87 protein-coding genes, 2 tRNA genes, 3 rRNA genes and 2 pseudogenes are annotated in these 115,343 nt (G+C 31.9%); 51 read left to right on the forward strand and 43 right to left on the reverse strand.

The features are described 5' to 3' along the window. Nucleotides 1–81 precede the first annotated feature (81 nt). From carB to bchB, 3 genes are all read left to right on the forward strand, one after another. Nucleotides 82–3,327, forward strand: coding sequence for a carbamoyl-phosphate synthase large subunit (gene carB, locus UCYN_RS02420; RefSeq protein WP_012953912.1), 3,246 nt, complete (start codon nucleotides 82–84; stop codon nucleotides 3,325–3,327). Between the two features lie 191 nt (nucleotides 3,328–3,518). Next, nucleotides 3,519–4,877 (forward strand): ribosome biogenesis GTPase Der, encoded by a 1,359-nt coding sequence (gene der, locus UCYN_RS02425; protein WP_012953913.1) that lies wholly within the window; start codon nucleotides 3,519–3,521, stop codon nucleotides 4,875–4,877. A 179-nt stretch (nucleotides 4,878–5,056) separates the two neighbouring features. Then, the gene (gene bchB / locus UCYN_RS02430) at nucleotides 5,057–6,583 is read left to right on the forward strand and encodes a ferredoxin:protochlorophyllide reductase (ATP-dependent) subunit B (RefSeq protein WP_012953914.1); all 1,527 of its coding nucleotides are present in this window, start codon (nucleotides 5,057–5,059) and stop codon (nucleotides 6,581–6,583) included. A 269-nt stretch (nucleotides 6,584–6,852) separates the two neighbouring features. Here bchB and UCYN_RS02435 read toward each other — a convergent pair whose 3' ends face one another. From UCYN_RS02435 to menA, 3 genes are all read right to left on the reverse strand, one after another. Further along, entirely contained in the window at nucleotides 6,853–7,383 is a 531-nt protein-coding gene (locus tag UCYN_RS02435; RefSeq protein ID WP_012953915.1) for a DUF4330 domain-containing protein, read from the reverse strand. 321 nt (nucleotides 7,384–7,704) lie between these two features. Beyond that, a complete protein-coding gene (locus tag UCYN_RS02440; protein WP_012953916.1) occupies nucleotides 7,705–8,673 on the reverse strand; it encodes a serine hydrolase in 969 nt (322 codons plus the stop codon). A gap of 42 nt (nucleotides 8,674–8,715) precedes the next feature. Next, nucleotides 8,716–9,630: a 2-carboxy-1,4-naphthoquinone phytyltransferase gene (gene menA, locus UCYN_RS02445; protein ID WP_012953917.1), complete on the reverse strand. Its 915-nt coding sequence runs from the start codon at nucleotides 9,628–9,630 to the stop codon at nucleotides 8,716–8,718. Between the two features lie 128 nt (nucleotides 9,631–9,758). Between menA and UCYN_RS02450 the strand changes: the two genes are divergently transcribed. Continuing rightward, nucleotides 9,759–11,210 (forward strand): isochorismate synthase, encoded by a 1,452-nt coding sequence (locus UCYN_RS02450; protein WP_012953918.1) that lies wholly within the window; start codon nucleotides 9,759–9,761, stop codon nucleotides 11,208–11,210. An 84-nt stretch (nucleotides 11,211–11,294) separates the two neighbouring features. Here UCYN_RS02450 and UCYN_RS02455 read toward each other — a convergent pair whose 3' ends face one another. Beyond that, a complete protein-coding gene (locus tag UCYN_RS02455) occupies nucleotides 11,295–11,789 on the reverse strand; it encodes a hypothetical protein (RefSeq protein WP_012953919.1) in 495 nt (164 codons plus the stop codon). A 500-nt stretch (nucleotides 11,790–12,289) separates the two neighbouring features. Here UCYN_RS02455 and UCYN_RS02460 point away from each other — a divergent pair, with 500 nt between their 5' ends. After that, nucleotides 12,290–13,246, forward strand: a complete 957-nt coding sequence (locus tag UCYN_RS02460) for a glycosyltransferase family 2 protein (protein ID WP_012953920.1) — start codon at nucleotides 12,290–12,292, stop codon at nucleotides 13,244–13,246. A gap of 13 nt (nucleotides 13,247–13,259) precedes the next feature. Here the strand turns inward: UCYN_RS02460 and UCYN_RS02465 are convergent, their stop codons facing one another. After that, nucleotides 13,260–13,997, reverse strand: coding sequence for a GUN4 domain-containing protein (locus tag UCYN_RS02465; RefSeq protein ID WP_012953921.1), 738 nt, complete (start codon nucleotides 13,995–13,997; stop codon nucleotides 13,260–13,262). Between the two features lie 287 nt (nucleotides 13,998–14,284). Next, nucleotides 14,285–15,121, reverse strand: a complete 837-nt coding sequence (ylqF, locus tag UCYN_RS02470) for a ribosome biogenesis GTPase YlqF (RefSeq protein ID WP_012953922.1) — start codon at nucleotides 15,119–15,121, stop codon at nucleotides 14,285–14,287. A gap of 51 nt (nucleotides 15,122–15,172) precedes the next feature. Here ylqF and recJ point away from each other — a divergent pair, with 51 nt between their 5' ends. Further along, nucleotides 15,173–17,125, forward strand: coding sequence for a single-stranded-DNA-specific exonuclease RecJ (gene recJ, locus UCYN_RS02475; protein ID WP_012953923.1), 1,953 nt, complete (start codon nucleotides 15,173–15,175; stop codon nucleotides 17,123–17,125). A 193-nt stretch (nucleotides 17,126–17,318) separates the two neighbouring features. Here recJ and UCYN_RS02480 read toward each other — a convergent pair whose 3' ends face one another. The 5 genes from UCYN_RS02480 to UCYN_RS02500 all read right to left on the reverse strand — a co-directional run bounded on the left by UCYN_RS02480 (nucleotide 17,319) and on the right by UCYN_RS02500 (nucleotide 22,889). Further along, a complete protein-coding gene (locus UCYN_RS02480; protein WP_012953924.1) occupies nucleotides 17,319–18,287 on the reverse strand; it encodes a heme o synthase in 969 nt (322 codons plus the stop codon). 24 nt (nucleotides 18,288–18,311) lie between these two features. After that, entirely contained in the window at nucleotides 18,312–19,250 is a 939-nt protein-coding gene (locus UCYN_RS02485) for a COX15/CtaA family protein (protein WP_012953925.1), read from the reverse strand. Between the two features lie 545 nt (nucleotides 19,251–19,795). Beyond that, nucleotides 19,796–21,550 carry an arginine--tRNA ligase gene (argS, locus tag UCYN_RS02490; RefSeq protein ID WP_012953926.1) on the reverse strand — a complete coding sequence of 585 codons (1,755 nt, stop codon included), beginning with the start codon at nucleotides 21,548–21,550 and terminating at the stop codon, nucleotides 19,796–19,798. 143 nt (nucleotides 21,551–21,693) lie between these two features. After that, entirely contained in the window at nucleotides 21,694–22,365 is a 672-nt protein-coding gene (locus tag UCYN_RS02495) for a dethiobiotin synthase (protein WP_012953927.1), read from the reverse strand. A 308-nt stretch (nucleotides 22,366–22,673) separates the two neighbouring features. Beyond that, nucleotides 22,674–22,889: a hypothetical protein gene (locus UCYN_RS02500; protein ID WP_012953928.1), complete on the reverse strand. Its 216-nt coding sequence runs from the start codon at nucleotides 22,887–22,889 to the stop codon at nucleotides 22,674–22,676. Between the two features lie 692 nt (nucleotides 22,890–23,581). Here UCYN_RS02500 and UCYN_RS02505 point away from each other — a divergent pair. Beyond that, nucleotides 23,582–24,466 (forward strand): annotated as a pseudogene (locus tag UCYN_RS02505) (ferredoxin-NADP reductase); the annotation flags it as partial. 156 nt (nucleotides 24,467–24,622) lie between these two features. Here the strand turns inward: UCYN_RS02505 and csaB are convergent. After that, nucleotides 24,623–25,660: a polysaccharide pyruvyl transferase CsaB gene (gene csaB, locus UCYN_RS02510; protein WP_012953930.1), complete on the reverse strand. Its 1,038-nt coding sequence runs from the start codon at nucleotides 25,658–25,660 to the stop codon at nucleotides 24,623–24,625. A 119-nt stretch (nucleotides 25,661–25,779) separates the two neighbouring features. After that, nucleotides 25,780–27,120: an O-antigen ligase family protein gene (locus tag UCYN_RS02515; protein WP_012953931.1), complete on the reverse strand. Its 1,341-nt coding sequence runs from the start codon at nucleotides 27,118–27,120 to the stop codon at nucleotides 25,780–25,782. A gap of 580 nt (nucleotides 27,121–27,700) precedes the next feature. Here UCYN_RS02515 and tpiA point away from each other — a divergent pair. The 7 genes from tpiA to UCYN_RS02550 all read left to right on the forward strand — a co-directional run bounded on the left by tpiA (nucleotide 27,701) and on the right by UCYN_RS02550 (nucleotide 35,764). Next, nucleotides 27,701–28,423, forward strand: a complete 723-nt coding sequence (gene tpiA, locus UCYN_RS02520) for a triose-phosphate isomerase (RefSeq protein ID WP_012953932.1) — start codon at nucleotides 27,701–27,703, stop codon at nucleotides 28,421–28,423. Nucleotides 28,424–28,483: 60 nt separating this feature from the next. Beyond that, complete coding sequence (gene folP / locus UCYN_RS02525; RefSeq protein ID WP_012953933.1) at nucleotides 28,484–29,326, forward strand: dihydropteroate synthase; 843 nt, start codon at nucleotides 28,484–28,486, stop codon at nucleotides 29,324–29,326. Between the two features lie 291 nt (nucleotides 29,327–29,617). Next, nucleotides 29,618–30,577: a sirohydrochlorin chelatase gene (locus tag UCYN_RS02530; protein WP_012953934.1), complete on the forward strand. Its 960-nt coding sequence runs from the start codon at nucleotides 29,618–29,620 to the stop codon at nucleotides 30,575–30,577. A 111-nt stretch (nucleotides 30,578–30,688) separates the two neighbouring features. After that, a complete protein-coding gene (sipA, locus tag UCYN_RS02535; protein ID WP_012953935.1) occupies nucleotides 30,689–30,910 on the forward strand; it encodes a regulatory protein SipA in 222 nt (73 codons plus the stop codon). A gap of 274 nt (nucleotides 30,911–31,184) precedes the next feature. Then, nucleotides 31,185–32,957, forward strand: coding sequence for a M48 family metallopeptidase (locus UCYN_RS02540; protein ID WP_012953936.1), 1,773 nt, complete (start codon nucleotides 31,185–31,187; stop codon nucleotides 32,955–32,957). 242 nt (nucleotides 32,958–33,199) lie between these two features. Continuing rightward, nucleotides 33,200–33,931 carry a 16S rRNA (guanine(527)-N(7))-methyltransferase RsmG gene (gene rsmG, locus UCYN_RS02545; RefSeq protein WP_012953937.1) on the forward strand — a complete coding sequence of 244 codons (732 nt, stop codon included), beginning with the start codon at nucleotides 33,200–33,202 and terminating at the stop codon, nucleotides 33,929–33,931. Nucleotides 33,932–34,372: 441 nt separating this feature from the next. Beyond that, nucleotides 34,373–35,764: a GAF domain-containing SpoIIE family protein phosphatase gene (locus UCYN_RS02550; protein WP_407078874.1), complete on the forward strand. Its 1,392-nt coding sequence runs from the start codon at nucleotides 34,373–34,375 to the stop codon at nucleotides 35,762–35,764. A 100-nt stretch (nucleotides 35,765–35,864) separates the two neighbouring features. Here the strand turns inward: UCYN_RS02550 and UCYN_RS02555 are convergent. Together UCYN_RS02555 and ruvX are read right to left on the reverse strand one after the other, a co-directional pair. Then, nucleotides 35,865–35,936 (reverse strand) — tRNA-Gly (locus UCYN_RS02555). 62 nt (nucleotides 35,937–35,998) lie between these two features. Beyond that, nucleotides 35,999–36,427, reverse strand: a complete 429-nt coding sequence (gene ruvX, locus UCYN_RS02560; RefSeq protein WP_041487838.1) for a Holliday junction resolvase RuvX — start codon at nucleotides 36,425–36,427, stop codon at nucleotides 35,999–36,001. A gap of 355 nt (nucleotides 36,428–36,782) precedes the next feature. Between ruvX and UCYN_RS02565 the strand changes: the two genes are divergently transcribed. Then, entirely contained in the window at nucleotides 36,783–37,862 is a 1,080-nt protein-coding gene (locus UCYN_RS02565) for a glycosyltransferase family 4 protein (protein WP_201763752.1), read from the forward strand. 411 nt (nucleotides 37,863–38,273) lie between these two features. Here UCYN_RS02565 and UCYN_RS02570 read toward each other — a convergent pair whose 3' ends face one another. Next, nucleotides 38,274–38,759: a photosystem I reaction center subunit XI gene (locus UCYN_RS02570; protein WP_012953941.1), complete on the reverse strand. Its 486-nt coding sequence runs from the start codon at nucleotides 38,757–38,759 to the stop codon at nucleotides 38,274–38,276. Nucleotides 38,760–38,931: 172 nt separating this feature from the next. Here UCYN_RS02570 and UCYN_RS02575 point away from each other — a divergent pair, with 172 nt between their 5' ends. Next, nucleotides 38,932–39,045: a hypothetical protein gene (locus UCYN_RS02575; RefSeq protein ID WP_012953942.1), complete on the forward strand. Its 114-nt coding sequence runs from the start codon at nucleotides 38,932–38,934 to the stop codon at nucleotides 39,043–39,045. A 143-nt stretch (nucleotides 39,046–39,188) separates the two neighbouring features. Further along, nucleotides 39,189–39,431: a HypC/HybG/HupF family hydrogenase formation chaperone gene (locus UCYN_RS02580; protein ID WP_012953943.1), complete on the forward strand. Its 243-nt coding sequence runs from the start codon at nucleotides 39,189–39,191 to the stop codon at nucleotides 39,429–39,431. 80 nt (nucleotides 39,432–39,511) lie between these two features. Here UCYN_RS02580 and UCYN_RS02585 read toward each other — a convergent pair whose 3' ends face one another. Continuing rightward, the gene (locus UCYN_RS02585) at nucleotides 39,512–40,744 is read right to left on the reverse strand and encodes a methionine gamma-lyase family protein (RefSeq protein ID WP_012953944.1); all 1,233 of its coding nucleotides are present in this window, start codon (nucleotides 40,742–40,744) and stop codon (nucleotides 39,512–39,514) included. A 219-nt stretch (nucleotides 40,745–40,963) separates the two neighbouring features. On the opposite strand from UCYN_RS02585, the gene UCYN_RS02590 reads away from it, so the two are divergent. Further along, on the forward strand, nucleotides 40,964–41,788 hold the full coding sequence (locus UCYN_RS02590; RefSeq protein ID WP_012953945.1) for an acyl-CoA desaturase: 825 nt from the start codon (nucleotides 40,964–40,966) through the stop codon (nucleotides 41,786–41,788). A 652-nt stretch (nucleotides 41,789–42,440) separates the two neighbouring features. Further along, on the forward strand, nucleotides 42,441–42,626 hold the full coding sequence (gene rpsU, locus UCYN_RS02595) for a 30S ribosomal protein S21 (RefSeq protein WP_012953946.1): 186 nt from the start codon (nucleotides 42,441–42,443) through the stop codon (nucleotides 42,624–42,626). 382 nt (nucleotides 42,627–43,008) lie between these two features. Here the strand turns inward: rpsU and UCYN_RS02600 are convergent, their stop codons facing one another. Next, the gene (locus UCYN_RS02600) at nucleotides 43,009–44,088 is read right to left on the reverse strand and encodes a Fe(3+) ABC transporter substrate-binding protein (protein ID WP_012953947.1); all 1,080 of its coding nucleotides are present in this window, start codon (nucleotides 44,086–44,088) and stop codon (nucleotides 43,009–43,011) included. Nucleotides 44,089–44,537: 449 nt separating this feature from the next. Here UCYN_RS02600 and aroB point away from each other — a divergent pair, with 449 nt between their 5' ends. The 3 genes from aroB (at nucleotide 44,538) to clpX (ending at nucleotide 47,899) form a co-directional block, all read left to right on the forward strand. Next, nucleotides 44,538–45,635: a 3-dehydroquinate synthase gene (gene aroB, locus UCYN_RS02605; protein ID WP_012953948.1), complete on the forward strand. Its 1,098-nt coding sequence runs from the start codon at nucleotides 44,538–44,540 to the stop codon at nucleotides 45,633–45,635. Nucleotides 45,636–45,897: 262 nt separating this feature from the next. Next, nucleotides 45,898–46,542 (forward strand): ATP-dependent Clp endopeptidase proteolytic subunit ClpP, encoded by a 645-nt coding sequence (gene clpP / locus UCYN_RS02610; protein ID WP_012953949.1) that lies wholly within the window; start codon nucleotides 45,898–45,900, stop codon nucleotides 46,540–46,542. A gap of 52 nt (nucleotides 46,543–46,594) precedes the next feature. Continuing rightward, nucleotides 46,595–47,899, forward strand: coding sequence for an ATP-dependent protease ATP-binding subunit ClpX (gene clpX / locus UCYN_RS02615; RefSeq protein WP_012953950.1), 1,305 nt, complete (start codon nucleotides 46,595–46,597; stop codon nucleotides 47,897–47,899). Nucleotides 47,900–48,039: 140 nt separating this feature from the next. Here the strand turns inward: clpX and lexA are convergent, their stop codons facing one another. Then, on the reverse strand, nucleotides 48,040–48,642 hold the full coding sequence (gene lexA, locus UCYN_RS02620) for a transcriptional repressor LexA (protein WP_012953951.1): 603 nt from the start codon (nucleotides 48,640–48,642) through the stop codon (nucleotides 48,040–48,042). 185 nt (nucleotides 48,643–48,827) lie between these two features. Continuing rightward, complete coding sequence (locus UCYN_RS02625; protein ID WP_012953952.1) at nucleotides 48,828–50,426, reverse strand: helix-turn-helix domain-containing protein; 1,599 nt, start codon at nucleotides 50,424–50,426, stop codon at nucleotides 48,828–48,830. 734 nt (nucleotides 50,427–51,160) lie between these two features. On the opposite strand from UCYN_RS02625, the gene UCYN_RS02630 reads away from it, so the two are divergent. From UCYN_RS02630 to UCYN_RS02660, 8 genes are all read left to right on the forward strand, one after another. Next, nucleotides 51,161–51,913 (forward strand): DUF502 domain-containing protein, encoded by a 753-nt coding sequence (locus UCYN_RS02630; RefSeq protein WP_012953953.1) that lies wholly within the window; start codon nucleotides 51,161–51,163, stop codon nucleotides 51,911–51,913. A 2-nt stretch (nucleotides 51,914–51,915) separates the two neighbouring features. After that, nucleotides 51,916–52,566 (forward strand): transcription antitermination factor NusB, encoded by a 651-nt coding sequence (nusB, locus tag UCYN_RS02635; protein ID WP_012953954.1) that lies wholly within the window; start codon nucleotides 51,916–51,918, stop codon nucleotides 52,564–52,566. 71 nt (nucleotides 52,567–52,637) lie between these two features. Then, nucleotides 52,638–53,036: a preQ(1) synthase gene (gene queF / locus UCYN_RS02640; RefSeq protein ID WP_012953955.1), complete on the forward strand. Its 399-nt coding sequence runs from the start codon at nucleotides 52,638–52,640 to the stop codon at nucleotides 53,034–53,036. Nucleotides 53,037–53,060: 24 nt separating this feature from the next. After that, nucleotides 53,061–54,011, forward strand: a complete 951-nt coding sequence (locus tag UCYN_RS02645) for an RluA family pseudouridine synthase (RefSeq protein WP_012953956.1) — start codon at nucleotides 53,061–53,063, stop codon at nucleotides 54,009–54,011. A 133-nt stretch (nucleotides 54,012–54,144) separates the two neighbouring features. Beyond that, nucleotides 54,145–55,749, forward strand: coding sequence for a biosynthetic arginine decarboxylase (gene speA, locus UCYN_RS02650; RefSeq protein ID WP_012953957.1), 1,605 nt, complete (start codon nucleotides 54,145–54,147; stop codon nucleotides 55,747–55,749). A 173-nt stretch (nucleotides 55,750–55,922) separates the two neighbouring features. Next, the gene (locus tag UCYN_RS06230) at nucleotides 55,923–56,036 is read left to right on the forward strand and encodes a hypothetical protein (RefSeq protein ID WP_236608136.1); all 114 of its coding nucleotides are present in this window, start codon (nucleotides 55,923–55,925) and stop codon (nucleotides 56,034–56,036) included. A gap of 145 nt (nucleotides 56,037–56,181) precedes the next feature. Beyond that, nucleotides 56,182–57,465, forward strand: coding sequence for a polyamine aminopropyltransferase (speE, locus tag UCYN_RS02655; protein ID WP_012953958.1), 1,284 nt, complete (start codon nucleotides 56,182–56,184; stop codon nucleotides 57,463–57,465). Continuing rightward, entirely contained in the window at nucleotides 57,458–58,495 is a 1,038-nt protein-coding gene (locus tag UCYN_RS02660; protein WP_012953959.1) for an agmatinase family protein, read from the forward strand. The genes speE and UCYN_RS02660 overlap by 8 nt, the downstream gene beginning before the upstream one ends. A gap of 101 nt (nucleotides 58,496–58,596) precedes the next feature. On the opposite strand, the gene mutL is transcribed toward UCYN_RS02660, so the two are convergent. Together mutL and rpaA are read right to left on the reverse strand one after the other, a co-directional pair. Then, entirely contained in the window at nucleotides 58,597–60,264 is a 1,668-nt protein-coding gene (gene mutL, locus UCYN_RS02665; protein WP_012953960.1) for a DNA mismatch repair endonuclease MutL, read from the reverse strand. 134 nt (nucleotides 60,265–60,398) lie between these two features. Beyond that, entirely contained in the window at nucleotides 60,399–61,139 is a 741-nt protein-coding gene (rpaA, locus tag UCYN_RS02670) for a two component system response regulator RpaA (RefSeq protein ID WP_012953961.1), read from the reverse strand. An 819-nt stretch (nucleotides 61,140–61,958) separates the two neighbouring features. On the opposite strand from rpaA, the gene UCYN_RS02675 reads away from it, so the two are divergent. Both UCYN_RS02675 and UCYN_RS02680 read left to right on the forward strand, forming a co-directional pair. Then, nucleotides 61,959–63,447 (forward strand): 16S ribosomal RNA (locus UCYN_RS02675). A gap of 112 nt (nucleotides 63,448–63,559) precedes the next feature. Next, a tRNA-Ile gene (locus UCYN_RS02680) sits at nucleotides 63,560–63,633 on the forward strand. Here the strand turns inward: UCYN_RS02680 and UCYN_RS06255 are convergent. Continuing rightward, complete coding sequence (locus tag UCYN_RS06255) at nucleotides 63,615–63,749, reverse strand: hypothetical protein (RefSeq protein WP_261330634.1); 135 nt, start codon at nucleotides 63,747–63,749, stop codon at nucleotides 63,615–63,617. The two genes, UCYN_RS02680 and UCYN_RS06255, sit on opposite strands and share 19 nt — an antisense overlap. A gap of 29 nt (nucleotides 63,750–63,778) precedes the next feature. Between UCYN_RS06255 and UCYN_RS02685 the strand changes: the two genes are divergently transcribed. Continuing rightward, nucleotides 63,779–66,656: ribosomal RNA gene (locus UCYN_RS02685) — 23S ribosomal RNA — on the forward strand. Between the two features lie 59 nt (nucleotides 66,657–66,715). Further along, nucleotides 66,716–66,832 (forward strand): 5S ribosomal RNA (gene rrf / locus UCYN_RS02690). Together the 16S, 23S and 5S rRNA genes with 1 tRNA gene alongside form the textbook arrangement of a ribosomal RNA operon. A gap of 116 nt (nucleotides 66,833–66,948) precedes the next feature. On the opposite strand, the gene menB is transcribed toward rrf, so the two are convergent. Next, nucleotides 66,949–67,782, reverse strand: a complete 834-nt coding sequence (gene menB / locus UCYN_RS02695) for a 1,4-dihydroxy-2-naphthoyl-CoA synthase (protein WP_012953962.1) — start codon at nucleotides 67,780–67,782, stop codon at nucleotides 66,949–66,951. Nucleotides 67,783–68,004: 222 nt separating this feature from the next. Between menB and priA the strand changes: the two genes are divergently transcribed. Both priA and hemL read left to right on the forward strand, forming a co-directional pair. Next, nucleotides 68,005–70,470 (forward strand): primosomal protein N', encoded by a 2,466-nt coding sequence (gene priA / locus UCYN_RS02700; protein WP_041487738.1) that lies wholly within the window; start codon nucleotides 68,005–68,007, stop codon nucleotides 70,468–70,470. Between the two features lie 602 nt (nucleotides 70,471–71,072). Beyond that, on the forward strand, nucleotides 71,073–72,308 hold the full coding sequence (hemL, locus tag UCYN_RS02705; protein ID WP_407078875.1) for a glutamate-1-semialdehyde 2,1-aminomutase: 1,236 nt from the start codon (nucleotides 71,073–71,075) through the stop codon (nucleotides 72,306–72,308). A 197-nt stretch (nucleotides 72,309–72,505) separates the two neighbouring features. Here hemL and UCYN_RS02710 read toward each other — a convergent pair whose 3' ends face one another. Further along, on the reverse strand, nucleotides 72,506–73,702 hold the full coding sequence (locus tag UCYN_RS02710; protein ID WP_012953965.1) for a DNA double-strand break repair nuclease NurA: 1,197 nt from the start codon (nucleotides 73,700–73,702) through the stop codon (nucleotides 72,506–72,508). A 292-nt stretch (nucleotides 73,703–73,994) separates the two neighbouring features. On the opposite strand from UCYN_RS02710, the gene tgt reads away from it, so the two are divergent. Then, the gene (gene tgt, locus UCYN_RS02715) at nucleotides 73,995–75,095 is read left to right on the forward strand and encodes a tRNA guanosine(34) transglycosylase Tgt (RefSeq protein WP_012953966.1); all 1,101 of its coding nucleotides are present in this window, start codon (nucleotides 73,995–73,997) and stop codon (nucleotides 75,093–75,095) included. Between the two features lie 310 nt (nucleotides 75,096–75,405). After that, nucleotides 75,406–76,572, forward strand: a complete 1,167-nt coding sequence (locus UCYN_RS02720) for an NAD(P)/FAD-dependent oxidoreductase (RefSeq protein ID WP_236608146.1) — start codon at nucleotides 75,406–75,408, stop codon at nucleotides 76,570–76,572. Between the two features lie 81 nt (nucleotides 76,573–76,653). On the opposite strand, the gene UCYN_RS02725 is transcribed toward UCYN_RS02720, so the two are convergent. Together UCYN_RS02725 and UCYN_RS02730 are read right to left on the reverse strand one after the other, a co-directional pair. Next, nucleotides 76,654–77,676 (reverse strand): long-chain acyl-[acyl-carrier-protein] reductase, encoded by a 1,023-nt coding sequence (locus tag UCYN_RS02725; protein WP_012953968.1) that lies wholly within the window; start codon nucleotides 77,674–77,676, stop codon nucleotides 76,654–76,656. A gap of 185 nt (nucleotides 77,677–77,861) precedes the next feature. After that, nucleotides 77,862–78,557: an aldehyde oxygenase (deformylating) gene (locus tag UCYN_RS02730; protein ID WP_012953969.1), complete on the reverse strand. Its 696-nt coding sequence runs from the start codon at nucleotides 78,555–78,557 to the stop codon at nucleotides 77,862–77,864. A 347-nt stretch (nucleotides 78,558–78,904) separates the two neighbouring features. Between UCYN_RS02730 and hpnJ the strand changes: the two genes are divergently transcribed. After that, nucleotides 78,905–80,341, forward strand: coding sequence for a hopanoid biosynthesis associated radical SAM protein HpnJ (hpnJ, locus tag UCYN_RS02735; RefSeq protein ID WP_012953970.1), 1,437 nt, complete (start codon nucleotides 78,905–78,907; stop codon nucleotides 80,339–80,341). A gap of 229 nt (nucleotides 80,342–80,570) precedes the next feature. Continuing rightward, entirely contained in the window at nucleotides 80,571–81,743 is a 1,173-nt protein-coding gene (gene nagA / locus UCYN_RS02740; protein ID WP_012953971.1) for an N-acetylglucosamine-6-phosphate deacetylase, read from the forward strand. Between the two features lie 101 nt (nucleotides 81,744–81,844). Here nagA and hypB read toward each other — a convergent pair whose 3' ends face one another. The 3 genes and pseudogenes from hypB to UCYN_RS02755 all read right to left on the reverse strand — a co-directional run bounded on the left by hypB (nucleotide 81,845) and on the right by UCYN_RS02755 (nucleotide 84,415). Continuing rightward, nucleotides 81,845–82,666, reverse strand: coding sequence for a hydrogenase nickel incorporation protein HypB (gene hypB, locus UCYN_RS02745; protein WP_012953972.1), 822 nt, complete (start codon nucleotides 82,664–82,666; stop codon nucleotides 81,845–81,847). After that, nucleotides 82,657–83,002, reverse strand: a pseudogene (gene hypA / locus UCYN_RS02750) (hydrogenase maturation nickel metallochaperone HypA). Before hypA ends, hypB begins: the two are co-directional and overlap by 10 nt. 231 nt (nucleotides 83,003–83,233) lie before the next feature. Then, entirely contained in the window at nucleotides 83,234–84,415 is a 1,182-nt protein-coding gene (locus UCYN_RS02755; RefSeq protein ID WP_012953974.1) for an NHL repeat-containing protein, read from the reverse strand. A gap of 255 nt (nucleotides 84,416–84,670) precedes the next feature. Here UCYN_RS02755 and rpsT point away from each other — a divergent pair, with 255 nt between their 5' ends. From rpsT to UCYN_RS02780, 5 genes are all read left to right on the forward strand, one after another. Beyond that, entirely contained in the window at nucleotides 84,671–84,964 is a 294-nt protein-coding gene (gene rpsT / locus UCYN_RS02760; protein WP_012953975.1) for a 30S ribosomal protein S20, read from the forward strand. A 593-nt stretch (nucleotides 84,965–85,557) separates the two neighbouring features. Next, nucleotides 85,558–88,869 (forward strand): DNA-directed RNA polymerase subunit beta, encoded by a 3,312-nt coding sequence (rpoB, locus tag UCYN_RS02765; protein WP_012953976.1) that lies wholly within the window; start codon nucleotides 85,558–85,560, stop codon nucleotides 88,867–88,869. An 82-nt stretch (nucleotides 88,870–88,951) separates the two neighbouring features. Next, nucleotides 88,952–92,863 (forward strand): DNA-directed RNA polymerase subunit beta', encoded by a 3,912-nt coding sequence (locus tag UCYN_RS02770; protein WP_012953977.1) that lies wholly within the window; start codon nucleotides 88,952–88,954, stop codon nucleotides 92,861–92,863. 174 nt (nucleotides 92,864–93,037) lie between these two features. Further along, nucleotides 93,038–93,676: a pyridoxamine 5'-phosphate oxidase gene (pdxH, locus tag UCYN_RS02775; RefSeq protein WP_012953978.1), complete on the forward strand. Its 639-nt coding sequence runs from the start codon at nucleotides 93,038–93,040 to the stop codon at nucleotides 93,674–93,676. A gap of 457 nt (nucleotides 93,677–94,133) precedes the next feature. Beyond that, on the forward strand, nucleotides 94,134–95,210 hold the full coding sequence (locus UCYN_RS02780) for a PIN/TRAM domain-containing protein (protein ID WP_012953979.1): 1,077 nt from the start codon (nucleotides 94,134–94,136) through the stop codon (nucleotides 95,208–95,210). A 47-nt stretch (nucleotides 95,211–95,257) separates the two neighbouring features. On the opposite strand, the gene UCYN_RS02785 is transcribed toward UCYN_RS02780, so the two are convergent. Both UCYN_RS02785 and UCYN_RS02790 read right to left on the reverse strand, forming a co-directional pair. Then, nucleotides 95,258–95,965 carry a lysophospholipid acyltransferase family protein gene (locus UCYN_RS02785; protein ID WP_012953980.1) on the reverse strand — a complete coding sequence of 236 codons (708 nt, stop codon included), beginning with the start codon at nucleotides 95,963–95,965 and terminating at the stop codon, nucleotides 95,258–95,260. Nucleotides 95,966–96,014: 49 nt separating this feature from the next. Continuing rightward, complete coding sequence (locus UCYN_RS02790; protein WP_041487839.1) at nucleotides 96,015–96,506, reverse strand: hypothetical protein; 492 nt, start codon at nucleotides 96,504–96,506, stop codon at nucleotides 96,015–96,017. 249 nt (nucleotides 96,507–96,755) lie between these two features. Between UCYN_RS02790 and hypF the strand changes: the two genes are divergently transcribed. Both hypF and gcvH read left to right on the forward strand, forming a co-directional pair. Then, nucleotides 96,756–99,041, forward strand: a complete 2,286-nt coding sequence (hypF, locus tag UCYN_RS02795; RefSeq protein ID WP_012953982.1) for a carbamoyltransferase HypF — start codon at nucleotides 96,756–96,758, stop codon at nucleotides 99,039–99,041. Nucleotides 99,042–99,217: 176 nt separating this feature from the next. Beyond that, on the forward strand, nucleotides 99,218–99,613 hold the full coding sequence (gcvH, locus tag UCYN_RS02800) for a glycine cleavage system protein GcvH (protein ID WP_012953983.1): 396 nt from the start codon (nucleotides 99,218–99,220) through the stop codon (nucleotides 99,611–99,613). A gap of 69 nt (nucleotides 99,614–99,682) precedes the next feature. On the opposite strand, the gene UCYN_RS02805 is transcribed toward gcvH, so the two are convergent. Next, entirely contained in the window at nucleotides 99,683–100,885 is a 1,203-nt protein-coding gene (locus UCYN_RS02805; protein ID WP_012953984.1) for a 4-hydroxy-3-methylbut-2-enyl diphosphate reductase, read from the reverse strand. A 470-nt stretch (nucleotides 100,886–101,355) separates the two neighbouring features. Here UCYN_RS02805 and UCYN_RS02810 point away from each other — a divergent pair, with 470 nt between their 5' ends. Next, nucleotides 101,356–101,655 (forward strand): DUF3082 domain-containing protein, encoded by a 300-nt coding sequence (locus UCYN_RS02810; protein ID WP_041487840.1) that lies wholly within the window; start codon nucleotides 101,356–101,358, stop codon nucleotides 101,653–101,655. 138 nt (nucleotides 101,656–101,793) lie between these two features. On the opposite strand, the gene UCYN_RS02815 is transcribed toward UCYN_RS02810, so the two are convergent. From UCYN_RS02815 to UCYN_RS02830, 4 genes are all read right to left on the reverse strand, one after another. After that, nucleotides 101,794–102,558, reverse strand: coding sequence for a pseudouridine synthase (locus UCYN_RS02815; RefSeq protein ID WP_012953986.1), 765 nt, complete (start codon nucleotides 102,556–102,558; stop codon nucleotides 101,794–101,796). A gap of 197 nt (nucleotides 102,559–102,755) precedes the next feature. Then, nucleotides 102,756–104,549 (reverse strand): ArnT family glycosyltransferase, encoded by a 1,794-nt coding sequence (locus UCYN_RS02820; RefSeq protein ID WP_012953987.1) that lies wholly within the window; start codon nucleotides 104,547–104,549, stop codon nucleotides 102,756–102,758. Between the two features lie 34 nt (nucleotides 104,550–104,583). Continuing rightward, the gene (locus UCYN_RS02825; RefSeq protein WP_236608137.1) at nucleotides 104,584–105,123 is read right to left on the reverse strand and encodes a phosphatase PAP2 family protein; all 540 of its coding nucleotides are present in this window, start codon (nucleotides 105,121–105,123) and stop codon (nucleotides 104,584–104,586) included. Between the two features lie 409 nt (nucleotides 105,124–105,532). Beyond that, nucleotides 105,533–106,951, reverse strand: a complete 1,419-nt coding sequence (locus tag UCYN_RS02830) for a GTP-binding protein (RefSeq protein WP_012953989.1) — start codon at nucleotides 106,949–106,951, stop codon at nucleotides 105,533–105,535. A 193-nt stretch (nucleotides 106,952–107,144) separates the two neighbouring features. Here UCYN_RS02830 and UCYN_RS02835 point away from each other — a divergent pair, with 193 nt between their 5' ends. Beyond that, nucleotides 107,145–107,960 (forward strand): DNA adenine methylase, encoded by an 816-nt coding sequence (locus UCYN_RS02835; RefSeq protein WP_012953990.1) that lies wholly within the window; start codon nucleotides 107,145–107,147, stop codon nucleotides 107,958–107,960. A 290-nt stretch (nucleotides 107,961–108,250) separates the two neighbouring features. Here the strand turns inward: UCYN_RS02835 and pdxA are convergent, their stop codons facing one another. Continuing rightward, complete coding sequence (gene pdxA / locus UCYN_RS02840; protein WP_012953991.1) at nucleotides 108,251–109,333, reverse strand: 4-hydroxythreonine-4-phosphate dehydrogenase PdxA; 1,083 nt, start codon at nucleotides 109,331–109,333, stop codon at nucleotides 108,251–108,253. Nucleotides 109,334–109,489: 156 nt separating this feature from the next. Here pdxA and petM point away from each other — a divergent pair, with 156 nt between their 5' ends. Continuing rightward, nucleotides 109,490–109,603: a cytochrome b6-f complex subunit PetM gene (gene petM / locus UCYN_RS02845; RefSeq protein WP_041487841.1), complete on the forward strand. Its 114-nt coding sequence runs from the start codon at nucleotides 109,490–109,492 to the stop codon at nucleotides 109,601–109,603. Between the two features lie 289 nt (nucleotides 109,604–109,892). On the opposite strand, the gene UCYN_RS02850 is transcribed toward petM, so the two are convergent. The 5 genes from UCYN_RS02850 to UCYN_RS02870 form a co-directional block, all read right to left on the reverse strand. Further along, nucleotides 109,893–110,312: an ArsC/Spx/MgsR family protein gene (locus UCYN_RS02850; RefSeq protein WP_012953993.1), complete on the reverse strand. Its 420-nt coding sequence runs from the start codon at nucleotides 110,310–110,312 to the stop codon at nucleotides 109,893–109,895. Between the two features lie 146 nt (nucleotides 110,313–110,458). Next, nucleotides 110,459–110,665: a putative nitrogen fixation protein NifT gene (nifT, locus tag UCYN_RS02855; RefSeq protein WP_012953994.1), complete on the reverse strand. Its 207-nt coding sequence runs from the start codon at nucleotides 110,663–110,665 to the stop codon at nucleotides 110,459–110,461. 90 nt (nucleotides 110,666–110,755) lie between these two features. Continuing rightward, the gene (locus tag UCYN_RS02860) at nucleotides 110,756–111,067 is read right to left on the reverse strand and encodes a nitrogen fixation protein NifZ (protein WP_012953995.1); all 312 of its coding nucleotides are present in this window, start codon (nucleotides 111,065–111,067) and stop codon (nucleotides 110,756–110,758) included. Then, a complete protein-coding gene (nifV, locus tag UCYN_RS02865) occupies nucleotides 111,054–112,187 on the reverse strand; it encodes a homocitrate synthase (RefSeq protein ID WP_012953996.1) in 1,134 nt (377 codons plus the stop codon). Before nifV ends, UCYN_RS02860 begins: the two co-directional genes overlap by 14 nt. 37 nt (nucleotides 112,188–112,224) lie before the next feature. Then, on the reverse strand, nucleotides 112,225–112,437 hold the full coding sequence (locus tag UCYN_RS02870) for a DUF2949 domain-containing protein (RefSeq protein WP_012953997.1): 213 nt from the start codon (nucleotides 112,435–112,437) through the stop codon (nucleotides 112,225–112,227). 1,211 nt (nucleotides 112,438–113,648) lie between these two features. Here UCYN_RS02870 and nifB point away from each other — a divergent pair. Then, nucleotides 113,649–115,124 carry a nitrogenase cofactor biosynthesis protein NifB gene (gene nifB, locus UCYN_RS02875; protein ID WP_012953999.1) on the forward strand — a complete coding sequence of 492 codons (1,476 nt, stop codon included), beginning with the start codon at nucleotides 113,649–113,651 and terminating at the stop codon, nucleotides 115,122–115,124. The last annotated feature ends 219 nt before the right edge of the window (nucleotides 115,125–115,343 follow it).

The raw sequence follows: 115,343 nt of genomic DNA on the forward strand, positions 1-115,343 counted from the left end.
GTATATAAATTGAATAATTATTCTAACCTAAATCATAAAACAGCTAAACAATAAAACAATATTATATTTATAAATTTGCCTATGCCACGTCGGGATGACTTGAAAAAAATTATGATTTTAGGAGCAGGCCCTATTGTAATCGGCCAAGCTTGTGAATTCGACTATTCTGGTACTCAAGCTTGTAAAGCCTTAAGAGAAGAAGGTTATGAAGTTATATTAGTCAACTCTAATCCAGCTTCAATTATGACTGATCCTGAAATGTCTGACCGAACCTATATTGAGCCCCTTGTTCCCGATATAGTCGAAAAAATTATTGCTAAAGAGCGCCCAGATGCATTACTAGCAACGATGGGAGGGCAGACTGCACTTAATATTGCTGTATCTTTAGCTAAAAGTGGAGTTTTGGAAAAATATAATGTTGAATTAATTGGTGCAAGACTATCGGCTATCGAAAAAGCAGAAGATAGAGAATTATTTAAAAAAGCAATGGATAGCATAGGAGTTCCTGTATGTCCTTCTGGTATTGCTAATACTTTAAAAGAAGCTCGAGAGATCGCAATTAATATCGGTTCTTATCCCTTAATTATACGTCCTGCTTTTACCTTAGGAGGTACAGGCGGAGGTATTGCCTATCACCAGGAAGAGTTTGAAGATATTGTACAAACTGGTTTGGATGCATCTCCAATGTCTCAGATATTAGTAGAACAGTCATTATTGGGATGGAAAGAATATGAGCTAGAAGTAATGAGAGACTTAGCAGATAACGTTGTTATCATTTGCTCTATTGAAAACTTCGATCCAATGGGAGTACATACAGGAGATTCAATCACAGTTGCACCAGCTCAAACTCTAACAGATAAAGAATATCAAAAATTGAGAGATTATTCTAAATCAATAATTAGAGAGATTGGGGTGGAAACTGGAGGTGCCAATATTCAGTTTTCCGTCAATCCTGCAAATGGCGATACTATTGTTATTGAAATGAATCCTCGTGTTTCTCGTTCCTCTGCATTAGCTTCTAAAGCCACAGGATTTCCTATAGCTAAATTCGCTGCTAAGCTTGCTGTAGGTTATACTCTTAATGAAATTAGCAATGATATAACTAGAAAAACCCCAGCCTCATTTGAGCCTACTTTAGACTATGTAGTAACCAAAATACCACGGTTTGCTTTTGAAAAATTTCCTGGTTCTCAAGCAATTTTAACTACTCAAATGAAATCAGTAGGAGAAGTTATGGCTATTGGCCGTACTTTTCAAGAATCTTTTCAAAAAGCTTTAAGATCTTTGGAGACGGGATTTAATGGCTTTACTTGTGATCAAAAATCAACCTTACCTTCTCCGTCTGAGGTACGTTCTGAATTACAAATCTCTAGTCCTGATAGAATTTACACAATTTATAAAGCTTTAAAATTAGATATAACAATAGAAGAAATCCATAATTTAACCGCTATTGATATTTGGTTTTTAGATAAGCTAAAAGATATTTTTGATACTGAAAAATATCTTAGACAAATTATTCTCAAAAATATAGATAAAGAGAAAATGAGAGTAATTAAGCAAAAAGGTTTTAGTGATTGCCAAATAGCTAGTATTACTAATCATACAGAAGATGAAGTTAGGAAATATCGTAAAAGTCTAGGTGTAATTCCAGTCTATAAAGTTGTAGATACATGTGCTGCTGAATTTGAAGCATTTACTCCTTATTATTATTCTACTTATGAATTAGAAGACACAGAAGTCTTGTTTACTAAAAAGCCTAAGATAATGATTTTGGGTGGAGGACCAAATCGCATAGGACAAGGAATAGAATTTGATTACTGTTGTTGCCATGCCTCTTTTGCTCTTTCTCAGGATGGTTATGAAACTATAATGGTTAATTCTAATCCAGAAACTGTCTCCACAGATTATGATACAAGTGACCGTTTATATTTTGAACCTTTAACAAGAGAAGATATTTTAAACATAATTGAAGTAGAAAATCCTGAAGGAGTTATTATTCAATTTGGAGGGCAGACTCCATTAAAACTTGCAGTACCTTTGCAAGAATACTTCGACAATCCAAGTTCTTGTGTCCAGACAAAAATTTGGGGAACTCCTCCTGATTCTATTGATTTAGCAGAAGATAGAGAACGCTTTGAAAAAATATTATGCGATCTTCAAATTAAAAAGCCTCCTGGTGGGATTGCTCGTAGCTTTGAACAATCTTTAAGTATTGCCTCTAATATTGGATATCCTGTAGTAGTTCGCCCCTCTTATGTCTTAGGGGGAAGAGCTATGCGAATTGTTTATTCTGATAAAGAATTAAAACATTACATGGACTACGCAATACAAGTAGAGCCTGACCATCCGATTTTAATTGATAAATTTTTAGAAGATGCTGTCGAGGTTGATGTTGATGCCTTATGTGACAAAACTGGCATGGTTGTTATTGGAGGAATAATGGAGCACATTGAACAAGCAGGTGTACATTCTGGAGATTCAGCTTGTTCAATTCCTTTTACAACACTTTCTGAAAAGGTTCTGGATATTATTCGTAAATGGACATCTCAATTAGCTAATAGTCTACAAGTTATTGGATTAATTAATATTCAATATGCAGTACAGCAAGAAGAAGTCTATATTTTAGAAGCTAATCCACGCGCATCTCGTACTGTTCCTTATGTATCTAAAGCTACAGGAAGACCTCTTGCAAAAATTGCTTCTCTAGTTATTTCAGGGAAAACCTTATCTGAACTAGGCGTACATAAAGAACTTATTCCCCGCTACGTTGCTGTTAAAGAAGCCGTTTTACCCTTTCAAAAATTTCCTGGTACAGATACTTTATTAGGACCAGAAATGCGCTCTACCGGTGAAGTTATGGGGATAGATTATGATTTTGGTAAAGCATTTGCCAAAGCAGCAATTGCTTCTGGTATCAATTTGCCTATTAATGGGACTGTTTTTATTTCTACTAGTGATAGAGATAAAATTTTAACTGTTCCAATCGCTAAAGATTTAGAAAAGTTAGGGTTCAAAATAGTTGCAACATCAGGTACGCAGAAAGTCTTAGAAAACAATGGAATCATAGGAGTGGAAACTATTCTTAAGCTTCACGAAGGTCGTCCGCATGTTATAGACTGGATTAAAAATAAGAAAATTCAATTTATTATAAATACTCCGAATGGGGAAGAGTCACAAGTGGATGCACAAAAAATCAGGAGAACGGCCTTAGACTATCAGTTACCAGTTATTACGACAATAGCTGGTGCAAAGGCTACAGTTACTGCTATTCGTTCCTTACAAAATCAACCTTTAAATGTTCAAGCATTGCAAGACTATATCTGCTAATATTTTGTTTAACATTAAATTTGGAAACAGTTAATCTGATATTTTATATATCAATAGTAAAAGCTTTTAGCTCATAGTAATTAGGTCACTATTTATTAAATAAATATTTCAAACTTTGATTTTAAAAATATTCTGGTATATGACAAAGTAACATTATTCTTCTAAGACTTATTAATTTAAAATTTGATTATATGACACTACCCATTGTTGCAGTTATTGGACGTCCTAATGTAGGCAAATCAACATTAGTTAATCGTTTAGCAAAGAATAGACAAGCAATTGTTCATGATGAGCCAGGAATTACTCGTGATCGCGTTTATAGACAAGCTTTTTGGCGTACTCATGATTTTCTCGTTGTGGACACAGGGGGATTAGTATTCAATGATAATACTGAATTCCTTCCTTTAATTAGAGAGCAAGCCATGACAGCATTAAGTGAAGCTAGTGTAGCTGTCTTTGTAGTAGATGGACAATTGGGACCTACTACAGGAGATTATGAGATAGGAAACTGGCTAAGACAGCAAAAAGTTCCAGTATTACTTGCGGTTAACAAATGTGAGTCTCCTGAGCATGGCTTAATACAAGCGGCACAGTTTTGGGAGCTAGGCTTGGGAGAACCTTATCCAATTTCAGGGATTCATGGTAATGGAACAGGAGAATTTTTAGATAAGTTAATTTTACATCTACCATCCTCCAATAAAATGTTTGATCCTGAAGAAATAAATGTTTCTATTGTTGGACGTCCTAATGTAGGTAAGTCAAGTCTTCTGAATGCATTTTTAGGGGAAAAAAGAGCTATTGTTAGTCCTATTGCTGGAACCACAAGAGATGTAATTGATACAATTGTAGAACGAAAAGGTAAAGTTTATCGCTTAGTTGATACGGCAGGAATTCGTCGTAAAAAAAATGTTGAATATGGAGCTGAATTTTTCAGTATTAACCGTGCTTTCAAGGCAATTCGAAGAGCGGATGTAGTTTTATTAGTTATTGATGCTATTGATGGAGTAACAGAACAAGATATTAAACTAGCAGATCGTATTATTGACGAGGGGCGGTCAGCAATAATTGTTGTTAATAAGTGGGATGCTGTAGAGAAAGATGCTTACACTATTTATTCATATAAAAAGAATGTAATGAATCGGCTATATTTTATGGAATGGGCAAACCTCATTTTTATTAGCGCAAAATCAGGACAGCGTATTGAAAAAATTTTTCCCCTGGTAGATATAGCCGTAAAAGAGCACCGACGTCGTATTAATACTTCTATAATTAATGAAGTTTTAGAAGAAGCTATAAGATGGCATTCTCCTCCTACAACAAGGCAAGGGAAACAAGGGAAAATTTATTATGGAACTCAAGTATCTAATCAACCTCCAACTATTGTTTTATTCGTTAACGACCCAAAAAGATTTAATGATAATTATCGCAGATATATAGAAGGTCAGTTTCGCCAACAAATTGGCTTTTCTGGGACCCCTATACGTTTGCTCTGGAAAGGTAAAAAGATACGAGATGTTGAATCAAAATTAGACCATATAGTCAAAATTTGAAAAATTACATAATTTTTTGGCAACTTAAGTAACTTCTATAAATTTAAATATTAAATTTTTTATCAGGATATGTTTATTCTTGATATAAGATTATTTAAGGAATAATTCAGTAATGCAATTATTTTGAGATAATAGAAAACATCAAAATTGCTTTTTGAAGTGTGTATGAGGAAAAAATCATGAAACTTGCTTATTGGATGTATGCTGGACCAGCTCATATTGGCACCCTCCGCATTGCTAGTTCTTTTCGTAACGTGCATGCAATTATGCATGCACCTCTTGGTGATGACTATTTTAACGTTATGAGATCTATGCTGGAAAGGGAAAGAAACTTTACCCCTGTAACTGCAAGCATAGTAGATCGAAATGTTTTAGCTCGTGGTTCTCAAGATAAAGTTATTAATAATATTATCAGGAAAGATAAAGAGGAAAATCCAGACCTTATTGTTTTAACGCCTACATGCACTTCAAGTATTTTACAAGAAGACTTGGCTAACTTTGTAGAGCGTGCACAAATGGATACAGAAGGAGATGTTATCCTAGCTGATGTCAATCATTATCGTTACAACGAGTTACAAGCAGCTGATAGAACTTTGCATCAAATTGTAAAATTTTATCTAGATAAAGCAAATAAAAAATGTGAATTACCAAACGAAAAAACAAAAAATCCTTCTGTTAACATAATAGGTATATCTACTCTTGGTTTTCATGCTAAACATGACTGTACTGAATTACAGAAGTTAATGAAAGATTTAGGAATTACTGTAAATATGATAATTCCTGAGAAAGCATCAGTTCATGATCTGAAAAATTTAACCAAAGCATGGTTTAATCTAGTCCCTTATAGAGAATTGGGATTAAGTGTTGCTAAATATTTAGAGTCTGAATTTAATATTCCTTATATTGACATAACTCCTATAGGCGTCGTTGAGACTGCAAAATGCATTCGTAAAATCCAACAAGTAATTAATGAACAAGGTAAAAATGTAAATTTTGAAGATTATATTAATAAACAAACTTTATACGTTTCTGAAGCAGCATGGTTTTCCAGATCGATTGATTGTCAGAATTTAACAGGCAAAAAAGCAGTAGTTTTTGGTGATAATACTCATGCTGCAGCTATGACAAAAATTTTAGCCAGGGAAATGGGAATTGATGTTGTTTTAGCTGGAACCTATTGTAAATATGATGCTGAATGGTTCAAGGAACAGGTTAGTGAATATTGCGGCGAAGTATTAATTAGTGATAACAATGGTGAAATTGCTAATACAATAGCACGTTTAGAACCTTCTGCGATTTTTGGCACACAGATGGAACGTCATGTTGGCAAAAGGTTGAATATTCCATGTGGAGTAATTGCATCACCAATTCATATACAGAACTTTCCTATAGGATATAAGCCTTTTTGTGGATATGAAGGGACAAATCAAATTACTGATTTAATTTATAATTCTTTTACGTTAGGAATGGAGGATCATTTACTTGAAATTTTTGGAGGACATGACACCAAAGAAACTATCACTAAAGGAATATCTGCTAATTCTGATTTAAATTGGAATAAAGAAGCTCAAACAGAATTAAATAAAATTCCTGGTTTTGTACGTGGTAAAGTGAAGCGTAACACGGAGAAATTTGCTCGTGAACGTAACCTATCTGAAGTTACAATTGAAGTAATGTACGCAGCAAAAGAAACAATCGGAAATTAGCTTAAAAGCTAATTTAGGTCTTAATTAAGTTACTAAAACATAATGTAAATTAGCTGTGTTTTAGTAACTATGTATTGTTCGAATACTCTAATAAATAAGGTCAATTTAAAAAATTTTTAAACTTGTTTTTTTAAATTATCTTACATTAAAATTTTTTAAAAATCTATCTATGATAAAGATGACATTGAAACATATTGTGTTTTACACAATATGTTTCAATATTTGGGAAAGCTATTTATTATTAAAAAACTAAATAAATTACTAATAATCTATTTTAAAATTCTTACTGCGATAGTACTCGTATTAAAATTATAATTTTTCCCTTCTAATTCGATTTTAGTTCCAATTTTAATTTTTTGTTTTCCAACAACTACTCCTGTGTCTGTTAGCTGCGCATTTCCTTTGAGTGTTAAAATCATATCTTGGAAAAATATAATTTCTGGTCTTGGATCAGGAAGAGCTTTAACAGAACCATCAGGTTGAGGAACTGCTATGGTTCTAGGAAGTGGAGTAACTTTTTTAATTTCAAATTCTCCGGCAGGTTGATGACGAATTACAATATTTGTTATTTTAGTTTCTTTAAATTGGTTAATAAGTAAATCTGGATCTCCTACTCCTAAGCCTCTTACAATAACATCAACTTCAATTGGATTTCTAGCAACCTGAGCAATAGTACTTGTTCCAGACTTATTCGGAACAATAAAAATACTAGCAATAGCTAAAATAATAATTAATGTAGCTCCCACATCTAGAATGCTAAGTCTTCCTAGAAAACGTCCTTTAGAATCTAATAGTTCCATGAATATGTCTAATCGTTATAAAAAAGAAAACTTTTATAAATTATAATAAAAATTTATAAAAAAGACGAAACGTCAAAGAGAAAATATCCCTAGTTCTTGAATAATCTCTTATATTACGAAATATCGCAATATATTATTAAATGTAAACAAGAATTTTTTTATCAATCAACATATTTAAAGTAGTTTGTTAATAAATTTTAGAGTTATTCGTTAAATTAAAACATGATTTTTTACTTTTTCATTACTATTTTTAATATATTCTCAACAACTACTAATATTATTTTTTAAATAAAGTGATTCTGTAAGGTAATTGAATAATATTTAATTCTCATTATCCCAATAATAGAAATATTCCTTATTTAGATAAAGTTTTTCTACTATTAATTCGCTAACAAAGGGAAAAATTTTCTTGTTTTTACTATTTTCTTCTCCTTCTATAAACATTATGAAAAGAAATGGGGGTAGACCTGGTACTTTTATATATGCTGCATCATGGCGAACCTGGCTAGTCCATCCTGCTTTTGACCATAATTCAGCATTTTTAGGAAGACCTTCCCCAAGGAATCCTGTAACTTGATTTTCTGTTGAACTATTATAATGAATGTCATCAACTGCTCTTTTTAGTAAACTCATCATTTGCATGGAACGTTCTAAAGAGACAGCTGTACCAGATACAATATTATGAAACAATCTTGCAACTGCATTAGTAGTTAAAACATTTCGACTTTTTTTCATTTCCCCAAGGAATTTTTTCTCTCTTCCATAAGGTCCATCAGACCAGGTTTTTTGATTAATATTAATTGGTTTAAACTCTTGCCATCCTAACGTTTTAAAATAAATATTAATAATGTTTCGTTTATACTTCCAGGCTGAAAAATTATTATTTACTAACTCTGGACCACTGTTCGTATCTGTTAGACTATCCATCACTAAGCTGGTCGCATCATTGCTAGATTGAACTACCATATCATTTACAGCACGACTTAACTCAGATGAAAGACTTACTTTTCCCACCTCTAGCCATTGATGAATAGCAACTAAATAGAATAATTTAACAATACTGGCTGGGTACATAGATTCAGTACCACGATGATTGAATCCATGTATTAAATGTTTTGAAAATTCTTGTGGAAAAATTGATTTCTTATCTTCAATGATTTTTGTTTTTCTATAAACAATCCAAGTAATTGCACATTGTTCTGCATTGAGTGTAGCAAATTTTGCCAATGTTTTTTCTAAAACTTGATTGCCTAATGATTCTAAAATACTATCTGATTTAAAAAAAGTCATAGAATTATTCTCATCATTTTGATGGCACAGTATTTAATCTTTTTATATGAACTTTGACAAAATTAAGCCTACTGATAATAGTATTCCACTAAAAAAATGAAATTTAATAGCTATAAATTTACTATTTTTAACTTTACTAGTCTGATTATGGTACTGTGAGACATGCTGTACAAGTTTATGAGCAACAGGAAAACTAAGTAAGCTCAAAAAAGTCCAGAACGGCAATATTTTTAGTATTGGGAAAAATATTACTAGAAACATCAAAAACACAGTTATTACTTTTAATACTATAGAACCTAATTTCGTACCAAGAAATACTATTGGCGATCGCTTTCCTGCAAAAAAATCGTCTTTTACTTGATGGAAATGAGAGCAAAATAAAATAATAGATGTACTAATTCCTATTAAAATACCAGATGCTAAACTTATAATAGAGAAATGTTGAACTTGAGAATAATAAGATGCTGATACAGCTATTGGGCCAAATGTAATAAAAGATATTATTTCACCCAGCCCCTTATACCCTAAGCGAAAAGGTGGACCTTGATAACTATATCCTAAAATACAACAAAGAATTACCATAAATAATACAGTTAAATCCTTCTGCAGCCATGAAATTAAAACAATTCCTCCAATACCTAAAATCAAAAATATATTAGATAACCAAAATATTAAAGATTTATTGTTAATTAAATTAACAATAGAATGAGGCTTGTTTTTATCAATTCCTGTATCAGCATCAAAATAATCATTACTAATATTTATCCAAGCAATAATTAAAATGGAAGATATTAGAAAAGTAGTAAAAATTCTAAAGTCAAATGTTGATATTTTTTCAAACGCAGCTGAACTTCCTACAATTATTGGAATAACAGATACACTGTATACTGGTACTTTAATTGCAGCAAGCCATAATCTCTGCCTAGATGTTAATTTTCTCGTAGATACTATACTCATAAAATTTCTAATTTAGAATAATCTCTGTGATATGATTCTGAAAAGAACTGTAATTTAAGATATGGGTAATATTTAAGACATATGATCAATATTGTGCAAAAGCAAAATAAGTTATAAATAAATTTACGATGTCTATTACCTCAATATTTATACCCAATAGTACTAGTTTTATAAATAATCCATACTATTTAGAAAATTTACTGACGACTTATCAAACAAAGTTTAAAAGTTATGATCAGTCAGTTATTATAAGTTTATCTTACGTTATCAATACAGTTGATACCTTGTCTGTTTTAAATTTTTTGATTAACAAAAAAAATACAAGTTCTCTATTGGATACAATTTATTTTTATTGGGAAAATAAGGTTAATAATGAAGAAGTCTTAGGATATGGTGCAACTCAATATTTTGATATTGATTCCTCGAATAGATTTTCCATATCTAAAAAATTTACAAAAGATTGTTTAGCAAAAATTATTAAGATAAAAGAAAAAAAAGAAATTAAAGCTTCTCCTCGTATCTTTTCTGGTTTCACTTTTTTTGATAAGACAGATTATCTTTATTGTTCTTTTCCACCAGCTTTTGCTTTTTTGCCTTATGTTCAATTAATTAAGACTAAAAATAGTAGTACTCTAACTTTTAATATATTGATTAAGAAAAAAACAGATATTAAACAAATAATTCTCAAAATTTTAACTATAAAAAAACTAATTCTTTCTTTAACAACATATCAAAGTAACAAAAAAGAGTTTAAAAAAGTGGTTTCTTGTAATATAAGTTCAATAAGGAAAGAAAAATTCAAAAAATCTGTTAATTCAATACTAAAGTCTATCAGAAGTAATAAATTCAAAAAATTAGTATTAGCTGATTTTTTAGATTTAAAAAATTCTGCAAATTTTTCTATCATTAATTGTCTCAATAATTTACGTTCTTACTATCCAGATTGTTATGTCTTTGCAATTAATAATGGGAAAAATCAATGCTTTATCGGAGCTAGCCCTGAGCGATTACTTAGTATTAAAAGCAAGAAACTCATAACAGATGCTTTAGCAGGATCTTCTTCAAGAGGTAGTAATAAATATGAAGATTTTTATTTAGCTCAAAAGCTTCTAAAAAGTCCTAAAGAAAGATATGAACACCAAATTGTAATTAAATATATTGTCGAAAGTTTATTGAACATAGGATTAAATCCAAAAGTTTTCCCACTTAAACTTTTGAAACTGTCTAATATACAGCATCTTTGGACCTCGATTTATAGCAACTTAAAGCCTAATATTCATCCTATAGACATAGTTGCTACTTTGCATCCTACTCCTGCTGTTTCTGGATTTCCTAAGGCTATAACTTGTACAAGAATTAAGTGTTATGAACAATTTACACGTGGACTTTATGCAGCGCCTCTAGGTTGGATTGATTCTAATGAAGATAGTGAATTTATCGTAGGCATTCGTTCTGCTCTTATCTCTGATAACAATGCTAGATTATATGCTGGCGCTGGTATAGTTAAGGGATCTCAACCAGAAAAAGAACTTGCAGAAATTCAATTAAAACTTGAAGGATTACTTAAAACACTTACTTGAATCAATCGTCAAAAATTTCAGAAAATTTATTATTATCATTGTTTGCGCTTAACAATGTACTGATATGCAAGCATAGTTGAAATATTAGTGAAATTCATAGTAACTAAGTAAACCAAATCCAAATCCACTAAAACAGATGATAAATAAATTAATTATAATTTGATATCTTGAAATATTAAATTTTTGCATTTCTAATTTAGCTAAGACTGTACTACAAATTAGTAAAAATATTATAGAAACATTTGCAATCCATCTTAATAAAAAGACTGTTATTAGTGACCACAAAAAAACAGTTATCATAGCTTTACTATCTGATTTAAAACTATTTCCAAAAATTATAATTAAAATAATATCTGGAATAGATAATCCTATAATAATTAGTAGAATGATTAAAACTGCGATTAAATGTATTAATAAGAAAAATGTTTCATTCCTCATTGTTAAACCGTAAGCATTAACTTTTTGTCCTAACCAGTAACTCCAATCAGAAACTGAGCTACCTAAATACCAACCGAAAGAACCATATGTAAGTAAAATGATAACTGACGACAACAAAGGGAATCTGATTAATCTTTTCATATGTCTAAACTAAAATTTATATATTGATAAACAAAATACAAGTTTTTAAATGAATAGTCTTAGAACGCTTAAAAATTAAACATAAGTATTGTAAATATAAAAGATATCTAATTACTAACTATTTGTATATTTATTTCATACCAAAAACTTAAGTATAAGTCATTGTATTAATTAAGCTTGATTTAGTTAGTGTTTTAAAAAAGAAACTAATACTTATTTTAAAAATTAATAGAAGAGGGATACTTCACTTGTATTGCGCATATGTAGTTCCAAATTTGATCGTTTAAGTCTTTGTGCGGTGTACAAAGGGAAACTAATAATAAATAAGATTTAAATACAATAAATATTTTAAGTTTTATCTCTAAAAACTCTGATTACCTATATTCTTACTAACAATTAATAAACTTTCTTAATATCAAGAATTAATTTAATATACAGTAAATATATAACTATATGTAGTTACTAAATCTTATATAATATTGATATTTATTGAGTGGCCCATGCATCCTAACACAAACCAGATTGAGATGTCAGTTATCATTCCCTTCTATAATGAAGAACGAGGCCTAGAACATCTTTTTACAAGAGTTCTAGGAGTTTTAGATCGTCTTAACTTATCTTATGAAGTTATTTGTGTAGATGACGGCAGTCAAGATCAAACTCTAAAAAATTTGATTAATTATCACTATCTTTATCCTGAAATTAAAATTATCAGCTTGTCTCGTAATTTTGGTAAGGATGTTGCACTAACTGCAGGATTAGAAAATGCTCAAGGACAAGTAATTATTCCCATTGATGCAGATTTACAAGATCCTCCTGAGCTTATTGAGAAGTTACTTCAAAAATGGCGCGAAGGTTATGATGTTGTTTATGGGAAACGAAGGTCTAGACAAGGAGAAAGCCTAGTTAAGAGATTCACGGCTAATGCATTCTACAAGGTAATTAGTAAAATTAGTAGTGTTTCTATTCCTCAAGATACAGGAGACTTTCGCTTACTGGACAAAAAAGTAGTCGATGCTTTAAAAACTATGCCAGAACGTACTCGTTTTATGAAAGGTCTTTTTGCATGGGTAGGATTTAAGCAGACTTATATCATATATGATCGTCCTAGTCGATTTCAGGGAACTAGTAAATGGAATTATTGGCAGTTATGGAATTTTGCCTTGGATGGTATAACCTCTTTTAGTTTAATTCCTTTAAAAGTCTGGAGTTATTTGGGAGTATCTGTTTCTTTTTTATCATTTATGTATGGCAGTTTTTTAATTATTAGAACATTAGTTTTAGGCATTGATGTTCCAGGATATGCTTCTTTAATGGTAACAACCTTATTTATAGGAGGACTACAATTAATTACACTAGGTATATTAGGGGAGTATCTAGGTCGTATATATGAAGAGACAAAGCAGCGCCCTTTGTATTTGATTAAAGAACGTCATGGTTTTCATATGGATTCTTAAAGTTTCAATAGCTTTACCAATTTTTTTCAGACCATACGGAATGTGAAAAAATAGAATCTGCGACCCTTGCACCTCTTAATTGGTTAAGAAGAGGAAGATGCCCGTTTGGTGCACTTAAATTCCAGGTAAATTCTTTTGGATAACGAGTCCAGTGATTACCTTTTTTCCAGCCAATTTTTCGCCATAATGTATTAAAGTCTTTTCCGGCAGATAACCAAAGTTTCCTTTGTACAGAAAACCCAAATTTTCCACCAGAATACAACCACCATAAAGTATTTATAGTATTAAGATCCATGACAGGGAAGTTAGCAACTTCTGTAAAATAAACCCATTTGCGTTGTAAGGCACTTTCCCCTGCTAATTCTAATAATATTTTTCGAGTTAAAGTATCTGCTTCTTGAAAGTTTTGCTCCAACAATAATTTACTGAGTGATTTATAGTTAATATTTACTTGAGAATCAAGAGGCGCTAATCCATTTGGGAAATATTCTTGAATAAACAATTCTGTTTCAGGCATCTTAACTTGATAAAGTTCTCGAAAAACTTCTCCTTGTACAAGGTCAATATTATCTATATTTGATAACTTTAGAAAATCTATTAAGATTTCCCATCCAGTATTTCCCATGTTAATTAACTGAGGAATTAATTCAAATTGCTCTTTTGAGCTTCCATTTGTAAATTGATGTGCTAATTTTGATTTTGAAAAGTTATCATCTAAGTCATTAATTATAGAAATATTTTGATTAGTCATAAAATGATCCACTAGAGTTAATTATAACTTTTGAAAAATCTAATAAACACTTCAAAACAAAGCTTTAATTACTAGATTAATAGAGTTATTTATGTGTTAATTACATGATGGTATTATAGCTTAGAAGGCCTTGTATATAAGATCTTAAAAAAAGAACAAAATTTTAATTTTATAAGGTTATGTTGTTTATCTAAAACAACATATAATAAAGGATTTCTATAGTGTATTATTTTAAATTTAATTTAATAATTAGTTTTAGGTTACCAAGCAAAAAGAACTAGAAATGATTAGTTTTTAGGTAATTCTAGAGGAATACAGCCCATTATACCTTTTCTAAAATCATTTAATAATTGCATAGCAACCCTTTCTTTGCCACCTTTATAAAAACTACTTTCTAATTTTTCAATATATTGTTCACCACTAATGCCTAGAGGGTCAATTCCGTAACGCAATTGCAAAGTTTTTTCAAAATTTAATTCTAATAAAAGATCTATTAACTTAGCTGCAACCTGTTGATTATCATAAGCAGCTTCTCCAATATCTTCACAAATTGCTAACTTAATAGCATTTTTTTGATTTTCTAATTTAATTGGGATAACTCCTGGTGCATCTAAAAGTTCAATAGTTTTAGATATACGAATCCATTGAAGCTGTCTGGTAACACCTGCACGCCGAGCGCTAATAGCTACTTTACGTCCTAACAAACGATTGATTAAAGCCGATTTACCTACATTCGGGAATCCAATTACTACTGCTCTAACTGGCCTAGGTCGCATCCCGCGATTAACTCTTTTAATATTAACCAAATTACCAGCTTCTTTTGCTAATTGATTTAAAGATTTAATTCCTTTTCCCTGTTTTGCGTCAGTAAAATGAGCTGTCTCTCCCCTTTCTTTAAACCAGTTTAACCATTTTTGATATAAAGATTGTGGTATCATATCCATTCGATTAAGTACAGTAATTTTAGGTTTACCTTCAATCCACTGATTGATATTCGGATGATGCGAAGCAATGGGAATCCTTGCATCTAAAATTTCAAAAATAATATCAATATTTTTTATTTGTTCTTTAAGTTGTCGCTCTGCCTTTGAAATATGACCTGGATACCATTGAATTATTGACATAATTAAATAATTGTTAAAATAATTGCTTAAAGATTATTAGAATAAACTGCCATGAAACTACCAAATCAAAGATGGGATGTTATTTCGCCTAATCCTGAAAAAATTCAACTATTAGCTGAAGAAATGAAAATCTCTGACTTAATCGTCAAGGTAATTTTAAATCGAGGAATAGACACATCAAGTTTAGCTCGTATTTATTTAAATCCTAATGAAGAAATTTTACCTCCTCCTCTAGCAGAATTTCCAGACTTATATAAAAGTATTAGCCTTTTAACAAGGGCTATTAAAGAAAAAAGTAAGATTGCAATTTGTGGGGATTATGATGCTGATGGTATGACCAGCACTTCTCTATTGCTGAGGGCTTTGAAATATTTCGGAGGAGATATTCACTATAAAATTCCTGACAGAATTAAAGATGGTTACGGTATTAATACACAAATTGTAGAAAATCTAGCTAAAAATGGGGTGGAGCTAATATTAACGGTAGATAATGGTATTTCAGCTTATGATCCAATTCAAAGAGCCGTAGAACTAGGTGTAAATGTTATTATTACAGATCATCATGACATACCTAAAAAGCTACCTCCTGCAGATGCTATTTTAAATCCTAAGCTATTATCTCATGAATCACCTTATAGTGGGTTAGCTGGAGTAGGAGTTGCATATATTTTAGCTTTAACACTCGCTCAAACTTTAAATAAAACAGAAGGCATTATAGCTTCTTTATTAGAGCTTTTTACATTAGGTACTATTGCAGATTTAGCTCCTCTAATTGGGGTTAATCGTCGATGGCTTAAGCAGGGTTTAAAACAATTACCTAATTCCCAATTACCAGGTATTCAAGCTTTAATAAAAGTTTCAGGTATTAGTGATGAGCAAAAGCAATTAAGATCAGATGATATTGGCTTTAAACTAGGTCCAAGAATTAACGCTGTAGGGCGTATTGGTGATCCCAAAGTTGCTATTGAGTTATTGACAACTGATGATCCTGAGCTTGCATTAGAAAAAGCATTGGAATGTGAAGAAATTAATAATGTAAGAAAATCTTTATGTGAAAAGATTGAAAAAGAAGCCATAAATTTAGTAGAAAATACTCCTTTAAATTATCAAGAAAAAAGAGTTTTAGTAGTAATTAAAGATGAATGGCACCATGGAGTAATCGGTATTGTTGCTTCTCGCTTAGTTGAACGCTATGGCGTACCAGTTTTTATTGGAACTTATGAAGAAAACGATATAGAGAAAATTCGTGGATCAGCTAGAGGAATTCCAGAATTTGATGTTTTCAATGCTTTGCAATACTGTGATGACTTATTAGATAAATTTGGAGGACATAAAGCTGCAGGCGGATTTGGCTTAAAACGGAAATACTTGAATTCTTTTGAAAAAAGACTTAGTGAGTTTTCTCATCAACATCTTAAGCTACACCATATTAAACCTCTAATTAAAATCGATAGTGAAATCAATTTTAAAGATATAAATCATAATCTATATGAAACACTTGATTCTCTTCAACCTTGGGGAATTGGAAATGCTATCCCTATTTTTTGGACACCTAATGTAATAATATTAAAGCAAAAGATTATAGGAGATAACCATCTCAAAATATCACTAGTTCAAAATGATGGTGAAAAGATTGAGGCTATAGCATGGCGATTTGGAACATATTACCCTTTACCAAAGCAATTAGATATAGCATATAAATTGTCTAAGAATTCTTGGAACGGAAAGAGCAATATTCAGCTAGAAATTGTAGGTATACGTCTCCCTGAATCTATAAATAAAGAATTTCAAAGTACATTCGAATTTAACGGTAGACAATACATTTGTTCTATAAAAGATAAAATACTAAAAATTAAAAATTTACAAGGAAAGACTTTATCTATCTATAAAGGTCAAAGGAAAGGATTATTAGAAAATGGTTATGAAAAAATTAAAACAATTGATGTTACACATCAGCCGTACTACACAATAGTTAAAATGGCTTTACATTCTTTAAAATTATAATTTTTTTCAGTTCTAGATTATTTATCTTGTTAGACGAACTTTTAATATTGATATATTTCTTTATTTAACATCATGTCTCTGATTAGAGTGAGTAATACTTTGCAGTTATTTTTTAAATATATTTTAAATTTTAATTCATTCTTTTTTATAATGAGGGGATGAAAAAATTATTACTTCACCACCTCATTAATATCTAAGGCCAAATATAGTTTGCAAAAATATTAAGATTATTTCCTAATATTGTTATCACTTTATGAGTTATGGGAAGACTGTCAACAACCATAGCTGCACACAATAACATTAAATATAGGATAGAAAACTTGAATAATGATCGAGCTAAACTTTTATCTAAAGGATTTTGTTTTAATAGCCAGGTTTTCTGAGCAAACATAACTCCTAGAATAAGTGCAGACATACCATATAAAAAACCTAAAGTTTCTGTTGAATATATCAGCAGAAAAGTACATGGAATTACTAATAATGTATATAACCAGATTTGATGTACTGTTGATTCCTCTCCCTCAACTACAGGCATCATAGGAACATCTACTTGAGCATAATCATCTTTCAACATAAGTGCTAATGCCCAAAAGTGAGGAGGAGTCCACAGAAAAATTATAGTAAATAATATCCAAGGGGCCCAGCTCAAGTCTCCTGTAACTGCAGCCCAACCGACAAGTGGAGGGATAGAACCTGCTGCACCGCCAATAACAATATTTTGGGAACTATTACGCTTTAAGAAATGAGTATAAACCAGCATATAAAAAACTATGCCAGACATAGCTAATAACCCACTAAGGAGGTTAATGTAAGCAACAAAAAGACTAAAAGATAAAAACCCTAGTATAAAAGCAAAAATAAGAGCATGGCGAGATCTGACCCGCCCTGATGGGATGGGACGAGTTCTTGTTCTTAACATTTCATAGTCAATATCTCGGTCATAGATACAATTCATTACTTGAGCTGAGGCAGCCGCGAAGGTTCCTCCGAGCAAAGTTATAAATAATTTAAAAGAATTAACTTCACCGTTAGATGCAATCCACATAGATGCAGCTGTAGTAATAAGTAATAAAGGAATAATCCTAGGTTTAGTTAATTGATAATAGCTTTTGATAACTTGTAAAAAGTTTTCGTTACGGTAAACAACATCAGTCCCAATCATGAATCCACACCATATTCTATTAATTTATAATTTATGAGCTACCGAGGGAAAATTGTTTTTTCTCGGAACACTACGAATTGCTAGAGTTGTTAGAGCTACTAAAGTCCCAAATAAGATAACACCGATAGTATGGTGAGTTATAGTTAAAGGTTCTACTTGTAAACGTAGATAAAATGTCGCGATCCCTAAAAAAACTTGGCACATTATTATTCCTCCAGCAAGCCAGACAAGTTTTTTTAAAGAAGAGTGAATATTTTGATTTCGCCAAACCATAAAAACTAAACTTAGTACGCCAAGAGTTGTCGGTATAACACCAATAATATGGCTATTCATAACAGTACATAGTTGAGATTCTTCAAGGCATTGGTGTAAAGCCCAACGGGAACCTACCAACCCTCCCAGCAAACATTGAATATATATTAAAAAGGTTACGGGCAATCCAACCCAGTGTAAATTGCTCTCACTTTTAACTTCTAAAGGAGGACTTAATGATACTGCCATAACTACTAACACTCCAAAGAAAAGTAAAGCAGTACCTAAATGCGCAGTAACAATATCAAATCTTAACATTCTAGTAACAGTAAGTCCTCCTAAAATTCCTTGAACCAAAATCAACATAAGTGCTAACATTGCAGACCAAGGTAACCATTTGGGAAGTTGCTTACGAAACCAACAAGATATTATCAACAAAGTTATAGTACTTATTCCAATCAAAGAAGCATCAAGACGGTGAAACCACTCTAAAAAAACTTGTAAATTCATTTGTTTAGTGGGAACTAGTTGGCCATAACATAATGGCCAATCCGGGCAGGCTAAGCCTGCGTTCATAACTCTTGTTGCACTTCCTACTGCCATTAATAGAAGAGTAGCAATGGCAATTTTCCATACAAAAAATTTGACCCATTTTCGGATTTTTAGACTATTATCAGATTTTATTTCTTCTATTAGAACAGTTCTTGTCATAACATTTTATTTAATCAAACAAATTTTATAATTTATAAAGTATAAACTTCATTACACAAAATTATTGTTATAAAGCCAAACTAGTTCAAATCTTACTAAAAAATTTATGATTTATTCATAAATCATAAATTTTTGTTAATCCTTTAGATTCAGTTAATGATTACTTTACGTTTCTTAACAATAAAAATAGAGCTATCAAATATTTAGTTGTTTCTATCTTTTTAAACGTAATACTTAGAATTAACCTATATTTGATTTTAAGTAAAATTATGGTGAAGATAATAGTAATAACTTATAAAATATACATGATTTACGGATAAGAAATTGTTAATAAATAATGTAGTTAGGAAAAGAGTAACTGATATAAAAAACCATATTAGAAATTTAATCACAAAACAAAGTTTAAAATAATAATAAGAAGCTTTTGCTAATAATTAACTCTGATTTTAAAAATATTTCTATTAAAATTACAATGACTTAAATTCATAAATTATTTACTATCGCTTATCTAATTTTTTTAAGTAAATATCTTGTGAAAACATAGTCTACATTCTTTCTAATACATCGATTCCCAACAAGGAAAGGCCTAGCTCAAGAGTTCTAGCTGTTAAATCACATAATACTAATCGAGAAAATTTTGTTGAATCCACTGATTTTAATACTGGACAATTTTCATAGAAACGGTTGAATCGTTTACTTAATTCATACAAATATTCACAAAGACGGTTGGGAAGAAGTGTATTTTCAATTATTTCAATCACTTCATTTAACTGTAACAAATATTTTGCTAAATCTATTTCTGCCTCATCTTGTAAGATAACTTGAGTATTTTCTAATGCAGCATAATTTATTTTTTCTTCTCTTAGAATACTCTTAATTCTAGCATAGGCATAAAGCATATAAGGAGCAGTGTTACCTTGTAAAGAAAGCATCTTATCATAACTAAATATGTAATCACTATTACGATTTTGACTGAGATCAGCATATTTAACAGAACCAATACCTACTACATTAGCTACATTATTAATAAATTCTTGAGACTCTTCTCGATTTTCTGTTTTTAACCGATTTTCTAAATTCTTACGGGCTTGATAGATTGACTTATCTAATAAGTCTTTAAGTCTAATAGTTTCTCCTGACCGAGTTTTCAATTTTTTCCCATCTTCCCCTTTAACAAGCCCAAAAGGAATATGAGATACACTTGTCTCTTCTCTTAAAAAACCGGCTCTTTGAGCGATCTGAAAAACTTGTGCAAAGTGATTAGATTGGCCTGCATCAGTTACGTAAATAATATGTTTAGCCTTATCGATATTAATTCTATATTTCAGAGCAGCTAAGTCTGTAGTGGCGTAATTATAGCCACCATCAGACTTTTGAACAATTAAAGGTAGAGGGTTCCCAGATTTATTTATAAATCCTTCCAGGAAGACACATTTAGCTCCATCACTGATTTCTAGAATTTTTTGCTTATCTAAATCATTAACAATTTCTTCTAAGAAAGGATTGTAAAAAGACTCTCCTCTTTCAGTTAATTCAATTTGCAAAATATCATAAATAACTTGAAATTCTCGGCGAGACTGCTCACATAATAGCTTCCATGCTTTACGATACTCCTCATTACCTAGCTGTAGCTTAACTACTGCTTCTCTAGATATTTCTTGAAATTGAATATCCTCGTCAAAACGTTTTTTTGCTTTTCTATAGAAACTTACTAAATCTTCAATTTGTAGAACATTTGCTTCATACAAGGCGTTAGGAAATACCTCTTTTAAATACGAAATAAGCATTCCAAATTGTGTTCCCCAATCTCCTACATGATTTAGCCTTAAAATATCATGACCTATAAACTCTAGAATACGAGAAAGTGAATCACCAATAATAGTAGATCTAAGATGACCAACGTGCATCTCTTTAGCTATATTTGGACTAGAGAAATCAACAATTATTTTTTGGGAATTGTGAGTTTTTAAAATTCCCAGTCTTTCATCCTCACATAATAATTTAATTTGATCCTCTAAATAACCTTTTTTTATTCTTAAGTTAATAAAACCAGGACCACCTATAGAAGGAGTTTCATATACTGGACTGACAGGTAAATTCCCAATGATTATTTGAGAAATTTCTTGTGGTTTTTTTTTAAGTTTCTTAGCTAATGAAAAAGCAATGTTTACTTGATAATCTGCATGCCTAGTATCTTTAGCTATTGATACCTGAGGATCAACATTGTTAAACTCTTCACCAAAAGATTTAATTAGTGCATAGTTAAAATCTTCAATTATTTTTTTATTAAGAGGGGTCATTTAAATTATTAATATTCTAAAACAGCCGGCGTTCTTAGATTATCACAACAAATACTATAAATATCTTAGATAATGAGAAAAATAAAATAAATCCGAGATTGTACTTATAAAAAATAAACTAAATAAAGATAATAATATAATTGTTAATAGAATAGTGATTCTAAATCGATTGAAGAGGCAGCAGAAAGCAATTCTTTAGCATCTTCTGTATCCTTTATGTAAGGTAATATGCCTAAAATTGGAATATTTGTTAAAGATTGAATAAGATCAATTGGTGCTAACTGAGAAATTCTTTCTTGAACAAGAGGAGATGTGCAGTTTAGTATTATACCCTTTAAATTCACTTTATTTTTTACTGCTAATGCAATATTGGCTATTGCTTGATTAATTGTGTTTGATTCTATAGGAACAATTAAAATAGTTGGCAAATCCCATATTCCAACAATATCAGATATTAACATTTCTCTTGTGATAGGAGAGCTTAAGCTTTCTGCTCCGTCAATTAAAACTAAATCTAGCTCTTTTTGCAAAGAACTTAAAGTTTTCCATAGCTTACCTAAAAGATTAGAACATAAATCATCTGAATTTGTAACAGTTGCAGCTCTGGGTAGTTGACGACTAACAATTTTAATCTTGTTTGGTGAACTAAACAAAAAATTGTTAGGTAATTTGTTTTCATCAAGCTCTTCTTGTATTAAGTCTAAGATTCCTGAAGATTCTTCACAAAAATAAGTTTGCTTATAAATAGCTAAAATTTTGATTAATAGAGTTTTTCCAGAGCTTGGAGCTGTTCCTGTAATAAATAAGGTTTGCATTTAACTGTATTTAAAAAATGATTTTTTAATGTATTTAAGATTATTAACTTTTGAAAGTATATTGATAGATATATTTTAAGAGTAAATTAACATCTATTTGTATAAATAATAACTATAAAGTTTTATGCATATAAGTCCATATAGTATATATCCAAAACATAAGTTCTTTAAAAAGTTATGCAGCTTAATTATACAATTTATAAATTTCAGTAAAATCTAAAATTTATAGATTATTATGTGTGCAAATAGTAAGACTGTATAGATATGTTGTGAAATATTAAAAAATTTTCTCATTATGAATATTAAATCTATTCTTTAGCCATAATCTTATCAGAGTTGATAATTTTTTTATCGGCACGTAAAGATGAAAATGTAGCAGAAATAGCGTCATCATAATTAGACGCAATAGCTAAAAATGATCCTGATAAAATATAAATAGGTAATGGCGAAATAATATCTTTAATCCATTGAAAAAATTGTATTGAACTAAATAATATTAAAACTGAAACAATCCAGAAAAGCATAAATGTAAACCTGTTATTAATTTATTTAAAAACAATTATTTTGTACATTACCATGCTACAGCAGTTCTTAAAATTCCGTTTTTACTTTTATTATGATGAATAGCGAGAAAAATTAGTACATCTTTTCATTCGAAATATTTCTAAAATCTATTAAAAACATTATTCATTTAATATTCTTCAATAGAAAATTTAAGCTATAAATTATTCAAAATCACGTAACGATTTTAGATAAAACTAAAAACCGAAAATATATTTCAAAAAGCCAAAAGTTGTCTAAGCTTAACAACCCTTGATTTGATACTGAGCTAATCTCAATCAATGTATCAATTTAAATTTGTCATTCATTTGATTCATAACTATATTTTTCTAACTTTTAGTTGATACTGGTGTAAGGAGAAAGACTATAATATGAATTATGGGTAAAAAAATAAATTTACTTTTTAGACTTAATAATAACTTTGAGTCAATAGGTAAATAAAGTTGTTAGATACATATTTGTAGTGATAGTTATAAATATGGTGTCATCTCAGTGTGTGTATTTAAATTCACAGACATGATGCAGTTCATTGTATTATTAAGATTAAGTCATTCGGTACTTATACATTGTGAAATCTATCTCCAACTATTGCAATGGAGTAAAGGTTATTTAACCTCTGTAAACACGTAAATAAGAAACTAAATCTATGAGCGCAAAAACAAAAGTTCCTGTCAATATTTATCGTCCTAATAGTCCATATATTGGTAAGTGTTTGGAAAACTATTCTTTAGTTAGTGAAGGAGGTAGCGGAATTGTTCAGCATTTAACATTTGACCTATCTGGTGGTGATCTTCATTATGTAGAGGGACAAAGTATTGGGATTATACCTCCTGGAGTTGATGAGAAAAAAGGAAAACCTCATAAGCTAAGACTATACTCTATTGCATCTACTCGTCATGGAGATAAAAATGATGACAAAACTGTCTCCTTATGTATTCGTAAATTAGAATATCAGCATCCTGAAACTAATGAAACAGTACATGGAGTATGTTCTACTTTTCTATGTAATCTTGAAATTGGTGCAGAAGTATCTATCTGTGGTCCGGTTGGCCAAGAAATGTTACTTCCTGATGATGAAGATGCCAATATTGTTATGTTGGCAACAGGTACAGGTATTGCACCTTTTAGAGCTTTTTTATGGCGTATGTTTAAAGAACAACATACAGATTATAAGTTTAAAGGTTTCTCTTGGTTGATATTTGGTATACCTTATTCAGCTAATATTCTTTATAAAGAAGATTTAGAAAAAATCCAAGCTGATTATCCCGAAAATTTTGAATTAACTTATGCTATTAGCCGAGAACAACAAAATTCTGAAGGCGGACGTATGTATATTCAACATCGAGTAGCTGAACAAGCAGAAAAATTATGGAACTTATTGCAAGATCCAAAAACACATCTCTATATGTGTGGTCTAAAGGGTATGGAAAGTGGTATTGAAGAAGGATTAAGTCCTTATGCTGCACAAAATGGTGTAGAGTGGAGCACCTTTGTCAAACAACTTAAAAAAGAGCATCGTTGGCATGTTGAAGTTTACTAGATCTTAAATATACTTTTCAAGTATCTAATAAGGGGGTCAATTCTGTTGTCCTCCTTTTTTAGTTTTTAAAATAAGCTTTATTAAGTAGAAAATATATTTTTGGTTAACTAATAGCTAATTGTTATCCATAATGTTTCAGAAAATTGTCTAAACATATCACGAAGCTACTTGCTCAAGCAATTTTTTATGTAACATAGCACGTTCTTTTAAGCTTTGTATTGAACTGTTAAGTGGTTTTGCACTAGTAAAATAACACTTTAACCATGCATCTTTTATCATGTCTGAGTCATCTGGTAGTTGATCAAGCTCCCAGCCGGGGATATTTATTTCTTCCATTAAATATTTAACCTTTGGATCATAACTTAAAGCAAAGCATCGGGATCTTTCTGAAGCAGCCATGATTAAACAATGTAATCGCATCCCTATAGTCATATTAGTATTTTTAAATAATCCTTTCATTCTTTGTGGATCATCTATTTGAATAATTTCATGAGATTTTGATAATTTTTTAGAGATATGATGTGCAATTGTAAAATCTTGAGAAGCTTGAAATGGAACTAATAAAATATATGTATTAGTAATTTTCTGGAAATCTACTAATGCATTGGTTAACGTTTTTAACTTCTTAATTGTTAATGATGGATGGTTGCGTAAGTTAATAGCAACTATTGGTTGTGAGGTTTGTATAAAGTCTGATATGTCTTTAGATCGTAGTGCCCAAACTGGATCAGGAGCAATAGAATGATGAATGTCCCATTCCGATAGTAGTTTGGCAGATTTACGGTCTCTAACAGAGATTGCAGTACACTTGGCCAAAGTTTTCTTGGTTATCCAGCGTGTAAATTTATAATGCAAAGGACCTATTCCCTGCCCCCAAGCTATAGTTTTCAATCCTTTCATTTGTGCTAGTTTCATTAACCCCAAATAGTATATAGGACTAGCTAAACTTGTAGTATCCTGTATTAAACTTCCTCCACCCCAAATAAAAATATCAGATTCTTTTAAAGCTGCTAAAAGTGAAAAAACATTTAGGCGGGGACAAGTTTTAACATTATATTTTTGTTGAGTTTTTTGGGGATCAGCAGAAATAACAATTGGCTCAATTTTCGAAGGCAGCATTTGCAACAAAGACATTAGTAATGCTTCATCTCCAGCATTTCCTTGTCCATAGTAGCCACTGATTAATGCTTTCATTCTTTACCCTTCTTTAAATATAAATATTGTCTTATATTAGTTAATCACATTTATGTTTTACTTGTTTTATTGATTTTATAATTTGATATCAAATATATTTATTTAGATAAATTTTTATTTTAATACAAATTATTATCATCATAATCTTGCTTAATAGGACTTTGATTATGATATACAACTCCTATAATTGATGATAATAAAAGCCATCCAATTACATTAATTTTAAAATCAAAAATGCTCACATCAAATAAATTGAAAATAGTACATAAAATAAAGGCATTTACATAAGTAAATAAAAGTAATTTCTTATTTCTTTTGTCAATACTTTTCTCAAAAGATTTGTGGCTACTACAAGCTTGCTTTACTTGAAATAAACTTATAGTTGCTTTTCCTAAAATAGTACCTACAATAATACTTAACAGGGAAGTTCCCAGGATTCCGATCTCTGCTAATAGCATTAAGAATAAGTTATGAGGATGCCCCATCCAAACGTTCATTTTTTGCTGGTATATGGGCGTAAAATTACGAAGTCCCCATCCCCAAAAAGGGCGCTTGAGCATCATTTCCCATGCGACACTCCACTGCGTTGTTCTTAAAGCAGTTATATGTCGATCATCATACAATTCGTCTGTCAACCTAGCCCAGAAATAATCAGGAATAATTTCACGTACTATATGCTGATAAAAAGGAAACCATGCTGCCCATGCAATAAGAAAAATTAGCAGTATTACACAAATAAGAATCCAGTACAATTCTAAATATGCTACAAAAGAAATTAAGCTTAATAAAGCAAGACCCCATGCACTACGAGAATGGGTTAATATTAATCCCAAACCATTAGCAAAAACAGCGATTAAAAGAATTGACAATTGAAAACTATTTTGGTAGCCGTTAAAATTTTTTCTGTTTTGATAATGATAAATCCATAAACCTAATGATAATGTGAAAGTAGTTACCAAATAAAAAGCTAAAGTATTAGCATACATAAAGAAAGATGATACTCTTCCTTCAGGACGTCCATATGCGATTAATTGAATACCTACTTTATTAAGGAATAGCGGGGTTTCCCAGCCATAAAACAATTGCATGAAACCAAAAAAGCAGAGTGGAAGAGAAACTAAAACTAGCCACCAAGCAAGCTTATACAATCTATTATAGTTATTTAATAAGAATGGAAAAGACATAACCATTAGAATAGAGGGAATAAAATTAGCTAATCCTCCAAAACTTAAAATTGGATAAATTGCTAATATGGAAACAATAACCAACAAGACAAAAAGCAGACCAAAACTCTGATTAAGAGGATCATTAATTATACTTTTATATTTTTTCTTCCAGAGATTTAATATTACTAAGGTTATAAATATGGCTCCTAAATCTGTAGAAATAGGTAAAAAAATTATTCCAGCTTTCAGTAAATATTCATCTAATAAAAAATTAGGATTATTTGATTGTTCCATTTCAAGTGAAATTATCCGTAGTACATTTATCTTTTAATATTCTGATATGTAAATTTTCCTATGACAATTTTAGTGACATAATCAGTAATACTACTTCCGTTACTATAATAGCTTTTTAAGAAACTTTGCTAAGTGTATAGTAAGGAAGAAACTTTTGAAGAATACATTTAATAGAAAAACATTGTAATACAAAAATAATCTTAATAAGATCATTACTCATAAATAAAAATATCTTTTATTAGATGAAGTTTTGCCAATATCTCATTGCATCAAGATACTTTATATTCTGATATTGAAGCGTTTTCGGTCCTTAGTTTTATCTTTTCCCTATAAATAAAAAATGTTTAAGTATTTATGAGAAATGCTAAAGTAGCCTAATTTTAAGGGGAAAATAAAAATGAATTAAAGCTTTTCCTTAAATAAAATTATTATTCTTTCTGTACGTAACTTACATAACTGTTCAGCCATAAGATATGGAGTTTTGTTTATACTTGTTATTAAGATAACTAGTCATATATACCCTATTCAGATTAAACTAAATTTTATAAAGCAATATTATTATTTATCGTTAATTATAACTGTGAGAAAAAAAATCATTGCAGGTAATTGGAAAATGCATAAAACTCAGGCAGAAGCCCTAGAGTTTTTATCAGTATTAAAACTTAATTTAGCAAACACAACAGAGAAAGCAGATATTGTTCTTTGTGTCCCATTTACTTTGTTAAGTCTTTTGTCGAAAAGTTTACATGGAGGAAATATTCACTTAGGTGCACAAAATATACATTGGGCTAATGAGGGAGCTTTTACAGGCGAGATTTCTGGTTCAATGTTAGTAGATCTAAATGCAAACTATGTAATAGTCGGTCATAGTGAACGTCGTCAATATTTTGGAGAAACAGATAAAATCGTTAATGAAAAAGTTATAGCAGCTCAGTATCATAAAATAAAACCGATTCTCTGTGTTGGAGAAACTAAAAAGCAGAGAGATGCAGGGGAGGTAGAAAAAGTTATTGTTAAACAGTTAGAACAAAGTTTAGTTAATGTAGATCAAGGAAATTTAGTTATTGCCTATGAACCCATATGGGCTATCGGTACAGGAGAAACTTGTAATGTTTTGGAAGCTAATCGCATAATTGGCATCATACGTGAACAAGTAACAAATAAAGGTATTACCATTCAATATGGTGGCTCTGTTACGCCTAAAAATATTAGCGAAATAATGACTCAACCTAATATCGATGGAGTTCTGGTGGGAGGAGCAAGTCTAAATCCTCTTAGCTTTTCTGAAATTATAAATTATTAAAACAAATAAGTGAAAACTATTATTATTGAAAAGCTGTTTCGTATTTAATAAGTTAAGATTATGCAATATTTGACCATTCGAAACCGTATTTTTGAATGGGGGAAAAGTACTTACTTAATGGGAATACTTAATATTACCCCTGATAGTTTTAGTGATGGTGGTGAATTCCTAAAGATAGAAACAGCTTTACATCATGCAAAAAGAATGATAGACGAAGGTGTTGATATTATTGATATTGGAGGACAATCAACTCGCCCAGGAGCTCTTGCTATTACTACACAAGAAGAGCTATTAAGAGTGATTCCAATTATTAGAGAATTAAGAAAAGAGAGTTCAATACCTATCTCCATTGATACAACTAATTCAAAAGTTGTATTAGAAGCTGTCAAAGCAGGAGCTGATCTTGTTAATGACATCTCAGGAGGAAGCTTTGACAACAAAATGTTTTGTACTGTATCTAACCTTAAAATACCTATGGTTATTATGCATACAAGAGGTATTCCTACAACAATGCAAACCAATTTAGATTACAGCAATCTCGTTCAAGACATTATAGAGTGGTTAAATGAAAGGATTGCAAAAGCTATTAAAGCAGGAATTCAGAAAAACTATTTGATAATAGATCCAGGTATTGGCTTTGCAAAAAGCTCTGAACAAAATATAGAGTTACTACAACAGTTATCTAGCTTTCATGCTTTAGAAGCTCCTATACTATTAGGTGTCTCTAGGAAGAAGTTTATTGGGGAAATTCTTGAAGAAGATAATCCTAAAAAAAGAATTTTTGGTACTGCAGCTGCTTGCTGTAGTGCAATAGTAAATGGTGTCGATATTCTTCGCATACATGATGTTGCACAAATGAAAAATCTAGCAAAAATTGCTGATATTATTTGGAGACAACAATGATTTCCTTATAGTAGAAAATTAGCTACGAAAATTTATTAATTAAAATTCTAGAAACATTCTTTAATCTTTGGTGAATTCATATACAATATTATTGATACTTTAAAAAAATCTTGTTTAAATACGTAAGATAGCAAAGCCTTTTAAAGGATGAAATTTTTTGTACATGATGTCTAAATACTTTACCGTAATTCAAAATTCGTTATTGTAATAGCAAAATATGATTACGATAAATTTTTATTTTAGTCGCTTTCGGATAAATGTCTATACAGTTCAAAGGTTAATAAAAAATAAATGTCTATCGTAAGGCTAGATAATTCTGATTTTCTTCAATCTATTAACTTCTCTCCTTTGCCTTTGTCTCGACCTCTTTTAATGGTTGGTCATGGTACTAGAGATACAAAAGGTCAAAAAAACTTTCTTGAATTGGCTTCTGTTTATCAAGCTTTAGACTATTCTCGTCCCATAATCCCATGCTTCCTTGAATTAACAGAGCCAGATATTAGTCAAAGTATAGAATTATGCATATCACAGGGTTATACAAACATTTCGGTTTTGCCGATTTTATTGTTTGCAGCTCGGCATAATAAATTTGATATTACAAATGAACTTGATAGAGCTAAATTAAAATATCCTCAATTGAATTTCTTTTATGGAAGACATCTTGGTATTGCGCCAAATCTTCTAAAACTATGGGTGGATCGGTTGGCTACCTTAGAAAGTGACAAAGCGAATCCTAATAAAATAAAGCGTTCTGAAACAATACTATTGTTTGTTGGTAGAGGATCTAGTGATCCAGATGCTAATGGAGATGCTTATAAATTTGCTCGAATGTTATGGGAAGGAAGTGGTTATCAAGCATTAGAAGTAGCCTTTGTTGGTATTACTTATCCACGCCTTCAAGAAGGTTTTGAGAAAGTATATTCTTACAAACCAAAACGCATTATTGTTTTACCTCATTTTATATTTACTGGGGCACTAATTAAAAAAATCTTTCAAATTACAATCGAACAACAAAGATCATCTAGTGATGTTGAAGTTGTTTGTCTTCCAGAAATTGGTATACATAATCAACTACTAAAAATATTGAGAGAAAGGGAATTAGAAATTCAAAAGGATCAAGTTAACATGAACTGCGAAATGTGTAAATTTCGCCTTAGTGTTCAAAAAGAAGACATATATTCTAATAGTTTAGATCCTGAATATTATACAAATACAGAAAGCTATCATCAACACATCTGGAAAACTTACTAGTCTTAATCTTTTAAATTTAATCTAATATCAGTCACTAAAGTTGGTAAAAGTAAAGCTAGAAATATAGAATGATATTTATCATACAAGTCAATTACATATATTACTTTATTTATGGATAAGCCAAAGCTCACTATTGGTAGCAAAGTTTTTCTTAGACATCGTCCTCCTTACCTTAAAACTGCTGATCCCATGCCAATGCTACGACCTGCTGATATTTTAGAGGTTGGAGATCAGGGGGTGATTATAGATATTCGTCCTGGGGGGTACTGGGGCGTTAGATTTACTCAAGGAGCATTTTTAATGGAAGATCAATACATTGCTGCTTTAAAATAATAATTTAATAATGAAGTTTTTATTATTTTGTTATTAATTTTTAAGTTACACCTTATCCTTTTTAATTAGTTTAAAGTGCAATACTTCTATAGTGTTTATAACTTTTTTCTTTAAAGCTTGATACCTGATTAAAAAAAGAGTATAGATATTAAGATTTATAACACACAATAAATTCTATCAGCAAAAAAATTCATATCATGCATACAGCAATAGATATCATTTAAGATGTTATTTGTTAAATTTAACTATTAACTACATAATAAAGATTTATTTTATGAGATTACAATGTTATTTATTATTTATTGGCATAGGTTTGATTTTTCCTAACCTTGTTTTATCCAAAGAATATCATAATGATAGAGTCTCTATAATAGAAAATCATTCTACTTTACACAGAAAAGATGTTAAGAAAATATCACTAAGTAAAAGAAAAACTTTTATAAATAAGAACCAAAAAAAATATTTAATCCCTAATCCACTCTATCTTGCAACATCTAAAAATAATCAAACCGTTGATAAAAGTTGTACAGATCAACCCCCTAAGCTAGAGCATCCTCTTACTAACTTAGTCAATATTGATGAAAATATCGTAGTGTCGTTAATAGATGACTCTTCTAGTTTAGATTTAAAAAAATCGAAGATTAATAAATTAGAATCAACAAGCGATAAAGAAAAAATTATCATTATTTCTAATGACGAAATAAATCGCTATCCTATTTTAATCAAAGCAGATTTTTTTTATAGATGTGGTGAGACTTTATTAGCAGAAAAATTTTATAAGGATGCAAAAGATTCTTTTGCTGACGAAAAAGAAATAGATCGCGATAATCTTGCTGAAGCAGTATATGAATCAGAGTATTTATCACCGGGAGGAAGCGTTTACTGGCGCCTGTATAAAGAGAGCTTAGAAGATAATATTATTTATCAGAGTAAACCTTTAGCATCTTTGCAGTTATTATCTAAGAACCATCCTGAATTTATTCCTGGACATCTTAAATTTGCAGAATTCTTAAATGTGAATAATCAACATGAGGAAGCTTTAGATGTATTAAAAAAGGCAATGCATTTATATCCTAACGAGGCCCCTCTAGTTAAAGCTAAAATCAAGTCAAATGAACAATCAAAAGATTGGTTAGCTGCATCTCTTACAGCTCGTCAGTTTGTCATATTTAATCAAGAACATTTTTTAAACGAAGAATTTAGATTATCAGCTGACAAAAATTTAGCTCGTTATCAAACTGACTTAAAAAACAAAATGACTTGGAACATGCTGGGTAATGCTGTCATGAATGGTATCGGAGTAGCTTTGATGGGCAATATTCTTGCACCTCTTTCTACCATACAAACAAGTTATCTTCTTTTGCAAGGAGAATCAACAATTGGTGAAAGTTATATGGAAGGATTTAAAAACCGCTTTACTTTGGTTGAAGATCAAGAAATCAATCTATATATCAATCAAATTGGTGATAAGCTTGCAAAAGTTGCCGGGAGAGATGAATTTAAATATGAATTTTTTGTAGTAATGGATAAAAATATCAATGCTTTTGCTTTACCTGGAGGAAAAGTATTTATCAATTTAGGAGCGATTGCCAAAACTTCTTCAGAAGCTGAAATTGCTGGTTTGTTAGCTCATGAGTTAGCTCATTCTGTTCTATCACATGGATTTCAGCAGATGACCAGAGGAGCCTTGGTCAGCAGTGTTGTAGATTACATACCTTATATTGGAGGATTGGCCAGTAATCTAACAGTATTAGCTCATAGTCGTAGCATGGAAGAGCAAGCTGACTTATTTGGAACAAGATTATTGGCAGCTACTGGATTTGCTGCAGATGGAGTTCGTAATTTAATGGTAACCATGAACTCCGAACATAAAAATAGTCCACCTGCTTGGTTATCAACACATCCTGACCCGAATAGTCGAATAAAATACATTGAAAAAGAGATTATTCATAAAAACTTAAATCGTTTTGCATATGAAGGAGTGGAAAAACACCAAAGAATTCGAAAGAAAGTAGTTAAACTTTTACAAAATGACAAAATAAACTAAGAAACCTTAAAACCAGATTATTTTTAATTATTCATTGCTCTTAGATAAAACTATTTGAAATAATTCAGTAAATATTTTTAAATATTTATAACTTCCATATATAGTTTTTCAATAAATTAGAGTATATACAAAGTCGAGTTTTATAAATCTTCAATGACTTTATAATATTTAAAATTATGATTCTAGGGTAACTAGACTAGCTCTACTACTTTTTAAGTATAATCTCCATAATAGGAATCATTATGAAAAATCAATTACCAATATTTGCAAAAATTTGGGAACAAGAAATAAATTGGAAGCCAACAGAAAAACATTTAGACCAATGGGAAGAACTATACCAAGAAATAATATTAATCAACAATCAAGTTAATTTAACCCGTATTGTAAAACCTGAGGAATTTTGGGAGAAACATCTCTGGGATTCTATTGCAGGAGTTGTTGGATTACCATTTTTTCAATACTCAAGGAAAATGAAAGTTATTGATATTGGTACAGGAGGTGGTTTTCCTGGACTTCCTATTAATATTGTTTTTCCTATATGGGATTTTACTCTTTTAGATTCTAGGCGAAAGAAAATAGAAGTTGTTAATTTTTTATTAAAAATATTAGAGCTAGAAAACTCTTGGGCATTAACTGGTAGGGCAGAAAAGATTGCTCATGATTCAAGGTTTAGAGGAAAATATGACATAGCTCTAATTCGTGCAGTAGGCGAGTCTTCTACTTGTAGTGAATATATCTTACCATTTTTAAATATAGGAGGAATAGGAGTACTATATCGTGGAAATTGGAGCATACAAGAAGAGCAACTATTAAAAGTTGCTTTAAAAAGACTAGGAGGTAAGCTAATTTTAGTAAAAGAATCAAAGACTCCTTTAACTAAAAGTGTTCGTCATTTTGTCTATGTACAAAAAACACATTTAACACCTAAGTGTTTTCCCCGTGATATTGGCGTTCCTAAAAGTAATCCTTTATAGTTTGCAACTTTATTAACATGGAAATCTTGTAATAAAAATAAATTATAGGTAATTATTATCTATAAATAATAACCGAATAGACTACTGTAGTAGTCTATAAAATAGGATATTAATCAACTTATTATTAGATATGAATATTTTTATTCAACAACTGTCTTTCAATATTGGCAACTTTCCTCATTTTTAGCATGTTTTAATAATATGCTTACTTAATTGTGACTTTGTAAATTGTTATTTCTGCACAATGTTAAATATACTAAACAATTTTTAAAAATTATTTGGTATATTTAAGACAATTAATATTGCTATGTATTGAACTAACTTTAATATATGTCATATTAAAATAGTACATTCTTTTAAGAATTCCAATATCTTAGAATCAAAAAACTTAATTTTTAGTAATTAATAACCTCATTGGCTGATACTATGGCTATTAAGTCAATCTCCAGCGAATCTTCAAAAAAAAACATTCTAGCAGGTAGCTCTTCTACTACAGAGTCTACGCCAGTTCTTGCGCTTAAAGAAATTGTAGCTAATTTATGTCGAGAGCAAAATAAAATTCAAAATTTACTTAGTTCTTTAGGATTTGCTCTAAGAAGCTTTAATAATCTAAATCAATTTTTGGAATTAGCTCCGTTGATGGCAGCCAGAGTTACTGATGCTGACTGTAGCGCATTGATACTAGTTAATAACAGCGGATATTTGTCACTAGAACAGCTACATTGTCAAGATCATCAAATGAACCAAGAGATTAGAGAGGCTATCTCTAGTGTTATTAACAAAACAAATAATAAACAAATAAATTCGATTTTATCAACATCTTTAGATGAAAAGATTTCTAATGTTTTAGGTAAAAAGAGTTGTCTTTACAGTACCCCTATCTTGGTCAAAAATGTAGAGAGAGGACGTATTTATATTTTTAGTAGTGATTCAGAATACTCATGGACTCAAACTAAGCGAAAGTTGTTACAGTTAGTTTCCGATCAAACATCAGTAGCGATCGCAAATAATGAACTAACTGTAGAGTTGCGCTCTAAAGAAAGACAGGATAGAGAACTAGAAATTGCATCAGAGATTCAGCTTCGCTTATTGCCTCGTCAATGCCCTAAAATAAAGGGCGTAAATTTAGCAGCTCGTTGTCAAACTGCCAGTCGAGTAGGAGGAGATTATTACGATTTTATTCCTACAAATTATGATCAATTTTTACAAAATAAAGATTTTAAACAAGATGATAGATTTACTTGCGTACCTTGGAGTATTGTCATAGGGGATGTCATGGGGAAAGGAGTGCCTGCAGGTTTAATTATGACAATGACCAGAGGTATGCTTAGAGCAGAAGTCTTACATCGTCATTCTCCTGCACAAATACTTCAACATCTTAATCATTTTATGTATGTTGATCTAGATAACTCTCATCGTTTTGTAACACTATTTTACTCTGAATACAATCCTCAAAACGGTTGTTTATCTTATAGTAACGCTGCTCACAATCCTCCTTTACTTTGGAAAGGGGCAGCGCATAATATTCAAAAATTAGATACAGAAGGTATGCTAATTGGACTAGATCCTGATTCTCAGTATGAAGATGGTCAAGTACAACTTTCTTCTGGAGATGTAGTTCTCTACTATACTGATGGTTTTACAGATGCTGTCAATAAAAAAGGTCTTCGCTTTGATGAGAAAAACCTTATCAAAGTATTTGAGGAAGGATGTCAAAAATATAAAAATTCTCAAGAAATTCTTGATTATGTATTTAATCAAATTGAAAATTTTGTTGGTTCAGAAAATGATGATAATGATGATATGACTTTAGTTGTCATGCAAATAGAATAATTGGTTTTTAACGCATAGGTTATATTTCTTTGTAACACTAGAATGAGTTATTTAATTGAACAAGACAAAAATTGATCTCAATAGACAATTTATTTGAATAAGCGGGTAACGCGATTCGAACGCGCGACATTCACCTTGGCAAGGTGACGCTCTACCACTGAGCTATACCCGCATCTTAAGCTGCAGCTATCAATATAGTATAAATTTATAAAGATGTCAACTGTCTACAACATTTTAAGAAGCAATATGTCTTTGATCTAACCACCGCTGTAGAATTATTTTAGCAGCATAGCAATCAACTAATCCCTTCTCATAACTAGAGTACTTTCTTTGTGCTTTTAATTCTGATACAGCTTCTAATGAAGTGAATCTCTCATCAATATATTCTATAGGTAGATTTAAAATTGTAGAAATACGATTACCAAACTTTTGTATCTGCTTAGCTTGAGATCCCAAACTTCCATCCATTAAAATAGGTAGTCCAACAACTAACTTTGTTGCTTCTCTTGTCTCTATCAATTTTTTCAATTTTTCAATATCAGATGTAAATGATTGACGATGAATAGTTATTAATTCTGTAGCTATTAAACCAGTTCCATCACATCCTGCAACGCCAATCCTTTTTTTACCAACATCTAAACCCAAAACACAGACTTTCTTGATCACGATAAAAATATATTATGAATTATGAAAACATAATATTATCCTAGATGAAACTAGTCGAGTATTATGAATATCAAATGTATAAAAAACACTATAAATTTTTATGGTCATAGAAAGACTATTTAATAACTTTTTTATTAATATTTAAGACAACCTCCTATCTTAACGTACACATATTAGTATTTTGATATTTAGAAACACTGTGTATTTAAAATTATATGTTCGAAGACAGAAATGTCACAAAATTATTATTAACTTAGTTAAAATTAAGATTGCAGTTTACAGATTTAGTTACAATAGAGTAATTTAAGGTAAATATTATACATATACCTAATAAAAAACCAAACCCATGCTAATGCAAATGGAACTGTATAATTTAATCGCTTTTTCTATCGCGCTTATAATGGTTTGGTGGATAACGCCTATTATCAACAAAGTTGGACAAAAGAAAGGATTAGTCGACAACCCTCAAAACGACGCTAATAACCGTAAAATGCATCAGCGTCCAATGGTAAGGCTAGGGGGTATTTCTGTTTTTGCTGGAACTATTACTGCCTTACTTTTTGTTTGGATTCTTGGAGGGTTTGGATGGTTACCTACTCAGAAAGAATGGGAAATTTGGGGGGTCATCATTGGAGGAGTTACATTTTTTTTCATTGGATTAATTGATGATCTTTATGATTTAAGTCCTTTATATCGTCTAATCTTACAAGTTATTGTTGCGAGTATAGCTTGGGGTGTTGGCGTTCGTGTTGACTTTTTATCAGTTCCTTTTGGAAATTTAAGTTTAGTACATATTGGTTGGTTAAGTCTTCCTGTTACCGTGATTTGGCTAGTAGGAATGGCTAATGCTATCAACTGGATTGATGGATTAGATGGATTGGCTGCCGGAGTTTGTGGTATCTCTGCTGTCGTTATGATGGTTCTTACTCTTTTCATGGAGCAACCTTCTGCAGCTTTGATATCTGCAGCCTTAGCTGGCTCTGCATTAGGATTTTTACGATATAACTTTAATCCTGCAATTATTTTTATGGGGGATGGTGGGGCATACTTTATGGGATTTACCTTAGCAGGAGTAGGAGCTATTGGATTAGTTAAAATAGCAACAATGGCTACTGTAGCATTTACAGCAGTACTATTACCTTTCGTCGTTTTGGCTGTCCCAATCTTGGACATGTCAGTTGTTATTATTTCTCGTATTAGCCAAAGAAAGTCGCCTTTCATAGCAGATAAACGTCATTTACACCATCGCTTAATTCAAGCAGGTATATCACATCGTTTAACTGTATTATTTATTTATACTTTAACTTTATGGGTAGGAAGTATTGCACTGGGATTATCTAATATTCCTAGTGGTTGGGGCTTTACTTTAGGTGCAACAATTCTTTTAGGGTATATTAGTTCCAGAGCTTGGAATAGAAGTCATAAAAAATAACTAATGTGATCGTATATTTTTATTCACTTAATAGATTTATCTTAAAAAAATCATTTATGGTTTTAATTATCTTGTTTAAGACATCTAATTAAATTAGATGTTTCACATGATTTAACTGTCTTTGTTTACAGTAGATCCTACAAAAAGTTTTAGTATATTCTTGCGAATAGTTAGTAAGTTTTACAAGAAAATAAAATAATAAATATTTTTTTAATTACCATACATTTATTTTACTATCTAAATTAATATAAATCATGATGAGTGAAATTTACTTTATATATTAATCAAAATAATTTCGCCTAAATTTTAATATAAGTAATGTAGATCTTTCTTTTTGAAAAAAATAAGCTTTACACTAATTATTCAATCAGTGTAAAGCTTGGATAGGACTATAGAAAGCCTAAATTATTCTTAATGTACAGACCAAACACCTTTTACAACTTCTTGTAAAAGTTCTACATGAGGCGTTTGGCAAAGAAGATAAGCAAAAAATCCTCCTCCACAACCACCCATAAAGAAACCATTAGCAAACTCGCTCCAGCCTTCAGAAGTGCCCAAATTTTCAGGAGCTTCTGGAGCTGTTATGGTAGCCAAAGGTTTTTTGGAGCTTCTTTCGGCGTACATAGATAAGGCAATGGTCAAAATAGAAATTAAACCAATAGTAGCTATAACTCCTGTTACAGCAGCCTGTTCTGTATTACGTAATGGATTTAAAATAGCGAATGGTCCATAAAGAAAATAACCATGAGCCATACCAACTTCTAAACCACGACGGTTTGCAGATAATCCTTTACGGTAAGCAGGTAAATTTCTAATAAAAGCGAGAGTAAATCCTGATGAATTAAAAGGAGTGGCTAAATTAGCATCTTCACAATGTTGAATTACTTTTGTTGTCATATTAATCACTTAGTATAAGTTGTCCAACTTGTCTGCAGTATATTTTACTGTACCCCCATTTTTAACTTCTTTTAATATAGAATGTTAAGAATCTTTATAATTGACCAATTAAAGGAAACCTGACAGATAAGATTCATGATATGGCACTCTAAAAAAATAGGAGTATAAAAGAATGCTAGGTACATATGCACTTCCTTACTTACCCGTGATATTTGTTCCTTTAATGGCTGTTTTAGCATTTACAGTTATGGGCTTATTATTTATGCATGTTGAATCTGAAGCCTAAATAATTAACTGTTCTTTCCTCAAAGTCTCTCTATCTAAATATGAGAGACTTTGAATAATTATGAGCTTTCGTATATTTTTTGTACATGAACGAAAGACAATCCTTGAGTTTTATAAACTCAATATTATTTATTATAAATTTTTATGTGTTTAGCAGTACCTGGAAAAATAATTAGTATTAGTGGTGAAAAACCTTTATTGAAGAAAGGGAAAGTTAGCTTTAATGGAGTTATTAAAGAAGTTAGCTTAGCTTATGTTCCTCAAGCTAATATAGGAGATTACGTTATTGTTCATGTAGGTTTTGCTTTAACTATTTTAGACGAGGAAGCAGCTGAAAAAAGTTTGGCAGAATTCCATGATTTAGAAAAAACTTTGTCATCAATGTAGCAAGACTACAAAACTATAGACTACTAGTCTTCTTAAAGTAAGTATTACGAATATTTATTTGTTTAGACAACAATAATTATTTATGAACATAGTTCTATTTCTTTAATTATCTTTTCTAAAATTAAAGAAATATGTGTCCAATGAGTACCCCCCTGACAAAAAACAATATACGGCTCTCTTAGAGGACCATCAGCTGATAACTCGGAAGTGCTGCCATCTATAAAAGTCCCTCCAGCCATTATTAGTTGATCTTCATAACCCGACATTTGAGAAGGAATTGGATCTAAATAAGAACCTACTGGGGAATAAGATTGCATTGTGCGACAAAAAGTTATTAATTTTTCGACAGATCCTAGTTTAATAGCTTGTATAGTATCCCTTCGAGTAGACATAGGTAAAGGATTTACTTCGTAACCAAGCTTATCAAAAATATAAGCTAATAAATGACTCCCTTTGATTGATTCTCCAACCATTTGTGGAGCTAAAAATAAGCCTTGAAATAATAATCTATTCTGGTTTAGTGTGGCCCCTCCCATACTTCCAATACCTGGAGAAGTTAATCGACAAGCGGCCATCTCTACAAGTTTTTTATTGCCTGCAACATAGCCTCCACTATTAACGATAGTTCCTCCTAGATTCTTAATTAGAGAACCAGCCATCAGATCAATACCAACTTCAGTTGGCTCTAATTCTTCTGCGAATTCACCGTAACAATTATCTACAAAACATATTACATGTGGATTTTGTTTTTTAACAATTTGTACAATTTTTTTAATATCTGAAATAGATAAGCTTGGTCGCCAAGAATATCCGCAAGAGCGTTGAATAAAAACTAATTTAGTAGACAAATTAATTGCCATTTTCAAATTATTCCAATCAATCGTTCCTTTATTAGTTAGCTCTAGTTGACGATATTTGATATGAAAATCTTTTAAAGAACCTTGGTGATTTCCTCTTAATCCAATAACTTCTTCTAATGTGTCATATGGCTTACCCGTAACTGACACCATCTCATCTCCTGGGCGCAGAACTCCAAATAATGCGGAAGCAATCGCATGTGTTCCTGATACGAATTGTATACGAACAATAGCTGATTCGGCACCAAGTATTTTAGCAACAACTTTATCTAATACTTCTCTTCCAGAGTCATTATGTCCATATCCTGTAACACTTGAAAAATGATGAGTTCCTAAATGATAATAATGAAAAGAATTTAAAGTTTTTTTGAGATTTTGCTTAACTCTCTGATCAATATCAAAAAAAATCGGTGATAGAATACTTTCTGCTTCTTGTATAAGTGTTGAAATGTTCAAATTGTAACTCCAAACAAAATATTAGTGATGTTTAAATATTCTAAAAATAATCAAGTAAATTGATCTTAACTCAGGTGAAACGACAAATATTTTTTTTAATATCTAATTTCAATATAGTGCTTTATATGTAAGTATAATATTTATTCTTTAAAAGCTTGCCAAACTAGGTTAATAAAATTGCCAAGTATTGTTAATAACATTAAATATTGAGGTTTTTACATGATTGTTACCACATCGAAAAAACTTCCCCGTGACTGGACAATTATTGTTTATATGATTTTAATTCATTCCTTCGCATTATTTGCTTTATCACCAAGCAACTTTAGTTGGGGAGCTGTTGGTATAGCTATTTTTTTTTATTGGGTCACAGGAGCTTTGGGAATCACGTTAGGTTTTCATAGATTAGTTTCTCATCGTAGTTTTCAAACTCCTAAATGGCTAGAATATTTATTAGTTTTTTGTGGAACATTAGCTTGTCAAGGCGGAGTTATTCAGTGGGTTGGTTTGCATCGTATTCACCACAAATTTTCTGATACGAAGTCAGATCCTCATGATTCCAAACGCGGATTCTGGTGGAGTCACATGGGATGGATAATACATAAAATTCCTGCAGATAAATATATTTCTCTTTACACTCAAGATATTAGTGAAGATCATTTTTATAAGTTTTGTCAAATTTTCATGATTCCAATTCAACTTTTTCTTGGAGTATTTCTTTACTTCTTAGGAGGAAAAGCTTTTGTAGTATGGGGTATATTTGTTCGTTTAGTAGTTGTTCTCCATTTTACTTGGTTTGTTAATAGTGCTACTCATAAATTTGGATATCAAAGCTATAAGTCTAATGACAATTCTCGTAACTGCTGGTGGGTAGCATTATTGACTTTTGGAGAGGGGTGGCATAATAACCATCATGCCTATCAATATTCTGCTCGTCATGGAATAACTTGGTGGGAAATTGATATTACTTGGATAACTATTAAATTTCTTAGGTTTTTAGGATTGGCTAAAAATGTAAAATTAGCTCCTAAAAGTAGCAATATATAAGACATTATTCTTGTTAAAGCATAATATCTTATGTTTAATGATTAATATTAGAGTTTTAATTATATTATTTAATTTCAGTGTAGTGTCATATTCTCAACAACAAAGTTGGAAACTATGTTAATATTAACAAGCGAGAATTATTTTATCGATAGCCATTCGAAAACAGTAGATTAATTTAATCCTATACATTAACTTTAGAACACGTTTACATCAATTTACGTTAGCAATCTATCTTATGAAGCAGTCAAAATGACCTGAAACAATTTTTTACAAAACATTTACTTTTAAAAGAATTCAGATACCTTGTAAGTAAGGAAACTAGAAGACTTATTAGATTTAATTTTGTCAAAATGTAATCAGAAGATAAGAAGATGTTGCTATTGATGCACTTAATGATTCTAAATTAATGGGTCGATTACTAAAATTAAGTAAAGCTAGACCAGGAAAAAATAAAAAATCTTTTAATAATCGCCGTTATTAGTTATTGATTCTAAAAATCAAAAGCATAATAAATATTAAAAAAATTTTAATAGAATGGTTCGAAGCTGGAGTTATATATTAATAAAATTTGTTTATTAGTAAAAATTAATAGTTAGAACATTCTCGACTTAATTTTATTAGTACATAGACAATTTCAGGAGGTAAGAACTAAATGACCCAAATTATTCGCGGAGAGAATGAGGGTATTGAATCAGCTTTACGTCGCTTTAAAAGGCAAGTCAGCAAAGCTGGTATTTTCTATGATATGAAAAAAAATCGTCATTTTGAGACTCCAATTGAAAAACGTAAACGTAAAGCTCTTGCTAAACAACGACAACGTAAGAGAAGTTATCGTTAAGGATAAAAATAAATAAGGCGGTATACACTAAACGAGTTTATACCGCCTTATTTATTTTTAGAATACTTGTTGTCAAAAGTAAGAGAATTACTAACCTTTAAAGGCTATAGAAATACATACTTTAATTATTCATGTTGATTGTTTAGAGAAAGTAATATCTATTAATCTGAACACTGTATCTATTTTCTAAGAATAAGTATAGCTAGTATAGACAAGTTTTATAATTCATAAAATGATTGTAACAAGCTTTTTAAATGATATTTTCTTAATTAAAATTATTGTTAATCATAATTTTAAGATAATTTAACAGTAATTGATTTCAGAATATGCATGTATGATAGGTTAATTCTATTATTGATATAGTTACCAATAATAGAGTTAACTATTTCCATCCTGCACGATTCATAACTTTAACAGCAGTAGATAAGTTTTCGCCGAAAGAAGCAATGTTAGTATCATCAGCTTTAAAAGTCCCAAAACTTTTTAAGACTGGATCAAGAATTGCACCTTCTACAACGGGATATTCGTCATTTCCTCTTGCAAAAAATTCTTGAGCTTTACTACTAGTTAAATATTCTAAAAATTTAATAGCATTAGCCTGATTGGGTGAATTTCTTACAACTCCAGCTCCGCTAATATTTATATGAGCTCCCCTACCTTCTTGATTAGGAAAAAATACTCCGATTTTTTTAATTACTTCTTTGTCTATTGGATCATCAGATTTAGCAAAACGCGCCATATAGTATGTATTTGCTAAAGTAATATCACCTACACCTGCAGCCACATCTCTAATTTGCCCAGTATCATTACTTTGGGGAGGACGAGCAAAGTTAGCAACAAAACCTCTTACCCATTTTTCTGTAGCCTCTTCTCCATTAGCTTCGATAAGAGAAGCAACTAGAGATTGGTTATAAATATTACTAGATGGTCGAATAATTATTCGATCTTTCCATTTAGTATCAGCCAAAGACTCATATGTTGAAAGTTCTTCAGGTTTAACTTTACTTTTATTATAAACAATTACACGTGATCTTTTAGTAAACCCAAACCAATATCCATTTTTTTCACGTAGAGGAGCTGGTATTCTTTCTTCTAATATAGGAGAGCTAATAGGCATGAAAATATTTGTTTTTTGAGCACGCCATAATCTTCCAACATCTACTGTCATGAAAACATCTGCTTTGGTGTTTTCTCCTTCACTTCTAATTCTCTCAATTAGTTCATCAGCACTTCCTTCAACTAAGTTAACCTGAATCCCTGTCTCTTTTGTAAAACCCTCATACAATTCTGTATCAGTATTGTAGTGACGAGAAGAATATAGATTAACTTCTCCTAAACTTTTATCACTCAGATTGTTACTGATTTTACCTTTGTCTGAGCAACTAGTAGTTATTTGCATTGCACTAATAACTGCTAGTGTTGTTAATCCACTTAGGAATAATCGTCTTGAAAACTTGATCATGGTAGATAAATTCTACATATATTTTTGATGTTCAATCCGGATATTGTAACACTTTTAATAAACAATAGTCCTTGTAAGAATCATATATTTTTTTTACGAAATGATTTCAAAAACTTAACTAAGATATATATAAGATATATATTAGTTTTCCATCAAATAATAAATGTTAATTTTGTATTCTTTCTAATATCATTCTTTTGTTTTAATGAATTTTTATAAATAAAATTTAATTGAAAATATTTTAATATAGTAATTATATAATTCATAATTAATAATGTTATGGTCTCAAAAATTAATCTTTATCAAGAGTAGTCTGAGACTTTTAATTCAAGCATTACGGTACTAAGAATTTAAATTTTTATATTCTAAAATTAAAAACTAAAAAATTGATTATTTACTTTATTTAAATGTTCAATCGACTTATACGTATTTAGTCATAACTCATAATTATGTCATCTATTATTTCAGCTAAATTATCTACCTCAAATTACAATATAGTAATTTCTCCTAATTCCTTAACTAGTATAGGAAAACATCTAAGATTATTAAATATTGACAATAAAGTTCTTATTATTTCTAATCCATTTATTTTTGCAACCTATGGTCAAATTATTTTATCCTCACTAGCAAGAGAGAAGTTTAAAGTTTTTTTTTATTTAATTCCTTCAGGAGAATGCAGTAAAACACTAGACCATATTAAAAAGATTTACGATAGCGTTCTTAAACATCGGATAGAGCGTTCATCAACTTTACTTGCATTGGGTGGTGGAGTAGTTGGAGATGTAGCAGGTTTTGTAGCGGCAACTTGGCTACGGGGAATTAATCTTATACAAGTTCCAACTTCACTTTTAGCCATGGTAGATGCATCTATTGGAGGGAAAACAGGAGTTAACTATTCTCAAGGAAAAAATTTAATTGGTTCTTTTTATTCACCTCGGCTAGTATTCATAGATCCTGTAGTATTAAAAACTTTACCAATAAGAGAATTAAAAGCAGGAATGGCAGAAATAGTCAAATATAGCTTGATTTGGGATAAGGAACTATTTATTTATCTAGAGTCCGAAGATACTTTAAATGACCTAAATACCATCAACTTAAAAATACTTCAAAAAATAATTATCAAATCTTGTCTAACTAAAATTAACATAGTTAATCAGGACGAAAGTGAAAAAGGTATAAGAGCAATCCTGAATTATGGTCACACAATAGGTCATTCTATAGAAAGTTTAAGTAAACATGACATAGTTCATGGAGAAGCTGTCTCTATAGGTATGGTAGCAGCAGGAAGAATTGCTTCACTATTAGGGATATGGAGAGAAGATCTAAGAATACGTCAAGAACAATTACTTAAAAAAATATCATTACCAACAAAAATACCTAATTCATTAAGGGTAGACAATATTTTAGAAAATTTAAAATTAGACAAAAAAATCAAGTCTGGAAAAATTAGATTTATTCTGCCCCAAAAGATAGGAAAAGTCAAAGTCTATAACGATATTCCATCAAAAGTGATTGTTAATATTCTTAAATCTATGTATTCTTTCTAGAATTAAAATGTAGGAACATAACTGTAATTGCTATAGATCAAATTAATTCTGAGTTTTCAATACTACATGTAATTGTAATTAAATCGAAAGATACTTTGTTGCTTTTTATTTTTGTAAAATCTTAAGATAAGACATATAATAATATGAGGCCCAATTGATTATCTTCTTACTAGTTATTTGTAAAAACTAGACTAAGTTGAAAAACAACTTCATAGCACATTTTCTAAATACATATCTCTTGTTAAATATAATATTAAAGACTATGATTCAATCGCAAATATCAAGCCCTACTATTTTCAGTAAAGAATCTCATCAATATTACGCAAAGATGGAAAATATAGTCCCCATGGTAGTAGAGCAATCTGGTATGGGGGAAAGAGCCTTTGATATTTATTCAAGATTATTACGAGAGCGTATTATATTTCTAGGGACTCCTGTAGATGATCAAATGGCCAACTCTATTGTTGCACAGCTTTTATACTTAGATTCAGAAGATCCTGAGAAAGACATTCAACTTTATATTAATTCTCCAGGTGGCTCGGTATATGCTGGATTAGCTATCTACGACACTATGAAACAAATTCGCCCTGATATTGTTACTATTTGTTTTGGTTTAGCTGCTAGCATGGGAGCTTTCTTATTATCGGGAGGAACTAAAGGTAAGCGTATGGCTTTACCTAGCTCTCGTATAATGATACATCAGCCTCTTGGTGGAGCACAGGGACAAGCTGTTGATATTGCTATTCAAGCTCAAGAGATATTGTATATAAAGAAAAGGCTTAATAATATGCTATCTGAACATACTGGCAAACCTTTTGACACTATAGCTGCGGATACTGAGAGAGACTTTTTTATGTCATCGAAAGAAGCAGTAGAATATGGTTTGATTGATAAAGTTATTTCTTAAATTAGATGCTTGACCTGCTTTTTCATAGTATTACTTACTAATTCAACATCTTATGTCTAAGTATGATTCCCACTTAAAATGTTCATTCTGTGGAAAATCTCAGGAAAATGTAAGGAAACTCATCGCAGGACCAGGAGTTTATATTTGTAATGAATGTGTAGACCTTTGTAATGAAATTCTACTAGACGAAGACTCTACAGTCGAATCTACTGCAGAATCAACATCTTCGTCGCAATATAAAAGAATTTACAGTAAGCGGTATTCTGAAAAAAGTGGTTCATCATTTGAGAAAATTTCAAAACCTATAGAGGTTAAGAATTATCTTGATGAATACGTTGTTGGACAGGATGAAGCAAAGAAAGTTCTTTCAGTCGCAGTATATAATCACTATAAACGTTTAAACTTTCTCCAGGAAAAAGATAAACAAGTTGAGGATAATATTGTTGACCTACAAAAATCTAACATATTATTGATAGGTCCAACAGGTTCAGGTAAAACACTACTTGCTCAAACATTAGCAAAGATTTTAGAAGTTCCTTTCGCGATTGCTGATGCAACTAGTTTAACAGAAGCAGGTTATGTCGGAGAGGATGTAGAAAATATTTTATTTAAGTTATTACAAGTTGCAGATCTTGATATACATAAAGCCCAAAGAGGAATAATCTATATAGATGAAATTGATAAAATTGCATGTAAAAATGAAAATTTTTCTACTACACGTGATGTTTCTGGAGAAGGGGTTCAACAAGCTTTACTAAAAATTTTAGAAGGTACAATTGCTAATGTATCCCCCAATGGTGGTAGAAAACACCCTCACCAAAATTGTATTCAAATTAATACTAAAGACATTTTATTTATTTGTGGAGGTGCTTTTATTAGCTTAGATGGGATTATTGACAAAAGAATAAATAAAAAATCAGTTGGATTTGTTTACTCAAAAGATTCATATTCAGATCAAGGAACAATAGATCTAAGACAAAAGGTTAATTCAGATGATTTGATAAAATTTGGCATGATACCAGAGCTTATAGGTAGGCTTCCCGTCATAGCGTCTCTTAATACTTTGACTGAAGAGACTCTTGCTACTATTTTAACTAAGCCAAGAAATGCTCTAGTTAAGCAATATCAGAAATTATTAAGTATGGATGATATTGAATTAGAATTTACGAAAGAAGCAATTAAAGAAATTGCAGAAGAAGCTTATCGAAGAAAAGTAGGAGCAAGGGCATTACGCGGCATTATTGAAGAGCTAATGCTAGATATAATGTATGAGCTACCATCACATAGAAACATACAAAAATTCATAATCACAAAAAAAATGGTACAAAAAAGATCGACTGCAGAATTATTGATATAACCTTCTTAGTTTATGAATTTTTCAATATTAATTTTATAAAAATCTTTGTTAGCAATTAAAGCTACTCAATATGTTCATATTGAATTACCTTTCTAGATAATTAAGTTATCTAGAAAGGTAATTCAATTATCTAATTCCTATTAAAGTTTTTTCCAAATACCTATCAGTACTCCCTCGATTTGTAACTGATTTGGTTCTATCTTTAAAAGCTGATAATCTGAGTCTATAGATTTTAGCATAGCCATATCTCCCCATTTACTGTATCGTTTCAAAATTATTTTGTGTTTTTCTATTCTAGCCACTATGATTTGCTCTTTCTTTAAAATTTCGTTTTCTTTAAAAGGACGCATGACAGCTATATCATTAGCTTTTATTGAATCATTGCTTGTTATTTTGTCTGATACAACTAAACCCCAAGCATTTTCAACATATGATAAGTAGCAAAAATCTACTCGGTATTTTACACTATCAAAAAATTTTATAACTCCACCTATTTCAATTGTACCTATAATAGGAATACCTTTTGGTTCAGAATTTAATATTCTAATAGTACGAGCTTTCCCTTCTGTCCAAGCGATGTAACCTTTATTTCTTAGATGTTCCAGCCGGCTTTGAACTGGGGCTGGTGATCGAAGATTCATAGCTATCATCATTTGACGGATAGAGGGAGCATGCTGATTTTCGTTAATATACTGGACTAACCAGTCATATAATTCTTGCTGGGCAGAAGTTAAAAGTTCCATGGGCTCTAACTAATCTTAGAACATTTATACTATTATGGATCATTAGATATCTATAATACAATAACTTTTTAGATATTTTGAAGATAATATTCAGAGAAAAGTACTAGAAATACTATTTCGCTTTATGCGTTAAATACTTCACTTTACCTTACTATCTTATAGCAATAGATTCAGTAATAGAACTATTATAGTTCTAAAATACTTTGAAGATTTTCACGATCTTCAGCTTTAGCAGAACAACGTCCTTTTTCTAAGTCTCTAATCCAACTCTGGCTTTTCCCTACTTGTTTTGCTAATGCTCTTTGACTTAGCCCTTTCTTTTTTCTTGCATATTGGATTTTTTCTGCGGATAATTGAGAAGATTTTTTTACACGATTTTTTTGACTGTTTTTTTGTTGCTTTTTTCGTTCAAATTTTATTAATTCTTCTTCCCACTCCTGTGGAAGTTCAAAATTTAAAATTCTTGCTTTCATAAGCCAGTTCCATTTCCCCCTTGGCCCAGAGTCTGTTAAACGATGTTCTTGAGAACCATCATTAATCCAAAAGTTTAATGCTTCTTCAGCGTCATCTGGTAATTTTGATACCTTAACCCACAAAGGTTGTATGTTTTCTGGATAAGAGATAGGGTCAAAGACTGCCTTAACTCCATAATGATTAAGTACTTCTAAATCACCTTCAAAAGTTTTCAATATTTTTTTTCTTTGATTCCTTTTAATATCTGCTTGAAGTACTCTATCTTGGCCATAAGCAACCTTCATTAGAGTAGGAACAGTTACACATTGTTTCCTACCCATTTTACTTTTAAAAAGTAACCAAAGTAGTATTCGTATTGCCCCAGGGTGTTGCTGCCAAATACTCATTACAGTACTTAATATAAATTGAGGTAAAGAACCATACTGATAAAATGCAATCCTGTTGTTGTAACCTTGTTTATTTAAAAAATATTTTGACCATATTCCAGCTCTTAAAGTAAATGTTAAGCCGATTAAATGCTGACAGCCAAAATCATCTTCCTGAAAATAGTGTTGAATATCTAGCAAATGCCATAAAGGTCCTTCTGGTATTGTGAACCTTTTAACTTTTCCTTGTTGTGGCCAGTTTATAATTGCTAATAATTGGCAAGTTTGTTGTAATAATAATTTAATTAGAGTTAACTTCGTTGTCTTGCTAATATCTTTGCGTTTATCTAATCCCAAATACTGTTCAATTTGTTGGTCATTAATTATAAATTTTTGTTCCCAGGGTCTCTCTAAAGTAGTTGCATAAGCGGAGAATAAAAGATGCAAGCAAGCAGACCTAATATCTATAAAATTAAGCTTAGACGGATCGGTTAAATATCTTACTAGGCCAGAAGGCCGAGAATCTAAGACATCATTTAAACGAAATAATATTGTTCCTTCTCCTTGTTTAACAAAGCGTTTGTAATAAAGATTACCTTGTATATCTTTTTCCCAATTTAAAACTGGAGCTTGAGTTAATACAGTGCAAGCTTCCCAAATAATCATAGAAGAAGCAAAAGGAGTATTTTTTCTGTTAATAAATAATTCAGGAGATGTAATGTCTCTAGTAATATTTTTATATCTACCTTTTTTCGGATGAATAGGAATCGGGCTACTAATAGGGCATTGAACAATACATTGAGGTTCAGTATAGTAACCTTGGCAATTATTACATAGTTTTTGGTCAATCCAATATTTGCCATTGTTGAATTGAATAGCATTAGTAGGACAATCAACTCGACAACTATTACAGCTAGAACAACTTTCAGAAATTGTGTAAGGCATAGTTTTGTGAAGAGTAATGAACTAGGTTAGGGTGGTTGTAGTAGCTACTAGATTTCATATAAGATTTATTTTATAGAGTAGAGTTTTTATAAGCAATCTTATTTCTGATTTTTCATATCAAAGTTTTTGAGCTGAAGCAGTGTAAATTAGGGACAATACTTGAAAAAGATTTTAAGCTACCTTAATCATATTTAATTTACTATTATTTAGTTAAAGATTATACGATATCGTTTTGCTACTAGAATTGTTCAGTATGAATGTTTTGTTTAAACAGTATTTTTATCTTAATATATTTTCTTGCCTATTTTTTGAATTATTCAATCAAGTCTAATAATAAATCTAAAAACAAGTATTCATAATCACAATGTATTTTAAAGACTAGAAAAGCAATTATACTGAAATTTAATATCCTATTGAATTTCAGCATAATTGAATAGTTTTCATTATTTTTATATACATAACGAGATGTAGAATATTCTTATCTTATTTTATTAATTAAGTTGATGAGAGAAAAAATGCTAACAATCACTATCAATCTATAAAAAACTTCATATACATAAAAATTATAAATATTTATTTTCAGTGTTTGTATTATTAGCTGTTTAAAAAGTAATAAAACTAAATACTAAAATAGAAAGGTAGAATAAGAATAGTATAAAATAAAAATTATCTATTTTTATTAAGGGCTTTGCCTAATTAATTATTAGTTTTTTAAAATGGAGAGTTGTTAATCTGTGCTGCAGCACTTTCAACAAGACTTGAAAAATGATTTTATTGCTGGTCTCTTAGTTGTTATTCCTTTAGCAACTACTATTTGGCTAACTATTAATATTGCTAGTTGGGTTATTAATTTTCTAACTCAAATTCCCAAACAATTAAATCCTTTTGATGGACTGAATCCTATCTTAAGTTATTGTCTTAATTTGAGTGTTGGATTTGCTGTTCCAATTGTTTGTATATTAATAATAGGTTTAATGGCTCGTAATATAGCTGGTAAATGGTTACTAGACTTTGGCGAGCGTATTTTGCAATCTATTCCTTTAGCTGGAGCAGTGTATAAAACATTAAAGCAGATCCTAGAAACTCTTTTTAAAGATTCCAAAAGTAAATTCAGACGTGTTGTTATGATAGAGTACCCTCGACGTGGAATTTGGAGTTTAGGTTTTGTAACTGGAACTTTAAGTCCTCCTTTACAAGCTTATTTAGAAAAACCCATGTTAAGTATATTTATTCCCACCACTCCTAATCCTACCTCTGGCTGGTATTCTATCATTGCTGAAGATGATGTTATAGACTTACCAGTTTCTATCGAAGATGCTTTCAAGGTTTTAATTTCTGGAGGTATTGTTAGTCCTGATATTTCTAGTTATTCATTATCACAAGAAGATAATGAATTAGCTAATACTAATACTTCTACATCGATAATCAGAGAAGATTTCTTAATTACCGATGAAGATATACCCACTTTAAAAAATGTTGATAATTAATTATGACTTCTCGTCAACAACCTCGTAGAATTGCTCGTGAATTAGCCTTACTAAGCATGAGTCAAGTTAAAGGGACTCCAGAAAAAATTGAGCAGCTTCAAATTGAAAATCTTGTTTTAGCGGCTATTCGTGTTCTTACTAACGAAGTAAAAGATACGTTAGAAACTGCTTCGGGAGAAATAATAAGAGGTCACAACCAATTATTTAAATATGAGACACGTTCTAGTAATCTTGAAAGTGCTAAAACAATGCTCGCAGAAGCTTTAGAATTAACTCAGGGAGCAATTAACTGCTTAGCAGGGGCAATAGAATTTCCTGAAATAATTCAATTAGCTGGTCAAGATGATGTACAAAAATATGCTATTGAAATTATTCATTCTATATGTAGAAAGAAAAAAGAACTTGATAATCAATTAGAAACAGTTTTAAAAGATTGGCAGTTAAGAAGATTAGCAAAAATAGATCAAGATATTCTACGTATTGCAGTTGCAGAAATTTTACTTCTTAATATTCCCGAAAAAGTCGCTATTAATGAAGCCGTTGAACTTGCAAAACGTTACTCTGATGATGATGGCTATCGTTTTATTAATGGAGTTCTTCGACGATTTGTAGACCACATAAAAGAAGAAAAAAAAGATGAATGTCTTCTTTAAAAAAATTTATCTTTTTTTACCTAACTAGTTAATTTAAATATTGTTTTATATCCTAATAAATAATTTATCTTATGAATGAAATTCCAGATACTAATTCTTCAACATTAAAATACGGGGAACGTAATATTATAGAAGGGGAACTAATTACATTCCCTAATCCTCGTATAGGTAGATCTTATAGCATACTAATTACTTTGCCTGAGTTTACCTGTAAATGTCCTTTCTCAGGTCATCCTGATTTTGCGACTCTTGAATTTAAATATGTTCCTAATCAAAAAATCTTAGAGCTTAAAGCGTTAAAACTTTATATAAATGGCTTTCGTGATAAATATATTTCTCACGAGGAATCAATCAATCAAATATTGGATGATTTTGTAGAAGCATGTGAACCTTCAGAAGCAACTTTAAAAGGTAATTTTAATCCAAGAGGAAATATACATACTGTTATTGAAGTTTGTTACAAAAAATAATTAAGCGATCTTAATCAGCTAATTATGAATTTAAAACTAATCGTAGAAGATAAAGGTGATCGAATTGATCGTTGGTTATCAAAACATATTTTAAATATTTCACGTGCTCGTATTCAAAAACTTATTCAAGCAGGAAATATTATTTTAAATAATAAAATATGTAAAACTAAAAAAGAGCAATTGATAGCCGGTGATTGTTTAGAAGTTTTTGTGCCATCACCTAAAAAATTAGAATTAATACCGGAAGCTATTCCACTTGATGTTTTATATGAAGATAAATATTTAATTATTATTAATAAAGTAGCTGGGATGGTTGTACATCCGTCTCCCGGACATGAAAACGGAACTCTTGTCCATGCTTTATTGCATCATTGTAGAGATTTATCTGGTATTGGAGAAGTTCAAAGACCAGGTATAGTTCATCGTCTAGACAAAGATACGACAGGGACAATAGTCATAGCAAAAACAGATTTTGTACATCAGCATTTACAAAAACAAATTAGAGATAGAGTAGTCGAAAGAGAGTATTTAGCTATCATACATGGTGTTTTAAAAAATAGAGAAAATAATGATAATGTAGTGAATAAAGGGGTTATAGATTTGCCTATTGGTCGTCATCTAATAGATAGAAAAAAGATGGCAGTCATGCCTTCTGAAAAGAACGGACGTAAAGCGGTTACTTACTGGAAAATTTTGGAGAGATTGGGTAACTATAGTATGGTTAATTTTAAACTAGGAACTGGCAGAACTCACCAAATAAGAGTTCACAGTAGTTTCTTGGGTTGTCCTATATTAGGAGATCCATTGTATAGCTCTAATCATTCATTTAATATTAATTTGTCAGGTCAAGCATTACATGCTCATAAATTAAGTTTAATACATCCAGTTAGTTCAAATAAAATTGAAATAACTGCTAATCCCCCAATCGAATTTACAAAATTATTAAAAACTCTACGAAGAAAAACAACTAACTAGATATATTATTCATTTAAACTAATTAGTTTTTTGTTGCTAAAATTAATTAGTTTAAATGTTAAATCGATTAATATATGACCTTGGAAAATCATGTATTACCTTATGAAAAATTTATTTATTAGAGAAAATATAAGTGAAATCTAATTGGTCTATACAAGATAGTGAAGAGCTATATGGATTAAAAAAATGGGGGAAGCCTTATTTTAATATTAATGATATAGGGCATATAATAGTTTCTCCTCAAAATAATAAGGATAAAGCTTTAAATCTCTTTAAATTAGTTCAAAACTTAGAAAAAAGAAATTTGAACTTACCTTTGTTAGTCCACTTTCCAGACATAATAGAAGATAGAATTGAACAGCTTAATAACTGTTTTGCTAAAGCGATGGTTAGATACAGTTATGATGGTTCATATCAAGGTGTTTTTCCCATTAAAGTCAATCAACAGCGCCATATAGTTGAATCAATTGTTAACTATGGTTATAAGCATAAATATGGACTGGAAGTAGGGTCAAAGCCAGAATTACTTATTGCTTTAGCGCAGCTAAAAAATTCTAATTCTCTTCTTATATGTAACGGATATAAAGATAAAAAATATGTTGAAACAGCTGTTATAGCCTACCATTTAGGCTATAACATTCTAATAGTTGTTGAACAATTAAGTGAAATATATTTAGTAGCTGATGTTGTTCTAGAACATGGTATTAAACCAAACCTAGGAATTCGTGCAAAGCTAAGTGCTAAGGGGGATAGCCGCTGGGCTGACTCTGCAGGAGATAGAGCAAAATTTGGACTTAGTGTAACAGAAATCATATGTGCACTTGATCAATTACGTAAGTCTGAAATGCTTACCAAGCTTAAATTACTTCATTTTCATATAGGTTCTCAAATCTCTGCTATTGCAACTATAAAAGATGCATTGAGTGAAGCTAGTCAGATTTATGTAAACTTATGTCAACTTGGGGCTCCTATGGAATACTTTGATGTAGGTGGAGGCTTAGGGATTGATTATGATGGTTCAAATACTAATTTTCCTGCATCTAAGAACTACAGCATGCAAAATTACGCTAATGATGTCGTTGCAGCTATTAAGACAGCCTGTAATAACAATGATATTGAAGTTCCCGTTATTGTCAGTGAAAGCGGTAGATCTGTAGCCTCTCATCAATCCATTCTCATAGTTAATGTTTTAGGAATAGATAAAATAGAAGAATTTAATGACACTATTGAAATTGAGAATTGCCATACATTGGTACAGGAAATATTAGAAATATATGTTTCTATCAATGAAACTAATTTCCAAGAAGCATATCACGATGTTTTACAACTAAAACAAGAAATAGAAAGTCTTTTCTCTTTTGGATATTTAAGCTTGTATGAAAGAGGTAAGGCAGAGGGACTATTTTGGAAATGTTGTCATAAAATAAAAAATATTTTGCAAAAAGTAGATTTAGAAGTTGATGAGCTAGATAACCTTCATCAACTCCTGTTGTCAACTTATTACTGCAACTTCTCAGTTTTTCAATCTCTTCCTGATAATTGGTCTATTGATCAGTTATTTCCAATAATGCCTATTCATCGTCTTACTGAAAGGCCAACTGAACTCGGTACTCTTGCTGATTTAACTTGTGACAGTGATGGAAAAGTTTCTCGTTTTATTGGATACCAGAATGTTAAACCTCATTTAGAACTACATTCTTGGAATAAAAATGAACCATATTATTTAGGTTTTTTTTAACTGGAGCATATCAAGAAATTTTAGGTAGTTTACATAACCTTTTTGGAGATACTAATGCAGTACACATTAAATTAGATCAAAATGGATATCATATTGAATCTATTATCAAAGGAGATTCAGTAGCAGAAGTATTAAAATACTTAGAGTATAATAGTCGAGATATGATTAAAAGTATGCATAAAAAGACTCAAAATGCTTTTAAAAATCGTCAAATAACTTTTAAAGAGTCTCAGTTATTTTTAAAGTATTATAAAGATGCTTTGTACAATTATACCTATCTTAAATAATGAATTATAGACTTTATATTGTAATGTTTGTTATGTAGAGATAATCATATAATTTCTTAAATGATTATATTGTTCACATAAATATAGTAATTATGGAAACAATAATCTCACACTTTTTATTAATTATGTTTAGAAGGCTTTAACAATGAACTCTTTAGGACGTCATATCTTAGTTGAATTTTTTGGGTGCTCATCTGAAATTTTGAACAATGTTTCAGTAATTGAATCTAGTATGTTAGTAGCTGCTCAAGAGGCTGGAGCAACAGTTATTAATTCAACATTTCATCATTTTTCTCCATTTGGTGTATCTGGAGTAGTCGTTATTCAAGAGAGCCATCTAGCTATTCATACATGGCCAGAGTATCGTTATGCAGCAGTAGATTTATTTACTTGTGGTGATACTGTAAATCCATGGATATCTTTTGATAGATTAAAAATCCTATTTAAAGCTGATTATGGTTCTGCATTAGAATTGAACCGTGGACAATTAGAGTTACTTGAGAGGATAGATATTGATCTAGGAGAACTTCGTGACGAAACCACTAATAAGCTAGTTATTCCAAAAATCAGTAGAAGTGTTTGGTTGACTGATCGTAATGAAAATGTTGCTCTTTCCATACGCCATAAAGGAGAGCATATTTTTTATGAAAAGTCACCTTATCAAACAGTAGAAATTTTTGATACTTTCGAATACGGGAAAATGTTAACCATTGATAAGATGGTCATGTGTACTGAAAAAGATGAAAATGCCTATCATGAAATGATAGTACATGTACCCATGTTACTTAACCCCTCATTCTCCAATGTATTAGTCATTGGAGGCGGAGATGGTGGTAGTGTAAGGGAATTAATCCGTCATTCTCACATTCAAAAGATAACCATAGTAGAAATTGATGAAACTATAATTAGAGCTTCAAAACAATATTTACCATCACTATCTAGTCAACTTAATAATGAAAAAGTCGATTTACATATAGAAGATGGGATTACTTTTATTCATAATACAGATAATGAACAGTATGATTTGATTATAGTAGATTCATCTGATCCTGTTGGACCTGCTGAAGGATTATTTAGCTATGAATTTTATCGACAAATTTATCGTTGTCTAAAACCTGATGGAGCTATGGCAGCTAATACAGAATCTCCATGTTTTAATCAAAAAGTTTTTGTTGATATTAATAATTGCTTAAGTGATATCTTTGGCAAAGAAAATGTTCATTCTTATTTAAGTTTTATTCCTACATATCCGACTGGGATGTGGAGCTTTGGATATGCCAGGAAGGGTAGTATGCATCCATTAAAAAACTTTGATTCTGAACAAGCAGAAATTTTTACTAAAAAACATAACTTGAAATACTATAATCCTGGTATTCATCGTTCTGCTTTTTGCTTACCAACCTTCGTTCAAAATATGCTGAATGAATAATCGAAATAAGAGCCTATTAGATTTTAATCCGAGTAGTATTGGAATAGAAAATGGTAATTTATACGGATTACCTTATTTTTATGAAAATTCTGGAATTATTGTTTTTGGTATCCCCTGGGAGGTAACGGTCTCTTATAAAACTGGTACAGGATTGGGACCATTAAGGGTGCTGGAAGCTTCTCCCCAGCTGGATCTTTATGATTTAGACAATCCTCATGGTTGGAAGCAAGGAATTTTTATGCCATCAATTTCGCAATTTTTATTAACACTTAACCAAAAATTTAGAAAGAAAGCCTTAAAAATAATCGAGGCAACTGAAAAAAATATAGATATCAAAAGTTGTGAACAACTACAACAAGAATTAATAAGTGTTAATTCTGCTTGCCAGAAAATGGTGGATTGGGTAGATGAACAAGCTAGTGCTGCTATTCAAGTAGGGAAAAAAGTTGGTATTGTTGGTGGAGATCATAGTGTTCCACTTGGGTATATTCAAGCCTTAGCTAGACACAATAATGATTTTGGAATTCTTCATATTGATGCACATGCTGATTTAAGAGTAGATTACCAAGGATTTTATTATTCTCATGCTTCAATTATGAATAATGTACTAAAAATACCTCAAGTTATTAAATTAGTTCAAGTTGGAATTCGAGATTTTTGCGAAGAAGAAACAGTTATTATTAGATCATCTAATAACCGAATAATTACCTATTATGATTCCTATTTAAAAAAGTCTCGATATGAGGGCGTAAGTTGGTATGAACAATGCCAAAAAATTATTAGCAACTTACCTGAGCAAGTTTATATTAGTTTCGATTTAGATGGTTTAGATCCTAAATTATGTCCTCATACAGGAACCCCTGTAGCTGGTGGATTAAATTTAGAAGCAGTATTTTATTTATTAAAACAAGTAATTGATAGTAATAGAAAAATAATTGGGTTTGATGTTTCTGAAGTGGGTAATGGTGAATGGGACGGAAATGTCGGAGCTAGAATAATATATAAGTTATGTTGCTTATTAGGTTTGTAAAAAGTATTATTACATTATTTGTTAAATATTTTTATACATTAATGTAGTTTGTATATGAAAAAGATTAGTTTTAAATGTATAAGCAAATGCTTTTCAGGTCATCATATACCATGACTTTTACCAATGACCCAATGACGACGAAAAAAATATGATAGTACCGATTCATCTAGAGGTAGATAAATAGGTCTTCCATGTGGGCAAGTTCTTGGATTACGAGTATTTTTCCAACCATCTAAAATTTCCTGCATTTTTTGTAATTCTAAAGATACTCCATTACGAATAGCACTCTTACAAGCAGTTGCAACTTGTGCTGACTCTAGATTTTTTTCTAGACTCAGTTCTAACAAAATATCTAAATAATTTTTTTCTCCCACTAGTAATTGTGGAATTGTTCTAATTGTCCACATCTGTTCTCCAAAAATTTCAAGTTCTAATCCAATACTTTGTAATTGCTTAACTTGATGATCTAATAACTTAACTACTATAGGACTATCAATTGTTGTCAATTTCCATTCATCTTGTAATTTTTCGTATAAGATCCTTTCATGAGCAATATGCTGTTCCACTAGCCATAGACCATTAGGATGTTCTGCGACAATGTATGTTTTATTAACTTGTCCAACTGCTTTTAATGGTAATAAATCTAATTTATTAATACTATTGAGGTTATCACTATAACTGTAGTCATTTTTTTCTATCGAAGATTTGAGCAATTTATGTAATCTTTCACTATCCCCTAAAACAATAGAGGACGATGAAGATAATCTAAGATTATCTTGGACTATGTTAGATATTTGCTCTTCCCAAAATTCTATAAAATGTAAATAAACTTCAGATTTTATTGGATGTCGATTCCAGTCTACTTCTTCAAATGGTACATATAATTCTAAAAAACAAATTGGAGAACGTCCTTTCGGTAAACATCTGCCAAAAGAACGAATTATTGCTTGCTCTAATTGAGGTAATCTGACGACTCGCCCGTTAATGGCTATCTTTACCCAGTCAGAACAACTACGATGACACCTATCAGGTAATCCTAGAACAATATTAATACTACTACTTTTATATGATGGATTTTTTACCTCACTGGAAGTAAATTTTAAGTCATTATAATTAATTTGATTTAGTAATTGAGGTATTATTTGCTGTGAATTTTTCCCTGGACTAATATTAATCCAAGATTTACCATTTAATTTTATATTCCACGTAATATTTGGATGGCATATAGATGCATTTTCGATAACATTTCGTATTGCTTTTAACTGTTTTTTAAAACTAGGTAAGCCTTTTCGCCGGACTGGCATATTACCAAAGATATCAGAAATAGTGATAATAGTACCTGGAGCAATAGCAACAACTTTTTCGTGAACAGGTTGTCCTTGTAAATTATATGAAATACACCATCCTTTACTATCTTCTATATCGTGACGACTTTTGATAGTCAATTGACCTACATTGGCAATACTGAATAAAGCTTCTCCTCGAAAACCTAAACTGCGAATATGGCAAAGGTCATCTAGCTTATGAATTTTATTAGTATGATGAGCTCTCGCACAATTACGCAAGTCTTGTAAAGACATCCCCACACCATTATCAGTAACGCTAATTTGCCAAGACTCAGTATTTAAAGAAATTTCTATACGAGTTGATTTTGCATCAATACAGTTATCCACTAGCTCCCGGACTACAGATGCTAGAGAATCTATAATTTCTCCTGCTGCTATTATGCTTACAATTTCAGGGGGAAGAAGTTGAATAGGGGGTAACATAAAGGGAAAAGATTACTTCTAAAAATCTACCAATTAAGATCACTATACTAGTTTATTATTTTTTTATAACCATACATTTAGGATATTCAAATAATTTTACTAAATCATCCCCATTATACTTAAACAAATAAAATTTAAACTACAGCTAAATCATCTGATGCAGGTAACTGTTTAGAACTAGGTAGCTCAAGACAATAACCGGCTCCATAAACTGTTTTAATATAACAAGGATGTCTTGGATCTGGCTCTAGTTTTGTTCTTAGATGCCGAATATGAACACGTATAGTTTCAATATCGTCATCGGGATCATATCCCCATACTTCTTTTAGTATTTCACTTGGAGAAACAGTTTGCCCATGCCTTTGCAATAAGCAATGTAATAATTCAAATTCTAAATGAGTTAGCTTAACAGTTTGCTCAAACCAAATTGCTTCAAATCTTTCGGGAATAAGCGTTAATGGTCCATAATTTAAAATTTCAGAATGTTTAGCTGCTTGAGGGATTCGATCCGTTCTACGTAAAAGTGCTCTAACTCTTGCCAGCATTTCTGCTAGTTCAAAAGGTTTGGTCAAATAATCATCGGCTCCAGCATTAAAACCTTCTACTTTATCTTTAGTTTGTCCTAAGGCTGACAGCATTAAAACAGGAATATCAGCAGTGCGTTCATCTCTCCGTAACCTTTGACAAACTGTAAATCCATCTACTTTTGGTAGCATTAAATCTAACATTATTAAATCTGGTTGTAATTGGACAGCTAAAGCTTGTCCCTTGATTCCATCCGGAGCTTGGTTAATATCATAACCTGCCATTTCTAAATTAGTAGAGATCAGATCTCTGATGGCATCGTCGTCTTCAATTACAAGTATTCGAGGCATTTCAATAAAATAATAATTAAATGTAAACGTTAATTAAGAAGTATGTTTGGATAACAAAAATCCTGTACCGATTATAAACATGATTTTTTAAATAGTCCTGGAATTGTTAAATTTCCCAAACATTATTTTCTTAAACCTTCCTTTCTTGTAAGCCTTTTAAAGGTTACAAATCAATTGTTATATTCTAATAAAATAATCGTGAATTTACTTATTTTTCAATATAAATTATTTATCTAATTAGAATACCAGCTAGATATCCTGTTCATTGCATTGTTTAAAAACCATAATTAATTTTTGAAAGATCTGTTTATAGTATTTAAATATGCTGGTATGACTACTAAATATAGTTATTTTACTTCTTGATAAATAGCTGGTTCATTCACGACAATCAAAATACGGTATGTGTGGATAGATTTATGGACAGTATTTGTTGTACCTAACATATTTAACCTTGGAAAGAAAATATTAAGTTAATAATATTGACGATATTGGATGAGTAAAATAGGGAGTAAAGGCGGAAATCAAGGGAATATTCGGGTAAGTAATTTGCGAAAATTATACGTATTTATTAAAAAAATGAAAAAGGGGGTTGACATTGGAAGCTAGATTAGTTATATTTGTAAATGCGCGGTTTGAAAGCGGAAACGCCGAACGCGCTCCGAACCAAGAAATTTTTATAGTTTAAAAGCTGAAAAAAACAGCCCTTGTTATTAAAACAAATTATACCTTTATGACATCTAGTTGTCTAGATAAGTATAGGTAAAAACTCATAACTTATCTTTTTTGAATAAAGAAAGATAGTAACGAGTCAAATCAAACACTATGGAGAGTTTGATCCTGGCTCAGGATGAACGCTGGCGGTATGCCTAACACATGCAAGTCGAACGATGTCTTCGGACATAGTGGCGGACGGGTGAGTAACGCGTGAGAATCTGCCTCTAGGATGGGGATAACGGTTGGAAACGACCGCTAACACCCAATATGCCGTAAGGTGAAAAATTTATTGCCTGGAGAGGAGCTCGCGTCTGATTAGCTAGTTGGTGGGGTAAGAGCTCACCAAGGCTTCGATCAGTAGCTGGTCTGAGAGGATGAGCAGCCACACTGGGACTGAGACACGGCCCAGACTCCTACGGGAGGCAGCAGTGGGGAATTTTCCGCAATGGGCGAAAGCCTGACGGAGCAATACCGCGTGAGGGAGGAATGCCTTTGGGTTGTAAACCTCTTTTCTCAGGGAAGAAGATCTGACGGTACCTGAGGAATAAGTATCGGCTAACTCCGTGCCAGCAGCCGCGGTAATACGGAGGATGCAAGCGTTATCCGGAATCATTGGGCGTAAAGCGTCCGCAGGTGGTTTCCAAAGTCTGCTGTTAAAGACTGGAGCTCAACTCCGGAACGGCGGTGGAAACTTGGAAACTAGAGTTCGGTAGGGGTAGCAGGAATTCCCAGTGTAGCGGTGAAATGCGTAGATATTGGGAAGAACATCGGTGGCGAAGGCGTGCTACTGGACCGTAACTGACACTCAGGGACGAAAGCTAGGGGAGCGAAAGGGATTAGATACCCCTGTAGTCCTAGCTGTAAACGATGGAAACTAGGTGTGGCTTGTATCGACCCGAGCCGTGCCGTAGCTAACGCGTTAAGTTTCCCGCCTGGGGAGTACGCACGCAAGTGTGAAACTCAAAGGAATTGACGGGGGCCCGCACAAGCGGTGGAGTATGTGGTTTAATTCGATGCAACGCGAAGAACCTTACCAGGGCTTGACATGTCGCGAATCTCGGTGAAAGCTGAGAGTGCCTTCGGGAGCGCGAACACAGGTGGTGCATGGCTGTCGTCAGCTCGTGTCGTGAGATGTTGGGTTAAGTCCCGCAACGAGCGCAACCCTTATTTTTAGTTGCCAGCATTAAGATGGGCACTCTAGAAAGACTGCCGGTGACAAACCGGAGGAAGGTGAGGACGACGTCAAGTCAGCATGCCCCTTACGCCCTGGGCTACACACGTACTACAATGGTTGGGACAAAGGGCAGCGACTCCGCAAGGAATAGCGAATCTCATCAAACCCAGCCTCAGTTCAGATTGCAGGCTGCAACTCGCCTGCATGAAGGAGGAATCGCTAGTAATCGCAGGTCAGCATACTGCGGTGAATTCGTTCCCGGGCCTTGTACACACCGCCCGTCACACCATGGAAGCTGGTCACGCCCGAAGTAGTTACCCTAACCTTTCGAGGAGGGGGATTCCTAAGGCAGGGCTAGTGACTGGGGTGAAGTCGTAACAAGGTAGCCGTACCGGAAGGTGTGGCTGGATCACCTCCTTATAGGGAGACCAATGAAAGACCTAAAGCAAAAGATAGCTTTATCTTTCATCAATCCTAAGGTCGTCAAGGGATATGTAATCAGCTTTTAAACTATAAATGGGTTCCGGGAAGAGGGCTATTAGCTCAGGTGGTTAGAGCGCACCCCTGATAAGGGTGAGGTCCCTGGTTCAAGTCCAGGATGGCCCATCTAACCCATATTTTTGAGACATGAATACTTCAGCACCGGGTCTATTGAAGACAGGATGCTGGATAGTTATTGTCCAGTAAGTACCTTGAAAACTGCAGATAAAACAAGTCAACATTAAAGCTTTAATTTTTATTAGACCAAAAAGGTCAAGTTATAAAGGGCTAACGGTGGATACCTAGGCACACAGAGGCGAAGAAGGACGTGGTTACCGACGATACACTCCGGGGAGCTGGAAGCAAGCATTGAGCCGGAGATCTCCGAATGGGGCAACCCTGATACGGTCATCTGAATATATAGGATGATACGAGCAAACCGGGCGAACTGAAACATCTTAGTAACCCGAGGAAGAGAAAGCAAAAGCGATTCCCCCAGTAGCGGCGAGCGAAAAGGGACCAGCCTAAACCATCGACTACGGTTGATGGGGTTGTGGGACAGTAACGTGGACTGTAATAGTTAGATGAAGCAGCTGAATACTGCACCATAGAGGGTGAAAGTCCTGTAATCGAAAACTTGACCAGCCTAACTGTATCCCGAGTAGCACGGAGCTCGTGGAATTCCGTGTGAATCAGCGAGGACCACCTCGTAAGGCTAAATACTCCTGTGTGACCGATAGCGAAACAGTACCGCGAGGGAAAGGTGAAAAGAACCCCGGGAGGGGAGTGAAATAGAACATGAAACCGTTAGCCTACAAGCAATGGGAGGACGATTGAACGTCTGACCGTGTGCCTGTTGAAGAATGAGCCGGCGACTTACAGGCTGTGGCAGGTTAAGTGGAATTACCACGAAGCCAAAGTGAAAACGAGTCTGAATAGGGCGTTAGTCACAGTTTGTAGACCCGAACCCGGGTGATCTAACCATGGCCAGGATAAAGCTGGGGTAATACCTTGTGGAGGTCCGAACCGACTAATGTTGAAAAATTAGCGGATGAGCTGTGGTTAGGGGTGAAATGCCAATCGAACCCGGAGCTAGCTGGTTCTCCCCGAAATGTGTTTAGGCACAGCGGTTGTGTACCTTATAGAGGGGTAAAGCACTACTTCGCTGCGGGCTGCGAGAGCGGTACCAAAGTGACGTAAACTCAGAATACTCTATAAGCATCAGCCAGTCAGACGGTGGGGGATAAGCTTCATCGTCGAAAGGGAAACAGCCCAGACCACCAGCTAAGGTCCCAAAATGAATGCTAAGTGATAAAGGAGGTGGGGGTGCTTTGACAACCAGGAGGTTTGCTTAGAAGCAGCAATCCTTGAAAGAGTGCGTAATAGCTCACTGGTCAAGCGCTCCTGCGCCGAAAATGAACGGGGCTAAGCATTCTACCGAAGCTGTGGACTACTTATGTAGTGGTAGGGGAGCGTTCTATATAGGGTGAAGCACTAGCGGCAAGCAGGTGTGGACAGTATAGAAGTGAGAATGTCGGCTTGAGTAGCGAAAACATATGTGAGAATCATATGCCCCGAAATCCTAAGGGTTCCTCCGGAAGGCTCGTCCGCGGAGGGTTAGTCAGGGCCTAAGGCGAGGCTGAAAAGCGTAGTCGATGGACAACGGGTCAATATTCCCGTACTGATTAAAGATTGTGGCGGGGGACGGAGAAGGTTTAGTATTAGCCGGATGATGGTTACCGGTGTAAGGCTACGAGGTTATGAGGAACGGAGAAAACGTTCTGAGCTGAGTGCCGAGTCCAAGGAGCTACGGCTCTGGAGTAATACGAATCATACTTCCTAGAAAAGCCCGGACCACGTTAATTTTTAATCACCTGTACCCGAAACCGACACAGGTAGGAAGGTAGAGAATACTAAGGGGCGCGAGATAACTCTCTCTAAGGAACTCGGCAAAATGACCCCGTAACTTCGGGAGAAGGGGTGCCTGTTTAACAGCAGGTCGCAGTGAATAGGCCCAAGCGACTGTTTACCAAAAACACAGGTCTCCGCTAAGTCGCAAGACGCAGTATGGGGGCTGACGCCTGCCCAGTGCCGGAAGGTTAAGGAAGTTGGTTAGTTTCGACGAAGCTAGCGACCGAAGCCCCGGTGAACGGCGGCCGTAACTATAACGGTCCTAAGGTAGCGAAATTCCTTGTCGGGTAAGTTCCGACCCGCACGAAAGGCGTAACGATTTGGGCACTGTCTCGGAGAGAGGCTCGGCGAAATAGGATTGTCTGTGAAGATACGGACTACCTGCACTTGGACAGAAAGACCCTATGAAGCTTTACTATAGCTTGGAATTGTGTTCGGGCTTCCCTTGCGCAGTATAGGTGGGAAGCGTAGAGATTTTCCTCGTGGGGAAAATGGAGCTAACAGTGAGATACCACTCTAGGGAGGCTAGAATTCTAACTTTAACCCGTTATCCGGGAAAAGGACAGTTTCAGGTGGGTAGTTTGACTGGGGCGGTCGCCTCCTAAAAAGTAACGGAGGCGCGCAAAGGTTCCCTCAGGCTGGTTGGAAATCAGCCGAAGAGTGCAAAAGCATAAGGGAGCTTGACTGCGAGACCTACAAGTCAAGCAGGGTGGAAACACGGCTTTAGTGATCCGACGGCACCGCGTGGAAGGGCCGTCGCTCAACGGATAAAAGTTACTCTAGGGATAACAGGCTGATCTCCCCCAAGAGTTCACATCGACGGGGAGGTTTGGCACCTCGATGTCGGCTCATCGCAACCTGGGGCTGTAGTAGGTCCCAAGGGTTGGGCTGTTCGCCCATTAAAGCGGTACGTGAGCTGGGTTCAGAACGTCGTGAGACAGTTCGGTCCATATCCGGTGTAGGCGCAAGAGCATTGAGAGGAGCCTTCCTTAGTACGAGAGGACCGGGAAGGACGCACCGCTGGTGTACCTGTTATCGTGCCAACGGTAAACGCAGGGTAGCCAAGTGCGGAGTGGATAACCGCTGAAAGCATCTAAGTGGGAAGCCCACCTCAAGATGAGTGCTCTCACAGGGTTAACCTGGTAAGGTCACGGGAAGACTACCCGTTGATAGGCACTAGGTGGAAGTCCAGTAATGGATGGAGCCGAGGTGTACTAACAGACCGAGGGCTTGACCTTTTAAATGTTGACTTGTTAACTGCAGTCTTGAGGGTATATATAATATATATCAAGAATTTTCTGGTGTCTTGAGCGTCATGGACCCACTCCGATCCATCCCGAACTCGGTAGTTAAACATGACAGCGGCAACGATACTTTTGGGGTAGCCCACTGGAACAATAGTTCGATGCCAGAATTAATATTTCAATTAAAAGCCTTCCTTTTAGCAGATAAAAGGAAGGCTTTTAATATGTATATTAGATATGTGAAAAAATAGAAAAATTCTCTTACATATAATTATTACATCTGAATTCATGGTAACCATGGATATTGGCTGAAATCAGGGTTACGTTTCTCTAAAAATGCCCTTTTCCCTTCGTTGCCTTCTTCTGTCATATAATATAAAAGAGTTGTATTACCTGCTAATTCTTGTAAGCCTGATTGTCCATCGCAATCAGCATTAAACGAAGATTTTAAACAGCGAATTGCTATAGGACTTTTTTCTAATATTTCCATAGACCATCGTATTCCTTCCTCTTCTAATTTCTCTATTGGTACTACACAATTAATCAATCCCATTTTTAACGCTTGCATCGCATTATATTGACGACAAAGAAACCAGATTTCTCTAGCTTTCTTCTGACCAACTACTCGAGATAAGTAACTAGCTCCAAAGCCACCGTCAAAACTGCCAACTTTTGGTCCTGTTTGTCCAAAGATTGCATTATCTGCTGCAATTGTTAAGTCACACATTAATTGAAGTACATTTCCTCCTCCAATTGCATAGCCAGCCACTAAAGCAATAACAACTTTTGGCAAAGAACGAATTAGTTTTTGTAAATCAAGAACATTTAAACGAGGTATCCCTTCGTTATCTATATATCCAGCACTTCCTCTAACACTTTGATCGCCGCCTGAACAGAAAGCGTATTTACCATCTGTATGAGGTGATTTTCCTGTTAACAGAATTACACCAATAGTATTATCTTCACGAGCATCACAAAAAGCATCGTACAATTCAAAAACAGTCTTTGGACGAAAAGCATTACGTTTATGCGGACGATTAATAGTTATTTTAGCAATACCATTAAATTTACTATAAAGTATATCGTCATAATTTTTTACACTTTGCCATTCAATTTCCATTAGTTAGAGTCGGCATATTTTATTTTTACAGTATATAAACAATACTATAACTCACTATCTTTCTTTCCTAATTTATGTAAACTTTATTACATAGTATGACAATTACCTCTTTATATTTTCCAAGAGATTTTAATTTTTTTGAGGGAGATTATCATATAACTCAGAGAAATGATAAGCTTTTTAAACTTAAGTAATATATATTTATTTCGTCAAAAAAAGTTAATGATTCCTAATCAAAGATATTTTACTAAATCTAATCAATCAAATTTTCAAATGGCTGAAGTTTTAGTTGATTGTCCAGGACTAGAAAAACCCTACACTTATGGTATCCCTGAAAATTTAACAATAAAACCTGGTGATATTGTTAATGTCCCTTTTAAAGCACGAATCATAGGGGGTATTGTTCTTAATTATGTTACTTCTTATCCTAATAATATTGATTACCAGCAAATTAAATATATCAATGATGTAATTACAACAAGTTTTTTTTCTGAAAAATATTGGGAAACGTTGAATGAAGTTGCACAATATTATCATACAGATTTAGTTAATGTTATTAAAGCAGCTTTACCCCCAAGACTTTTAGGTAAGTCACAAAGAAGAATTCGTCTAATAACAGAAGTGGTAAATTATGAGACAAAGGATTTACACAATTCTAGTATCAAAATTTTAGATTTACTTCAAAAGACAAAAAGCAAAAGTTATAGTGTTAAATATTTACAGAGTAAAATCAAAGATTATTACAAGGGAATTAAAGTTTTAAAAAAACTAGGCTGGATAGAAGACTATTTAGAAATGCCTAATAATTCTCAAGTTAAAAAACAAAAATTAGTAACACAATTAGACAAAGATAATTCTAGTGATTTAACTTCAAAACAATTAGTAGTTTTAGAGATATTACAACTTAATAACGGTAGTATCTTACTAAGTGAATTGTTAGCTACAAGCCAAGTTAGCTTTTCAGTAGTTCAAGCCTTGGAAAATAAAAAACATCTTTACATTGAGTATAGAGAAAAGTTAAGACTACCAAAACAAACACTAGAAAAAATAGGACTTAAAAAAACACTAACATCAGATCAAGCTAAAGCTTTAAATATCATTAATAGCTTAGAACAGTATGCTGAAGTATTGTTACATGGGGTAACTGGTTCGGGTAAAACTGAAGTTTACATACAAGCAATTTCTACATTATTAAATAAAGGTAAGTCAGCATTAGTATTAGTACCTGAAATTGGCTTAACCTCTCAGTTAATGGATAGATTTCAAGAAAGGTTTGAAGATTTGGTTTTTGTATATCATAGTAATTTATCTGATGGAGAGAGATATGATACTTGGCGGCAAATGTTAGATGGTAAACCTAAAATAGTTATTGGTACCAGATCAGCAGTTTTTTCTCCTTTATTCAATTTAGGATTAATAGTCTTAGATGAAGAACACGACTCTAGTTTTAAACAGACACAAATCTCTCCAACCTACCATGCAAGAAAAGTAGCAAAAATAAGAGGCGGCTTGGAGAACTGTCCAGTTATATTAGGTTCAGCAACACCCTCTCTAGAGTCATGGATTTCTGTTCACCATTCTAATAAATCATCCTTAAATTCACACTATTTATCTTTACCAGAGAGAATAAATTCAAGACCACTGCCACCAATTGAAGTTGTTGATATGAGAAATGAGTTAAAGCTAGGAAATAAATCAATTTTTAGTCGTTCCTTAAAAAATTCGTTAAGTAACTTAAAAAAACAACAACACCAAGCGATTCTCTTTATTGGTCGAAGAGGACACAGTACATTTGTGTCATGCAGAAGTTGTGGTTATGTAATGAAGTGTCCTAATTGTGATGTTTCACTTGCTTATCATTATGATGATAAATCTTGTGGGGTATTAAAGTGTCATTATTGTAATAGTTCACAACTACAACCTGTAAATTGTCCTGAATGTAAATCTCCATATTTTAAGTTTTTTGGAAATGGAACTCAGAAAGTAACTGAAGCTTTAAATAGGGAATTCCCTGAGCTAAGTTTTCTGAGATTTGATAGCGATACTACCCGTCAAAAAGGTTCCTATCGTAATTTGCTAAACAAATTTTCTGAAGGTAAAGTTGATGTTTTGGTAGGAACACAAATGTTGACTAAAGGCTTAGATATAGATAGAGTAACTTTAGTAGGTGTTGTTTCTGCAGATGGATTATTATATTTATCTGATTACTATGCATCAGAAAGAGCCTTTCAAACATTAATGCAAGTATCAGGAAGAGCTGGAAGAGGAAAAGAGCCTGGGCAAGTAATAATACAAACTTATGTTCCTGAAAATACAGTTATTCAAACAGTAAAAAAGCATAATTACGAAGGTTTTGTTCAAAAAGAATTAATTCGAAGAGAGGAATTAAATCTTCCTCCTTATGGCCGTTTACTACTAATTCAACTAAGTAGTTTTAATGCTATAGAAGTTGAAAAAACGTCTGAAGTTTTTTATGATTTTTTAGTAAAAAGCTTTACTTTAGATTGTGAAATTTTAGGTCCTGCACCTGCTAACATAACAAAACTGGAAAAACGTTATCGATGGCAAATATTACTTAAATTTAAATCAAAACTGCAAGTAACTACTGCTGAAATAAAAGCCTGGCATAAGATGTGTCCATCATCAGTGAAGCTTAGAATTGATGTTGATCCCATATATATCAATTAAAATTAGTATATCTTCTTAGTACAAAAAATAAGTTATGTATAGCTATACTTTATTAATAAAAACTTTTTTAAAATAAGAGTAATCGTTAAGCTTACATAACAAATACAAAGATATGCATTTTAGAAATTAATACTTTAAATATTACTTTAATAACGATATTTTGTTTAAGTAAAAACCTGAAACATAAAATTCAAACTATTATTAATGTGCTAAAACTTTCATAGAATTAATTATTACTCTAGAGAAATAAATCGGGAAATATTTTAAAAATGCTAACTATTTATATATTCAATAATCCTTTCTAAAATATGGAAACCTATGACTTGATATCACAAGTATTTTGACTTTATAAAAAGATAGTTTTTTATTTAATAACATTTATGATGGTTAGTTCTATCTTTTTTTATAGAATTAAGTAAAATATTTCTAGTTATTATTCTAATAACTGTAAAGTCTAATGTATCAAAATGAAAAAACACATCACTTGGTGTAGGCTTTATTATTATAAATATTTTTCATAAATATGGAGACTAACTTTGAATACAAACACATCACTAATTACTAAAAAATCTAAAGAGATTTTTGCTGCTGCACAAAAATTAATGCCAGGTGGAGTTAGTTCTCCTGTAAGAGCATTTAAATCAGTTAATGGTGAACCTGTCGTTTTTGATCGTGTTAAAGGAGCTTATGCTTGGGATGTAGATGGAAATCAATATATTGATTATGTAGGTACTTGGGGACCTGCTATTTGTGGGCATGCCCATCCAGAAGTTATAAATGCACTAAATAAAGCTTTAGAAAATGGAACAAGTTTCGGAGCCCCATCTTTGTTAGAAAATATATTAGCAGAAATGGTTATTGAAGCTGTTCCTAGTATTGAAATGGTTCGTTTTGTTAATTCTGGGACTGAGGCATGCATGTCAGTATTACGTTTAATGCGAGCATTTACTGGCAGAGAGAAAATTATAAAATTTGAGGGCTGTTATCACGGCCATGCTGATATGTTTTTAGTTAAAGCTGGCTCTGGAGTTGCAACTTTAGGTCTTCCTGATTCACCAGGAGTGCCCAAGAGTACTACTGCTAGTACATTAACCGCTCCTTACAATGATTTAGAAGCAGTAAAGAATTTATTTAAAGAACATCCTGATGATATAGCTGGAATTATACTTGAACCTGTAGTTGGAAATTCAGGTTTTATCAAACCAGATCCAGGATTTTTGGAGGGATTGCGAGAATTAACTACAGTGAATAACGCCTTATTAACCTTTGATGAAGTAATGACAGGTTTTCGTATTGCTTATGGAGGAGCTCAGCAAAAATTAGGAGTAACTCCTGACTTAACAACATTAGGTAAGGTAATAGGTGGAGGTTTGCCAGTAGGAGCTTATGGAGGTCGTGCAGACATAATGTCCATGATTGCCCCCGCAGGCCCAGTATATCAGGCAGGAACTCTATCTGGTAACCCATTAGCAATGACAGCTGGAATTAAAACTTTAGAGATATTACAAAGACCAGCAACTTACGAAAAACTAGAAGAAATCACAAAACAATTAAATGAAGAATTACTAAAAATAGCTAAAAATAAAGGGCATGCTGTTTGTGGTAGTTACTCCGGAGCTATGTTTGGATTATTTTTCACTGAAGGACCTGTACATAATTACAGTGATGCAAAAAGGTCTGATTTAAACAAATTTAGTCGCTTTCATAGAGGAATGCTAGAAAAAGGTGTTTATCTTGCACCCTCACAGTTTGAAGCTGGTTTTATGTCTTTAGCTCATACTTTTAAAGATATTGAACAAACTTTAGCAGCAGCCAATGATGTGTTATCAAATTTATAAGTAAAATAATCTTAAGCAGTTCAGTATTTTTATACTGGACTCTTATATTATTTTTAGAAAAGAAAGATGTCATGTCAAGAAGATATGATGCTTGATAATTAAAACTTTTTTATATCTTTTGTATATTAAGTAAAAATAATAGCTAATAAAAACACTATGATGGAAAGGTTATTAACAATAAGTTATCAAAAATATTTTTAAGCAATACTATTACGTTTTCTTGTCTCTTTATAAGAAGTTTTTACATTTCGAATTCCAGATTGAACCATTTGCCTCTCTAACATAGAAAAGAAATGTCTTCGATCACGTCCATGAATTACAGCTTGATTGTGAGCTTCTGATAAAGCTATTGGATAACCGAAACCTTTATTAACTTGAGAGAAAACTATTTCGAGTGCTTGATTAAGTAATCGTGAATTTTCGGCAACCCACTCAGGAAATTCTATTCTTGCTATTTCACTACCAATATTTATATAGCAAAAATATATATGTTGCTTTTTTTTATATGATTTCAGGATATTAGCAGTACTTTTCCAAAGTGGACCTCTTTGCCCTGGTTTAAGAATTTCTCCCCACAAAGTAATATCTTTTAAAGGTTCAATAATTTGGCATGGGGTCTGTCTTTTTAAAAAATTATTACAATTATTAACACAATCAGGATTATCAAAAATACAGTTATGTAATCTTAAGAAGTTTATTCCTTCGATACTACTTGAAGAGCTAACATAACCTATTAAAGGAATATTGAAAAACTTTAACTTATCCCAAGCTTCTTGAATAGGCTCTAATATTAAATCATGAACTTCTTCTGATAATCCTTCTAAAAACCAATATGTCAAAGGACCATCGACAATAGATAAAAAATGACCAGTAGAATTATTAAGGTTATCAACCCAATTACATGATATTTGTGCTAGGTTTTGATTTTCTAATATAAGTCTTTGATAGCATAGCCATTCTTCAGTCTTAATCCCCCATTTTCTTGATATATTAAGATCTTCAGGATGATAATATACCTCAGGAATACTTTCTAATAAAGGATGTAGTATTTTTCCATAGTGGAGGATGACTCTACCTATATTAATTAAATAACAATAAGCAATTTCATGATGTGAAGGAACAATTTGAGACCCATCGGTAGCAAATACACTATGATCATGTGAATTGCAATTAATATTTAGGCAAGTATCTAAAGGCTCAACAGGGATAGCCGTCTTGAAATTTAAATCTTGATGCCAATCATAATATTTTTTAATTAAATTTTGTTGTTGTTTTTGTGCTTCTTGAAGTATGGTTCGTCCTCTTTCTAATTTTTGAGAATTAGCGGAAGCTTCTTGTCTTAAGTATTTGCCAATTTTTGGAATTTTTTCAGTAATTTTAGAGATATCTAACATAATTGAAAGCAAAATTATATAATTTACATTATGAACAAAAAATAGTTTTTAATATTCAATAAAAGTAGTTGATTAAGTTAGTTTTAATGTAAAAAATATAAGAATTAAATATTCCGATAATAGCAAGTAATTTAAAATTTTATTGATAGTATACTAGATGCCTCATTTAAGATAAATGGTAAGTTAATAATAAATATTATGTTAAGTTTTACCAAAGTTATCAACTAAATAATATTTTTTAGTATGAAGTTCTCGTTTTAAATTAAATAAATATACCTTTATTGTAATCACTGTGAAATTTTCTTTTCAACTACAAAAAAAATGCTGTAACACTCAAGCTAGAGCAGCAATTTACTCTACTCCTCATGGGATAGTAGAAACTCCAAGATTTATGCCAGTTGGAACAATAGCTGCAGTAAAAGGAATTACGCCTAATCAGCTAAAAAATACAGAAGTACAGATGATTTTAGCTAATACCTATCATCTTCATCTGCAACCAGGCGAAAGTATTATTAAAAAAGCAGGAGGCTTGCATAAGTTTATGCATTGGGATGGTCCTATTTTAACTGATTCTGGAGGCTTTCAAGTTTTTAGTCTTAGTAAACTTAGAGAGATTTCAGAATCAGGAGTAACATTTCGTTCTCCAAAAGATGGTCGTATAATTAAATTGACACCAGAAAAATCGATTGATATTCAAAATGCATTAGGGGCAGATGTTATAATGGCTTTTGACGAATGTCCTCCAGGTAATGCTGATTATCAAATCGTTGAATCTGCAACTAATCGCACCTACCGCTGGTTAAAAAGATGTATACAAGCTCATAATAGAGTCGAAGATCAAGCTTTGTTTGGTATTGTTCAGGGAGGGACTTTTCCTCAATTAAGACTTCAAGCCATATCATCGTTAATTGAATTAAATTTACCAGGTTATGCTATTGGTGGAGTTAGTGTTGGAGAAGATTCTTCTCTAATTCAAGATATTGTACAATTCTCTGCTCCATTGCTTCCTGAAAATAAACCTCGTTACCTGATGGGAGTAGGCACATATAAAGAGATAGCTATGGCAATTGCTTCTGGTATAGATTTGTTCGATTGTGTAATTCCTACTCGTTTTGGTCGTCATGGAACAGCGCTGGTCGCTGGAGAGCGCTGGAATCTCAAAAATTCTAAGTTCCGAGAAGATTTTAGGCCACTTGATGAAAAATGTACCTGTTATACATGCCTAAACTTTACAAGAGCATATCTAAATCATCTAGTAAGATCACAAGAAATGTTAGGTTACACTCTCTTGTCGTTACATAATATTACTGAACTTGTTAAATTTACTCAAGATATTCGAAAATCTATTTTAAATAATTCTTTTACTGAAGACTTTAAGTCTTGGTTAACTTAATTTTGCTATGTTTTTTTGTTGAAATTATTTGATTATTTTTTTAGATTATAGAAAAAATTCATATTTCTTAAAATAATTAGAATATTAATAAAAACTTATAGTTGAATTTTATTAATTCAACTATCTGATGTTTAAGTATTTTGTACAATCATTATTAGTTTGTAGTGGTTATATTTTTTAAAACTTCGTAGCAAAATATTTAAATCTTAGCTGATGTGCTTAAATATTTACTACTATCGAGAATTACTTTTATAGTTAGAATTTATTGCTAATGTAATCTTTATGGAAAAGAAAGATATTACGTATTTGTATCGTTGGAGGAGGCTTTGGTGGTCTTTATACAGCCTTACGTCTCTCAAAGTTATTTGTCAAACGAGACAAATATCTGACAATAACTCTAATTGATAAAAATAATCATTTTTTATTCACTCCGCTTCTTTATGAATTAATAACTAATGAAATGGAAGAGCAGGAGATCACTTTTCCCTTTAAAAAACTGTTAGCAAATACAAATATTTCTTTCCAGCAAGGATTAGTAACTGAGATCGATATAAAAAAACAAATCATTCAATTAGAAGGTAAGAGTAATTTATATTACGATAAGCTTGTTCTTGCAACTGGGGTCTCCTCTTCTTTTGGTAGTTGTGACGGGGCTCAAGAAAATGCTATTCCGTTTAGAACAGTTAATGATGCTTACCTTATCAAAAAGACCTTATTATCGTTAGAAAAAAGACAAACTGAAAAAATTCGTATAGCTATTGTTGGTGGCGGAAGTAGTGGAGTAGAAATAGCTTGTAAGTTATCAGATCTTTTACAGAAAAAAGCTAGAATTCGCCTAATAGAAAAAAATAAAAATATTTTAAAAAGTTATTCTTATTTTATTCAAAATGTTGCGAATAAAGAGCTGAAATCTCGTCATATTTTTGTTGATTTAGAAACAAAAGTAACTCAAGTTTCTAGTAATAGCTTATCTCTATTAAATAAAAATAGAAATAAAACTATTCCTACGGATTTAGTAATTTGGACTATAGGGACTAAACCTCTAGAAATAATCAATAAATTACCTTTACTAAAAAATTCAAGAGGATCATTAATAATTAATTCTAAATTACAAATAATTAATCATCCTGAGATTTTTGCAATTGGTGATATTGCAGAATATCAAGAAAATCTGGAGAATAAGTTATGTCCAACAGCTCAAACTGCATTTCAACAAGCAGATTATTGTGCTTGGAATATATGGGCATCAATTGTAAATAATTCTCTCTTATCTTTTTCCTATCAGCCATTAGGAGAAATGATTGTTTTAGGTAATAAAAACGCTGCAGTATCTTCTTTAGGAATACAAATAGAAGGGCAATTAGCTTATATAGCAAGACGTTTAATTTACTTGCATCGTTTACCTACTCAAAAAAAACAATTGATTATTGGAACAAACTTTATACTAAAGTCCTTGCTTAGAATTTTTTCACATTGATTAAAAGATAAGTATTTTTTGTTTTTAAACTTTAATAAAAAACAAAAGATACTTATCTTTTAATTTAAATAGTAATAATTATTACCATTTAAGTAGTGGGTTAAAACCGTGCTTAATAGATGCTTCTCCAATTTGCTTCATCTTGGATACAGTAATCTGATTACGCCCCCAAGAAAAGCTGGTATACCATTGTTCAAATTCAAGTAAAACCGCTTCTGCAAAACAAGCAAACATTTGACGAGAAGGAACATCCATACTGACAAGATCCATTATTTTCCAGTCAATATCTAAGGAATGTTCCACTATCCCCCCTTTAAGAACATGAATATCGGGATGTTGAATTTGTGTCCCTAAATTTTTAGGATAGCCTCCATCAATTACTAGACAAGGCTTCTTAAGAGTTTCAGCGTTAATTTTCACTCCTTTTGGCATACTTGCTACCCAGACAATGATGTCTGCTTTCGGCAAGGCTTCCTCTAAGCCGAGAATCTGTCCTTGATTTAATTCACTACGTAACTTTTGCAATCTATCTTGGTTACGAGCAATTAGTAAAAGTTCTTTAATATCGGTAGTCTCATTAAGCCAACGACAAACGGCACTACCTATATCTCCTGTTGCACCACAAACTGCTACAGTTGATTTTGATAGATCAATTCCTAATTTCTTAGAAGCTTGTTCTAATTGACGACAAATAATATAAGCCGTGTGAGTATTGCCTGTCGTAAAATTATTAAACTCTAAAGATACGTTACGTACCTGTTTGTTATTTTTAAGATTGAATTCTTCAAAAATAATTGAAGAAAAACCACCTAATGCTGTTATGTTGACGTTATTTTTTTGGGCTAACGCCATAGCATTTAATATTTTACGAATTGCTGCTTTAATACGCCGATTAACAAGCATTTCCGGTAAAAAGCAAGACTCAAAATACTTTCCTTCTATGACCTGTCCTGTAACACTAGTAACTTGGAAATGATCAACAACTAATGGCGGAGCAGAGCACCAGAAATCCAGTCCCTGATTACCATACTCAGTATAACCAAGTCTACCAGCAACGGATTGAGCATGTTCTAAATTTGTGAGATGACCTATTAGACCAAACATTGATTACTTTATAGGATAATTAAGCAGAGAAGAAACTAAATCATTAAAAAAGTTAAAGCTCTCGATAATCTTAACTTAATATTTAATTATTGATCAGTTTTATTAAAAAAAAGGAGAAAGGGTCTAAATGTCATAATTGTCATTAGACCCTTATGTATCTAAATTAATTTTAAATGTTCTAATATTTAGGAGGCACGTAAACCATGAGAAGACATTCTCATTATTTCTCGAGTAGAAAAACCAATATTTCCTAGCGCTTCTCCATAACTAATCATAAAGTCTTCAACTAGTGCTTCTTTTTCCATTCCTAATATACTGGCATCTTGCTCAACTTCATTTAGCATTTTCCAGACGATAGGTAAATTTGTTTTGTTTGCTTCTTCTAGTTCTATTTTAGATGATTCAAAATTTTCCCCTAGCCAAACTTCACCAAAGTTCAAATGTTTATATTCGTCTTTAACAACATTTTCAGTGATTTTACGAGCAAAAGGATCTGCTACAGGAATATATATATTATAAGCAGCGATCGCAAAAGCTTCGATAATCAAAGCCTGAATTAATAAGCAAGTAACAACTTTTTTTTCATTTTTTGCTATTTGAAAATTTTCATGAAGTTGAGAAAAGAATTCCTTAGCATATTGCATATCAGGAATAACATTTAAATTTTTACCACAAGCCTGAAAGCCCGTTTTGTGACGATTTTCCATTTTCGAAAGACGAACTAGTTCATCTTTGTTTTTTGGTAGCATATGTACCATGTCGAGGTAGTTCTGATAGGCTTCTTGTTCTCCTTCAATAACAATGGCATTGATGCGGCTATACGCATCTTTATAAGTTTCACTGTTGAAGTCAAGTTCTGATCGTAAGGCAAGCTCTTGCATAAGCTAATTTATCTCCTGTAGTTTAAAACTAAGTTAATGTTGAAATTGATATCTCTAATAAAATAAATGACTTTGGTTATTAAGTCCAACTCGGCTATTACACAATAATATAAGTTCAATTCTAGTGTATAAATTTAAAATAAGAGAAAATAAATGACTAAACTGTTTAATATAGTCTAGATTATATTTTTTTAGCTTAAATATTTAGTGCAACTATTACATAACTGCTCATAAAATTTATAACTTTATATTTTAATAAAAGTTTTTAAGGAACCTTTAAGTGTTAATTCCTACTAAGACTGTTAGATTATATGATAATTGTCTAAATGATAGTGTGAGGAAGTATTATGAAAAAGACCTTATTTTTAAGTCCGCCCTCATTTAATGGATTTGACGGAGGTGCAGGAGCAAGATATCAAGCAAAAAGAGAAATTACTTCTTTTTGGTATCCTACATGGTTGGCACAGCCAGCGGCTTTGGTTCCAGGCAGTAAATTAATTGATGCTCCCGCTCATAACCAAAGTATTGAAGATGTTCTTAGTGTCTCTAAAGACTACGAACTTATTATCATGTATACCAGTACTCCAACTTTACCAAATGATGTGAAGTGTGCTGAAGCGATTAAAAAGCAAAATCCTTCAGCTGAGATAGGTCTCCTAGGAGCGCATGCAGCAGTATTGCCAACTGAGACACTGGAAGAAAATCCTGTTTTAGACTTCGTTTGTCGTTCTGAATTTGATTATACTTGTAAGGAATTAGCTGAAGGAAAACCTTACGATACTATAAAGGGGTTGAGTTATAGAGATAAATTCAACAATATAAAACACACTGAAGAGCGACCATTAGTTCAAGATTGGGATTCAATGCCAAGTGTTTTCCCTGTATATCAGAAAAATCTTGATTTTCGCAAATATTTTATTGGCTATTTACTTCATCCGTATATTTCTTTATATACAGGAAGAGGTTGTCCAGCAAAATGTACTTTTTGTTTATGGCCACAAACCATTGGAGGTCATGACTACCGTGCCAAAAGTCCTAATATTGTAGGACAAGAAATGGCTTTAGCTAAGTCGATCTGGGGTAATTCTGTTCAAGAATATTTCTTTGATGATGATACTTTTACTATTGATAAGAAACGTGTTATCGCAATCAGTGAACATTTGAAAAAGCTTAATTTAACCTGGAGTTGTAATGCACGTGCTAATTTAGATTATGAAACTCTTAAAACTTTACGCGATAATGGATTAAGGCTATTGTTGGTAGGTCTTGAGTCTGGTAATCAAAAAGTTCTTGATGGTATCAAAAAAGGAATTAAACTCGAAGTAGCCCGTAAGTTTATGGCAAATTGTACTAAATTAGGCATTAAAGTACATGGAGCTTTTATCATTGGGTTGCCAAACGAAACAAAAGAGACTATTGAAGAAACTATACGTTTTGCTTGTGAGGTAAGTCCTCATACAATTCAAGTATCTATTGCTTCTCCTTATCCAGGTACAGAACTATACAAGCAAGCACAAGACAATGGATGGTTTAGTAAAGGAGATTTAGTTGCCAATTCTGGCATTCAAATGTCTACACTGCATTATCCTGGATTATCATCAAGTGATATTGAAGATGCTGTTGAACAAATGTATCGTCGTTTTTATTTCCGTCGTCGTACAATTATTCCTATTGTCCAAGAAATGTTGGGAAATCCTCAAATGTTAGTACGTCGTCTAAGGGAAGGACGAGAGTTTATGTCTTATCTAAAAGAGCGTCGTGCTCGAAGTCTTATTAACCGTTAATTCAAATAAATTTTAAGTCTCACAAAATTAAATATGGTTATAATGACCTAAAATTTTGTGAGATTTAAGATGCAAACAAAATTATTCTAAAATTCTTACCATACTTAAAAATTAGCCATAGTCTTAAGATGAAAAATATTAATTTGTTTTTATATCAACAATTCGCGGTTTTATTAGTTTTACTTACTAATTTGTTCTAACACTTACAAATAAAACGAGAGTAGATATAATGCAAAAAACTATTATTACTAATGCTAAGTTATTTGGACATCAAGGATTACAACAAATCTTAATTGATGAACAAGGAATAATTCAAAATATAATAAACGCAGCTCATAGTATTGACCATTTAGAAAATTATAAAATTCATGATGCACAAGGAAACTTGGTTTCTTTAGGAGGCCTTGACCTACAAATCAATGGAGGTTTAGGTTTATCGTTTACAGATATTGATAAATCACAAATTTCAAAATTACAAGAAATTTGTGATTTTTTTTGGAAACAAGGAATAAATTCTTTTCTACCAACTATAGTAACGACTTCAAGTGAAAATATTCAGAAATCTTTATCAACCATTAAACACTTCATCGAAATTCAAAATAAACAAAATAAACAAAATAAACAAACGGCTCAAATACTTGGAGTTCATTTAGAAGGACCTTTTTTAAATCATCAAAAAAAAGGAGCACATCCTTTCAACTACCTTCTTGAACCATCTATTGATTTTGTTAAGAAAATATTAGGAGACTATCAAGATATTGTTAAAATAGTTACGTTAGCTCCTGAATTAGATAAAACTAAAAAAGTTATTCCATATTTATTATCAAAAGAGATAATTGTTAGCTTGGGGCACTCTCAAGCTAATTCAGAGGAGGCGAAAATAGCTTTTGCAATGGGAGCATCTATGGTAACTCATGCATATAATGCAATGCCTTCTTTACATCACCGCCAACCAGGATTATTGGGCGAAGCAATTGTAAATGAAAATGTTTCTTGTGGTCTAATTGCTGACGGTCAACATGTTTGTACTACTATGATTGATTTGTTATTAAGGAGTAGCTTGTACGATAAAGGCATATTTTTAGTAAGTGATGCTTTGGCACCTATAGGCTTGGGAGATGGGGTTTACCCTTGGGATGATAGAAAAATAGAAGTAAAGAGAGGAACAGCAAGACTTTTAGATAAAACTTTAGCAGGAACAACATTACCTTTATTAGTTGGAGTTCAAAATTTAGTTAATTGGAAAATATGTTCTCCTGAAATTGCTATTGCTTTAGCTACTGAATCACCTAGAAGAGCAATTAATTTGCCTGGAATTTCAGTTGGGCAAACGGCATCTTTAATTCAGTGGCGTTGGGACCATTTAAATAATCAATTAAATTGGCAAAGACTCGAAATTTAAATATGATCTCAAGTCAAAGTAAAATAATTTAAAATTAGTTGAACTATGTAAACCCAGTTTACATAATAAAATAAGCACTTATAGGAAGTCTGTTTTCGTAGTTAATGGATTACAAAATGATTTTTAAGCCAACCATACCAAGCTGATAAGCCTTCTCCAGTAACAGAGGAAACTTGAAATATATCTAATTCAGGATTTACTTGTTTAGCGTATTCCAAGCATTGATTAATATTAAAATCAAGGTAGGGTAATAAGTCAATTTTCGTTAATAGCATTACTTTGCTTTCTCTAAACATATGTGGATATTTTAGAGGTTTATCTTCTCCCTCTGTAATAGATAGAATGGCAATTTTAGCTGACTCACCTAAGTCAAATAAGGCAGGGCAAACCAAATTACCAACATTCTCTATCATCAAAATCGAATTAGGTTGAGGGTTTAACTCCATATAGCCTTGTTGAACCATTAAAGCTTCTAAATGACAACCTGCTCCAGTATTAATTTGAATAACTTTGCATCCAGTTTCTTTAATTTTCTTGGCATCATTAATAGTTTCTTGGTCTCCTTCGATAACATTGATTGGAATGTATTGTTTTAAATCATTAATTGTACGAGTTAATAAAGTTGTTTTACCAGCACCTGGAGAACTTACTAAGTTTAAAGAACAGATATTATTTTCTCTGAAAAAAAGGCGATTTTGTTCAGCAAATGAACTATTTTTTTGTAAGATTTTTTTTTCCAAATTAATTATATTTTCAGAATCTTTAGTAGATTGTGAATAATTAATATGCTCATTTTGAAACTGACTCAAAGAGTTATCGTCAATCGACTTATTGCTATACTTATCAATACTTTTCCTTTCTCCTGTATCAATTTTAGTCAGAGAAATATTATTGTTACTACTGCATCCACATGTTACACACATAGCTCTTTATAACTCCATTTCCTTGATTTTTAATTCTTGTCCCTGAATAATTTCTAATTCAAAACTACCACAGTAGCTACATTTTCCATAGGGTTGGGCCAAACTAGTTTCTGTTTTGCACTGAAGACATTTCCCGATACCTTGAGTTTCAATAATTTCTAAAATCGCTCCTTCTAACAAAGTTTGTTTGCAACAAATATCAAAACAAAAATGAATAGACTGAGGAATAATTGCAGATAATTTACCTACTTCAAGTGTAACACGTTTAACTTTTCTGCCTTTTGCCTCTTCTAAAACAATAGCTACAATATTTCTAGTAATTCCTAGTTCATGCATGATTAAAGAGATACTAATTGTTAATAATTTCTAAGGTATATGAAATAAACTTAGCAAACGTTTTCAGTACATTATTATATTTTGCAAAAGCTAAAATATAACTAAATAAAATAATGATTCTATTTAGTTACATTTTTCAAGTATAGGTACAATATTTTATTGGAGACTGAATAAGATATTTCTGAAGAAAAGTCTTTAAATGATTTAAGATTTACCAAATGAGAATTAATTTCAGAGTCTCCATAGAAGAATGCGATTATTTCCAGAATCAGAAATTACTGCAGTATTTTTACAAGTAGTAATCCCATAGGGCCAATTTAAGCTATCACGACTTGATTTTCCATAAAAACGATTCTCATTTTTAATCTTGAAATCAGATTGTCCAGTTAATCCTTTAGCCAGTTGTCCAATAACAGGCTTGTTATTCCATCCTATAAGACGAGAATTTGCAGTATCAGCAGAAATTAACCATTTATCTATTACTGCTATTCCATATGGCATACTAAGAGAATTAGATGAAGGAAAATAATTACCTTTATTTAGTTCGGTGTCTCTAAAATTGTTTTGCCCCAAGACAAAAGAACATGGGGTATTACTATTGGTAGGAATACCATCCCAAATCATAATTCGATTATTACCAGCATCAGTTACTACCAAGTTATTATTCCAGATAGTTAACGCATGAGGCCATCGTAGACTACTGGAGTTTGGATCTTTTCCTCCATTTTCATCTCTTAAATTCATATTTGACTGTCCGAGAACATAATCTGCAGGTTGCCCATTCTTTGTTGGGAGTTTGTTCCATACTAATATTCTACGATTGCCTGTATCAGCAACGAATAAGCGACCTTGAAAATACATAACACCATAAGGCCAATGCATCTTATTAGCAGCAGTAGTTAAATTTCCTTGGTTAGATTCATTTTCATTAAAATTATTTTGTCCCAAAACAATATCTGCTTTAGCATTATTGTTTGAAGGCATTTTATGCCAGATCAATACTCTATGATTCCAAGCATCAGCAACGATAAGCCCTTCTTCAAAATGACAAATACCTGTAGGAACATTTAAAGTGTTTGCTTGAACATTGCTTTTAGCATTTTGACCTTCATGATAAAAATCTGGTTGCCCGATAACCCAATCGGCGGCTTGATTATCTTTCTCAGGACGATACTTCCATCCTAGTAAACGATGATGACCAGTATCACATACCCAAAGTGGTCCATCTTCGGAAATCAAACATGCCCCTCTAGGTCCAAACATTGTAGAAGGGGAAGGACTGACTGGAGAAATAAAACTTGAAGAAATAGTCTCTCCAAGAATAATTTCAGCACCTTTTGGATTTAATATATCTAAAAAAGTTTCTTTGTTATTAGTACTAGAAGTTAGATTTATTTTTGATACAAATTCCATATGTACGAACGAATATTTTTTCTAAGCTAGTTTTATTGTAGAAAATAAAATCTAAAAATAATTTTTTGTAAATATAATTTTTTTATTAAGAAAAGACATATAAAGTATCTAAGGAAAAAATATGTAGCTTCAGCTTTTCTCAATTTTGAAATAAAATTATATATTTATTGCGTACTTTCAGTATGTTCTGCTATAATTCTAAGTCTGATAGAATCAATTATCATTATACTCAATAATTTTTCCTGGATAAAAATCGTGGCTAACTCAAAGTCTGCAATTAAGCGTATTCAAATTGCTGAACGTAACCGGCTCCGCAACAAGAGCTACAGTTCAGCTGTAAAAACTTTGATGAAAAAATACTTCCAAGCAGTAGAAAATTATGCTGCAGCTCCAACTACCGATAATAAAGCAATAGTTGAAAAGAGTATGTCAGCAGCTTACAGTAAAATCGACAAGGCTGTTAAAAGAAGCGTTTTACATCGTAACAATGGTGCCAGAAAAAAAGCACGGTTAGCAAAATTCTTACAGAAAGTTGTCCCGGACTCATAAAACTTGCTTTTACTTCCTAAAATAACGAATGATTAATAAAAGCTAAAGCTAAAAAATATTTTTCTAAATATTCTTTATTAGTCAATTTTAGGTAGCACATTAATCTAGATGAGGTTAACGCGACTTATGAATTTTCATAACTATCTAAAAACCCATAGTCAGAAATAAAAGTTGTTTACTTAACTTTATTAAAGTTTAATAAAGGGTCAATTATGTAAACATTACTCTTGATAATTAGCTTATACCCTCTAGATATTCACAAGTAGACCATATAGTAACAAAATCTTAAGCTTTATTTGTTTTTATAAAGACTGAATTGATGTAAATTCGATAGTCAATAATAGCAATATAAATCTTAAGGAAAAAACTTGATAATGATTACAGAATTAAAAATAATTTAGTGTTTACTGTCGCAATACAATTTTAAGGCTTGAAAACATACTCAAAATATTTTGGCAAAAAGTCAGTCTACTAAAAGGAATAATGAATTATTAGCAAGTATGAATCGACAAGCGACGTAACGCCTGTAAACTATTTCAGTTATCAATTAATTTTTGACAGTATATTTTTAATAATGCTCAGTTGATCAACCTATGAATAATTTGATCTATAACTACAACCTCCTCCCCGATCTTATCGAAATTCAGCATTTAAGTTTTCGTTGGTTTCTTGAAGAAGGATTAATCGAAGAACTTAATAGCTTTTCTCCTATTACTGATTATGTAGGTAAGCTAGAGCTACATTTTTTAGGAAACAACTATAAATTAAAAGAGCCGAAACATGATGTCGATGAAGCAAAACGCCGAGACAGTACTTATTCGGTACAAATGTATGTTCCTACTCGTTTAATTAATAAAGAAACAGGAGAAATAAAGGAACAAGAAGTTTTCATTGGTGATTTACCATTGATGACTGATAGAGGAACATTTATTATTAATGGTGCAGAACGAGTTATTGTTAATCAGATAGTCCGTTCACCAGGAGTATACTATAAAGCAGAAACTGACAAAAATGGACGGCGTACTTATTCAGCTTCTTTGATTCCTAATAGAGGAGCTTGGTTAAAATTTGAAACTGATAAAAATGGCTTGGTATGGGTTAGGATAGATAAAACTCGTAAATTATCAGCTCAGGTTCTTTTAAAGGCTATTGGGTTAAACGATAATGAAATTTTTGATTCTTTACGTCATCCTGAATTCTATCAACGAACTTTGGAAAAAGAAGGCAACCCTACAGAAGAAGATGCTTTACTAGAGTTGTATAGAAAATTAAGACCCGGTGAACCTCCTACTGTTAGTGGAGGGCAACAACTTCTAGAATCTCGTTTCTTTGATAGTAAGCGTTATGACTTAGGCCGAGTAGGAAGATATAAACTTAATAAAAAACTTCGCTTAACTGCTCCAGATACAATGCGTGTTTTGCGTCAACAAGACATTTTATCTGCAATAGATTATCTAATAAACTTAGAATTTGACATCGGAACTGTAGATGATATTGATCATCTAGGAAATCGTAGAGTACGCTCAGTTGGAGAATTGCTCCAAAACCAAGTTAGGGTTGGCTTAAATCGTCTCGAAAGAATTATTAGAGAACGAATGACAGTGAGTGAATCTGATAGCTTAACACCAGCTTCTCTAGTTAATCCTAAGCCTTTAGTAGCTGCAATAAAAGAGTTTTTTGGTTCATCTCAATTATCTCAGTTCATGGATCAAACTAATCCACTAGCTGAATTAACTCATAAAAGGCGTATATCGGCTTTAGGTCCTGGAGGTCTTGCTAGAGAAAGAGCTGGTTTTGCAGTCAGAGATATTCACCCTTCTCATCATGGACGTATTTGTCCTGTTGAAACTCCTGAAGGTCCCAATGCTGGTTTAATTGGTTCTTTAGCTACTTATGCTAGGGTCAATCAATATGGCTTTATTGAAACTCCTTATTATCGAGTAGAGAATGGGCGAGTTAGAAGAGATCTAGATCCAACTTATCTTACCGCTGATGAAGAAGATGACCTCAGAGTTGCACCAGGTGACATTAGTACTGATACAGATGGTAATATAATAGGGAGTGTAGTTCCTACACGTTATCGTCAAGAATTTTTTATAACTAGTCCTGATCAAGTAGACTTTGTAGCTGTTTCTCCTGTGCAGATTATTTCTGTTGCAACTTCTATGATACCTTTCCTAGAGCATGATGACGCAAACCGCGCTCTAATGGGCTCTAACATGCAAAGACAAGCAGTTCCTTTACTACGTCCAGAACGGCCTCTTGTTGGCACAGGTCTTGAAGCCCAGGCCGCTAGAGACTCTGGGATGGTTATTGTATCTAGAACTGAAGGAATTGTTAGTTATGTTGATGCTAATAAGATACGAGTAAAAGTCACTGGCCCAGAAAATCATGATAAAGTTGGTCAAGAGATACAGTATATCTTACAAAAATATCAACGTTCTAATCAAGATACTTGCCTAAACCAAAGACCACTAGTATATGTCGGTGAAGATGTAGTACCAGGACAAGTTTTGGCAGATGGTTCTGCTACTGAAGGGGGCGAATTAGCTCTCGGTCAAAATATTCTAGTAGCATATATGCCTTGGGAGGGATATAACTATGAAGATGCTATTTTGATTAGTGAGCGTTTAGTGTTCGATGACATATATACAAGCATTCATGTAGAAAAATTCGAAATCGAAGCTCGTCAAACAAAATTAGGTCCAGAAGAGATCACCCGAGAAATTCCTAATATCGGAGAAGATTCTCTTAAGAACTTAGATGAACAAGGGATTATTCATATTGGAGCATGGGTAGAAGCAGGAGATATCCTTGTAGGAAAGGTAACTCCAAAAGGAGAATCGGATCAGCCACCAGAAGAAAAACTACTTCGAGCCATCTTCGGAGAAAAAGCACGAGATGTAAGAGATAATTCGTTAAGGGTTCCTAACGGTGAAAAAGGAAGAGTAGTAGATGTAAGAGTATTTACAAGAGAGCAGGGTGATGAGTTACCTCCAGGAGCGAATATAGTTGTTAGAGTTTATGTAGCTCAGAAACGTAAAATTCAAGTTGGCGATAAAATGGCAGGGCGTCATGGAAATAAAGGAATTATTTCAAGAATTTTACCTATTGAAGATATGCCATATCTTCCTGACGGAAGACCTATGGATATAGTATTAAATCCTTTAGGTGTTCCATCGAGGATGAATGTTGGACAAGTATTTGAATGCCTACTTGGTTGGGCTGGAGAAAATTTAGGAGTACGATTTAAGATTACTCCTTTTGATGAAATGTATGGTGAAGAATCATCTCGTAAAACTGTTCATGGCTTATTAGCTAAAGCAGCTGAGAAACCTCGCAAGAATTGGGTGTATGAAAACAATCATCCAGGCAAGATAGCTGTTTACGATGGACGTACCGGAGAAAAATTTGATCGTCCTATCACTGTCGGCCAAGCTTATATGTTAAAGCTAGTGCATCTCGTAGACGATAAGATTCATGCACGTTCAACAGGTCCTTATTCTTTGGTAACTCAGCAGCCTCTTGGTGGTAAAGCCCAACAAGGTGGTCAGCGTTTTGGAGAAATGGAAGTATGGGCTTTAGAAGCATATGGTGCCGCATATACATTACAAGAATTATTGACAGTAAAATCTGATGATATGGAAGGAAGAAACGAAGCTTTAAATGCCATCGTCAAAGGAAAACCTATACCTCGTCCAGGGACACCAGAATCATTTAAGGTATTAATGAGAGAACTACAGTCCTTAGGATTAGATATTGCTGTCCACAAAGTAGAAACTGCTGATGATGGAACAAGTCGAGATGTAGAAGTTGATTTAATGATCGACAGTCAACGCCGTTCACCCAATCGTCCAACTTATGAGTCACTGACTACAGAGGATCTTGAAGCAGAAGAGGTTTAAACAGAAGAAGCATCAATGATAGATATCAATAACTATTTATTATTGGTTATCAATTACTATTAACTATAAACTACTAACCAAAATGACATTCTATAATCAAATTGTTGACAAACGTCGCTTAAAAAAACTAATCGCTTTAGCTTTTCGTAACTATGGTTCAGCTCACAGTTCTCAAGTAGCGGATGATTTGAAAAACTTAGGATTTCGCTATGCAACCAAAGCTGGAGTATCTATTAGTATTGATGACTTAACAGTTCCCCCTGCCAAGCGGGGAATGCTTCAGAGTGCTGAACAAGAAATTAGTAGGACAGAAGCTAGATATGCTCGTGGAGAAATAACTGAAGTAGAACGTTTTCAAAAAGTTATTGATACTTGGAATAGTACATCAGAAGAACTTAAAGATGAGGTTGTTCGTAATTTTAGAAAGACAGACCCTCTAAATTCAGTATATATGATGGCTTTTTCTGGGGCGCGAGGCAACATGAGTCAAGTGCGACAATTAGTTGGAATGCGTGGTTTAATGGCTGATCCGCAAGGTCAAATTATAGATCAGCCAATTAAAACTAATTTTCGTGAAGGTTTAACAGTAACAGAGTATGTAATTTCTTCATATGGGGCTCGAAAAGGCCTAGTAGATACTGCCCTTAGGACAGCTGATTCAGGGTATTTGACTAGGAGACTGGTAGATGTCTCTCAAGATGTAATTGTTCGAGAAATAGATTGTGGAACTCGTCGTGGATTAATGGTTAAAGCCATGAAAGACGGTGAGCGTGTAAAAATAGCGCTAGGAGATCGATTACTAGGAAGAGTTTTAGCTGAAGATGTAATTGTAGGAAATGATATTCTAGCTAAAAGGAATCAGGCAATTGATGCAGAGCTTGCTGCCAAAATTGGTGCCAGCGTAGAATATGTAATTGTACGTTCACCTCTAACATGTGAAGCAGCCCGTTCAGTATGTCAATCTTGCTATGGATGGAGCTTGGCAACAGGTCGCTTCGTAGATCTTGGCGAAGCAGTTGGTATAATTGCAGCTCAGTCAATTGGTGAGCCTGGAACTCAGTTAACCATGAGAACATTTCATACTGGAGGAGTATTCACTGGTGAAGTTGCTGAACAAATTAAATCTCCTAGCGAAGGAATCATAAGATGGAACAAAGGATTAAGTGCTCGTAAAGTACGTACACGTCATGGAGAAGACGCTTTTCAAGTTGAAGTAGGTGGGGAATTAAATTGGTGTTCCAGCAAAAATGATGATAAATCTAGTTATTCCATAACTCCTGGCTCAGTCTTGTTTGTTGCTGATGGTGATAGTGTTCAGAAAGATAAAATGCTAGCCGAGGTAACGTCCGCTAAAACAACTTGTGCTACAGAACGAGCAACAAAAGATGTATCTACCGATCTAGCTGGAGAAGTATTTTTTGCAAGCCTAGTGTCAGAAGAAAAAACTGACCGCCAAGGGAATACGACTCATATTGCCCAAAGAGGGGGATTAGTATGGATATTATCAGGAGAAGTATATAACTTTCCTCCTGGGGCAGAACCAACAGTGTCAAATGGGGATCAGGTAGTAGAAGAAGATGTACTAGCAGAAACTAAATTAGTATCGATGAACGGAGGGATAGTAAGGTATCTTTCTGAAAGCCGTGAAATAGATATTATTACTGCCTCTGTATCTTTAGATAAGGCTGAAATACGTAGAGAAAGCAGTGGTGGGCATGAGCAATATATAATCTATACAGCTGAAAATCAGAGATTTTTATTAAAAGCAACTCCTGAAACAAAGGTACAAAATCATGCGGTTATTGCAGAACTAATTGATAACCGTTGTGAAACTTCTACAGGTGGTATTTTACGTTATGGCGGCATCGAAGTCGCTAAAGGAAGTCGGAAAACTGGTTATGAAATATTAGGAGGAGGAACTCTACTATGGGTTCCCGAAGAAACTCATGAAGTTAATAAAGATATTTCTCTATTAATAGTTGAAGATGGACAATATGTTGAAGCAGGTACTGAAGTGGTAAAAGATATTTTTTGCCAGTCTTCAGGTGTTGTTGAAGTTGTTCAAAAAAATGACATTTTACGAGAAATTATTATTAAGCCTGGAGAGTTTCATTTAGATGTTGATCCAAATGAGGTCGTATTAAAGAATGAAGATCTTGTTCCTCCAGGAACTGAGGTATTGCCTGGCGTTGTTAGTACTGATTTATGCCAAGTAGAGTGGATTGAAAGTACTGAAGGACAAGGTTTATTGTTACGCCCTGTCGAAGAGTATAATATTAATCACAAACCAAAAGTTCCATCTCAAAATTCAATTAATGGAAAAGATTTAGAAAGACATATTGAATTAAGAACTGTACAAAAATTATTTTATAAAGATGGAGAAAGAGTAAAATCGGTTGATGGAGTTCACCTTTTAAATACTCAGTTAGTACTGGAAATTGAAACTGGTAATGATCAACTATCCTCTACTTTGGTAGCAGATATTGAATTAAAAGATGATGATAAAAAAGATTGTCAGCGCTTACAACTAGTTATTTTAGAGTCGTTGACACTACGTCGTGATCTTGATACAGATCCTTACGGTGGAATAATTAAAACTAGTGTCTTAGTATCGAATGGGGATCAAATATCTCCAGGTGACATAGTAGCAAAAACCCAAATTCGATGCAAAGAAAATGGGCGAATTCGAGGAATAAAAGATGGCCTTGAAGCAGTACGTCGTCTCTTAGTAGTACGCAATGAAGATATCCAAGTTTTTACATTAAATGAAGAACCAAAAGTTAAGGAAAATGACTTGGTTGTAGCAGGGACAGAACTTGCTTCTGGAGTAATCACAGCTGAATCAGGACTAATATCTTCTATAAATAAAATCAGTGCATCAAATTATAAAGTAACTTTGCGGCTAGCTCGTCCTTATAGAGTTTCTGCTGGAGCTATTCTACATGTTGATGATGGAGATTTAGTTCAACGTGGGGATAATTTGGTCTTACTGGTTTATGAAAGAGCAAAAACAGGAGATATTATACAAGGTTTACCTAGAATTGAAGAGTTACTTGAGGCTCGGAAACCTAAAGAAGCTTGTATATTAGCTCGAAAACCAGGAGTTTGCCAAATTGAATATAGCGACAATGAAATTTTATCAATGAAAGTTGTTGAGGAAGATGGAGCAGAAACTGACTATCCTATTCTTCTTAATCAAAACGTTATTGTTTCAGACAACCAAAAAGTTGATATTGGTGAACATTTAACTGATGGTCCAGCCAATCCGCATGAATTATTAGAAGTATTTTTTAATCATTATGTTGATAAGAAAGGAGTTTATGAAGCTGCTTTAATTGGTTTACAAGAAGCTCAGAAATTCTTGGTTGATCAGGTACAAGTTGTTTATCAATCTCAAGGAATTGATATTTCTGATAAACATATTGAAGTTATTGTTCGTCAGATGACTGCAAAGGTTAGGGTTGATGATGGAGGGGATACAACAATGTTACCTGGTGAATTAGTAGAATTAAGGCAAATAGAACAAGTAAACGAGGCCATGTCTATTACAGGTGGTGCTCCAGCTATGTATACTCCTGTTTTGTTGGGAATTACCAAAGCTTCTTTAAATACAGACAGCTTTATAAGCGCAGCATCATTTCAAGAAACTACTCGTGTGTTAACTGAAGCAGCTATCGAAGGAAAATCTGATTGGCTGAGAGGTTTAAAAGAAAATGTAATTATTGGTCGTTTAATTCCTGCAGGTACTGGTTTTAATGTTCACGAAGAAATGCTTACAGGAGCTGTAGACGCCAGCGATGACAATTCTGACAATCAACATGAGAAAGAAAGTAAGCAAAATAATAAATATGATAGGGAGCACTCTAATCGATTACTAGGATCTACTTTAGATAAGGTAGATGAGAATATGATTTTAGATGATAATATTGCTCGTGCTTACACTAAAGCAGAAACTCCTTGGAATATTTATGGTAAAGAAAAAGATGATGAGTAAAAAAAATTCATCTGTGAACTTAAACAAAGATAAAACATAATAATTTGCTTTTTATTTTGGTTATATTTTGAGGGTATTATGTGCCCTCAAAATATAACCAAAATAAATATTTATTAATTTATATATTTCAATTTTTTGTTTAAAATATATAAGTATTAAAAATTAGACTTATCTATGGACTTAACTTCTTTAAGACAAGAATATAACTGCAAAGGCTTAGTAAAAGAAGAATTATCTTCCGATCCTTTTCATCAGTTTGAAAAATGGTTTGAGGAGTATGTTCAAACAAGCCTACCAGAACCAAATGCAATGGTTCTAGCAACTGTTTCGGAAGCAGGAGAGCCTTCCTCGAGAACAGTTCTCTTAAAATATTTTGATGAACAAGGATTAGTCTTTTTTACAAATTATGGAAGTAAAAAAGCCAAACAAATTGAGGGTAACTCTAATGTTGCCTTGTTATTTCCATGGTTTCTTTTAGAGCGTCAAGTCAAAATTGAAGGAATCGCTAGTAAAATTTCAACAACAGAATCTTTAGCATATTTTATTAATCGTCCTCGAGGTAGTCAATTGGGTGCTTGGTGCTCACATCAAAGTAATATTATTTCTTCAAGAAGTATGTTGGAGAATAAATTTGAAGAATTAAAGCTAAAATTTCAAAATAAGACAATACCTTTACCATCTTTTTGGGGTGGATATAGAATCGTTCCTAAGCAGTTTGAATTTTGGCAAGGACGAAGTAATAGATTACACGATAGATTTGTTTATGCATTGAATGATGATAACAAATGGAGTCTTGATCGCTTATCTCCTTAAATCTCTCTATATCAGTTAAATCATCATCTTAATTATAATTGAATGTCTAAACAGCTAAAATTTAATTAAATGAAAAAGTAGTAGTAATTAATAAATATAAATTACTACGATACTAAAATTTAGATCATCTTAGTTTTTAGAAGCTGGTTGAATAACAAAGATTACAGTAATATTCTTAGCTGCATAAAATTTTTAAAAAAGACACTATTTTTAATAACAAGTTATAGAAATTTTTCTTATTTTACTTACTACAAACTATGATTTAAGATCATAATAGCCATAAACATATTGATAACTATAAATAAGTTTAGTAACTTATTTATTAGCAGTTAAAACAATAGTCTAATTATTTAAAAATAAAAGAGAAGTAATTAAATCAGTAAATATACGATAGTAAATAAACTTTTTTAAGTTAGATTTGATAGTTTATGTATGTTTTGTTGAGGTAATTAAAATTATGATTGATGTTATTATAATTACGACATTTATTCTGGTAGCTGCTGGGATTGGTTTTAATAGTATTGATTTACTTTCTTTAGAATTACAAAAACAAATCGCTGATATAAATAGCTTAAGATGGTTAGGAGCTTTTTGTTCTTCAATTTTAGGATTGATTTTTGGTTTGGTTGCTCAAACTACGTATAGAAATATAGAAACATATGCTAGAACTATTCCCATAGAATTTACCTTAACAAGATCAATGGGACTTATTACAGGACTCATTATAACTAATCTTACACTTGCTCCAATTTTCTTATTACCTATACCTCAAGAATTTACTTTTATTAAACCTATGGCTGCCATTTTAGGAAGTACTATATTTTCCTTTATGGGAGTTAGCATAGCAGGCGCTCATCAGAATACTATTCTAAGACTAATAAATTTCAGGGTGTCTGAAACTTGGTTAGCTAAAGAAAATAAACTTCAGGCTGCTTCTGTCAAAATTATTGATACTAGTTGCATAATAGATGGACGCATAGAAAAACTAGTACATACAGGATTTATTGAGGGGAGAATTCTAATTCCTAGATTCGTATTGGATGAATTACATATATTAGCAGATAATAATAATAATCAAAAACGTTTCAAAGGACGTAGAGGATTAGATATATTAAATAGAATGCAGAGGTCTAACCCTGAAAGTTTTTCTATTTACCAACACTATCATACAAAAGCTTCTACTATTGATGCAAAGTTAATCGATCTTGCTAAAGAAATTAACGGAATTCTTTTAACAAATGACCATAATTTAAGTAAAGTAGCCACATTACAAAAAGTAAATATTCTTAATATTAACGATATTGTTGAAGCTAGTCGCTCAATTTACCTTCCTGAGGATATATTACATCTTAAAATTATTAAATCAGGGCAAGAGACTAGTCAAGGGGTAGGATATTTAGAAGATGGTACTATAGTAGTTATAAAAGAGGGAGAAAAATATGTCGGGAAAACTACAAGTGTTTCTGTAACTTCTGTAATTCAAACTTCCACAGGAAGAATGATTTTTGCAAAAATTGAATCAATTATTTCTTAGTATTAAAACTATTTTATACATTAAAAATAACTAATATCTTTTTGGCATTAAGTACAATTTAATTCTTCAAATATATTATTTCTTGTATGCAATCTTCTTAAATGAGATTCTAGTTCATAAGTCAATCTTTCAGAATCATTTTTAGTATTTTGGAAATCATATATATTTATATCCATAGGCAAACCTATGTTTACAATAACTTTTGTCCACCAAGAAGGGAAAAATTGACTATATTGAATACTGATTGGTAAAACTTTTACTATATTATTAGGCTTTTCAGATTTTACACCTAAAACAATATGAGCTGTACCTCTTTTCAAAGTTCGAATTTGAGATCCCCTAAAGATACCTCCTTCTGGGAAAATAACTAACATCTTTTCTTTTTTTAAAATTTCTACACTATAATCCAAACCTCCACCAATTAATTGTTTAGAATTAATTGGGAAACCTCCTAATCTTCGGATACACCAACCTTGAAAACCTTTCATTTCACTAGAAGAAACCATGAAATGTAAATCTCGTCCACTAGTTACACGACCTACCGCATAAGGAATTATTAAGGCATCCCAACGAGATCGATGAGTTGGAGTAACGATTACTGAACCGTTTTTAGGAATATTTTCCTTACCTTTGACTACTAAACGACCAAAATACAAGGGTAATATTATCCAAAATCCTAAAATATAAGCAATGTAGGTTAGCCAAGGAGAAACTGTAGACTGTAATTTTTCACGTGAACGATTAGGGGTATCCATAAAGTTAAATACAAGTAATAAAAGTAATAAAAATAATAAACTTAGATATTTAGTTACCCAGCATTTTTTGAACCTTTTCCTGCAAATTCTTACTTTTAGCAACGATTTCTTCAATCTTTAAAAATCTTTCTAAAGCTAATCCTTGCATTTTTACAGTGCTTTGTCTTTTTTTCTCTGCATTATTCATTATTTCTTCAAGTTTAACAACTACCTTCCTAAATTTATCCAGGTCTTCTGAAGAGTTATCAATATTGGGGTTTAGTTGTCTCTGGTTTTTATTAATTTCCATAAATTTTTCAGGAGTTAAACCTTCCTTTTTCATTGCTTTGGCCATAATATGCTGCATATTCATTTCAATTCTTTGAAAATGTTTAATTACATTTACAAATTGCTTTAGCTCTAAAGGACTAACTTCCTGTGAATAAATTGTTTCTGTTTTTATGGTAGGTGATAAAGGTGCTTGAAATTGAGATTTAGCTTTCTGAGGAGATGCGAGTAGTAAAATTGTAACTATGCTGCTTAATATAGATATTTTAAACATAAAATTTTTCTTGAACATTTATTTATAATTCCAGTATAGTTAATTATATTAGACCTCTACTGTCTAAATTGTCATATATTTTTTAGTTATTAGTTATTGAATTTTTCTCTAACAATAATATTTGCTAGATTTTAGCTCAATGAAATAGAAATATATCTTACAATCATTATAATCTTGATATATTCTAACAAAAGCCTCTTTACATAAACCTAACAATTAAATTGAATTCTCATGAAGCCCAATAATATTATGAGCCAGGTAAAGAGATTAAATATTATTATTAAAGGTATTGTTCAAGGTGTCGGATTTAGACCGTTTATTTATAAATTATCAACAAAGTTAGATTTAAAAGGAGTAGTTATCAACTCTGGATCAGGTATTATCATTGAAGTTGAAGGAAATCATAATAATCTACAAAGTTTTTTGTCAAAACTACATCAAGAAAAACCTATAGTATCAAAGATTGACTATGTTAGCGTTATTATTCTTAAACCTTTTGGTTATTTAACTTTTAAAATTAATAATAGTATTAATGACAAAAAAAATGTTAAGGTTCCTCCTGATATGGCTACATGCCAAGATTGTTTAGAGGAAATATCTAACCCTATAAGTAGACGGTATTTATATCCTTTTACTAACTGTACTGATTGTGGATCACGCTATAGTATTATTCATGGTTTACCTTATGATCGTTCTCAGACAAGCATAAAGAAATTTATCATGTGTCAATTTTGTCAAAAAGAATACAATAATTCTTTTAGCAAACGATTTCATTCTCAAATCAATCTTTGTCCTTATTGTGGCCCCAAATTAAAACTACTAAATCATAGGGGTAAAGTATTATCGTATAGTCTTGAAGCTTTAAGGCAATGTATAAATGATCTTAAGGCTGGAAAGATCGTTGCAGTTAAGGGATTAGGAGGATTTCAAATAATTGTTAATGCCAGGAATACAAATTCAATTCATAAATTAAGGAAATATAAAAACCGGCCTAAGAAACCATTTGCCTTAATGTATTCCTCATTAAAAGCTGTAAGAACTGACTGTCAAATTAGTTTATTAGAAAAAGAGTTGTTAATTTCTTCACAAGCTCCTATCGTTTTACTTAAGAAGAAGAATAATAATCAAAATTGTAACATTGCACCTAATAATCCGTATTTGGGAGTTATGCTTGCTTCAACTTCTTTACACTACTTATTACTAAAAGAATTAAATTTTCCACTTATTATAACTAGTGGAAATATTAATAGTGAACCTATATGTATTAATGAAAAAGAAGCTGTTCAACAGTTAGGAAATATTGTTGATTTATTTTTAACCCATGATTTTCCAATTGTTCGTCCTATTGACGACTCTGTGGTCAGAATTATACAAGGGAAAAAATTCTTTATGAGATGTGCTAGAGGATATGCTCCTATATCTTTAACGATACATAAACAATTATATTTTAATTCTAAAAAATTTATAGTACAACCTAGTATTTTAGCGGTTGGAAGTCATGCAAAAAATACTGTGGCTATATTAAAGGATAATCAGATTTTTGTAAGTCAATATATTGGGGATCTTAGTGCACTAAAAACTTTTGAATCATTTAAAAATACGATTAATAATCTTAGAACTTTATATGAATTTAAGCCAGAAATTATAGTATGTGATAAACATCCTGATTACATATCTAGTAATTTCGCTGAAATTCAAAATTTACCTTTAAGAAAGGTTCAGCATCATTATGCCCATGCACTTTCTTGTATGTTAGATAATAAATTAAAACCACCAGTTTTGGGAATTGTTTGGGATGGGACTGGATATGGTGACGACGATAAAGTTTGGGGAGGAGAGTTTATACTAATTTTAGATAATTCTTATAAAAGAATTGCTTGTCTTCACTCTTTTAAGCTTCCCGGGGGGAATAAAGCTATGAAAGATCCAAAGCGCAGCGCGTTAGGTATATTATACGAAGTACCAAATCTTGAAAAAAATCTAGAACTATCTTTTTTTAAAGAGTTCTCAAAACAAGAATTATCTTTATTACAACAAATGTTATCTCTCGACATAAATGTATTTTTAACCACAAGTATAGGTAGGCTATTTGATGGAGTTGCAGCAATTTTAGGAATATGTTATGAAAATACTTTTGAAGGGCAAAGTTGTATGATGCTAGAACATGCAACCTTAAAATTTAAAACTGAAGATAGCTATACTTACAACATAATAAGAATAAAATATCCTTACATAATAGATTGGAAATCTATGATACGAGAAATAATTCAAGATATAAATAAAAAAATATCTTCTGAGAAAATTTCTGTAAAATTTCACAATACCCTTGCTGAAATTATTGTTGATATTGCAAAGATATCTCAAGTAAAAAATATCTTGTTAAGTGGAGGCTGTTTTCAAAACAAATATCTGACAGAGAGAGCAATCTTTAGGCTAGAACAAGAAAATTTCGTTCCTTTCTTTCATCAGAAAGTGCCATCTAATGATGAAGGTATAGCAATAGGACAGATAGTAGCAGAAATCATACATAAATAATAATATGTAATTCACTGAAAAATTCTTTCTTGTGCCTTGATATAAAAAAATAATTCCTAGTTCTTAACTTTACTTGATATTTCAATCATGGTATATGTGTAATACAATCTAACAAGATTTATTTTGTATATCAGACAATGTAGACTTAGTTATTATATTAAATTTAAAAATATACTATGGAATTAGTGCTTCCTGAAGATTTAAGATTTTTGGATTCTCATGAATATGTTCGTTTAGATGAGAAAAATGCTGTTATCGGAATTAGCTCTTATGCTATCGAACAATTAGGGGATATAGTATTTTTAGAATTGCCTAATATAGGAGATATTGTAAAGACTGGAGAAAGTTTTGGTTCAATCGAATCAGTAAAAGCTGCTGAAGAACTTTATCCCCCAATTTCAGGGATTATCATAGATCGCAATGAAACGATTATTGAAAATCCAGAAAAAATAATTGATGATCCCTATGGAAATGGATGGTTGTTAAAAATACAATTTGAAAGTTTTAACAACGAGTTAGAAAATACTCTTTCAGCGGAAGAATATAAATCTATGTTAGACAACTATACCTAAACAATAAAAAAGATTTAATTATTAGTAGAAATTAAATCTTGGAGTAGTTAACTATTTTGACAAAATAAATTAAAATTTACATTTTTTAGCTTGAAAAATTCGTTTTACTACTGCTTCGACGACTTTATCAGGAGTTGAAGCTCCAGAAGTAACTCCGATAACTAAGGGCGTATTAGGGAGCCAGTTATCTTGAACTACCAAATCCTGTGTTAATGGCTTATGTTCAATTCTATTGCCTAGAAGAATACGTTTTTCACTATCTATATGGTATGAAGGGATACCTTTCTCTATAGCAATTTCCTGCAAATGTGTAGTGTTTGACGAGTTAAAACCACCAATAACTACCATTAAAGAGATATTTTCTTCTACCAAATTTAACATGGCATCCTGACGCTCTTGAGTGGCATCACAAATTGTATTGAAGCTCATAAAATGTTTATTTAATTCAATTGGACCATATTTTTTTAATATAGTCATTTCAAACATTTTCCCAATTTGTTCCGTTTCACTTTTTAGCATAGTTGTTTGATTTGCTATGCCTAGTTTTATCAAATCTTTGTCAGGATCAAAATCCTCTGAACATGCATTTTGGAATTTCTCTAGAAATAATTTTTTATTTCCTCCATTTAGCATATAGTCACAAACATATGCTGCTTCTTCGAGGTTTAGTACAACTAGATAAGTTCCAGCAAAAGAACTAGTAGCAACAGTTTCTTCATGCTTATATTTTCCATGAATAATAGATGTATGGTCTCTTTTTTTATGTTTTTCAACTGAATTCCAAACCTTAGAGACCCATGGGCAAGTTGTATCAATAATAGTACATCCTATACTATTTAAAAATTGCATTTCTGTAACACTTGCTCCAAAAGCAGGCAATATAACTACGTCTCCTTGCTTCACAACAGAAAAATCTTTATTTTCACCAACAATTTTAATAAATCCTACATTCATTTCTAATAAACGTTGATTGACCGAAGGATTATGAATAATCTCATTAGTAATCCATATTTGTTTATCTGCAAAATGTTGACGAGTTTCGTAAGCCATTGCTACTGCACGTTCAACTCCCCAGCAAAAACCAAAAGCTTCTGCCAAATGAATAGTTATATCACCTTGTTGCCACCTATAGTTGTTGTTGCGAATCTTTTGAATTAGAGAGCTTTGATATTCTGTATTCATTACTCCCATTACTTCAGCCTCATGCCCAAAACCTTTGCGATGATAATGTATAGACTGTTGTAAAGATCTTTTAAAAGCTTTTGTATCCATGATATCGTAAGACTAAATTTATGATTGGTACTAATTATCAATCATCTTTTATAAATGATCAAATTTGTTCAAAAAACTGGTCGAAACTACACTAAATTAAAATAATAATTTAAATATAAAAAACTATTATTTTAATCAATTCGTTTAAGTCACATGATTTAATACTTGATAGATTTAACTCATTTTCTATAAAAAATTTTGTATATGATCAAGATATCACTTAATTACATATTAAGGTCAATTTTTAAAGTTATTAATTAATAGTAAGTAAAATCCTGTAATAATAAACTAAAGTCTAATATTAAATTATTTTATAAACATAGAAAAATTTAACATCTTCTAACGCTAAATATTTAGCTTTAGTTTAATTTATGTATATTTTATAGTTTATAACTATCATTCATATATGATTTTTGATATGGTAAATATTGGGCAATGCAGTATTAATTTTTATTGATTTAACATTTTTTATGAATAATCCTTTAAAAGAATCTTCCTCACAAGAAACGAATCCTTTTAGCTGTCTTATTGGATCATTTCTAGCAGGAATACTAGGCTATGGACTCTATATGTTAACTAGTTCTATTATTCATTCTTTTAATGCTAAGCCCATAATTTCTTCCAATCTTCTAATTATAAAATTGGGAAGTTTAGTAAAAACTTTGGTTATGGGTGTTGCTTCATTAGCAACTTTTATGTGTTTCTTTATATCTTTTGGGCTTATTTTATTAGCTTGTCAATTATTTTTAAATAAAATAAACCATACCTAATATAAAAAAATTCTCTAGTTAAGATAAATTTATAAGTCAGTGTTTTTCTTCTAGCTTGTCTAATAGTTTAGTAATCTAATATTCAAATACTACTAAAAGTAACCTAACAGTATTTGTTTCAATAATAATATTAATTTTCTACATATCATTATTAAATAATTTCGTTAAGTACTTCAATGTATTAATTTCTGAAGAACTTAATAAACGATAATGACCAAGCTTTACATTATCGACTTTAGAAGTTGACAAAGATATAGGTCCAATAGCAGTACGATGTAATTTAATAACATCTAATTCAAACTTCTGGGCAATACGGCGAATATGTCTATTTTTACCTTCTGTTAAGATAATTTTTAGATTTGTATATTGTCTATTATTATTAATAACTTCTAGATAAGCAGGTAATGTTTTTTTCCCATCTAAAACAACACCTTGGCGCCAATCTTTTAATATTGCCTGTGTGAAGTTTCCTCGTACCAAAACTTCATAGATTTTAGGTAAATGATATCGTGGGTGGGTTAATCTTAAAGTTAAGTTCCCATCATTTGTTAGCAATAAAGCTCCTGAAGAATTCATGTCAAGTCTTCCAACAGGATGTATTCCCATTCCTTTTCGTAAATTACTAGGCAATAAGTCCATTACGATAGAACGGTTTTGAGAATCTTTACAAGAACAAATTATTCCAACAGGTTTATTCACTAATATGTAAAATAATTGTGTCTTTTTGTGAGATTTAATTATTTTTCCATCTAATTCTAAAAGATCATGATTTGGATCTGCCTTATCTCCTAATAATACGATTTGCCCATTTAATTTCAATCTTTTTTCTAATATTAATATTTCTGCATGACGTCTAGAAGCAATTCCCAATTGAGACAAGATTTTTTGTACTCGTTTTTTCACTGTTATTGAGCCTCAAAATATTAACAGGTTTTTCTACCTTTATATTTATGTAATTCATGCCAGCCATAGAACAGAATTGAGGTTTCATATGGCTTTGTAAAAACTTATAAGATTATTAAATTAATATTTAATACAACAGATAAAACTTTAAAATTTATATCCTATTTTTTTATAGATTTGACTTATTCATTACAAATCTATAAAGTTTGATTGAATTTATTAGCCATTGTTTGTTTTCTAATCCTGATTAACTTGTATATACTTTCTTGTTGAATTAGTGTGTATTCTGATTTTTTTAAATCTAATTTATCTAAATATTTTTTTTCGCTAACTATTAATATACTTTCCTGGCTATTTATTTGCTCAAAGTATTTAGCAGCAAATCCATTCTCAATATCGGACTCTGTTATTGAATCAACAACGTTTTGTGTATAGAATACTAAACTTGGACGCATAAAACCTAAAAAAACTACTCTTTCATTTGGCTCTTTCTCAATTTTTATAAGATTAGAAATTTCTCTTAAGGGAAGATGTCTCTGGCTATCAATAATTTGTGCAGCAGGTAAGCAAACCCAAGAAAAAAATCCTAAGAATCCTAATAAGTTAGCAACCCATAACCAAGAGCGATAATTACGCATCCATATCAAAAATAAAGAGAAAAGAACAGCAAACGACCAAATTATTCCTCCTCTTATTAGTAAATGGGATTCTAGTAAAAGTTTTTCTAATTCTGGAGCCATAGCTATGGAATGATTACTGATCAAATGATGACTATAAAAAGAAGCTAGAGCAAATCCGCTCAGAATACCAATATTGGCAATACAGCTTATTAAGAATACAAAAGGCCATATTCTTAAACATGGTTTATTATTGTTAATTCGTTTATTCCAAAACAATGTTACTATAACCGCTAAAGCAGGTATAGAAGGTAAAATATAACTTATTAATTTTGTTGCAGAAGCAGAAAAAAATAAAAAAATTACAGAAACCCAGCATAGGCAAAATATTCCTAGCTGACTACTACGAGAAGAGTGTACTACTTCATATCGTTTCCAGAACTTTAGTTCGGTTAATGCAAGAGGCAGATAAGCTGACCAAGGTAGTAATCCCACAGTAATGACAACTATATAGTAATACCAAGGCCCAGGATGACGACTGACTACAGTTGTGAAACGCTGAATATTATGTAGCCCAAAGAAAGTATTAATATACTCTTGTCCATGAGCCGTGGTAATCATAATAAACCAAGGAATGGAAATTATCATAAAAGATAACAATCCATATACCCAGGGAATTTCTTTAATAACTTGAACAAGTTGCTTTACATATATTAGAAAAACAACAACAATAATACCAGGTAAAACTAAAGCAACAGGACCTTTTGCAAGGATACCCAAAGACATAAAAACCCAGTATCCAAGATACCACCACTTTTTAGTTGATAGTCCTAAGAAAACAGGAGAATTCTCCGATTGTGCATAACCCAAAAAAAAAGAAAATAAAGATATAGATATGCTACTTGATAGAAAGATATCAGAGACACTTGTTCTTCCCCAGGCAATCCAAAAAGGATTCAACGCAATGATTCCTGAACCAATCCAGGCAGCAAGCCATGAACTTTTTGGATAAGCAAAATTTTTCAAAGTATAAAAAACTAATACTATTACTAAGATTGCTGCTAATGCTGAAGGAATTCTAGCTCCCCACTCATTAATTCCAAATATTTTGAACGATAAGCCAATAAGCCAATAAGTTAGAGGCGGTTTATCAAAACGTACCTCTTGATTCCAATATGGTGTGATCCAGTCTCCTGTGATTACCATTTGACGGGCAGCTTCCGCGAACATTGGTTCTGTCTTATCTAATAAACCTATGCTTCCCAGCTTTGAGAAAAAAGCAATAAAACTAATTAAAAACAACCATAAAACTGAAAATAACCATAGTGTTTTTTTATCCTTTTTCCAAGCATCGATAATTCTATTTTCAAACATTGATAATTTTATTTATTAAATTTATTTTTCCATATTAAAAATCAAGATATTTATTATTAATGAATTTTAATAAAGTAATGCAGAATAAAAAACCCATAAAAGCAACAACAATACCTGCTAGTAAATCTGTATACCAATGGATATTTAAATAAATACTTGACCATCCTATCGTCGTAACAAAAAGAATAGAAATAGTATAGAAAAAAGTTTTCCATTTTGGAAAATAAAAACCCATTAAATAAGAGAAATATAAATATAGCATTAAATTTCCAGATATGTGCCCACTTGGATAACTTTTCCCATGAACATCAATAAGCCCTGGAATTGGACGAATACGACCAAACCATGGTTTTAAGATCTTATCAATCACTAATAAAATCCCCATAGTTGATATGGCTAATACCTGAGCCTCTTTCCAGTAAAATTTCCAACATAAAAATCCTAGGCCTAAGATAACAACAAGAGCTGCAACCTCCGATTCTCCTAGAAAATAAAAAATTTTAGCTATTCTCGTTAAGATAGGATGTTGATAAAAATGAATCCACTCTACTAAAGTTAGATCCGTAGTATTCAATCTACCTGAAATAACTATTTTAGTTAAACTAATGAATATTGTTATGGTAATGAGAAATATAATAAAAGTTTTGTAAAACTTACTCAATGAATATTTTTTCAATTTCATACTATTAAGTAACTTAAATAGCAGGTATTGCCGTATGATACCATTTAAGACTAAATCTAGCTAAAGATCGTTAAAATTCAATAGTTTAAAATTAAAATTAAGTTTTTTGCTTACGTGAATTATTTATAAATACTCAGGTAACTTAAAATTTTATATGCTAAATCATTTATTTTTTTAAGTAAGAGATAGTTATATTACATTTAAAATTCTAATAATAGTGAAATACCTCTAAGAATATTCATTATATGTAGTGGGTATTAAAAAAGTTATAAGCTGTAACAAAAAAGTTACTTTAACCTTTTTATTCTATATACTTTAATTTACTTCTTAACGTCCATTGAATATTTTGAAAAACTGATTTTGGAGTTAAAGATTCTAAAATATCTTTTATTACTTTTTTAGGTCCTTCAGGTCCCCATATAGCACCGCTAATTAAATACCTCTTTGTAACTTTTCCTATCATATAACAAGTAATACTTGCAATAACACCTTGGAAAATTCTAGTAAGCAAATGAAAAAATATAGAATTATCAAATAAGTAAAAAACTGTTTCGTTAGAAGTATCTTTTAAAAAATTTAATCCAAATGATATGAAGAATTCGCTAATACTAATACTAATCATGCTAATAATGAGCTTTTTAATTAGAGAAATTCTTCCTTTTTGAGTTATTGAAACATTATACAAATCAGATAAAGTTAATATCATGAGCATATCAACAAGAGATCCTAGTACTAAATCCAAAATAATTATAGGACTAGAACCAATAACTATAAATTTCAGTATTGCAGCTTTTTGAATGATGTGATTCGCTTGCTCATTATAAGTTTTAAACTTATGTAGCATAGCCTGTTCATTAATTTTATCTGCTAATAACATAGAATTAAAAGCTATTAAGGATTGCCCTTCCCTATTTAACAAATCTAGTATTTTTAATTTTAATTGTTCAATTTGTGGTTTACCTTTAAGATACTTAATCTTCCAACAACCTTGTTTGTTTTTCACTAATTTTGAAACAAGTGGAGATGCTGCAACTGTTGTGATTTCATTATAAACAAACATTTCTCCAATACGTTCGTGACATATTTTTTGATAAATTTCTAAACGGTCTAATTCTGAATATTGATCTATTTTATTAAAAACTATAATAACTGGCTTTCCTAACTCTTGTAATGTGTATAAAGCATCAAATTCTTTTTTAACCATGTCCTCTGTTATGGCAAACAGTATCAAGTCAGCTTTTTCAGCAACTTTGTAAGATATAGTCTCTCTATTTTTACCGTTTATTTCATCTAAACCAGGAGTGTCAATTAGCTGAATTCTATGATATTTAGATCCTGATAAGTATATTGAGTCCTTATTTTTTAATAACTTCCAATTAGCAGTTGCAATAGTTTTAGTAATTCCATGAAGAGCTCCTGTCTTAAAAGCTTCCTTCCCTAGCAAGCTGTTAAGAATAGATGATTTACCTTTTCCTACCATACCAAAAATAGCAATTTGTACAATGTTTTTTTCTAATTTTAATAATGCCTGTTTTAAGAATCTTAATTCTGTTTCTGGTCTTTGTACATCTTGCTTTGATACAGAAAAATAATCAACAAGGTTTTTTAAAGTATGTTTTGCTTGTGTATAGTTTAATTCTTCTTTTGTTTTTGCTACACTTAATAGATCTTTGTGTATATTTTTATAGCAAGGTCTGTGGTTTAAATTTAGTCGAAGCATTTTCTTAGATTTATACTATTCAAATTATGCTCAATCTAATCTTCATTGATTCTTAAAATAAATTTTAATGATAGAATCAACTGCTGAAAAGCATATCAAAAAAAATTACATAGCTATTTTAAATTTGCCCAATATTAATTAACTACTTTCAAATGATTAATGTTTTTAGACATTATAGAAAATAAAAATTTTTATGTTAGAGTCAAATTTAAATAATAAATGGACTTTTAAGCCTACTCCTATTGTAAAGTGGGCTGGTGGTAAAAGACAATTATTAAGCAAATTAAAGGATAAATACCCCAAAGAATTAAAGAAAGGATTGATAAAAACTTATCTAGAGCCTTTTTGTGGTGGTGCTGCAGTTTTTTTTGACATTTGTTTTTCTTACGAAATTAAAAAGGCTTATCTTTTTGATAAAAATATAGAATTAATCATACTGTATAAAACCATACAACATGATGTTTATAAGTTAATAAATAAATTGTATGAACTAGAAGATAAGTATTTAAGTTTATCTCTGAGTGAAAGAAGCGAGTTCTATTACAACATTAGGAAACTATACAATACCTTTGACAAGCAAATTGACTCTAATTTCTATAGTTCAGAATGGATGGAGAGAGCTTGCTATACGATGTTCCTCAATAAGACATGTTTTAATGGCTTATACAGAGTTAATCGCCAAGGAAAATTTAATGTCCCAATAGGTAATTATAAAAATCCTAAAATTTTTTGCGAAAAAAATTTGATTGCTGTTAGTAAAGCATTTGAAATTGCGGAAATTAAGTATAGAGATTTTTCTGAAGTTCTTAAATATGCTAATGAATCTACTTTTATTTATTATGATCCACCTTATCGTCCTATTAAGAATAAAAGTAACTTCAGGGCTTATACTTCATTAAAATTTGATGATAGAGAACAACAGAGGTTACAACAAGTATTCATAAAAGCATCGAAATTACAAGCATTGCAAATGCTAAGCAACTCAGATCCTAAAAAACTATACAGATGATGATTTTTTTGATGAATTGTATAAAGAATTTTATATTAGTAGATTTTCGGCTTTAAGAATGATAAATTCTAAAAGTCATAAGAGAGGCAGTGTTAGCGAAATTGTTATAACTAATTACTGAAACATGAAAGTATCTAAAATAAAAAAAGTCTAGGGAACTGTTAGGCTAATATTTTTTATATTTAAAAGTAAATGATTAAAATATTGATACTAAATTTATAAAATATATAGTTTTCTCTTACTGAAGCAAATGTAATACTACGAAATTCGTAACATATTTAGAATTTGCTTTACTTGGCTAGCGCAATTGCAAGGGAAATAGCTTCTTTTAAACTAGTTGCTGTAGCAATACCTTTTCCAGCAATATCAAAAGCAGTTCCATGATCAGGTGAGGTACGAATGAAAGGTAATCCAATAGTATTATTGACAGCTTGTTCAAAAGCCATTAATTTCATAGGTATTAATCCTTGATCATGATACAAGGATAAGTAAGCATCTGCTAATCTATCAGTATTTTGATTATTAATTAGATTGTTAGTTTTTTCTGAATTTAACAAATTTCCGAACCAAGCCTTTACAGGTTGTATCCACATCGTATCAGGAGGAACTAAACCAACTAACTCAACATTAGGATAATTTATTCTTTCTTTCTTTAACCAAGGTAATAACCAATCTTTTTCTTCTGTTCCCAATTGTCCATTTTCTCCACTATGAGGATTTAATCCTCCAATAATAATTTTTGGATTTTTAATAGAAAAATTATTCTCAAGATAATTAATTAATAAGTTTAATTTTATGGACATTAGCTTAGGGGTTAAAGTTTGTGAAACTTTGTTTAAAGGAATATGCGTAGTAGCCAATAATGTTCTCATAGTCCATCCAGTATAAGGAGATTTAGCTACGAATAACATACCGAATTGATCAACTCTTGATCTTTCTGCTAAAACTTCAGTTTGTCCAGGATAATCAAATCCAGCTACTTTCCAAGATGATTTTGAAATAGGAGCTGTAATTATTCCTTGAAAGTTTCCTCTGAGAGTTTCGGTAATTGCTGTGTTTAAATAATCAAAACTCGTTTTTCCACTAATTGCGTTAATATAGCCTGGAATAATTTGGGACTGAATAGTAGGTTTTATTGGAATATCAAGGATTGAAAGTGTCTCAGGATTAGCTAACTTTTCTTTTTTTATTGGTAACTGTTGATAATTTTGCAGCAATATCGATTTTGTCCCAACAACAGTTAACTCACAAGATTGGGAAATCATAGGATCTGTTAACACTTTAAGAATAATTTCTGGTCCAATACCAGCTGGATCTCCAAGTGTTAGAGCTAATTTTGGACGTTTGTCAGAAAAAAGGTTAGCAGATTGCATCTTGTTATTTTGCCTTCATGTTTTACAATACGTATTAACGAATTAATTTTGCTTAAGATTAATAAGCCTATTTATATCGTATATTAGGTAATCTTAAATATGAGCTAAATTCGTCAATAATTTTATATGTATGTTCCTTCTATTGGGAGAATATTTATGACAGCTGAAAGTATGATGTTTAACGGTCCAGTTTTAATAGCAGGTTTAGTTCTCTTTGGCTTAGCTTGGGGATTTGTTATACTCAAAATTCAAGGAGGAGAAGCTGAATAGTTCATGGAAATGAAGAGGAAGTATAGCTAAATAGCTATGCTCCTCATTAGAGAATTATATAACTATAATATGTCATTCAATTTTATTATTTTTCATTTGAGTTTTTCAAGAGTTAACTGTTAAATTTTGAAAAATGTTTAACAGGAAAATTGAAGCCATATGGAAATATTAAAAAATATTTTCTAATATTATTGATACTAAATTAATAGTTAGGCTGAAGAATTATTATCTGTACATCTTTAATTTTTGTTGAATTTACTTTTCTATGAAAAATAAAATATCACAAATATTATTCTTTTTCATGAATACGAGGGCAAGTTTCTAAATCTTCAGAAGAGAAATTTACAGGATTTAATCCAATCCAAGTATCAATAATATTGTACTCAAAACCTATTTTATAAGTTTGATCAACTTGAAGTAAAGGACGACGAATTAACAGAGGATCTGCTATCATAAGTTCTAAAACATCGTTTTTATCAGAGTTCATAAAATTTTCAGGTATAATTTCCTTCGATTTTACTCTTGGTGCACTATAGTTAAACCAAGAAGTTATGGGAAAATCTTTAAGAAATAAATATAACTTATCTATTGTCCAAGATTCAGTTAAAATATTCTTGATGTCTAATTTGTGACCTGCAGCAATAAGGAAATCTTTTTGTTTTTTATTATTGCGACATCCTGGTTTTTCGTAAAATAGAACTTGAGCCATAGAATAAGTGGTACAGTGTGTTTTAATTAATTTCTCAATAATCTTTTGAACTAGGTTATTTTAGTGATTATGCGTAAGGCTATAAGAACTTAATTAAGTTCTTATAGCCTTACGCATAATCACTAAAAAGATAAAGTATGATTATCCTATTCATCTGGTAAACGTTTTGCATCAAAAGTTTGAGGCAAATGTGTTTCATCATTAAGGTTTTCAATCTGTAGTCTCCAACCATTTGCTATCGTCAAAATTTTTCCACTACCCTCAACACTTTGCGCAACAACATCTTCCTCTAAATCTTTTTTGGGTACATAAATAGAAAATTTCGTACCATTATTACTTAAAATGACCTTCATAAAACTACTCCAATTAGGTAAATAATTAATACTGTATGGCTAAATAATTAGCTATTCATCAAAACTACTGCAAAAGCAGTTTTGTAGAAATTAATTTTCTGCATTTTCTTCATCATCAGCATCATCGAAGAAAACATCATCAGCAGCGACTATCTCATTATAACGGCAGCCTACAACATAACCACTTTCCAAAAAATGAACAGCATATATGTAATAGCTTTGGAGATAAGTACCAATACTAACAATATATCCCGTATCCCCTTTTTTAGCTAGACTCTCTCCTACTTCTTTACCAGGAAAGGTTCCATCATTACGAATCATTTTTCGAAGACGGACTTTTTGCTCTATTTCAAAAACTGGAGGATCATTAAGTTCGATTTCACCTGGATTATACAATCCCATGAGATATTCTCCTATTTGTTACTAAATCAAGTAATTCTTCAGTTGTTAGATTTCGTTTCATTTGAACAGATAAATGACGAACAGAATCTAATATTTTTTGAGATTCTTCATAATCTAGATTAATACCATGTTGGCTTAATAAATTTATTAATAAACTCCGTCCCGAATGTTTGCCAACTACCAAACGACGTTCCCAACCTATTTCTTCTGGTGCAAAAGGTTCATATGTTTGAGGATCTTTTAAAACTCCATGAGCATGAATACCTGACTCATGAGCAAAAATATTATCTCCAACAATTGCTTTCCAGGGCGGAAGCTTTACGCCAGAAGCTTGAATAATTAATTGAGATAATTCTCTTAAACGGGAAGTGTTTATTGATAAATTAACTTTATATAGCTGCTTGAGAGCCATTACAATTTCTTCAAGGGCTGCATTACCAGCTCGTTCTCCTAATCCATTAACTGTAGTGTTTACTGATGTCGCTCCTGCTTGTATGCCGGCTAAAGCATTAGCAGTAGCTAAACCAAAATCATTATGGGTGTGCATCTCGATAGGAATAGTAAGATGTTTAACTAGTTTTTTTACTTTTTGAGTAGTAGTTAAAGGACTCAGAATCCCTACCGTATCACAGAAACGAAACCTAGAAGCTCCTAGATCTTGGGCGTATTGGGCAAACTCTATTAAAAATGACTCATCTGCACGTGAAGCATCTTCTGCACCAACAGAAACAAAAAGTCCTTTATCTAAAGCAAAATTAAGAGTGCTTTTAAGTCTCTCCCAAACAACTGCAGTTTTTCCTTTGAATTTTGCCTTAATTTGTATATCAGATATAGGAACAGCTATATGAACTCTCTTTAAGCCACAGGCTATAGAAGCATTAATATCTGAAATTACTGCACGATTCCAACCGAGAAGGGAAGCTTTTAATCCACTATTAACAATACCGGTAATAGCTTCGGCTTCACTACCTCCCATTGCAGGAATTCCAACCTCTAGTTCAGGAATACCAATAATATCCATAAGAGATGCAATTGCAACTTTCTCGGCAGCATTGAAAACTATTCCTGCTGCTTGTTCACCATCTCTTAAAGTCGTATCATTGATATAAACATTACTCATGCATTTAATATTCAAGATTCCTAGACAAACCGTTTTATTAGGGTGATTGAAGACGAACTTGGGCATCTAACCAATCCCAAATCAGTTGTAATTGATTAGACGAAATTAAGCCATATTGCCACAAAAGCATAGGAATTGGATCGCTTGGCTGACATTGGTTATTAAAGACAACAGATAAATCTTTTGAAGAAAGAGCAATTTCTTGTTGTAGAAATTCTCTAAACTCTTCAGATATTAATTGTTTTTGCATAACAGTACTAGAAGTTAAGTTATTAATATTCTGACAGCAACTAGAAAAGAAACAAATATATTTAAGATTAAAATAATAAATCATTTCTTCAAGCCAAATTACTTAAAGATAAATAGTTACTAAATACTACTATAAAAACTTTAAGTTTACTCAGCACATAAGCTGTTAAGTAAAATATCATAGTTACCATATTTCAATTCTAATACTAATTTGCAAGAAGCTATTATTTAACATCAATAGATAGCTATTAGCCATCAAAAACCTTGTAAGTTATGAAGCGATCGCAGACTATGAAAATAATTATTTGACTTAACTATTAAAACAGCTAAACGAAGGCTTTATAACTAAAAAGTATTTTTAAATCATACAACGAGAACCAAGATTCTCTTGTATAAGATATATCTTTATTTTCTCATTTATTAAGTCTATATCTAATAAAGTTTTAAGAGTATAAGTTTTTAAGCTATTTATTATTGATTCTCAAAGTATATTGACAATAAACAATGAATAGTTAGTAATAAAACTTTGTAGTCAAAATTTTTTTTCAAGTGCTCCGGATAATATACATTTTTAAATTTAAGCCCAGATAAACTCTTTACGTGTGATTTAACAAAAATTGTTTAATAATATTCCAATAAGTATTTGAGTACCTTAACTATTTTGGTTGTTAATCTGATTTACATAGAACTTAACGAGTAACTCATAATAACTAATTCTTCATTTTTAAATTAAAAGTATTTAACATATCGATAACTTCACAACCCTATTTTTGATTAATCAATCTAACCAATTAGATATTGAGCAGAAAATAAAAGTTCTGACAATGAAGACGATGATTTAATTAAATTTGAACCTTAAAAAACTAAATAATGAGTATAAAAATACATGAATCTATTAATAAAAATACTCAGGCTATTCTCAAAAAATACATGTACCCTGCTCTTTACAAAAAAAAAATCTTTTTAAAGCCTTGTTTGAAGAGGTTTTGCAGATATGAGTGCATTCTAAGTATAGTAATGAATTCCTATTTCCCCGAAGTAACCTCACACATCATTGATGAATGATATAAATGTTTATAACGCCGGAAACACAAAATCCATAACCCAATTGTAATTAATTACTAATTCACAAAGTTTTTAGACGGTTTTCTCTTAAAAAACCATTTTTATCATCTCCTACTGCCTTGTCACCCTTTAACTCCACGGAATTAAATGCTACAAACTACTGGTTTGATTAATAATAACGCATCTATAGCCAACAAGACGGATTTTACAGAAACGTTATCTACCCCTGAAGCCAAGAAAAGCGGCTCTTGTCCTTCAACAGGAGACAAGCCACAATTAGACGCTAGTATTCAGGAACGCATCGCTAAGCACCCATGTTATAGCGAAGATGCTCATCATCACTATGCGAGGATGCATGTTGCTGTTGCCCCTGCTTGCAACATCCAATGCAATTATTGTAATCGTAAGTATGATTGTGCTAATGAAAGTCGTCCAGGTGTTGTTAGTGAGGTTTTAACTCCAGAAGAAGCAGCTCATAAAGCTTTAGTGGTTGGCGGTAAAATACCGCAGATGACGGTTCTGGGAATTGCAGGTCCTGGAGATCCACTTGCCAACCCCAAGCAAACATTTCGCACATTTGAATTAGTCGCGGACAAAGCTCCAGATATTAAGCTTTGTTTATCAAGTAACGGTCTTATGCTTCCTGAATATATAGACCGCATCAAAGAACTCAACATTGACCATGTTACATTAACAATCAATATGGTTGACCCTGAAATTGGGGCTAAAATTTATCCCTGGGTCCGCTATAACCGCAAGCGCTATAAAGGTATAGAGGGTGTCAAAATTCTTCATGAGAAGCAAATGGAATCCCTTGACGCTCTCAGAGAAGCAGATATTCTCTGTAAAGTCAATTCAGTAATGATACCTGGCATAAATGATGAGCACCTTGTGGAGGTAAATAGGGTCATCCAGTCTAAAGGAGCATTTCTCCATAATATAATGCCTCTCATCTCAGCTCCTGAACATGGTACTCACTTTGGATTAACTGGTCAAAGAGGTCCTACTCCGAAAGAATTAAAAACTCTTCAAGACAAATGTTCAGGCAATATGAAAATGATGCGCCATTGTCGTCAATGTCGTGCTGACGCTGTAGGTTTACTAGGAGAAGATCGTTCTCAAGAATTTACTAAAGATAAAATTCTAGATATGAAGCCTGAATATGACTCAAAACAGAGGCAAGATGTTCATGCAAGTATCGAAAAGTTTACAGCCGAAGTAAATACAGTTAAGGAAGAGCAAAATACTCAAATTACATCAGATACATCTACGCCTTCAATTTTAGTAGCAGTGGCAACCAAGGGTAACCGACTAGTTAACCAGCATTTCGGTCATGCTACAGAATTTCAAATTTTTGAAGTAAATGGCACTGATGTAAAATTTATCGCTCACCGTAAAGTTGATCACTACTGCCAATCTGGCTATGGTGAAGAAACAAGCCTAGACAGTATTATTAAGTCTATCTCTGACTGTAAAGGAGTTTTAGCTTCTAAAATTGGTCTCTGTCCTCAGGAAGCACTCAGGAATGCTGGATTAGAACCTTATGAGGCATATGACATTATTGATAATGTCGCCATCAATTTTTATAAAGAGTATATGCAAAAGCAAACCGTAGGAGCTTAAAAGATGAGCAACGTTTCAGAGTATTGTCTCAAGTTGAGTTACTTAACATCTGCCAAGTCTTCTTCTGAGACGTCATCAGCTTCGATGGATAGTAAGTGCAGGAGTTGTGTTAACAATTATTCTATTCCACCATGTACTGGATTTTCCAAGGATTATAATTGTTCTTTTCCTAATCTAGATACTTAATACTAAAAGATGGCTTCAAATTATGTTTGTAAT

The sequence above is a fragment of the Candidatus Atelocyanobacterium thalassa isolate ALOHA genome, assembly GCF_000025125.1.
GTDB lineage: Bacteria > Cyanobacteriota > Cyanobacteriia > Cyanobacteriales > Microcystaceae > Atelocyanobacterium > Atelocyanobacterium thalassae.

Coding starts and splice junctions, on each gene's coding strand:
- carB (WP_012953912.1), top strand. CDS start 82: ATGCCACGTCGGGATGACTTGAAAAAAATTATGATTTTAGGAGCAGGC.
- UCYN_RS02530 (WP_012953934.1), top strand. CDS start 29,618: ATGTCTATCGTAAGGCTAGATAATTCTGATTTTCTTCAATCTATTAAC.
- pdxH (WP_012953978.1), top strand. CDS start 93,038: ATGGACTTAACTTCTTTAAGACAAGAATATAACTGCAAAGGCTTAGTA.
- UCYN_RS02440 (WP_012953916.1), bottom strand. CDS start 8,673: ATGACTTTTTTTAAATCAGATAGTATTTTAGAATCATTAGGCAATCAA.
- mutL (WP_012953960.1), bottom strand. CDS start 60,264: ATGTTACCCCCTATTCAACTTCTTCCCCCTGAAATTGTAAGCATAATA.
- UCYN_RS06255 (WP_261330634.1), bottom strand. CDS start 63,749: ATGTTGACTTGTTTTATCTGCAGTTTTCAAGGTACTTACTGGACAATA.
- UCYN_RS02725 (WP_012953968.1), bottom strand. CDS start 77,676: ATGTTTGGTCTAATAGGTCATCTCACAAATTTAGAACATGCTCAATCC.
- UCYN_RS02660 (WP_012953959.1), top strand. CDS start 57,458: ATGAATAATCGAAATAAGAGCCTATTAGATTTTAATCCGAGTAGTATT.
- clpP (WP_012953949.1), top strand. CDS start 45,898: ATGATTCAATCGCAAATATCAAGCCCTACTATTTTCAGTAAAGAATCT.
- UCYN_RS02455 (WP_012953919.1), bottom strand. CDS start 11,789: ATGAAAAGATTAATCAGATTCCCTTTGTTGTCGTCAGTTATCATTTTA.
- UCYN_RS02460 (WP_012953920.1), top strand. CDS start 12,290: ATGCATCCTAACACAAACCAGATTGAGATGTCAGTTATCATTCCCTTC.
- UCYN_RS02835 (WP_012953990.1), top strand. CDS start 107,145: ATGTTAGAGTCAAATTTAAATAATAAATGGACTTTTAAGCCTACTCCT.
- UCYN_RS02790 (WP_041487839.1), bottom strand. CDS start 96,506: ATGTTTAAAATATCTATATTAAGCAGCATAGTTACAATTTTACTACTC.
- UCYN_RS02600 (WP_012953947.1), bottom strand. CDS start 44,088: ATGATCAAGTTTTCAAGACGATTATTCCTAAGTGGATTAACAACACTA.
- UCYN_RS02575 (WP_012953942.1), top strand. CDS start 38,932: ATGCTAGGTACATATGCACTTCCTTACTTACCCGTGATATTTGTTCCT.
- UCYN_RS02570 (WP_012953941.1), bottom strand. CDS start 38,759: ATGACAACAAAAGTAATTCAACATTGTGAAGATGCTAATTTAGCCACT.
- UCYN_RS02435 (WP_012953915.1), bottom strand. CDS start 7,383: ATGGAACTATTAGATTCTAAAGGACGTTTTCTAGGAAGACTTAGCATT.
- der (WP_012953913.1), top strand. CDS start 3,519: ATGACACTACCCATTGTTGCAGTTATTGGACGTCCTAATGTAGGCAAA.
- UCYN_RS02515 (WP_012953931.1), bottom strand. CDS start 27,120: ATGGAACAATCAAATAATCCTAATTTTTTATTAGATGAATATTTACTG.
- UCYN_RS02755 (WP_012953974.1), bottom strand. CDS start 84,415: ATGGAATTTGTATCAAAAATAAATCTAACTTCTAGTACTAATAACAAA.
- UCYN_RS02565 (WP_201763752.1), top strand. CDS start 36,783: ATGCAAATGGAACTGTATAATTTAATCGCTTTTTCTATCGCGCTTATA.
- sipA (WP_012953935.1), top strand. CDS start 30,689: ATGGATAAGCCAAAGCTCACTATTGGTAGCAAAGTTTTTCTTAGACAT.
- petM (WP_041487841.1), top strand. CDS start 109,490: ATGACAGCTGAAAGTATGATGTTTAACGGTCCAGTTTTAATAGCAGGT.
- ylqF (WP_012953922.1), bottom strand. CDS start 15,121: ATGTCAATAATTCAATGGTATCCAGGTCATATTTCAAAGGCAGAGCGA.
- argS (WP_012953926.1), bottom strand. CDS start 21,550: ATGACCCCTCTTAATAAAAAAATAATTGAAGATTTTAACTATGCACTA.
- rpaA (WP_012953961.1), bottom strand. CDS start 61,139: ATGCCTCGAATACTTGTAATTGAAGACGACGATGCCATCAGAGATCTG.
- UCYN_RS02710 (WP_012953965.1), bottom strand. CDS start 73,702: ATGTTAGATATCTCTAAAATTACTGAAAAAATTCCAAAAATTGGCAAA.
- UCYN_RS02860 (WP_012953995.1), bottom strand. CDS start 111,067: ATGGGATTGTATAATCCAGGTGAAATCGAACTTAATGATCCTCCAGTT.
- nifB (WP_012953999.1), top strand. CDS start 113,649: ATGCTACAAACTACTGGTTTGATTAATAATAACGCATCTATAGCCAAC.
- UCYN_RS02480 (WP_012953924.1), bottom strand. CDS start 18,287: ATGATTGGGACTGATGTTGTTTACCGTAACGAAAACTTTTTACAAGTT.
- UCYN_RS02820 (WP_012953987.1), bottom strand. CDS start 104,549: ATGTTTGAAAATAGAATTATCGATGCTTGGAAAAAGGATAAAAAAACA.
- hypB (WP_012953972.1), bottom strand. CDS start 82,666: ATGTGTGTAACATGTGGATGCAGTAGTAACAATAATATTTCTCTGACT.
- UCYN_RS02850 (WP_012953993.1), bottom strand. CDS start 110,312: ATGGCTCAAGTTCTATTTTACGAAAAACCAGGATGTCGCAATAATAAA.
- folP (WP_012953933.1), top strand. CDS start 28,484: ATGCAATATTTGACCATTCGAAACCGTATTTTTGAATGGGGGAAAAGT.
- UCYN_RS06230 (WP_236608136.1), top strand. CDS start 55,923: ATGCATAAAAAGACTCAAAATGCTTTTAAAAATCGTCAAATAACTTTT.
- UCYN_RS02580 (WP_012953943.1), top strand. CDS start 39,189: ATGTGTTTAGCAGTACCTGGAAAAATAATTAGTATTAGTGGTGAAAAA.
- rpsU (WP_012953946.1), top strand. CDS start 42,441: ATGACCCAAATTATTCGCGGAGAGAATGAGGGTATTGAATCAGCTTTA.
- menA (WP_012953917.1), bottom strand. CDS start 9,630: ATGAGTATAGTATCTACGAGAAAATTAACATCTAGGCAGAGATTATGG.
- UCYN_RS02500 (WP_012953928.1), bottom strand. CDS start 22,889: ATGCTTTTCTGGATTGTTTCAGTTTTAATATTATTTAGTTCAATACAA.
- aroB (WP_012953948.1), top strand. CDS start 44,538: ATGTCATCTATTATTTCAGCTAAATTATCTACCTCAAATTACAATATA.
- rsmG (WP_012953937.1), top strand. CDS start 33,200: ATGAAAAATCAATTACCAATATTTGCAAAAATTTGGGAACAAGAAATA.
- UCYN_RS02830 (WP_012953989.1), bottom strand. CDS start 106,951: ATGCTTCGACTAAATTTAAACCACAGACCTTGCTATAAAAATATACAC.
- speE (WP_012953958.1), top strand. CDS start 56,182: ATGAACTCTTTAGGACGTCATATCTTAGTTGAATTTTTTGGGTGCTCA.
- UCYN_RS02870 (WP_012953997.1), bottom strand. CDS start 112,437: ATGCAAAAACAATTAATATCTGAAGAGTTTAGAGAATTTCTACAACAA.
- clpX (WP_012953950.1), top strand. CDS start 46,595: ATGTCTAAGTATGATTCCCACTTAAAATGTTCATTCTGTGGAAAATCT.
- rpoB (WP_012953976.1), top strand. CDS start 85,558: ATGAATAATTTGATCTATAACTACAACCTCCTCCCCGATCTTATCGAA.
- nusB (WP_012953954.1), top strand. CDS start 51,916: ATGACTTCTCGTCAACAACCTCGTAGAATTGCTCGTGAATTAGCCTTA.
- csaB (WP_012953930.1), bottom strand. CDS start 25,660: ATGAAAGCATTAATCAGTGGCTACTATGGACAAGGAAATGCTGGAGAT.
- UCYN_RS02495 (WP_012953927.1), bottom strand. CDS start 22,365: ATGCAAACCTTATTTATTACAGGAACAGCTCCAAGCTCTGGAAAAACT.
- nagA (WP_012953971.1), top strand. CDS start 80,571: ATGCAAAAAACTATTATTACTAATGCTAAGTTATTTGGACATCAAGGA.
- UCYN_RS02590 (WP_012953945.1), top strand. CDS start 40,964: ATGATTGTTACCACATCGAAAAAACTTCCCCGTGACTGGACAATTATT.
- UCYN_RS02625 (WP_012953952.1), bottom strand. CDS start 50,426: ATGCCTTACACAATTTCTGAAAGTTGTTCTAGCTGTAATAGTTGTCGA.
- nifT (WP_012953994.1), bottom strand. CDS start 110,665: ATGAAGGTCATTTTAAGTAATAATGGTACGAAATTTTCTATTTATGTA.
- menB (WP_012953962.1), bottom strand. CDS start 67,782: ATGGAAATTGAATGGCAAAGTGTAAAAAATTATGACGATATACTTTAT.
- pdxA (WP_012953991.1), bottom strand. CDS start 109,333: ATGCAATCTGCTAACCTTTTTTCTGACAAACGTCCAAAATTAGCTCTA.
- UCYN_RS02785 (WP_012953980.1), bottom strand. CDS start 95,965: ATGGATACCCCTAATCGTTCACGTGAAAAATTACAGTCTACAGTTTCT.
- UCYN_RS02645 (WP_012953956.1), top strand. CDS start 53,061: ATGAATTTAAAACTAATCGTAGAAGATAAAGGTGATCGAATTGATCGT.
- UCYN_RS02450 (WP_012953918.1), top strand. CDS start 9,759: ATGTCTATTACCTCAATATTTATACCCAATAGTACTAGTTTTATAAAT.
- UCYN_RS02540 (WP_012953936.1), top strand. CDS start 31,185: ATGAGATTACAATGTTATTTATTATTTATTGGCATAGGTTTGATTTTT.
- UCYN_RS02810 (WP_041487840.1), top strand. CDS start 101,356: ATGAATAATCCTTTAAAAGAATCTTCCTCACAAGAAACGAATCCTTTT.
- hpnJ (WP_012953970.1), top strand. CDS start 78,905: ATGAAAAAGACCTTATTTTTAAGTCCGCCCTCATTTAATGGATTTGAC.
- priA (WP_041487738.1), top strand. CDS start 68,005: ATGATTCCTAATCAAAGATATTTTACTAAATCTAATCAATCAAATTTT.
- recJ (WP_012953923.1), top strand. CDS start 15,173: ATGAAACTACCAAATCAAAGATGGGATGTTATTTCGCCTAATCCTGAA.
- hypF (WP_012953982.1), top strand. CDS start 96,756: ATGAGCCAGGTAAAGAGATTAAATATTATTATTAAAGGTATTGTTCAA.
- UCYN_RS02770 (WP_012953977.1), top strand. CDS start 88,952: ATGACATTCTATAATCAAATTGTTGACAAACGTCGCTTAAAAAAACTA.
- nifV (WP_012953996.1), bottom strand. CDS start 112,187: ATGAGTAATGTTTATATCAATGATACGACTTTAAGAGATGGTGAACAA.
- UCYN_RS02465 (WP_012953921.1), bottom strand. CDS start 13,997: ATGACTAATCAAAATATTTCTATAATTAATGACTTAGATGATAACTTT.
- UCYN_RS02730 (WP_012953969.1), bottom strand. CDS start 78,557: ATGCAAGAGCTTGCCTTACGATCAGAACTTGACTTCAACAGTGAAACT.
- lexA (WP_012953951.1), bottom strand. CDS start 48,642: ATGGAACTTTTAACTTCTGCCCAGCAAGAATTATATGACTGGTTAGTC.
- UCYN_RS02485 (WP_012953925.1), bottom strand. CDS start 19,250: ATGACAAGAACTGTTCTAATAGAAGAAATAAAATCTGATAATAGTCTA.
- bchB (WP_012953914.1), top strand. CDS start 5,057: ATGAAACTTGCTTATTGGATGTATGCTGGACCAGCTCATATTGGCACC.
- UCYN_RS02780 (WP_012953979.1), top strand. CDS start 94,134: ATGATTGATGTTATTATAATTACGACATTTATTCTGGTAGCTGCTGGG.
- queF (WP_012953955.1), top strand. CDS start 52,638: ATGAATGAAATTCCAGATACTAATTCTTCAACATTAAAATACGGGGAA.
- hemL (WP_407078875.1), top strand. CDS start 71,073: ATGCCAGGTGGAGTTAGTTCTCCTGTAAGAGCATTTAAATCAGTTAAT.
- UCYN_RS02805 (WP_012953984.1), bottom strand. CDS start 100,885: ATGGATACAAAAGCTTTTAAAAGATCTTTACAACAGTCTATACATTAT.
- gcvH (WP_012953983.1), top strand. CDS start 99,218: ATGGAATTAGTGCTTCCTGAAGATTTAAGATTTTTGGATTCTCATGAA.